A 114,282-nucleotide genomic window follows, 5' to 3' on the forward strand; every position below is an offset into this window, starting at 1 on the left:
AAAGCCGGGCCAACTCCCTTCGCTGCGCTCCGGGAGTTGAGGGGGCCGGCCCGCGGTGGGGGGCGGGGGGGGCCGCGGGGGCGGGGGCCGCGCCCCGCCACCGAAAGGGGTGAACCGTCGTAACTTTCCCGCTCCAGCGGCGTTCAGTCGCGCTATGGGAGCGATCGGTTACGGGGAGTCAGGCTGCGGCCAGCTCCTTGCGGGCTGCGCGGCGGACCGCCGCGAGCGCCGGGTCCAGCGCGGGAACGGCGGCCAGGAGCTGCTTGGTGTACGGGTCCCGGGGATCCTGGTACACCCGGTCCACCTCGCCCTCCTCGACGATCCGGCCCCGTCGCATGACGGCGACCCGGTCGCTGACCTGGCGCACGACGGCGAGGTCGTGTGCGATGAAGACCAGCGCCAGACCGAGCTCCCGCTGCAACTGCGCCAGCAGGGCGGTCACCTGGGCCTGGGTGGTGACGTCGAGCGCGGAGACGGCCTCGTCACAGACGATCAGCTCCGGCTCGGCGGCCAGCGCCCGCGCGATCCCGACGCGCTGTCGCTGTCCGCCGCTGAACTCGTGCGGATAGCGGTCGTACTGCGCGGGGTCGAGCCCGACCCGCTCCAGCAGGTCCCGCACCCGTGCCCGGATCACGGCCTCGTCGCGCTCCCCGGCCGCCCGCAGCGGATCGGCGACCGACTCACCGATCGAGCGGCGCGGGTTGAGCGAGGAGACGGGGTCCTGGAAGACCATCTGCACCCGGGCCCGGCGGGTGAGGAGCCCCGAGGTGGGCTCCAGCAGTCCGACGAGCATCCGCCCGAGGGTGGTCTTCCCGCTGCCGCTCTCGCCGACGACGCCGAGGGTCTCACCTCGGCGGACGGTGAGCGAGACACCGTCGACGGCGGCGAGGGCGGACGCGCCCCTGCCGAACACCTGCCGCACGTCGACGGCTTCGACGAGCACCTCGCCGTCCACGGGTGCCGGGCTCACCTCGGCGGCCTCCGGGCAGTGCCGGACCCTCGGCTCAGCCACTCTCGGCACCGCCGCCAGCAGCGCCCGTGTGTACGGTTCGCGCGGTGTCACGAGCACCTCGCCCACCGGACCCCGTTCCACCGCCCGTCCCGCCTGCATGACCAGCACCTCGTCGACCGATTCGGCCGCCACGCCCACGTCGTGCGTGACCAGCAGCAGCCCCATGCCCGTCTCGTGCCGCAGCTGGTGCAGCAGGTCCAGGATCTGTGCCTGGACGGTGACGTCCAGGGCGGTCGTCGGCTCGTCGGCGATCAGCAGCTGGGGCTCGCAGGCCAGGGCCATGGCGATCAGCGCCCGCTGCCGCATCCCACCGGAGAACTCGTGCGGCCGGGAACGGGAACGCCGTGCCGCGCCGGGAATCCCGACCCGGTCCAGCACCTCGACGGCCCGAGCCCGCGCCGCCCGCCGGGAGACCCGGTTGTGCACCCGGTACACCTGGGCGATCTGGTCGCCCACCGCGTAGTACGGGTCCAGCGAGGACAACGGATCCTGGAAGACCATGGCGGCCCTCGCACCCCGCAGGGCCCGCAGTTCCGTGTCGTCCGCCGCGGTCACGTCCACCCCGGCGACCCGGATCGAGCCGCCGACCCTGGCGCCGGTCCCCCGGTGCAGTCCGAGCAGGGCGTACGCCGAGGCGCTCTTGCCGGAGCCGGACTCGCCGACGACGCCGAGCGCGCCACCGGCCTCCAGCGAGAACGACAGTTTCTCCACCGCCCGCACATCACCGAACGAGATCGAGAGATCGGAGACCTCGACCAGGCTCATGCCAGCACCACCCTTCGGTCGGCCGTCGCCTGCAGAATGTCCGCGACGGCATTGGCGAGGACGACGAAGAAGCCGGTGACGAGCACCAGACCGACGACCACCGGAAGGTCCACGTGCTTCACGGCGTCCACGAGTTCACGGCCGACCCCCGGAATCCCGAAGAGCGATTCGGTGAGTACGGCGCCGCCGAACATCGAGCCGATGTCCAGAGCGCCGAGCGCGATCACCGGCGCCAGCGCACCGCGCAGCGCGTGCCGCCCCACGAGCGCCCGCTCACTGACCCCGTACGCCCTGAAGGTGCGCACGTGGTCCTCGGCCAGGGTCTCCAGCATCGAGGCACGGGTCATCCGGGCGTACGGGGCCGCGGAGACCAGCGCCAGCGAGATCCAGGGCAGCAGCAGGTTCCAGGCCCACTGCTCCGGGTTCTCGGTGAGCGGCACGTAGTCGGGGAACGGCAGGATCCGGAGCGCCGTGACCAGGATGATGATCAGCAGCAGCCCGATGACGAAGACCGGCGTCGCCATGCCGGCCAGGGTGATCCCGGTGAGGATGCGCTCGGTCGGCCGGCCGCGCCGCCACACCGAGAGCAGCCCGGTCCCGACGCCGAGCAGCATCCACAGCACGAACGCGCCGAGGGCGAGCGAGGCGGTGGCCGGGAGCTTGGCCAGGATCAGCTCGGTGACCTGCTGGTCGCTCTGGTACGAGAGCCCCAGGCAGGGGGCCTGGCAGTGCAGCACCCCGGTCCCGGTCGAGTAGTGGCGTCCGACGAAGAGCCCCTGGAGGAAGTGCGCGTACTGCACGTACAACGGGTCGCCCAGGTTCAGCTGTTCGCTGACCTGCGCCACCTGCGCGGGCGAGCAGCGCGGACCGCAGGCGATCTGCGCGACGTCGCCCGGGGCGACGTAGAAGGCCGCGTGGACGACGACGCTGAGCGCGAGCAGCACGAAGAGCGCACCGCCAAGGCGCCTGAGCAGGAACCACCTCATGCGTCGGCCTCCTTCTTCCGTCCGGTGCCGACCCGCAGCCGGGACTCGGCGCGCGGGTCGAGTGCGGTGCGTACGCCCTCGCCGAGGACGGTCAGCGCCAGCACGGTGACGAACAGCAGCAGGGCGGGGATCAGCAGATAGCTGGGGGCGGCCTGGTACCAGGTGTCCGCGTCGCTGAGCATCTGTCCCCAGGACGGTGTGGGCGGTTTGATACCGACACCGAGGAAGGACAGCGCCGCTTCGACGACGATGTCGGCCGGGAAGAGCAGTACGGCGTACGTGATGACGGGCGCGGCGAGTGCGGGCAGCAGTTCGCGTCTGGCGATCTGCCAGGAGTTCCACCCGCTGAGCCGGGCGGCGGCGACATGGTCGAGCGATTTCAGCGCGAGCGTCCGGGCGCGCACGATCTTCGAGATGCCGGACCAGCCGACCAGGCCGATGATCACGGCGATCAGGACCGGGCGCGGGAAGCTCCTGGGGACGACGGCGAGCGCGCCGAGCGCGATCACCATCACGGGCAGCGCGACCACGACGTCGGTGACCCGGCTGAGCACCTGGTCGACGAAACGGTTCCCGAGCCCGGCCGCGAAGCCGATGCCGACCCCGATGACCACTTGCAGCAGGGTCGCGGCCAGCGCGACGCCGAGCGAGACCCGTGCCCCGTGGACGACGCGAGCGAACAGGTCGCGCCCGGTGAGCGGTTCGACGCCGAGCCAGTGCTCGGCGCTGATCCCGCCGAAGGAGCCGAGCGGCACCCCGCCGGTGGCGGAGTCGACGAGATCCGGGTGGTAGGTGGTGGGGTCCTGGCCCTCGATGGCCGCCAGCAGCGGTGCGGCCAGTGCGACCAGGACCAGCAGAGCGACGACGACGGCCGCCACGAGGGCCGAGCGCCGGGCGCGCAGCCGTCGCCAGAACGGATGGGCCCCGGAGGCGGGAGCCTCGACGGCCCCCGCCTCCTCGGCCGGCAGTGCTTCGGCCGTGGTCACTTGACCGCGACCTGCGAGATGTCGAGCACACCGGTCCAGTCACTGATGACGACGTTCTTGACGGACTCGCCGTACAGGCGCTTGTAGACCGGGTGGAACAGCGGCACGGTGAGCGCCTGCTCGCCGACCTTCTCGTCCAGCGCGCCCCAGCGCTTCGCGGCTGCGCTCAGGTCGGTCAGCTTGTTGATCTCGTCGATCTCCTTGTTGACCGTGGGGTCGTTCAGCTGGGCGGAGTTGAAGTTGTAGCCGGACCTGACGATCTGGCGCCCGTCGAAGACCGGCGCGAAGAACGGACCGCCGGACGGCCAGTCGGCGCCCCAGCCGCCGAGGAAGAAGCCGGGCTCGCTCTTCACGTTGTAGACCGTGTCGGAGTAGTCGTTGCTCTCCAGGCCCTGGAGCCTGACCGTGATGCCCGCCTTCTTCAGCGCCTCCTGGAGCGCGGTGGCGATCTCCGGGCCGGTGGCGAAGTCCTTGTCGTTGGAGTGCGTGAGGGTGACGGTCAGCCCGTCGGGGTGGCCGGCCTCCTTGAGCAGCTCCACGGCCTTGGCCGCGTTGCCGGACTTCCCTGCCGGGAAGTGGTCGTACGGGGTGTGGCCGAAGGCCTTCTGGTCGGGCAGGAAGGTGGTGGCGGGCTCGGCGAGCGAGGAGCCGCCGGCCGCGTTGACCACGGAGGAGCGGTCGACGGCGTACGAGATCGCCTGACGCACCTTCGGATCGTCGAAGGGCTTCACCTTCGGGTTGAAGGCGATGTAGTTGGTGTAGCCGAAGTGGCCGGTGCCGACACGGGCGGCGAGCTTCTTGTCGCCGGTGACCTTGGCGAGCTCGGACGGGCCGAGGTTGGTGTCGGTGGTGACGGCGGCGGCGTCGGCGCCCCGCGACGCGGACAGGCGCTGGTTGATGACGGCGGAGTCCAGTCCGGAGCGTACGTCGATCCGGTCGGGGTAGGCCTTGCGCTCCTCGTCGGTCGCCGCCGACCAGTGCGGGTTGCGCTCCAGGACGAGGCGCTCTCCGTCCCCCTCGTTCCTGACGACCTTGTACGGCCCCGAGGAGATCGGGTGCTCCTCGTACTTGGTCCCCGTGTCCTTGGCCTTCGGCACCGGGGTCGTCTGGGTCTGCGTGGCCAGGAAGGGGAATTCGCCCTCCGGCTTGTTGAGGTGGAAGACGATCGTCTTCGCGTCGGGCGTCTCGATCGAGTCGAGGCCCTTCTTGTCCTTGTACGGGCCCTGGTAGTCGGCCCCGCCGATCAGCCAGTCCCGCAGGTAGGGCGCGCCGCCGGAGAGTTCGGCGGCGAAGGAGCGCTCGATGCCGTACTTGATGTCGGCACTCGTGATCGCGGTGCCGTCCTCGTACTTCAGACCGTCCTTGAGGGTGTACGTCCACACGGTGGCGTTCTTGCTGGGCCTGCCCAGGTCGGTCGCCAGGTCGGGGACGACCTTCGCGCCGGCCGCGCCGTCCTCCCGGTTACGGGTGGTGAGCGTACGGAAGACGAGGGACGGGACGTTGCCGCCGCCGGAGGTGTAGAGCCGAGCGGGGTCGAAGTCGGACTGCGGTTTGCTGTTGAGGACGGTGAGTGTGCCGCCCTTGTGGGGCGTGCCCGCCGCGCCGGTGTTGCCGTCGCTGTCCTTGCTGTCCTGGGGTCCGCAGGCCGCGGCACCCGCAGCCACGACGATTACTGCGGCGGCCGCTGCCACGCGGCGCGATATGACGGACGGTTGACGCATCGGAAGATGACCTCTCGGAGTACTGCCTGAAGAAATGAACGAGGAATTTCCGCGCAGGCAGCGACGAGAGCGAGTGCACACAACCGGTCGGCACATGGGAAGAGATGGCCGGAACTCACTGACACTGTCGCGCCTGCGGACGGAGTACGCCCGGAGTGCGGCAGTCAGGAATGGCCACCCGAGGCCGGTTCAGGTCTCGGACGGGGGGCCGACGCGCACTCGGGCAGGCGTCAGCAACAGTCGATGTCGGCGACGCTGTGCCCGGTCACGCCGATGAGCGCCAGCTCTATGGCGGCGCGCTCAGGGGTGACGGGGCTGCGTGACATGCCGAGAAATATGGATCACCGTCCAGGGGATGTCAACGCGAAATGAGACGCCCATCTCAATATACGGACGGACTTCGGGTGCGGTGAACCGGGTCCCGCGGAAGGCATGGCGGCCGGCCCGGTCGAGGGCGACGGCCCAAAACGCCCCCGAGCCCTGCCCCTTCCGATTCAACTGGCGGGGTACACCCAGGGGTTGGGCCGGCACTTGATCCCGTCGATGTCCAGGGACTTGGTCTGCTGCTGCATCACCGGAGCGAGCGCTCCCTGCGTGCCGCAACTCACATGGTTGTGGCCCAGCCGATGACCGACCTCATGGTTGATCAGCATCCGGCGGTAGGCGAAGAGTTTGTCCGGACCGAACGTCGACGACCCCTGCGCCCAGCGGTAGGCGTTGATCATCACGCGTTCGGTCGCGGCGGAGTCGCACGAGACGTTGTCCTCCGTCGTGTCCAGGCCCGACTTCCGGCACCAGTCCCCGGTGGTCCCGGGACTGGCCAGGGTGATCACGAAATCGGGGTCGCCGGAGGAGATCCGCTCGAACGTCATGGCGCCGTCGTGCGCCCAGCTGCGGTCGTCGTTGAGCGTCTCCTGGACGGCTCGGGCGAAGAGTCCCGCGTCGAGCCCGAGGCCCTTCTCGACATCGATGCGGTAGCGGTACTTGCGCCCCCGGCCCGGCGCCTTCGCCGAGCCCGGAACCGCCTCGAACTTCCCGGACCCGTGGAGCTTCGGCGCGAGCGGATAGGCCTTGGCCATCTTCTCCGCGTACGAAAGGGGCTTGACCTGCGCCGGCTTCGGGGTCGACCGGTCGTCCGAGCGGGATGCGCCCTCGGTGCCGTCCCGGTCGACGCCCGCGGACCGCGCGGTGTCGGCGCCACCGTCGTCATGGGCGACCTGTCCGGCCACGACCACCGCGAGCACGGTGGTCACCGCGGCGGCCGCGATGCCGGTGAACGTACGGCCCCTGGCGCTCTTGGCGGACGCCGGTGCGCCGGTGTCACCGCTCGACGGCTGTTCGTCGCGCTCGCCGACCGAGCCGTTCGGATCGGCCGGCGGGGCGGGCGGGGCGGAAGGCCCCCGGGGCGCGGGCGGAGCGGGTGGCGCGTCGAAGGCCTCGACGAACTCGCGCCGCGGCCCGGGTACCAGCGGCCGGGCGCCCGTCTGCTGAGCGCGCCGGGGCACCGTCTGCTGCGGGCCGGTCCCCCAGCCGCCGCCGGGTTCACGCTGTTCGGGGTGGCCGCCGCGGACATGGCCGGTGTGCTGGAACGGGGCGTGCCCGTCCGTACCGGTCGGCGCATCGGCCGACTTCCGACGCCGCCCGCTGCCGGGCCCCGGGCGGACGCCTTCCCGGCCGACGCCCGCGTCCGCGAGGGCCTCGGTATCGCCCCCCGTGGTTGCGGGGCCCTTTCGGCTGTGTCGTCCCACGCCCCGGATCAGCTCCCGCCGAGTTCGTCGAGCAGATCCCGGAACGCCTGGGCGACCGCCTCCGGGTACTCCATCATCGCCACGTGCCCCGCGTCGGGCAGTGTCAGCAGTCGTGAATCGCGGAAGGCCGCGGACGCCCTGCGTGCCATCCGGTACGAGACGAGCTGGTCCCGTCCGCCGTACACGAGCTGGGTCGGTGCGAGCACCCGCTCGGCCTGGCGCCACAGTCCGTGCTGCCCGCCCAGCGTGTACGCGTCGACGATGCCACGTGCCGAGCGCGCCATCGCGTCCCAGAAGTACGGCAGTTCCAGCCGACGTTCCATTTCGGCCACCGCTTCGCGGAAGCCCGACTCGGAGACGCGCGCCGGATCGCCGTAACAGAGTGCCATGACACCGCGCGTGCGTTCTTCGGCGGTCCAGTCCCTGGTCATACGGGCGAACAGCTTGGCGACACCCGGAACGGCGAGCAGTCCGGTCGGCGCGGCGGAGCGCTGCACCCGGATCTCGGGCAGTGCGGGCGAGACGAGGGTGAGGGTGCGCACCAGGTCGGGACGGACCGCGGCGACCCGGGTGGCCACGGCACCGCCGAGCGAATTGCCGAAGAGATGAACCGGTCCGCGCTCCGCCGCGTCGAGGAGGCGGATCACGGCGCGGGCATGCCCGGTGACCGAGTAGTTGCCGTCGTCCGGCGGCGGCGAGTCCCCGAAACCGGGCAGGTCGACCGCCTCCCCGTCCACCAGGTCCTGGAGCAGCGGCATCAGCGCCGACCAGTTCTGGGAGGAGCCGCCGAGCCCGTGCACATAGAGCGCGGGCGGCAGCCCGGTCCGCTCCGGCGGCCGGGTCCGGACGGTCAGCGCCAGACCGGGCAGCGCGACGGCGCGCAGCTCCTCGCCCTCCGCGACCCTGACGGTGCTCACCGTGGGGGCCACCGCGGCGGCGGCGGCGCGGACGCCCGGCAGCTCGGTCGAAGACATGCGGCAATGTTACGAGACGATCACACCACGATTCATGTGTTCGCGGTCACAGATCGCGTAGCGGCTCGCAGGGGCAGCTCCTAGGCTCGTAGCAAGGAAGGGAGTCACCATGACGGTCGACCCCAGCGACCCGGAGACCTTCGAGGACATCCAGCCGGACGAACCGGACCAGGAGACGCCCCGGGCGGACGCCGCCGAGCAGCGGACCGATCTCCAGCAGCGGCGCGACGCACCGCTCACGGACATCGACCGGGACAGCGCCAATGAGGCGGATGCGGCGGAACAGGCTCGTGTGGTCGCACAGGATGAAGACGATTACCGCTGATTCGCCCCGTTTTGCCCTGCCGGTCGGCGAATCTGCGGCTACCGCAGCCGTCCGGTCCGTGAAATTCTGCGTCCGCGCCGCGCGCACCCGGGTTACCCAAAAGTACGATGGCGGTACGGCGCAGCGTGCACGGAAAGGCTGTGTCCGATCACATATTTGGGAGGCGGCGTGACAGCCATCGAGCAGACCGAGGCGGCGCGTCCGCGAGGCACTCGACTGCCTCGCCGCGCCCGACGCAACCAGCTGCTGGGCGCCGCGCAGGAAGTATTCGTGGCGCAGGGTTACCACTCCGCGGCCATGGACGACATCGCGGAACGGGCCGGGGTCAGCAAGCCGGTGCTCTATCAGCACTTCCCGGGAAAGCTGGAGCTCTATCTGGCCCTGCTGGACCAGCACTGCGAGTCATTGCTCCAGGCGGTCCGTACGGCGCTGGCGTCGACGACCGACAACAAGCTCCGCGTCGCCGCGACGATGGACGCGTACTTCGCGTACGTGGAGGACGAGGGCGGCGCCTTCCGGCTGGTCTTCGAGTCGGACCTGACCAACGAGCCCGCCGTCCGCGAGCGCGTCGACCGGGTCTCGTTGCAGTGCGCGGAGGCGATCTCCGACGTCATCGCCGGGGACACGGGACTGTCCAAGGACGAGTCCATGCTGCTCGCGGTCGGTCTGGGCGGCGTCTCCCAGGTGGTCGCCCGCTACTGGCTCTCCAGCCAGTCCGCCATCCCGCGCGACACCGCGGTTCAGCTGCTCACCTCGCTGGCCTGGCGGGGCATCGCGGGCTTCCCGCTGCACGGCATCGAGCAGCACTGACGGCGGCGGCCGGGTCCGGCCGGCGCCCGTGTTCGCTGCGGGCGTTGCCCACCGGCCCCTGACGGCTCCCCTCAGCGGGCTAATGTGTGCTGCGTACGGCGCGGTTCACCGCGCAGGGACTGACCGTCGGAGGGACATAGCCGTGGAGGTCAAGATCGGGGTGCAGCACACGCCCCGGGAGATCGTTCTGGAGAGCGGGCTTTCCGCCGAAGAGGTCGAGAGCACGGTCGCCGAGGCTCTCACCGGCAAGGCGCAGCTGCTCAGCCTCACGGACGAGAAGGGCCGCAAGGTCCTGGTGCCGGCCGACCGGATCGCGTACGTGGAGATCGGCGAGCCCAGCACGCGCCGCGTGGGATTCGGCGCGCTGTAGGGCGGCGCGCTCAGTGGTCGTGACAGCGGCCCGGTGGGGATCCCCCCGCCGGGCCGCTGTCCGTTCCGGCCCGCGGTCCGATCCGCGGCTCCGTCCGTGCTCACCGTCCGCGTTTCCGCCCGTCGGGGCGATTCCTGTGTGCGAACCCCGTACGAGGAGGGTTGCGTTCCGCCACCCTCGGGTAGTACCGCTAACGACCGATTTACCCGCCCCGCAACACGCGAGGTGATCATCTGTGATTCTGGAACCTCTCGGCTCCGTCGTGCTCGGACTCGCCCTGGCCTGGCTGGGGCTCCACTCGCTGTCCGACCGGCTCCCGTCCCGCCGTGCCGTCTTCACCACCGGCGCTCTGGGAGCCCTGTTCGGCGCGTTTCTCATGCACTCGGTGCTGGGACCGGGCCACTCGGTGGCCACGCTGGTCGGCGCGGCGCTGGTCGGGGCCGTGACGCTCTCGCTGCTGATCCGCCCCCGAACCCACCGTCTGAGCCGCTCAGCGGCGGCCTGAGGGCGTCCGGCACCCGTGCGGACGGACGCCGGACTGCCCGGGGTGAAGGTGCTACGCGGCCAGGCCCAGCGCGGCCATCCGCTTGGTGTGCGCCTCGGTGATCCGCGAGAACATCCGCCCGACCTCCGCCAGATCGAACCCGTCCGCCACGCCGCCCACGAGCATCGTCGACAGCGCGTCACGGTCGGCCACCACCCGCTGCGCCTGCGAGAGCGCCTCGCCCATCAGCCGCCGCGCCCAGAGCGCGAGGCGGCCGCCCACACGCGGGTCGGCCTCGATCGCGGCACGTACCTTCTCCACGGCGAAGTTGCCGTGTCCCGTGTCGTCGAGCACGGCGAGGACGAGGGAGCGGGTGTCCGAGTCGAGCCGGGCGGCGACCTCGCGGTAGAAGTCACTGGCGATCGAGTCGCCGACGTAGGCCTTGACCAGGCCCTCCAGCCAGTCGGACGGAGCGGTCTGGCGGTGGAAGTCGTCGAGCGCCTTGGCGAACGGCTCCATCGCGCCGGTCGGCTCCACCTCGATCGCGGTCAGCCGGTCCGTCAGCCGCTCGAAGTGATGGAATTCGGCGGAGGCCATCTTTGCCAGCTCCGCCTTGTCGGCCAGCGTCGGCGCGAGCTTGGCGTCCTCGGCGAGCCGCTCGAAGGCCGCCAGCTCCCCGTAAGCGAGTGCCCCCAGCAGGTCCACGACCGCTGCGCGGTACTGCGGCTCCACGGATGCGGTGGCCCAGTCCTGGGCGGCGATTCCGGTGAGCACGGGGGCTTCGTTGGCGTTGTCAGGCGTCTCCATGAAGCGCAGAATAGCCCGCCCGACGGGGGACGGAAGGGCCTGGCCGGCCAGTGACATCACACCGTTCCGATGAATTCGCCCAACACACATGCGCAAATCCGGGGTACAGTGGTATTGCGTCTACTCAGTATTTTGGGTTGGTGACGCGAAATTGAATGAGGATGCCCGGTCGGTGGCCCGATCGGCTCCGACCCGACAGCCCTCCGCGCGGGGCGTACGACTCGTACGACCGCAGATGAGGGGCCCCCTCAGCGGCACGAGCGCTCGAGCGACGGCAGTGGTCCCGCGCCACCCGGCCCATCCACGGCCGGATGACCAACCCCGGCACGGTACGACCCCCAGCGTTCGCCTCGGACCGCGTCTCACAGAAGAGGCAGCACCCTGACTACGTTCCGAGAACTCGGGATTCTCCCCGAGACGGCCGAGGCCCTTGAGGCCGTCGGCATCGTGTCCCCGTTCCCCATCCAGGAGATGACGCTCCCCGTCGCGCTCTCCGGTTCCGACGTCATCGGCCAGGCCAAGACCGGCACCGGCAAGACCCTCGGTTTCGGTCTTCCGCTGCTGGAGCGCGTCACCGTCCTCGCGGACGTCGAGGCCGGCCGGGCCCGGCCTGAGGAGCTGACCGAGGCGCCGCAGGCACTGGTCGTCGTCCCCACCCGCGAGCTCTGCCAGCAGGTCACCAACGACCTGCTGACCGCCGGCAAGGTGCGTAACGTCCGCGTTCTCGCGATCTACGGCGGCCGCGCGTACGAGCCGCAGGTAGAAGCCCTGAAGAAGGGCGTCGACGTGATCGTCGGCACCCCGGGCCGACTGCTCGACCTGGCCGGACAGCGCAAGCTCGACCTCTCGCACGTGCGTGCGCTCGTGCTCGACGAGGCCGACGAGATGCTCGACCTCGGCTTCCTGCCCGACGTCGAGAAGATCATCACCATGCTTCCGGCGAAGCGCCAGACGATGCTCTTCTCGGCGACCATGCCCGGCGCCGTCATCGGTCTCGCACGCCGCTACATGTCGCAGCCGACGCACATCCGCGCCACCTCGCCCGACGGCGAGGGCGCGACCGTCGCGAACATCTCGCAGCATGTCTTCCGCGCCCACTCGATGGACAAGCCGGAGATGGTCTCCCGCATCCTGCAGGCCAACGGCCGCGGACTCGCGATGATCTTCTGCCGCACGAAGCGCACGGCTGCCGACATCGCCGAGCAGCTGGAGAAGCGCGGTTTCGCTTCCGGCGCCGTCCACGGCGACCTCGGGCAGGGCGCGCGCGAGCAGGCGCTGCGCGCGTTCCGCAACGGCAAGGTGGACGTGCTCGTCTGCACCGACGTGGCGGCCCGCGGCATCGACGTCGAGGGTGTGACCCACGTCATCAACTACCAGTCGCCGGAGGACGAGAAGACGTACCTCCACCGCATCGGCCGGACCGGTCGGGCCGGTGCCAAGGGCATCGCGATCACGCTGGTCGACTGGGACGACATCCCGCGCTGGCAGCTGATCAACAAGGCGCTGGACCTGGACTTCAACGATCCGGTCGAGACGTACTCCACCTCGCCGCACCTCTTCGAGGAGCTCGACATCCCGGCCGGCACCAAGGGTGTCCTGCCGCGCGCCGAGCGGACCCGTGCGGGCCTGCGTGCCGAGGAGATCGAGGACCTCGGCGAGACGGGCGGCCGCGGCCGCAAGTCCTCCGGCGCCTCCGCGGCGCCCGCCGCCCGCGAGGAGCGTGCGCCGCGCACGCCGCGCCAGCGTCGTCGTACGCGGGGCGGTTCGGCCGTCCCCGCCGTCGGGGAGACCGCCGACACCGCGGCCGTGGTACCGGCCCCGTCCGCCGAGGTGACCGACACCCCGTCCGAGCCGCGTACGCCGCGCCGCCGGCGCCGTACCCGCGTCGGAGCCGCGGACGTCGCGGCCGAGGCCGCGGTGACCACGGTCGAGGCTCCGGCCGCCGAGGCCGGGGACGAGCCGGAGGCCAAGCCGCGCCGTCGCCGCACCCGGGCCGCCGTCGTGAAGCCGGTGGTGGAGGAGGTCGACTTCCAGATCGCCCCCATCGCCGAGCCGGCGCCCGCGAAGACGGTGACCAAGCCGCGCCGCCGCACCCGTGTGGTCAAGCCGGCCGAGGACGAGGTCGATTTCCAGATCGCGCCCATCTCCGAGCCGGCGCCCGCGAAGACGCCGCGCCGTCGCACGCGTGCGGCCGCCAAGCCGAAGACGGAGGTCGTGGCGGAGGCCCCGGCCGCCGAGGGCGAGACGAAGCCGCGCAGGCGCCGGGCGCCGCGTGCGACTGCCGCCAAGGCCGAGGGCTGAGCGCGGCACCGCCTCATCCGGGCTCGCCCCGGACCCCGCTCCTCCGTCGACCGGAGGGGCCTGATTTCGCCGGACGGGCTTGAGGGTTCCCTCAAGCCCGTCCGGCGTTCGAGGACCTGCTCTTCTGCCCGTCCGGCGTCTCAGGACATAACCTCGTCCCATGAGCCGGCCGCACACCTTCACCCCGCCCCCCTGCGCCCACGCCCACCAGCTCCGCACCGCGCGCGGGGACTTCGCCGTGCTGGACGCCCCGCCGCGCACCGCGCCCCGCGGCACGGCCCTGCTGCTGCCCGGGTACACGGGCAGCAAGGAGGACTTCGTCGCACTGCTGGAACCACTCTCCGCCGCCGGGTACCGGATCGTCTCCGTGGACGGTCGCGGGCAGTACGAAAGCGAGGGGACGGACCGTCAGGACCAGTACGCACAGACCGAGTTGGCCCGCGATGTGCTGGCGCAGGCGGCAGCGCTCGATGTCGCCGACGAGGGCTCCGTCCATCTGGTCGGGCATTCGCTCGGCGGGCAGATCGCCCGCGCCGCCGTGCTGCTCGACGCCTCGCCGTTCCGTTCGCTGACGCTCATGTCCTCCGGCCCCGCCCAGGTCGCCGAGGCCCAGCAGCTCAAGGTGAAGATGCTGAGCGACGCGCTCGCGACGCTGAGCATGGCCGAGGTCTGGGAGGCGATGCGCGCCCTCGACCCGCCCGAGGACGCGACGACCGACGGCGAGGCGCTGCGCCGGCGCTGGCTGCGCCACCGGCCCGCCCAGCTGATCGCCACCGGCCGTCAGCTGGCGACCGAACCGGACCGGGTGGCCGAACTCGCCTCCGTGGCGCTGCCGGTCCATGTGCTCTCCGGTGAGCGCGACGACACCTGGCCGGTGCCGCTCCTCGACGAGATGGCCCGGCGACTGGGGGCGCACCGCACCCGGATCGCGGGCGCCGAGCACTCCCCCAACACGGACCGCCCCGAGCAGACGGCGGCCGCGCTCGTCTCCTTCTGGGAAAGCCTGTAGGCGCCACCGTCGGAACTCGACGAGGCCGGGGGGCGGCGCCGTCACCGGAACTCAGTACTGGGCCTGCAGGTGCTGCCAGAAGCCGTCTCGCAGCGCCCGGCGCAGATGCGCGTGGCCGCGCAGCGAGTGCTGCAGCAGCCGTTCGGCCTCGACCAGCAGGTCCTGGTCGACCGAGCCCGGCAGATACGGGTGGCCGGGCAGCAGATCGGCGAGGGACTCCCGGCCCCGGGCTGCCAGCCAGGCCGCGGCGATCTGCGCACCGACGAAGCGGACGTCTTCGCGCGAGGGCGCGGGGGTGTCCTCCTCGTAGGTGGTGACGGGGCGTCTGGTGACGTACGGGCGGCAGAAGTCCAGGTCGAAGGTGCGCTGGCTGTCGACCTCCCAGAGCAGCGGTTCGGCCTGGTTGCGCCCCTCCCCAGCCTCGATGCCCCACAGGTGCACGCGGGCCCCGTACCCCTGCGCCGCCTCGACCGCGGACACCAGGTCCTCGTCGCCGCCGACGAGCGCCGCGTCGCTGATGGCGCGGTGCCGGGCGAGCGATTCGAGGTCGGTGCGGATGAGTGAGTCGACGCCCTTCTGCTGGTTGTTGGCATTGAGGTTGCCGAGTCTGACCTTGACGTCGGGGAGTTCGGCGATGGACTGCTGCTCGACGGTGTGAATGCGCCTCCTGGCTCCGTCGTACCAGTACACGCGCAGCAGTCTGCTGTCCGCGAAGATCGTGCGGGCCTTGTCGATGAAGGCCTCGATCAGCCCTTCCGCGTCGAGGTCGAAGGAGCGACGGTCCTCGGTGCCGGTGACGAGCAGTCCGGCCGCGGCGTACACATAACCCGCGTCCACGAAGATCGCGTGGGTCGAGGGGGTCTTCGACACCTCGGCGAGCACGCGCTGGAGCAGCTCGTTGGTGCGGTCCAGGCGCTCGCCGATCTCTGCCTCGCTCATACGGGCCTCGTCGTGGACCTCGTCACCGGCGCGTGCTGGGTGACCTGCTGATACTTAGACATCCAAAAAATTTCCTTAGCGTAGGGAATGTTTGCCGGAGGCAAGCCGTTGTACACCTCGTGGAGCGCGGGACATCGCTGTCGAGCGCTCTCATCCTTGCGGACGGGTCATCCGTCCTCCCAGTAGTTCTCCAGCAGGAGGATCAGACGAAGGGAAGCCGTATGCGCTTCGAGATCATGCGACTCGACGATGTCGACGGTACCGCCGTGGACAGCACCGTCGTGGACGCCGCCTCCGTCAACCGGATCGTGCAGCAGGCCGCAGCCATGGGCCAGCGCATCTACATCCGCCCGGCCGAATCCTCGGCTTCGTAACGCACAACGACGCACAAAGACGAAGCGCCCCCGTACGGACGGTCCGTACGGGGGCGCTGTGGCGTCCGCGGGCACCGTCAGGAGTTCTGGATGACCTGGGTGACCCCGTTGATGATCTGCTGTACGGCGATCGCGGAGAGCATCATTCCGGCGAGCCTGGTCACCAGCACGACGCCGCCGTCCTTGATGACCCGGATGATCAGCAGCGAGTAACGCATGGTCAGCCAGAGCACGATGTGCATGGCGATGATCGCCGACCAGACCGAGATCTGGCTCCCCACACTGTCGGCGTGCTGCACCGCCAGGATCACCGAGACGATCGCACCGGGCCCGGCGAGCAGCGGCATGCCCAGCGGCACGAGCGCCACGTTGACGTCCTTCGTCTGCGTCGGCTCGTCGGTCTTGCCGGTGAGCAGATCGAGCGCGATCAACAGCAGGAGAAGCCCGCCCGCGATCATCAGGGCGGGTACGGAGACATGCAGATAGTCGAGGATCTGCTGGCCGAGCACCCCGAAGACCGCGATCACGCCGAAGGCGACGGCCACGGCCTGCAGCGCCATCCTGCGCTGCATCTTGGCGGGGCGGCCCGCGGTGAGGGCGAGGAAGATCGGGGTGATTCCAGGGGGATCCATAATCACAAAAAGCGTGAGAAAAAGGGATCCGAAGACAGCGACGTCGAACACAGTGAGCCTTGCGCGAGAAGAACGAGAAACGGTCTGGAGGAGCGCACCCCGAAACCGGGGCGGCGGCACGGAGGCCGCGGGTGCGCGGTGGAATGCGGAGGAGGGACGAGCGGCGGTACGCGTCGGGCCGCGGGGCTCTTCGGTCCCGGCCGGGACGCGTGCGGCGTTACACGGGGCGGGGTCCGCCCGCGCCCGGCACCGGGAAGGCTCCCGTGGCACGCCGGGTGATCTCGCCGTAGATCTCGGGGTCGGTGGTGCACTCGCCGAGTGCGACGGTCTTGCGGGTGCCGTGGTAGTCGCTGGAGCCGGTCGTCAGCAGCCCCAGCTCCCGGGCGAGGCCGCGCAGCCTGGCCCTGGTCGCCTCGTCGTGGTCCATGTGATCGACCTCGATGCCGTCGAGGCCCGCGGCGGCGAGCTTCGCGATCGACGACTCGGGAACCACCTCACCGCGCTTGACGGCGAGCGGGTGGGCGAAGACGGTGACGCCGCCGGCGGCCTTGACCAGTCGGATCGCGTCGAAGGGGTCGAGTTCGTGCTTCTGCGCGTACGCGCGTCCGCCGTTGGCGAGCCACTCGGGCGTGAAGGCGTCGGAGACGGTCTCGACGACGCCGAGTTCGACGAGCGCGGTGGCGATGTGCGGTCGGCCGACCGATCCGTCCCCGGCGATCCTGGCGACCCGCTCCCACTCGATCGGCACGCCGAGCGCCTGGAGCCTGCCCACCATGGTCCGCGCACGCGGCACCCGGTCGTCCCGCACCAGCTCGCGTTCGCGCGCCAGCTCGGGCTCGTCGGGGTCGAAGAGGTACGCCAGCAGGTGCAGGCTCACACCGTCGATCCGGCAGGAGAGCTCGGCACCGGTGACGAGCGTGAGCCCGTCCGGAAGAGCGGCGATCGCCTCGGCGTGACCGCGCACGGTGTCGTGGTCGGTGAGGGCGACGACGTCGAGGCCCGCGGCGGCGGCATTGCGCACCAGCTCGGCGGGGGTGTCCGTGCCGTCCGAAGCGGTGGAGTGGGTGTGCAGGTCGATGCGCACGACGCGTACTCCAGTGCTCGGGGCCGGACAGGGGGACGTTCAAGGATAACCGGCATCCGGACACCCCCCGGCCGGACTCCGTTCGCCCCGGCCGGTGCTGCGACCGGAGACCTCCACCGGCTCCCGAAGCCCGCCCGGGACCACGGGAGAGCCCTCAGAGCCTGTCGGGTGACCTCCGACCGGGCGGCCACGCCCCGGCACGCACGCTTCCCGCGTTGTCGTCGGTCGCCGACGCGCCGCGTCGACTCCCTCCTCCGCCTCGGAATCCCACGCACCGGACCGCGTCCGCCATCCGATCCGAGGTCACCCGACAGGCTCTCAGTTCAGCAGGCGCGGGGTGAGCGCCCCGCACGGCACGAGGTCCATCTCTCCCCCGGCCTCGCGCAGATCGGCGAGCACCAGCTCGTCGTACATCAGCAGCCCCGACTGCTCGGGCCAGACGATCGCCCAGAGCCAGAGCCCGCGCGCCTCGCCCGCGAAGACCGCGCGGTCCTCGGGAGCGCCCTTGACGTGCCAGAGCGGAGTGGGACGTCCGGCAGCGAGCATCTTGACGTCCGGCGGGCCGTCGACATCCAGATGCGGTCCGGGGTCGGGGCCGTCGATCCCGGCGTAGCGCGCCCCGAGCCCGACACCGAGCTCCTCGGTGACGAGCAGCAGCTCGCCCATGCCGCCGACGGGGCCGGGACCGGAGCAGGCGACGACGGTGGCACGGCCGCCGCTGCGCTCGTCACCGGCGCTCGCCACGCCCGTGAACAGCCAGCCCACCGGCAGCGGCCAGGGCATCCACACCGGCACCCGGGCACGGCCCACGACCACGCCCAGCGCCTCGACGCTGGGCGGGACGACCGGTTGCAGCGGTTGCACACTGCCGTGCAGAGAGCACTGCCAGGTGTCGGCAAAGAGACCGGGCGCCCTGACCCGGCCTCCACACTTCGGGCAACTGGGTTCGCCCCTCATAGCGACCAACGGTCCTCCAGGTCAGCCGTCGCGTCAAGGATGATCACCCGTCCGTAGTGTGGCCCTCACCTGCGAAATTAGATGTAACTTGCACTCATTAGTTCTCCTAACTTATTCTGTGTATAACGCAACGACCTAGTGGAGAGCGAGAAGACCCATGCAAGGAGAGGATCCGTTCGATCAGGGGGCGGGCAGCATCCTGCGCCAGCCGAAGGCCGTCTGGGCCACGGCGGGCGCCTCTGTCGTCGCATTCATGGGAATCGGCCTGGTGGACCCGATTCTGCCGTCCATCGCCAAGGGCCTGGAGGCGACACCGAGCCAGGTGTCCCTGCTCTTCACCTCGTACTTCCTGATCACCGCCATGGCGATGCTCGTCACCGGCTTCGTCTCCAGCCGGATCGGCGGCCGCAAGACGCTGCTGGCCGGCCTCGCGCTCGTCGTCGTCTTCGCCGCGCTCTCCGGCACCTCGTCGTCCGTCGCCGAACTCGTCGGCTTCCGGGCCGGCTGGGGCCTGGGCAACGCGCTCTTCGTCTCGACCGCGCTCGCCGTGATCGTCGGTGCGGCGGCCGGTGGCAGCGCGGCGGCGATCCTGCTCTACGAGTCGGCGCTCGGCCTCGGCATGGCCTGCGGTCCCCTGCTCGGCGCCCTGCTCGGCGATGCCAGCTGGCGCTATCCGTTCTTCGGCACGGCCGCGCTGATGGCGATCGGCTTCATCTGCATCACGCTGTTCCTGAAGGAACAGCCCAGGCCCGCCGGCCGGACGTCACTGCTCGACCCGATCAAGGCGCTCGGCCACGGCGGCCTGGCCTCCGTCGCGACCTCGGCGTTCTTCTACAACTACGCGTTCTTCACGATCCTGGCGTTCACTCCGTTCGTGCTCGACATGACGCCGTACAAGTCGGGTGCGGTCTTCTTCGCCTGGGGTCTGCTGCTCGCGGTCTTCTCGGTGCTCGTCGCCCCGCGACTGCAGAAGCGCTTCGGGTCCTTGAAGGTGCTCGGTGCCTCGCTGGTGCTGCTCGCCGCCGACCTCCTGGTCCTGGGGTACGGCAACCACACCGCCGCCATCGTCTGCACGGTCGTCTCCGGCGCCTTCATCGGCATGAACAACACCGTCTACACGGAGCTGGCGCTCGGTGTGTCGGACGCGCCGCGCCCGGTGGCGAGCGCGGGCTACAACTTCGTCCGCTGGTTCGCCGCGGCCGCCGCCCCGTACCTCGCCCCGAAGATCGAGGAGTGGAGCGACATCCACATCCCCTTCGTGGTCGCCGCGATCACGGCTGTGGTCGGTGCGATCGTCGTCCGGATCCGGCGTACGGCGTTGACCCACGACGCGGAGGAACTGGAGCCGAGGCACGCCACCGAGGACGGCGTCACCGTCTTCGCCGACTGACCACGGCGCCGGCCCGCTCCCCCCTGTTCCGCCCCGCCCGCGGCTCCCCCTCCTGGCCGCGCGGCGGGGCTTCCCCGTGCCCGGCATGACGTACGTCTCAGTCCAGGTCGACGGAGGCACGGAGCGGATCACGCAGATCCGTACCGTGCGAGAGCCACCGTTCCTGGAGTTCCTGCGCACCCCGGACCCGCTTCCACGCGGCCTCGTTGTGCGTCATCGGCAGCAACGGCAGGAACCGCACCGGATCCATGGGGCCGACCGCCTCCGGACCGCCGTCCCGCCCCGGGCCGCCGGGCGCGGGCTCATTCGGATCCAGGTCCTCGACCAGCCCGCCGGGCTCGGCGACCAGTACGGAGCTGAACGGCGCCCCGGGCCACAGCGGCTCACCGACGTCCAGCGAGGCGCCGGGTGCCACGATCACCCCCTCGACCTGCGGGGAGGCCGCCAGCACGGCCAGCGGGCGCAGCACCTTGTCGGTGTCGGCGAGCCCCGCGCGCACGGAGAGGATCAGCTCGGCGCGCGGCCCCCTGACCGGGTCCGCGAGGGTCGCGGTCGGATCGGTCATCGGCTGCGCGGACATGCCGAGCGTGGCGTAGCGCACCACGTCGCCGTCGACGAAACGGAGCACCTCGATGCGGTCCGTGCCGAGAAACGTCACTGCGGCGCGCGCGTCCGGTTCGCCGAGGGCCGTCAGCAGCCGGGCCTCGACCAGAGCAAGAATTTCTCCCATCCCGCGAGCATAGGACGCGTATGGAACGGGCAAAGTAAGGGATTGGCCCTCGGACGGCTGATAGTCTTGGCCGCTGGTCGGGGCAGCACGCAGAAGCGTCGCTCTCAGCCCCGACGACACGTCATCCCCCACGGGGGACCGGCCGGAGGAGGTGGGGCTGCCATGGATCGAAGTCGACCGTGCAGTACCAACCGCTCTTCCGCACCTCACCTCTCTTCGGTGATCTGAAGCCTTCTCGGTCAAGGCCCATGGCATTGCGCACGACGGAAGAGCACTTCCCTTTTGCCTGTCTGTAGCGAACGCCGTCATCGCGCCGCCGCGGTGCCGCCCGCTTTGCGGACGTGAGCACACGTCCCCATTCCGGGCTGTTCCACGTGCCCGACGACGGCCCTCCGTGAAGGAGCCAGCCATGTCGATGATCCGCGACCTGCGCGCCGCCGTGCGCCCGTCCCTGCGCAAGAGCAACGCCCTGCACAACAGTTACGACACCACCCGGGACCCGTCCGTCTCCAGCGCGGTGGTCGACTGCGCGGTCTACCGCGACGGACGGCGCCTGGAGAGCGGCACCTGCCGCACGCCGCACGAGGCGATGCTCCAGGTGCGCGAGGAGGGCGGCTTCGCCTGGATCGGACTGCACGAGCCGACCGAGGAGGAATTCGCCGGGATCGCCCGGGAGTTCGGGCTCCACCCGCTCGCCGTCGAGGACGCGGTCCACGCCCACCAGCGACCGAAGCTGGAGCGGTACGACGACACGCTCTTCACCGTCTTCAAGACCATCCACTACGTCGAGCACACCGAGCTCACCGCGAGCAGCGAGGTCGTCGAGACCGGCGAGGTGATGTGCTTCACCGGACGGGACTTCGTCATCACCGTGCGGCACGGCGGCCACGGCTCGCTGCGGGCGCTGCGGCACCGGCTGCAGGACGACCCCGAGCTGCTCGCCAAGGGTCCCTCCGCGGTCCTGCACTCCATCGCCGACCATGTCGTCGACGGCTACATCGCGGTGGCCGGCGCGGTCCAGGACGACATCGACGAGGTGGAGATCGAGGTCTTCTCCACCCCCGCGAAGGGCAGCCCGCGCGGCTCCGACGCCGGCCGGATCTACCAGCTCAAGCGTGAGGTCCTGGAGTTCAAGCGGGCCGTTTCGCCGCTGCTGCGGCCGATGCAGCTGCTGAGCGAGCGGCCGATGCGGCTGATCGACCCCGACATCCAGAAGTACTTCCGTGACGTCGCCGACCACCTGGCGCGGGTGCACGAGGAAGTCATCGGCTTCGACGAACTGCTGAACTCGATCCTCCAGGCCAACCTGGCGCAGGCGACCGTCGCGCAGAACGAGGACATGCGCAAGATCACGTCCTGGGCGGCGATCGTCGCCGTACCGACGATGATCTGCGGTGTCTACGGCATGAACTTCAAGCACATGCCCGAGCTGGGCTGGAGGTACGGCTACCCGATGGTGCTGGGCGTCATCGGGGTGGTGTGCTTCTCCATCCACCGCACGCTCAAGCGCAACGGCTGGCTCTAATAGAGTTCGGACATGACTGCTGCTGCCGCTGACGCGCCGCTGGGCCGGGCTCTCGTCGAGGAGGCCACCAAGAAGTCCGGCCTCATCTGGGTGCGGGGCACCGGGCCCGCGCGGGCGCTGTGGCACGTGTGGCACGAGGGCGCGGCGCATCTGGTCGGCGACGGCCCCGGCGAGCAGCCGCTGCCGGCCGGCCTCGTCGACGGTCGTGCCGCCGAGGTGACCGTGCGCAGCAAGGACAAGGGCGGGCGGCTCGTGGCCTGGACGGCCGCCGTGGCGGAGCTCGCACCGCACTCCGAGGAGTGGGAGGCCGCGGTCGCCGAACTCAAGGGCAAGCGGCTGAACGCACCGGACGCCGAGCGGATGACGGAGCGGTGGGCGCGCGAGTGCCGGGTGCTGCGGCTGACGCCCGGCGCATTCCGTACGGAGCTTCCGGACGGCTCACTGGCCGCGCCGCCCCTGCCGACGTCCGCGACCACGCGACGACCGGTACCGGCCGGGCTGCCGCGGCTGCTGAAGCGGGGACGCAAGGGCTGACCCGGGTCCGGCGGGACCGGCACGGCGATCCGGATCCGGCGCGGCCGGACGGGCCGGGCGGGGTGACCGGCACCGGGCACGACCGGCCGGAGCCGGGCCCCCTGATCCGTGCGGCCGGTTCGGGTGTCGCTCGGCCGGCCTCAGGACGACGTCTTGGGCAGCTGCTGCCCGTAGTCGACCGTGTCCTCCTTCGCCGGGGCCTGGAGCGGGAAGTCCTTGCCCCAGTCCGACAGCGTCACGATCCCCCCGCCGGCGGCGCGCGCGAACCGCAGCGGATACGGCGTGCCCTCCAGCGAGACGTCGAGCATGCCGCCCTCGCCCTTGCCGCCCGTGATCCGAATGGTCCGGGTCGGTCCGACCGTCCCGCGGTCGCCCTTGTCGAGGGTGCCGTGCAGCGTGAGCAACCCGTCGAGCAGCGTCTTCTTCTCGGTGAAGCCGCGCAGCTGCTTGTACGTGGGGTCGCCCTCGGGCACCTTCACGTATTTGTCCTGGAGCTTGTCCGCGGCGGCCCCGCCCGCATGGGTGTCGGCGCCGGGCTTCTCGTCGTGGCTCCAGAAGCCCGAGTCCGCCTTGAGGTAGAGATCGTCACCGATCCGCAGCAGCTCGAAGGTGCTGTCCTTCGAGACGACGGAGCCGGTGCCGCCCTTCTCCCTGAGCCGCATGTCGAGCTGGTAGGTGCCGCCCTTGCTGACCAGCTTCCCGGCGAGGCGCACCGCGTCGGCCGAGGCCGCAGCGGTCTGCGCCTTCTTCTCGATCTGGGCGGCGGTGAGTCTGCCGACCCCGTTGGTCCCCTTGTCCGGGTCCTCGCCCCCGCACGCCGTGAGGACGGCGGTCAGTCCCGCGCAGAGCACAACGGCGAGGGCGGTCCGGCGTCGGGCCCGGACGGGCGGAACGGAAGCGGTCACGGGCGCACTGCCTCTCATCTGCATGGCGGGGGTGGCAGACGGCAGCGTACCCGTGCCGTTCATGCCTTCCGGCAGGGAGCCGTACGGACGGGTCCACCGGGGCAGCCCGGAGCGGTACGGGCTAGCCTGATCCCGTCATAACGGTTAATTAGCTGTCAAACAGACCGGACAGGGAAGTCGTACACGGAAGAAGGAGGCGCACCATGGCGGCAGGCGCCCCCCGGGTCTTCGTCTCGCATCTCGCCGGCGTGCCGGTCTTCGACCCCAACGGCGATCAGGTGGGCCGCGTCCGCGATCTGGTCGCGATGCTGCGGGTCGGCGGCCGGCCGCCCCGGCTGCTCGGCCTGGTCGTCGAGGTGCTCAGCCGCCGCCGGATCTTCCTCCCGATGATCCGGGTGACCGGGATCGAGTCCGGCCAGGTCATCACCACTGGCGTGGTCAACATGCGGCGCTTCGAACAGCGGCCCACCGAACGCCTGGTGCTCGGTGAGTTCCTCGACCGGCGCGTCCGTCTCGTGGAGACCGGTGAGGAGGTCACCGTCCTCGATGTCGCCATCCAGCAGCTTCCGGCCCGCCGCGACTGGGAGATCGACAAGTACTTCGTGCGCAAGGGCAAGGGCGGGGCGCTGCGCCGCAAGGGCGAGACCCTGACGGTCGAGTGGTCGGCGGTCAGCGGTTTCTCGCTGGAGGAGCACGGGCAGGGCACCGAGTCCCTGGTCGCCACGTTCGAGCAGCTGCGCCCCACGGACGTCGCCAACGCGTTGCACCATCTGTCGCCGAAGCGACGGGCCGAGGTCGCCGCCGCGCTCGACGACGACCGGCTCGCCGACGTCCTGGAGGAACTGCCCGGGGACGACCAGGTGGAGATCATCGGCAAGCTCCAGGAGGAGCGCGCCGCCGATGTCCTGGAGGCCATGGACCCGGACGACGCGGCCGACCTGCTGTCCGAGCTGCCCGAGGAGGACAAGGAGCGGCTGCTGGCCCTGATGCGGCCGGACGACGCGGCCGATGTGCGGCGCCTCATGTCGTACGAGGAACGGACCGCGGGCGGCCTGATGACCACCGAGCCGATCATTCTGCGCCCGGACGCGACCGTCGCCGACGCGCTCGCGCGGGTCCGGCAGGCGGACCTGTCCCCGGCGCTCGCCGCCCAGGTGTACGTGTGCCGCTCGCCGGACGAGACACCGACCGGCAAGTACCTGGGCACCGTGCACTTCCAGCGGCTGCTGCGCGATCCGCCGTACGCGCTGGTCAGCTCGATCGTCGACAGTGATCTCGTCCCCCTGGCGCCGGACACCCCGCTGCCGGCCGTGACCAGCTATCTGGCCGCGTACAACCTGGTCTCGGTGCCGGTCGTGGACGAGAGCGGATCGCTGCTCGGCGCGGTGACCGTCGACGACGTCCTCGACCACCTGCTGCCGGAGGACTGGCGGGAGACGGACTTCCACGGTGAGGAGGAGATCGCCAGTGGCCGGTGAGGACCGTGCGAAGGGAGTGCCGACGGGGGCCTCGGGCATCACGCGCCCGACCCGTTCCCGGCTGGACCAGCCGAAGGCCCCGCGGCGTCGGCTGCTGCCCGAGTACGACCCCGAGTCGTTCGGCCGGCTCTCCGAACGGATCGCCCGGTTCCTTGGCACGTGGAGCTTCATCGCCTGGATGACGCTGGTCATCATCGTCTGGGTGGTGTGGAACGCCTTCGCGCCCGCGGGGTGGCGGTTCGACGCGTACCCGTTCATCTTCCTGACGCTGATCCTGTCGCTCCAGGCCTCGTACGCGGCCCCGCTGATCCTGCTCGCGCAGAACCGGCAGGCCGACCGCGACCGGGTCACCTACGAGCAGGACCGCAAGCAGAACGAGCGCTCCATCGCGGACACCGAGTACCTCACCCGCGAGATCGCGGCACTGCGGATGGGCCTCGGCGAGGTCGCCACGCGCGACTGGATCCGCTCCGAGCTGGAGGACCTCATGAGGGACCTGGGGGACCGGCACACGCCGCTCCCGGCCGAGAGCGACGAGGACCACTGACGGGGTTACTCACGCGTAGCAGCGGGCGCCGCACGCCCTCCCGCCGCCCGCACCGCCCTTTCAACGAGCGGCGCCCGCACCCGTACTATCAAGGTATGGCTACGGAAGACGCGGTGCTTGAGGCACTGGCGACGGTGAACGACCCGGAGATCCACCGCCCGATCACCGAACTCGGCATGGTGAAGTCGGTCGAGATCGGTGCTGACGGTGTGGTCGCTGTCACGGTCTATCTCACGGTCTCAGGCTGTCCGATGCGCGAGACGATCACCAAGAACGTGACCGACGCGGTGGCGAAGGTCGAAGGCGTCACCCGCGTCGACGTCACGCTCGACGTGATGAGCGACGAACAGCGCAAGGAGCTCGCGTCCTCGCTCCGCGGCGGTACGGCGGAGCGCGAGGTGCCGTTCGCCAAGCCCGGCTCGCTGACCCGGGTCTACGCGGTCGCGTCCGGCAAGGGCGGCGTCGGCAAGTCGTCGGTCACGGTGAACCTGGCGGCCGCGATGGCGGCCGACGGCCTCAAGGTCGGTGTCGTGGACGCGGACATCTACGGGCACAGCGTGCCCCGGATGCTCGGTGCGGACGGCAAGCCGACCCAGGTCGAGAACATGATCATGCCGCCGTCGGCGCACGGCGTGAAGGTCATCTCCATCGGCATGTTCACCCCGGGCAACGCCCCGGTGGTGTGGCGCGGACCGATGCTGCACCGGGCACTCCAGCAGTTCCTCGCCGATGTGTACTGGGGCGACCTGGACGTCCTGCTGCTCGACCTGCCGCCGGGCACCGGTGACATCGCGATCTCGGTGGCACAGCTCGTGCCGAACGCCGAGATCCTGGTCGTCACGACCCCGCAGCAGGCGGCGGCCGAGGTGGCCGAGCGGGCCGGTTCGATCGCCGTGCAGACGCACCAGAAGATCGTCGGCGTCGTCGAGAACATGTCGGGCCTGCCCTGCCCGCACTGCGACGAGATGGTCGACGTGTTCGGCACCGGCGGTGGCCGGAAGGTCGCCGAGGGACTGACGAGGACGACCGGCGCGGAGGTGCCGGTGCTCGGCTCCATCCCGATCGACGTACGGCTGCGCGAGGGCGGCGACGAGGGCAAGCCGGTCGTCCTGTCCGACCCCGACTCCCCGGCCGGCAAGGCGCTCCGCACCATCGCGGACAAGCTGGGAGGCCGTCAGCGCGGCCTGTCCGGCATGTCGCTGGGGATCACCCCGCGCAACAAGTTCTGAGCCGTGCAGAGGGCTGGGAGGGGCGGCTGACCCGGACCGGTCGCCGCCCCACCGCCCGGCCCTACGCGTACGCCGCGATGTCGCCGACCACCGAGAAACCCAGCCCGTACGCGCTCATCCCCCGACCGTACGCCCCGATGTGCACCCCGCCGCGCGCCGACCCCGCCAGCACCCAGCCGAACTCGGACTCTCGGTAGTGGAACGGCACGGGGACGCCGTCCACCGGCAGCGACAGCACCGACCACGCGGGGCCGTCCAGATCGTCGGCGAGCTCGAACGCCGTCTCCGTCTGCTGGTCCAGCCAGTCGTCACGCAGCGAGTGATCCATCTGCGGGGGCCATGTGCAGGCCAGCAGACCGGACCCGGCCAGCCAGGCCGCGGAGGAGACCGTGGTCGCGTCCAGCACCCCCGTACCGTCCCCGCTGTGCCGCACCGGGCTGCTGGCCACCGTCACGACGACGGCGAATCGTTGCTTCTCGGCACCCCCGTCGGCCCGTACCGACGGCTCGTCACCGTGCCCGATGGAGCCGTGCTGCACCGTGCCGTCCGCGGCGGTGCCCACCTGCATCGGCCGACGCGGGCCGGTGAATGCCTCGTCCAGTGCGTACCAGGGAAACGGAGCAGTCAGAAATCCGTCGACAGTACGCCGGGCCGCCGGCTTCCCCTCCGCGGTGGCTGTGTCCGGCGCGCCTTCCGCGCCCACCCGACTGGTCGTCTCCATCTGCCCGGCCGCCTCCTCGATCACTGAGGTCCGGAGCGGCCCGCCCCCCACGGGCGTCCTCACAACCGGACAGATGGAGAATAGCCATACCGTCCGGACGAGTCGGGATTGACTGCGGTCAGGTGGCGTCGGCGTCGAACGGCGGGCGGTCGTCCTTCGCGGGCTGTTCACGCTTCTTGAGCAGGTCCGGAGTCCCGGCGGAACCGTTGGCGGCGGTGCTCGCCGAGCCGCTCGACACGCCGCCGCGGGAGTCCGCGGACTCCACGGCAGCGCTTTCCCTGCCGTTCACCGCGTCGGTGACCTCTGCCAGGTCCTTGCGCAGGTCGAAGGTCTCGCGGATCTCCTTCAGCCCCAGGTCGTCGCCGCCGTCCATGAGCTGCTTGCGGACGAACGTCTTGGGGTTGAGGTCCTCGAACTCGAAGTCCTTGAACTCCGGGCCGAGCTCCGTACGGATGTCCTCCTTGGCGCTCTCGGAGAACTCGCGGATCTTACGGATGAAGCGCGAGGCGTCCTGGATGACCTTGGGCAGCTTGTCCGGGCCGAAGATCAGCACGCCCAGGACCGCGAGCGTCACCAGCTCCAGTGGGCCTATGTCATTGAACACCCTGTTGCTCCTCGTGTTCTCCGCGACCAGGTCGGTTGTGGTCCGGACCCGGCCCACGGTACCGGTCGAAACTACCCGCGCGGTAGCGTCCCGTGGCCGTCACGTGCCGGTTGCGGAGCCGAGCGTCAAAGAGATGGACAGGTCTTTACCACCACGGGTCAAGGTGAGGTCCAGACGGTCGCCGGGCCGGTGGGCGCGGATCTTCACGATCAGCTCCTCGCCACTGTGCACCCGCCGGCCGTCGACCGCGGTGATGACGTCCCCCGGCTTGATCCCGGCCCTGGCCCCGGGCCCGTCGGCCGCCACCGCGGACTTGCCGGCAGCGCCCTTCACGCCGACCTTGGCACCGTCGCCGGTGTACTTCATGTCCAATGTGACGCCGATCACCGGGTGGGTGGCCTTTCCGGTGTTGATCAGCTCCTCGGCGACGCGCTTGCCCTGGTTGATCGGAATGGCGAAGCCGAGACCGATGGACCCGGCCTGCCCGCCCTCGGTGCTCGATCCGTTGTCGGCGGCGCGGATGGCGCTGTTGATCCCTATGACCTGGGCGTCGGTGTCGACGAGCGGGCCGCCGGAGTTGCCCGGGTTGATCGGGGCATCGGTCTGCAGCGCGTCGACATAGCTGATGTCGCTGCCGTCGCCCTTCTCGCCGCCCGCGGTGATCGGCCGGTCCTTGGCGCTGATGATGCCGGAGGTCACCGTGTTGGACAGGTCGAAGGGCGCGCCGATCGCCACCACCGGGTCACCGACCTGCACATTGTCGGAGTTGCCCAGCGGCAGCGGCTTGAGGCCGGAGACTCCGGTGACCTTGACCACGGCGAGGTCGTAGCCGCTGTCCTTGCCGACGACCTCGGCGCGTGCGGTCTCACCGCCGCTGAACGTCACGGTGATCTCGCCGGAGGACCCGGCCGGGGCGACGACATGGTTGTTGGTGAGGATGTGGCCGCGGTTGTCGAGAACGAATCCGGTGCCGGTGCCGGACTCGGCCGTGCCGCTGACATGGAGGGTCACCACGCTGGGCAGGGCGCTGGCGGCGATGCCCGCGACGCTGTCGGGGGCGCGGCCGCCGCTGTTCCGGCCGGCCTGCGGAAGCTCGACCCGGGTGAGACCGCCGTTGCGCTCGATGTAGGAGCCGATGCCTCCGCCGATGCCGCCGGCCACCAGCGCGAGCAGCACCGCACCGATGAGGACGGAACCGCGGCGGCCCTTCTTCCGGCCGTTGTCGGCCCCGAGCGGCGGACCCGGATCGGTCAGCGGCCGCCGGGGCGCACCCCAGGGGTCGTACTGGACCCACTGCGTCGACTGGGGCTGCTGGGGCTGAAGCACGGGCTGCGCACCCTGCGGGTGCTGGGACCGGGGGGACTGCGGCGGTGAGTGCTGGGGCGGGGGTGTGAACCCCGGGGCCGTGGTGCCGGCGTCGGGGACGCCCGCCCCGTTCGTCGCCGCGTACTGCGAGGGTACGGGGGTGCCGTGCGCCGGGGTCGGGACCGGTCGCTGCACGGGCGGTGCGGGCGCCCAGGGGCCGGGTCCGCCGTACGGCGGGGTGCTGTACTCATCGGGCTCGTGCAGGGGCGCGGGCCGCGCGGCCGGTACGGATGCCACGGGCTCCACCGCCGGAGGCTGCACCACCGGCTCGGGGGCCGGGGGCCGCGACGCCGGTTCGGCCGCCGGCGGCTGGAGCGGCACGTCGGGCGCGGGCTCCCGTGTCCCGCCCGCCGGGTCCGTCACATCGGCCGTCGTATCGGCCGTGGGCAACGCGTCCTCGACGGGGGACGGCTCGTCCGGCGCTGTGCGGGCGGTGCGTCCCGGCGCGGGCCGGCTCCACCACTTCGCCTTCGGCCCGGTGGACTTCCCGTCTTCCATGCTCTCCCCGCAACTGCCGCGACTGGCCTCTGCACACCCCGGAAGGGGCGTGCCTCCCGGAATTCCTCCCGGAATTCAACCAGGTTTGCGAAGGTCTGCGCAGACCCTGGTCAGCGCCGGGAGGAAAGCGGTAGTCCGCGATCGGCGGGGGTGGGGAGGGCGGAGGCCGACGGAGGCGTCCAGGACGGCTGCGCGGAGGGCGACGGGGGCGACGGGGTCGGCGGCGCGAGTCTTCCGAGCACTCGGGCGAAGAGCGGGGAGGTGCCGGTCGGACGTATCAGCGGTGGCGCGGACATATTGGTCAGGACGGGAACCGCGAAGGTGCTCTCCGTGAGGTTTCCGGAGGTGAGCAGCACGGGGCCGGCGGAGGGCGCGGCCGGTGTGGCCTCCGGCACGGGCGGCGGTCCGGCGGCGATCGAGCGGTCGCCCGCCTCCGTCGCGGCGAGCGCGCCCTGGCCGCCACCGCCGCGACGGCTCGCGGAGCCGGTGTTCTCACCGCGGGAAGCCGTGTCGAGCGGGGTCACCGTGTTTCCGGTGCCCGCGGCCCGCACCGAGGGGCTGGAACCGGCGCCCGTCTGCAGGGCTCCGCCCAGCGCGATGGCCGCCAGCGACACGGCGCCGGCGGCTGCGAAGGCGAATCTCCGGCCGCGCCACGGCGAACGGTCCCCCTCGCGGCCCACCTCATGGATACGGAAGCCCGGACGGGAGGAACCGCCCGGCAGTACGGCGGTCGATCCGTGCGGGTCCGGGAGGAAGCCGAAACCGCCCAGAGGCGAATCGCCCGGCGACTCCGTGCGGCTGCCGGACGGCTGGATCACGGGGAAGAGCCCGTCGGCGAAGCGCCCGGAGCCGAATGGTCTTCCCTGGCGGTCGTCGTCACCCCCCGGTCCCCCGGGAAGGCCCTGCAGCCGGGCGAGGAACCCCTCGGACGGCGAAGGAGGGGCGGACTGAGCGAAGACGCTCTTCAGGCGCCGCTGGGCGGCAGCCTCGGCCTTGCACTTGGCGCAGGTCGCGAGATGCGCGAGCACGCGCTCGCGGGCGTCATGTTTCAGTTCGCCGTCGACAAGCGCGGCGAGTCGGTCCCCCAGGTGCTGCTCCGCAGGGGTCGGACTTGTGCCACTCACGCCGTTCCGCCCTCCCCTGCCAGGATCGCGCCCGCCAGCGAGCGCTGCTCGGCACGGGCCTCGGGCGAACGGTGCCGCAGCGCCTTGCGCAGGTGCGAGCGACCGCGGTGGATGCGGCTGCGCACCGTACCGAGCTTCACGCCCAGCGTCGCGGCGATCTCCTCGTACGAGAGGCCCTCGATGTCACAGAGCACGACGGCGGCACGGAATTCGGGCGCGAGGGTGTCCAGCGCCTGCTGGACGTCCGCGTCGAAGTGGGTGTCGTTGAAGACCTGCTGCGGGGACGGCTCACGGCTCGGCAGCCGCTCGGCGGCGTCGTCGCCGAGGGAGTCGAAGCGGATCCGCTGCTTACGGCGGACCATGTCCAGGAACAGATTGGTCGTGATGCGGTGCAGCCAGCCCTCGAAGGTGCCCGGCGTATAGGTCGACAGCGACCTGAACACGCGGACGAAGACCTCCTGGGTGAGATCCTCCGCGTCGTGCTGGTTGCCCGTCAGCCTGTAGGCAAGACGGTAGACACGGCCGCTGTGCGTGCTGACGATCTCTTCCCATGAGGGTGGCGTCCACGCCTGGGAATCCGCATCCGAGGCGAACGTCGCGGTCGTTGCGGAGTCGTTGGAAGAACGGTCAGCAATGTTGGTCACGGATTTCGGCTCACCCGCCGACCTGAGGAAGCGCCGCAGCACTCCTCCCCGATCCACAGGCGCAGCCGCACCTCCCCTATCGGCTCTGGTGGTGTCCAGTGGAGCCCCTACCATAGCCACCTCGCCCGTTAGCTCCGGATAAGCCTTTTTCCTGCTGGGGCCGGGGGTCGCCCCGGGTACCGCCGGCCCATGGCTCCCGGACCCGATCCGCGGGCGGATTCCATGCGCTTTCCCCTGCTCTTGGACAACGCCTGGTCCCATCAGCGGGTTCCCGGGTGCAGCGGATACAGTCACCGTTGCGCCAACTACGGGGACAGGAGAGGGTCATTACCGCCAACCGGCAGACGAGCTGGGCGTTCGCCGACGCCTTTGTCGCCGAGGACGAAGCATTGCGCTGGGCCAGGGACCGGGCCCGGGAGGCAGGGCTTCGCTCGGTGTCGCCAGGTACCGGCGCCGCGCTGCGCTTGCTCGCTGCCACGACGGACGCCAAAGCGGTGGCCGAAATCGGCACCGGGACGGGCGTGTCCGGACTCTATCTGCTGCACGGCATGCGGCCCGACGGGGTGCTGACCACGGTCGACCCGGAGCCCGAGCGCCAGCAGTTCGCCCGTGAGGCGTTCCGGGCCGCGGGGTTCGCCACCAACCGGGCCCGCTTCATTCCCGGCCGCGCCCTGGACGTACTGCCACGGCTCGCGGACGGCGGGTACGACCTGGTGTTCTGCGACGGCGACCGGCTGGAGAGCCTCGACTGTCTCGCTGAATCGTTGCGCCTGCTTCGTCCGGGCGGCCTGGTCTGTTTCGAGGGCATGTTCGCCGACGGCCGTACGGTCGATTCCGCGGCACAGCCGGCGGAGGTGCTGCGGCTGCGGGAGCTGCTGCGCGCAGTGCGGGAGAGCCAGGAGCTGATGGCGACACTGCTGCCGGTGGGGGACGGGCTGCTGTGCGCGGTGCGGCGGGGCTGAGGGTGGCGGAGCCGAGCGGGGCATGGCCCCCGTCCCGCGCCCGGGGCGTCCGGGCGCGTCCTCCGTCGCCGGACCGGCCGGCTTGCGCCGCGATGTTCCGACCGCCGGACGGGCCCTGCCAGGTCGGGCGTGAACGCATCACTGCCCCGGCACGGACACCGTGCCAGGGCAGTGATGAAGTGTGGGCTCCTCTGCTCAGCCGACGACCTTCTTGAGGGCGTCGCCGAGTGCATCGGCCTCGTCCGGGGTCAGCTCCACGACAAGCCGACCGCCGCCTTCGAGCGGAACGCGCATGACAATGCCCCGCCCCTCCTTTGTCACCTCGAGCGGGCCGTCGCCCGTCCGCGGCTTCATGGCCGCCATGCTCGTTCCCCTTCCTGAAACCAGCTCATCGCAACCGGCGGCCCCATGACAGGCGCTGTGTCACCGGCATCGAACACATTGCTTCCAGGCCATTATCCCGCATCACAGACCCCGATGACCAACATCAGTCTGCATCGCTTACGCAACGCGCTTTCTCAAAACCACCCAATTCGGCGATCCAGCTGCGATACTCCGTCCCCTTCACCCCGCCATCGGGGCGCAATTGTTAGACGCAGGTCACATGTTCGCTCGCGCCCGAGTCGGCCATGCTTGCGTGGACAGGCATTGCCCGAGGCGCAGAGGGGACAGCGAAATGGCCGACCGGATGGCGGACAGCGTGCTCTACGAGGTGAGCGAGGGGCTCGCGACGATCACGATCAACCGTCCCGACGCGATGAACGCCATGAACACCGCGGCCAAGGTGGCGCTCCGTGACGCACTGCGGTCCGCGTCCGCCGACCCCGACGTACGGGCCGTTCTGCTCACCGCGACGGGGCGAGCCTTCTGTGTCGGGCAGGACCTGAAGGAGCACATCGGCAAGCTCGACGAAGTCCGCGAGTCCGGCGGCGGCAATGCGCTGAGCACCGTGCAGGAGCACTACAACCCGATCGTGCGGGCCATCACCGGGATGCCCAAGCCGGTGGTCGCCGGGGTGAACGGTGTCGCGGCCGGGGCCGGTTTCGGGTTCGCGCTCGCCTGCGACTACCGGGTGGTCGCCGACACCGCCTCGTTCAACACGTCCTTCGCCGGGGTGGCCCTCACCGCCGACTCGGGCGTCTCCTGGACGCTGCCCCGGCTGATCGGACAGAGCCGCGCCGCGGACCTGTTGTTCTTCCCGCGCTCGATCTCCGCGCAGGAAGCCCACGAGCTGGGCATCGTGAACAAGCTGGTGCCCGCCGCCGAGCTGGCCGCCGAGGCGACGGCCGTGGCCCGCGCCCTGGCGTCCGGTCCCACGGTCGCGTACGCCTCGCTCAAGGAGTCCCTGGCCCACGGCACCACTCACACGCTGAGCGAGGTGCTGGAGAAGGAGGACGAGCTCCAGACGAGGGCGGGCGCTTCCGAGGACCACGCGATCGCGGTACGGGCGTTCCTGAGCAAGGAGAAGCCGAAGTACCTCGGCCGGTAGCCACGGGGGCCGGTCCGGCCCCGGACGAGTCCTACGCCCCGGCTCCGCGCACCACGCAGTCGGCCAGGTGGTCGTCGACCAGGCCGCAGGCCTGCATCAGGGCGTAGGCCGTCGTGGGTCCGACGAAGCGCAGGCCGCGCTTCTTGAGGTCCTTGGCCAGCGCCGTGGACTCCGGGGTGACCGCGGGCACGTCTTCGACGGTGCGCGGGGCCGGGCGGGCGGCCGGGTCGGGGGCGTGGGACCAGATCAGCTCGTCCAGCTCACCGGCGTGCCAGTCGGCCAGCACCTTGGCGTTGGCGAGGGTCGCCTCGATCTTCGCCCGGTTGCGGATGATCCCGGCGTCGGCGAGGAGCCTCTCCTTGTCGGCGTCGGTGAACTCCGCCACCGCGGCGATCTTGAACCCGGCGAAGGCGGAGCGGAAGCCCTCTCGGCGACGCAGGATCGTCAGCCAGGAGAGACCGGACTGGAACGCCTCCAGACAGAGCCGTTCGAACAGGGCGTCGTCACCGTGGACGGGGCGGCCCCATTCGGTGTCGTGATACGTGAGGTAGTCCTCGGTGGAGAGCCCCCACGGGCAGCGCAGGCCGCCGTCCGGGGCCGCTTCCGGGCCGCCGCTCATCGCTGGGGCTCCTCTCCGTGCTCGTCGGGCCGTCCGACGTCCTGCCCCGGGTCCTGCCGAGGGTGCCGGCCGGGGGCTTCCCACGGTGCTCGCTCACGGTCCTCCGGTGGCTCCCACGCCGGCTGCGGCCGACCCTCCGGCCGTTTGAGCAGATCCGGGCCGGCTACCGCGGTCGCCTGCGCCCCGGCCAGCGCCGACTCCAGCTCCGCGATGCGCGCGTCCCGCTCGGCGAGCTCCGCCCCGAGCCGGTCGAGTGCCTCGTCGACATCCGTCATACGGTAGCCGCGCACGGCCACCGGCAACCGCAGCGCCTCGACGTCCGCGCGGCCCACCGGACGCGTCGCGGGCAATGGGTCGGTCAGTTGTTCGGGCGCCACGTCCTGCAGGACGGCGCTCTTCCCCCCGCCGACCACCGCGAGGGTGACCGCGGCCACGACCACCACCATCGCCAGCAGCAAGAACCAGAACACGCGCATCTCCCCGGGAGCGGAAACCTGTCCGGGTCCGATCGTGCCATGCGGTACTGACAGCCACGGCCTCCCCCGGGACAGGAAGTGGATCGCGAGCGATGTCGCGCGCCTTGGACAGCGAGGCGGAGGAAGGAATCGACGCGGGGCGCCGTCGGCCGACGAGAACGCCGCGAGCGGGGTCGCGGGCGCCGGGAGCCCGCCCTTGTCGTGGGCGGGACCGTTACGGACTCTCCCACGATCGGCAGTGGGAGAAGGAGCGGCGTCCGAGGCCTGCCGTTAGGGTCGCAGGCGACCCATGGGGCGATCTACCAGAGGAGAAACACGGGATGCGAAGCGGTGCGCTCAGGCTGGGCCGACGTGAATTCGGTGCGCACGAGCCGGTGATCATGGCGATCGTGAACCGTACCCCGGACTCCTTCTACGACCAGGGCGCGACGTTCCGGGACGAGCCGGCGCTCGCCCGGGTCGAGCAGGCCGTCGCCGACGGTGCGGCGATCGTCGACATCGGGGGCGTGAAGGCGGGCCCCGGCGAAGAGGTGACCGCCGAGGAGGAGGCCCGTCGCACGGTGGGGTTCGTCGCCGAGGTGCGGCGCCGCCACCCGGACGTGGTGATCAGTGTCGACACCTGGCGCCACGACGTCGGCGAGGCGGTCTGCGAGGCCGGGGCGGATGTGCTGAACGACGCGTGGGGAGGCGTCGACCCGAAGCTCGCGGAGGTCGCCGCGCGGTACGGCGCCGGCCTGGTGTGCACGCACGCGGGCGGCGCCGAGCCGCGGACCCGGCCGCACCGGATCGCCTACGACGACGTGATGGCGGACATCCTGCGGGTGACGGTGGGACTGGCCGAGCGGGCGGTCGAGCTGGGCGTGCGGCCGGACGGCATCATGATCGACCCCGGTCATGACTTCGGGAAGAACACCCGGCACTCGCTGGAGGCGACGCGCCGGCTCGGCGAGATGACCGAGACCGGGTGGCCGGTCCTCGTCTCGCTGTCCAACAAGGACTTCGTCGGCGAGACGCTCGACCGGCCGGTGAAGGAACGGGTGATCGGCACACTGGCGACGACGGCCGTCTCCGCATGGCTGGGGGCACAGGTGTACCGGGTGCACGAGGTGGCGGAGACGCGGCAGGTGCTGGACATGGTGGCCTCCATCGCCGGGCACCGGGAACCGGCGGTCGCCCGGCGAGGGCTCGCGTAAGGGCTGTCCCGTAGCCGGGACACGGGGCGGCGGAACAGGGGCGGGCGGCCGCCCGGAGAGGGGCGCCCGCCCCCTGCCCGTGACCGGGCGGCCGCCCGGCCCCCGCTCCTCGATCGCCGCGGAGGCCCGGACTATCGGCCGACCTCCTTCGTCACGAGGTCGACCGCCTCGTCCACGTCGTCCGTGACGTGGAACAGCAGCAGATCGTGCTCGGACGCCTTGCCCTGCGCCACCACCGTGTCCCGCAGCCAGTCCACCAGCCCGCTCCAGTACGCCGTGCCGAACAGCACGATCGGGAAGCGGGTGACCTTGCCCGTCTGGACGAGGGTGAGGGCCTCGAAGAGTTCGTCCAGCGTGCCGAGGCCGCCGGGCAGGACGACGAAGCCCTGGGCGTACTTCACGAACATCGTCTTGCGGACGAAGAAGTACCGGAAGTTGACCCCGATGTCGACGTGCGGATTGAGACCCGACTCGAAGGGCAGCTCGATGCCGAGGCCGACCGAGACGCCCTTCGCCTCCCGCGCCCCCTTGTTCGCCGCCTCCATCGCCCCGGGTCCGCCCCCGGTGATCACCGCGAAGCCGGCTTCCACCAGGGCCTTGCCGATGCGTACACCCGCCTCGTAGTCCGGCCCGCCGGCCTTGCTGCGGGCCGAGCCGAAGACGCTGATGGCGCTCGGCAGCTCGGCGAGGGCGCCGAATCCCTCGACGAACTCCGACTGGATGCGCATCACCCGCCATGGGTCGGTGTGCACCCACTCGGAGTCGCCCTCGGTGTCCAGCAGCCGCTGATCGGTGGTGCCGGGCTGTACCTGTTCCCTGCGGCGCAGTACCGGTCCGAGCCGCTGCTCCTCGGGGACGTGCGCTCCCTCGGGGTTGCCCATGATCCGCTCCCTCCGACGACGATCGATGGCCACCGGCGATGACCATCCGTGTCAGGTCAGGGTAGATCCACGGAGGTTACGGACAGGAGAATGCCGTGGGTCAGCCGGTGAGCCAGGAGCGGAGCCGCTCCTCGCAGTGGGTGATCCGCTCGACCACCACGTGCTCGTCGCGCTTGTGCGCGAAGAGCGGGTCGCCGGGGCCGTAGTTCACCGCCGGGACGCCGAGAGAGCCGAAACGGGAGACGTCGGTCCAGCCGAACTTGGGCCGGGCGGTACCGCCGACCGCCGCCATGAACGCCTTGGCCGCCGGGTGGGAGAGGCCGGGCATGGCCGCTCCCGAGTGGTCGTCGACGGTGAATTCGACGACGCCGCAGTCCGCGAAGACCTCGTGGACGTGGGCCAGCGCCTCCTCGGCGGTGCGGTCGGGGGCGTACCGGTAGTTCACGACGACGGTGCAGGCATCGGGGATGACGTTGTTGGCGACGCCGCCCTCGATCCGGACCGCGTTCAGGCCCTCGTGGTACTCCAGCCCGTCGATGACTGGGCGGCGCGGTTCGTACGCGGCGAGCCGGGCCAGGACCGGAGCGGCGGCGTGGATGGCGTTGGAGCCCATCCAGCCGCGCGCGGAGTGGGCCCGCTCCCCCTCCGTGCGCAGGAAGACCCGCAGGGTGCCCTGGCAGCCGCCCTCGACCTCGGCGTCGGAGCCCTCCAGAAGGACCGCGAAGTCGCCCGCCAGCCAGTCGGGGTGGGCGTCGGCGATGTGGCCGAGCCCGTTGAGGTGCGCGGCGACCTCTTCGTTGTCGTAGAAGACGAAGGTGAGGTCGCGGTTGGGCTCGGGCACGGTCGCGGCGATCCGCAGCTGGACGGCGACGCCCGACTTCATGTCGGAGGTGCCGCAGCCCCACAGCACGCCGTCGTCGTCGAGCCGCGACGGGACGTTGTCGGCGATCGGCACGGTGTCGATGTGCCCGGCGAGCACGACCCGCTCGGCCCGGCCCAGGTTCGTCCGGGCCACGACGTTGTTGCCGTGCCGGTCGACGGTCAGATGCGGCAGGGTGCTCAGCGCCGATTCGATCGCGTCGGCGAGCTCCTTCTCCTGACCGCTGACCGAGGGGAAGTCGACGAGCCGGGCGGTCAGCGCCGGGCCGTCCAGGGTGAGGTCGAGCGTGCTTTCGGGCATGAACCGACCCTAATGGAAGGGGAACGGACCGGCGGGAACGGGCCGGAGGGACGGGGCGCTCGGCCCCTGCGGAGCACTCCAGTACGGTGGCCCCGTGCCCCGGACCGTCTCCCCCACCCGCCGACACACCAGCCGCAGCCGCCTCTCCCGTATCGCGGCCGCTTTTGTCGTGCTCGCCGCCCTCGGCGGCTATCTGACCGTGCAGTACATATCCGGCACCATGGTCCTCGAAGGGTGCACCGTGGAATCCGCCGACGGTTCGGCCGGCAAGGGCCGCACCTACCGGATGAGCCCGGAGCAGGCCTCGAACGCCGCGACGATCTCCGCGGTCGGCACCTCGCGCGGGATGCCGGAGCGCGCGGTGACGATCGCGCTGGCGACCGCGTTGCAGGAGTCCGGGCTGCGCAACATCGAGCACGGCGACCGGGATTCGCTGGGGCTGTTCCAGCAGCGCCCCTCGCAGGGCTGGGGCACCGGGAAGCAGATCCTCGACCCGGTCTACTCCTCGGGGGAGTTCTACCGGCATCTGGCCGAGGTCCCCGGCTATTCGCGGCTGCCGCTGACCGTCGCCGCGCAGCGGGTCCAGCGCAGCGGCTACCCGCAGGCGTACGCGAAGCACGAACCGGACGCGGCCTTGCTGGCGGCGGCGCTGACCGGCCGCACCCCCGCCGCGCTGAACTGCGCGCCGCCGCGGGCCACGGCCGCGACGGCCGATGCGGCAAAGGTGCGGGCGGAGCTGGTACGCGCCTTCGGCAAGGACGTGCTGCCCGCGAAGGCGCCGTCGACGAAGGACGGCAAGGGCGCGGCCGGTACGGCGGCGACGAGCACGGTCTCGGTGCCGGTGCGGGCGTCCCGCGCCTCGGGGACCGAGGCCCCGGAGCGGCGCGGCTGGGAGCTCGCGCACTGGGCGGTCGCACAGTCCGAGGCGCTCCGCCTGGACGAGGTCGCGTACGCGGGCCGGGTGTGGGAGGCCGGGTCGGGCTGGCGGACGGACCGTACGGAATCGGGCACCACCGAGGTCCGCATACGACTCGCACACCAGTAGGGACGATCCCCCTCAGGCGTCTTCCGGCCACTCCGGGACAGCCCGTCGCCCGGCACCCTCACCACCTCTCCCCCACCCCCGAATTCTCTTGAGGACAAAGGGAAGCAACGGTTCATCGGGCCGTTCGGGAATGCGGCGTCTGCCCGGATTCATCCGTTGCGGATTATGTGACGCATTGCCGACTCTTTGCCTCGTCCCACCGCAACCTCCCCCACCCTTTCGACGGTTGTCATTGCGTCCGGTCAACGGACTGACCGATTCCTCATCCCGTCGAAGGAGCATCATGTCCCTCCCCCTGACCCGCCGGATCGCCCGTGCCGCGCTGCTGATCGCCGCGGGTGCGGCCCCCGTGGTCGGTGCGGCCGGATCCGCAGGTGCCGCGGCGCTCCCGCAGACCCCGGAGCTCGGCGGTCCGACCACCGTCGACGGCACCGGCCTCGGCAAGACGGTCGACGGCGCGTCCAAGCAGGGCACCAAGGCGGCGGGCGAGACCGGCGGCAAGATCGTCGGTACGACCCTCCCGGCCGCGGGCAAGACCGTCGGCAAGGCCGGCTCCCAGGCGGCCCCCGCCGTCCAGAACGCCGCCGGGGGTGCGGCGGGCAGCGCGGGCGAGGTCCTCGGCGGCGCCACCGGTGCCGCGACCCGGGGCGGTCTGCCCACGAACGGCCTGCCGGTCGGCTGACCCGATCCGTCGGCACGGCATACGCGCGGGGCCCGGGGAGTGCGCACTCCCCGGGCCCCGCGCGGGTGATCGCCGGAGTGTCAGGCCAGTCGCTTGACCACGGCGGCCACCCGCTCGTCCGTCGCGGTGAACGCCACGCGCACGAAGCGGTCACCGGCCGGCCCGTAGAAGTCGCCGGGCGCCACCAGAATGCCGAGTTCCGCGAGGTACGCCACGGTCTCCCAGCACGGCTCGTCCCGGGTCGCCCACAGGTAGAGGCTCGCCTCGCTGTGCTCGACGCGGAAGCCGTGGGCCTCCAGCGCCGTGCGCAGGGCCGCTCGCCGCTCCGCGTACCGGGTCCGCTGCTCGGCGACGTGCTCGTCGTCGCCGAGCGCCACGACCGTCGCCGCCTGGACCGGGGCCGGCGTCATCATTCCGCCGTGCTTGCGGATCAGCAGCAGCTCGCCGAGCACGGCCGCGTCGCCCGCGACGAAGGCCGCACGGTACCCGGCCAGGTTGGACCGCTTGGAGAGCGAGTGGACGGCGACGATGCCCTCGTACGTGCCGCCGCAGACGTCGGGGTGCAGTACGGAGACGGGTTCGGCCTCCCAGCCCAGTTCCAGGTAGCACTCGTCGCTGAAGACCAGCACGTCGTGCTCGCGCGCCCAGGCGACGATCCGGGTCAGCTCGTCCTTGGCCAGGACGCGGCCGGTCGGGTTGGACGGCGAGTTGAGCCAGAGCAGCTTCAGGCCGGCCGGGTCGAGCTCGGTCGGGTCGTCGTAGACCACGGGCTCGGCGCCGCAGAGCCGGGCACCCACCTCGTACGTCGGGTAGGCCAGCCGCGGATACGCCACCTTGTCGCCCGCGCCGAGACCGAGCTGGGTCGGCAGCCAGGCCACCAGCTCCTTGGAGCCGACGACCGGCAGGACGTTCTCGTGCGCCACGGAGACCGCGCCGAGCCGCCGCTCCACCCAGCCCGTGATCGCGTCACGCAGTTCGGCGGTCCCCCACACCGTCGGATAGCCGGGGCTGTCCGCCGCGGCGACGAGCGCCCGCCGGATCAGCTCGGGCACCGGGTCGACGGGCGTGCCGACGGAGAGGTCCACGATGCCGTCCGGGTGGGCGGCGGCCGTCGACTTGTAGGGCGCGAGCTTGTCCCAGGGGAAGACCGGGAGACGGGAGGAGACTGCGGACACGGATCTCTGCTTTCTCGTACGGGGGGTTGCTCGGGCCGCTCGGCCGTGGAAACGCCTCGGCCCCGCACGGTGACGAGCCGTACGGGACCGGGGCGACGCACGTGCCTGCCGCTGACTACTGGTTCTGCGGCGGCAGCGCGGCGATGAACGCGTGGTCGCGTTCGATCAGGCCCAGCTTGGAGGCACCACCGGGCGACCCGAGGTCGTCGAAGAACTCGACGTTCGCCTTGTAGTAGTCCTTCCACTCCTCCGGGGTGTCGTCCTCGTAGAAGATCGCCTCGACCGGGCACACCGGCTCACAGGCTCCACAGTCGACGCATTCGTCCGGGTGGATGTACAAGGACCGCTGGCCCTCGTAGATGCAGTCGACGGGGCACTCTTCGATGCAGGCCTTGTCCTTCACGTCGACACAAGGCTGCGCGATGACGTAGGTCACGCTGTCGTTCCTCCTCGGTAGGGCGTTGGCTCTCGCGCGGGAGCGCGGCGTCGTCGATGCCCGCCCCTAGTATCTCCGTTCCCGGGCACGAACCGAACAGGAGGGGCTGAGAGAGCTGTGGAATTCACCGTCGGCGGACAACTCGAAGTCCGAATTACAGCGGCTGACGTGGGCAAACGTGTATCAGTCCGGCGCGTGACCGAGCGCGGCCCGCAGGGCATGAAGTTCACCGACACGGTCGGTGTTCTCACATCATGGGACAGTGGTGTGCTGTCGATCACAACGAAGAGCGGTGACTCCGTCCGTATCACGGAATCGACGCTGGTGGCGGGCAAGGTCGTACCCGCGGCGCCGGCCCGGCGGCGCGGCCCCGCGGCCTCCTTCGACGAACTCGCGCGGGTCTGTGCCCGCGCCTGGCCGCCGGTGGAGAGCGAGCCGCTGGGCGACTGGCGGCTGCGCGCCGCGAAGGGGTTCACCCGGCGCGCCAACTCCGTCCTGCCGCTCGGCGATCCGGGCATACCGCTCGACGAGGCACTCGGGCGCGTGCGACGGTGGTACGAGGAGCGCGGTCTGCCCGCGTACATCCAGACCGCGACCGGCGCCGAGGGCACCCAGGAGCGGCTCTGCGCGGAGCTGGAGGAGCGCGGGTGGCGGCGCGAGGTGACGGCGGAGGTACGGATCGCCGCGCCGGCACCGATCGGTGATCTGGACGCCGATGTGTCGGGGGTACGCCTGAGCCGGGATCTCGACGAGGCGTGGCTCTCCCGCTATCAGCGCTTCGAGACACCGGGACCGCACGTCCTGGAGGTGCTGCGCGGCGGCCCTTCGGTGTGGTTCGCCTCCGTGCCCGGTGACACCCGGGACGCGGCGCCCGCAGCGATCGGACGGTGCGTGGTGGACGGGCGATGGGCGGGATTCATGGCCGTCGAGGTCGATCCCGCGCAGCGGCGCCGAGGGCTCGCCACCGCCGTGATGACGGCGCTCGCCCGCAAGGCCCTGGACGAGGGCGCGTCGGCGGCGTGGCTGCAGGTGGAGACGGACAACGAGGGGGCGCGGGCGCTCTACGAGGGCATGGGGTTCGCGGTCCATCATCGGTATCACCACTTCCGGCCGGCGTGACGGAGGCAGGCATCCCATGAACCCCGAGAGGGAGGATCCGCGCAGCCGGTTCGCCGAGGAGGCGCGCGCCGAACGGCCGGACCTCGCGTTGCTCTGCCTGCTGCTGGCCGCGGTGGCCGATCCCGCGCTGGACGCGCGGGGGATCGACGCGGCGCAGATCGAGCTGGACGAACTGGCGGGCCGGCTCCCGTACGGGATGCGGGGCGGCCGCGAGTGGGCCTCGGCCCTGGCGGAACTGCTCGGCGAGCGGTGCGGCTTCGCGGGCTCGTCGGCGGACTACCACCGGCTCGGTTCGTCACTGCTCCACGAGGTGCTGCGGCAGCGGCGCGGGCTGCCGATCCTGCTGTCCGTGGTGTGGATCGAGGTGGCGCGGCGGGCGGGCGCGCCGGTGTACGGCGTGGCGCTGCCCGGTCATTTCGTCGTCGGGTTCGGCGATCCGGCCGAGCGGGTGCTGGCCGACCCCTTCGACGGCGGACGGCCGATGACCGGGCAGGACGCGGAGTTGCTGGTGGCGGGGGCGACCGGGGAACCGCTCGACGAGTCGATGATGGTGCCCGCGCGGCCGCTGGAGATCGTGCTGCGGATCCTGAACAACATCAGGGCCTGGGCGGCGGCCCGTCCGGAGCGGACGGATGTCGCGCTGTGGGCGGTGGACCTCTCCCTGCTGCTTCCCTCGCATCCGGCCCGGCTGCGCTACGAGCGGGCCCAGCTGCTCGTTCAGAGCGGGCAGTTCGCGCGCGGGGCCGCGGAGATGGAGGAGTACGCGGATGTGGTCGAGGGGGTCGAACCCGAGACGGCGGAAGCGATCCGGCAGCGAGCACGGGCGGCACGGGCGTTGCTGAACTGACGGATGCGGGCGGCAGGGTGGCCGCCGGGCCGGGGGCGGGGGGGGGCGGGAGCACACCGGCCGGTGCCGGACCGGCTGCACCGGCCCGCCGTTCCTCGTCCCCCGCACCCCCGTCCCCCGCCTCAGCACAGTTCCGTCACCGCCTCCGCCAGCACCTCGGGGGCCGGTCCCTCGTGGATGATGCCCAGTCGTCGTGTCGCCCGTGTGAGTGCCACGTACAGGTCGTTCAGGCCCCGTACCGAACGATCGAGCACGGCCGCGGGGTCGGCCAGCAGCACCACGTCGAACTCCAGTCCCTTCGCCTGCCGCACGCCGAGGACCACGACCCGGTTCTCCAGGTCGGGCTCCTCCCCGTACGCCGCTCCCGGAACCGACTGCGCCACCGCGGACCCCAGTTCGTCGCGCCGCGCGTCGGGGACGATCACGGCCAGTCTGCCCTCGTCCAGCGCCGCCGCCTCCTTCGCGGCCAGGTCGGCGAGGGTGCGGACGGTGTCGTCGGTGCGCAGCCGCCAGGGGGCGACGCCCGTCTCCCGCACCGAGCGCGGCGGTTCGAGACCGGGGCCGAGCGCGGCGAGCACATCGGTGGTGGACGCCATGATCTCGGCGGGGGTGCGGTAGTTGACGGTGAGCGATGCCTGCCGCCACCGGTCGCCGACGTGCGGGGCGAGCACGGACGCCCACGAGGACGCCCCGGCCTCGTCACCGGTCTGGGCGACGTCGCCGACCAGGGTCATGGAGCGGGTCGGGCAGCGCCGCATCAGCAGCCGCCAGGCCATCTGGGAGAGTTCCTGCGCCTCGTCGACGATGATGTGCCCGAAGACCCAGCTCCGGTCGGCGAGGGCCCGCTCGGCGACGGTACGGGTGGTGCGTTCCTCGTGGCGCTCGGCGAGGGTCTGCGCGTCGACCAGCCCGGCCGGGCCACCGTCCTCCTCGTCCTCCCCGTCGGCCGCGGCGAGGTCCAGGACGCCCTGTGCGTACGCGAGGCCCTCGGCGCGCTCCTGCGCGGCGGCCGCTTCGGCCGCCCGGTTGTCCCGGCCGAGCAGTTCGGCGGCCTCGTCGAGGAGGGGTACGTCGGCGGCGCTCCAGCCGCCGTCGTCCGGCGCGCGGAAGAGCAGCCCCCGCTCCTCGTCGGTGAGTCCGGTCGTGGCCGAAGCGAGGCGCGCCGGCTGTCCGTACAGCTCGGTGAGGAGCTGCTGCGGGGTGAGCGGCGGCCACAGGGCGTCGAGCGCGGCCCGCACGTCGGCGTCGGTGGCGAGCAGGCGCCTCGCGTCCGCGATGTCCTGGGCCTCGGTGCGTTCCCGGGCGGCGGCCGAGTCGTCGTCGAGGAGCCCCGGCAGGGCGTCCAGGTCGGCGCGCACGGCACGGTCGAGACCGGCTTCCGCGAGCACCTCGGCGACGTCCGCCTCCAGCCGGTCGGCGAGCGCACGGGTGGCCGCCACGGAGCGCCGGGCGAGCTCGGTCACCACCTCGCGCCGGAAGACGGGCGCGGCGAGGTTGTGCGGCAACCGGGTCGCGCGGGCGGTGTCGGCGGCGCGCAGGCACTCCTCGTGACCGAGCCGGACGACATCGCCGTCGAACTCGACTTCGAGCGTCGTGCCCGCCGGCACCTGCCGGTCCCGTACCGCCGCCGCGATCACGGCCGCCATCTCCGCGCGGCCCTTGAGCTCGGCGGTCTCCGGCTCCTCGGAGCGGTCGGCCCGGACCCCCGGGTACAGCTCTCCGACGGTGGACAGCAGCACGCTGTTCTCACCGAGGCCGGGCAGGACCTGTCCGATGTAGCCGATGAAGGTGGGGTTGGGACCGACGACCAGCACACCGCGGGAGGCGAGCTGCTGGTGGGTGTAGAGCAGGTACGCGGCCCGGTGCAGGGCGACCGCGGTCTTGCCGGTGCCGGGCCCGCCCTGGACGACGAGGACCCCGCGGTGGTCGGAACGGATGATCGCGTCCTGCTCGGCCTGGAGGGTGGCGACGATGTCGTGCATGCGGCCGGTGCGCCCGGCGTCGAGGGAGGCCAGCAGAGCCGCCTCGCCGGTCAGTTCGCTGTCCGGCACTCCGTCCAGGTCGAGCACCTCGTCGTCGAGCCGGACGACCCGTCGGCCACGAGTGGTGAGGTGGCGGCGCCTGCGCACCCCGTGCGGGGCCGCGGGCGTGGCGACGTAGAAGGCGCGGGCCGCCGGGGCCCGCCAGTCGAGCAGCAGCGGATCCTCGTCGGCGGACTCCGCGGGCAGCCCGATCCGGCCGATGTAGTGACGTTCCCCGTCGCGCAGGTCGAGCCGCCCGAAGCAGAGCCCGTTCTCGGCCGCGTCGTACCGCGCGACCTGCCCGGCGTACCGGGCGGCGGCGGCCTCCCGCTCCAGCCGCCCCTGCCGGGTCCCGCCGGTCTCCCGCAGCACACCGGTCAGCTGCTGCCCGGCGAACGCGCGCAGCGCCTCCACACGGGCGTGAAGCATGTCGAGATGGTTCTGTTCATGTGCGATCTCAACTCTGGACAACGGTGTACTGACCCCCTGCGGGTGGTGGTGGGCGGCAGCCCAGGGTGCCCTACAACGGGGCGGAACGGGAGCCGCGCAGGTCCGGGCAGGTGCGGGTACGGGTGAGGGACGTGCTGGCCGGCGCTGACGGTGCTGCCGTGGCCGGGCCGGGCCGCCCCTCCGCCGCCAAGGCAGACATCGTCCAGGCCATGGCTGAACTGATCGCGGACATCGAGGAAAACTACGGTTCACGCCGCAGCCGGCCCGTCGACGTACGCCACTCGTGCGGTGACAGCAGTTCGCCGAGAACGACTGAATCGGCCAACCACGCGCCCAGAGGCGGTCGCTGACCGATTCGGTCGATGCACACAGCTGAACTGCCTGTCTAGATGGTGGGGCGCGGACGCCGCCTCTTCATGACGACCACCGCCGAGCCCCCCAGGGTGAGCAGAAGCGCTGAACCGGCCATGACGGCGAGTTCCGACTCCGCTCCCGTGTCGGCCAGATGTTCGCGACCCTTGCCACCGTGGTGTTCGGCGCCCGGCTGGGCACCTCCGTGCTCACCACCACCGTGCTCACCACCACCATGGTCACCACCACCGTGCTCACCACCACCGTGCTCACCACCGCCGTGCTCACCACCGCCGTGCTCACCACCACCATGGTCACCACCACCGTGGTGGCCACCGCCGTGGTGACCACCCGATCCCGTCGGGCCCGCGGGTCCCGTCGGGCCCGCGGGTCCCGTCGGCCCAGCAGGACCGGTGGCGCCCGTGGCACCGTTCGGGCCCGTCGCACCCGTGGCACCGTTCGGACCCGTCGCACCCGTCGCACCGTTCGGACCCGTCGCACCCGTGGCACCGTTCGGTCCGGTGGCACCCGTCGCACCGTTCGGACCCGTCGCACCCGTGGCACCGTTCGGTCCGGTGGCACCCGTCGGACCACTCGGACCCGTCGCACCCGTGGCACCGTTCGGTCCGGTGGCACCCGTCGGACCGCTCGGGCCGGTCGGGCCTGTGGGCCCGGGGGGTCCGACGGTGCAGGCCGCCCTGGTGATGGTGTTGGTGTCCAGGGTGACCGCACCGTTGCGCGCCAGAGCCCGGCCCTCGATCGCCGTGCCGGTCTGCGCCGAGATGGACGTCAGGGCCAGGATGTTGCCCTTGAAGAAGGAGTTGGTTCCGATGGTGGCGGAACTGCCAACCTGCCAGAACACATTGCACGCCTGAGCCCCGTTGATGAGGTTGACGTTGCTTGCCGACCCGGTGATCAGCGTGGAGGCGATCTGGAAGATGAAGACGGCGCTGGGGTCTCCCTGCGCATCGAGGGTGACGGTCCCGGTGTTCCCCAGCGACCCGGTGGAGTTGTAGACACCGGGTGTCAGCGTCAGCCCCACGAGATCGCCCGCCACACTGGCGGTCGGCGCCCGACCGGCCGCGTCGTTGTAGGCAGTGACCAGATCGGACTGCGCCTGCAGGGCTGCTGCGTTGCCCACGTTCTGAACGCCGTTGACGATGCCGGGCGGGAATCCCGTCACCGAAGAACCCGGACTGAGCCCCAGATCGCCATTGATGACGCTGGGGCCGGTGTTGGTCACGGTCGAACCTGCCAGCACCGCGTAGCTGGTGTCGGTCCCCAGTGCCACCGGGGCTTCCACCCCATAGGCGGCGGAAGCCCACAGCGTATTGGCGCTCAGCACGGTCGCGCCGGACAACACGGCGAAGGTTGCCCTGAGCCAGATGCGTCTGCGCCGATTGGGCGTACGGCCGTCTGGACGAGGAACGGACGGGATGGCAGCCACAGCCATGGAAGGTGACCTCTCTCTGTCGTGAGGGATTGCGGCTGCCGCCCCGTAGTCAGTGTGTCCAGGCCACGAAGATGTACCTGAGCCACCGAGGCGGCTGGAGCGGAAGACCGCAGAGCATGCACCACACACGGAAAGTGATGATCGGTCACTTTTCGTTCATCGAGTGCGCGGATTTATGGGACCATAAGATGAAATTAAAGCCAGGAGGCGCGAAGGAAATCCGTCCGTCACGCGTCGCGCCCTCACACCATCAGCGGGTACAGGTGACCCGTCCGGCTCACCGTTCCGCAACCGCTTCCGGGCCGGGCCGGGGATGCCCCCAGGGGCGGGCCTGTTACCGGGAGTTCCCTTGCCCGGCGATCCTGCGCACCGTCTGCAGCAGGTACTCCTTGCGGTTGAGCGGATTGCGGTCGGTGCGCGGCCGGTCCGGGACCGTACCGACGACGGCCCGGTAGCAGTCGAAGTCGGACTCCAGGACCCCTTCGCCACGCGTCAGGGCCGGAAGCTGCTGTTGCAGCTCATGGATCCGGGCCGCCGGGATCTCTCCCTCCAGCACACACGCGGCACCCCGCACGGCCGGTGTTCCGGGGACGGCCCGCAGGTGTGCGAGCACGGGCAGGAGCGGGCCGAGCAGGTCCGCGGGGAATTCCAGGCGGAAGCGGTGCATCGGCTCGTACACCGTGGTGCCGGCCTGCTCCAGCGCGCTCATGAGGACCAGCGGGGTCAGATTGCGGAAGTCCCCGGCGGTGCTCGACATGCTCTTGTCGAAGACGGCGTGGGAATGGCTCTGCCGGGGCCAGTAGCCGGAATGCGTCATGGTGACGACGCAATCGGTGACCTGCCAGCCGTGGATTCCCTGGCGCAGGGTCTCGCCGACGGTCTCCTCCACCGCCCGCATCAGGGAGAACGGCATCGATCCCAGTTCCACCTCCAGCCGATATTCGATACCGCTTCCGATCGGGGCGGGATCGACGCGAAGGCCGATGGTCGCCAGAAAGGGATTGGGATCCTGGTCGCCGACCTCGTACGCCGAACCGCTGCCGTTCGGCCGCTCCAGGCAGATGGTCGTGGTCTCGCGGAAGGTGACGTCGATTCCGAATTCATCGGCCAGCGTCGCCTGGATGACTTCCTTCTGCACCTCGCCGTAGAGCGAGACGGACACCTCTTTCCGGATGTCGTCCTGACGCAGATTGATCAATGGGTCCTGCTCGGCGAGTTGCGCCAGCGCGAAATGCAGCTCGCCCCTGCTCGCCGGAGGACGGGGGACCACGACCGATTCCAGTGTCGGCGGGGCGAACCAGCGGTCCGGCGCGCTCGTCCCCGGCTCGCCGACCGTATCGCCGATCCGGATGTCACCGAGGCCCCGGAGCTTCGCGATCCGGCCCGCGCCGACCGAGAGCTCCGACACGGCCGCACCGCGGTCGAACACACTGATCCCGGTCACTTTCCCCTCGCCGCGCCCGTCGTCCCGCTTCCCTTCGCCCCGCTTTCCCCTGCCCTTCCCGTTTCCTTCGCCCTTCCCGTCGCCGTGCTGTGCTTCGCGTCGGCCGAAGGGCAGCCGGTCGCGGATGCGTACCGTGCCCGAGAACATCCGGACGTACGCGATCTTCTCTCCGCCCGGCCCCCGCTCCACCTTGAAGACGGTGCCCGAGACCGGCCCGTCCGCATCGCCCTCGCTCACCGGCAGCAGTTCCTTGATCCCGCTGATCAGGGCGTCCACTCCGGCCCCGGTGATCGCCGAGCCGAAGAACACCGGATGCACCAGCGCCCGCCCGGTCTGCGCCGACAGCGCCTCGCGCAGCCTGCCGTACGGAAGGGCCGCCGCGCTCTCGACATACGCGGCCAGCAACGCGTCGTCGTGATCGGCGAGCAGCTCGGTCAGCCGGTCCGTGAAGTCCGCGTCGGCGGCGGTGTACGGCGTGCAGCGGGCGGCCCTGCCACCCGCCCCGTCGACCGATCCCATGGCGACGACGGCCGGGGTCAGCTTCTCGGAGATGCCACGCAGGACGGATTCCTCCCGCGCGCCCCCGCGATCGACCTTGTTGACGAAAATGAGCGTCGGAATGCGCAGGCGGCGCAGCGTCCGCATCAGAACACGAGTCTGCGCCTGGACGCCCTCCACCGCGGAGACGACCAGTACGGCGCCGTCGAGCACATTCAGCACCCGTTCCACCTCGGCGATGAAATCCGGGTGCCCGGGTGTGTCGATCAGATTGATGGTGATGTCGTCGATGGCGAACGAGACGACCGCAGATTTGATCGTGATGCCGCGTTGGCGCTCCAGGGCCAGGGAATCGGTCTGGGTGTTCCCGTCGTCGACGCTGCCGATCTCGTCGATGACACCGGCGGTGTGGAGCAGCCGCTCGGTCAGGCTCGTCTTACCGGCGTCGACATGCGCCAGAATTCCCAGATTCAGCGTGTGCACGAAACTCCATGTATGCGAAGGCGGTGGCGATTTCCGTCTGAATGAACATGAGAGTTCCGCGCATGATCTTCTCCTCGGCCGGTCGACTGCTGCGGGGAGTCCAGCAGGTGTCTCCCCGCGCGACAACCGATTTACCGGCGTCTTCACCGTCGGTGGTCGCTCACTCCGTTTCCGGGGCGGCGGCGGTGCTGGAACGGACGACGAGACGGGTGGGCAGTTCCAGGGCCCCCGCAACGGGCGTGGCGGAACGCCGTCCGGTGCGTTCGAGCAGCAGCCGGGCCGCGGTCTCGCCCTTGCCGTCGGTGGGCTGGTGCACGGTGGTGAGAGGCACGGACGCGGTGGCCGCGGCAGGACTGTCGTCGTAGCCGAGGACGGACAGGTCGTGGGGGACGGAGAGACCGTGCTCGTGGGCCGCGTGACAGGCACCGAGCGCGAGGCTGTCCGACACGGCGAGGACGGCGGTCGGCCGCGGGCCGCGGCGGGAGAGCAGTCCGCGGACCGCCCGGCGGGCGGCGGCGGGGTCGTTGGTGCCGCATTCGACGACACCGAGGTCCTCCGACGACAGCCCGCCCTCCGTCCAGGCGTCCCGGTATCCGGTCAGCCTCTGGCGTACCACCGCGCTGGTCACATCGGCCATGGCCCTGGTCCAGGAGAGCGGGCCGATACGGGGCTGGGCGGCAAGGCGGTCGACGAGAATCACGGCGCGGCGGTGTCCGAGGCCGGTCAGGTGACGGGCGGCGGCGTACGCGCCGACGCGGTCGTCGACCGTGACGAAGCCCGCCCACGCCGCGCCGAAGCGGGCCGCGCCGCTCTCGTACCCCGGCGAGTCGACGGCCAGCACCGGAAGTCCGCGTTTGGCGAGGACGGCCAGCCCGGGGTGGTCCTCCTCCACGCTGTAGAGCAGGGCCGCGTCGATGACGGCCTTCTCCAACCCGGCGAGCGGAGCCCGCGCGACCTGTTCGAGCGGCGTCTCGGCATCCCGGCCGAGCGGTCCGACGGCGGGCGGCAGGGCGAGCAGCGTCATGCCCGTCCCATGCCGGTGGAAGGCGCGGGCGACGCCCTGGAGGAAGGCGGTCGTGGCAGGGTCGGCGAAGGCCGTCTCCAGGGGCAGCGGCAGGACGACGCCGATCGTGCCGGTTCGCCCCCGTCGCAGCGAGGCGGCGGCCGGATCGGGCCCCGCGTATCCGACCTGCTCGGCGGCCTCCCGGACGCGGTCGCGCACCTGGGCGGAGAACCTGCCGGTGCCGTTGAAGACGTTGGAGACCGTCATCACCGAGACCCCGGCCGCGCGGGCCACATCCTTCAGCGTCGCCATCGGCGTCCTCTCCGTCCGTCGCGCGCCGCGCGTGTCACGTCCTTGTTGCTTGCTGGTCCACGGGAGCGTATGACACTGTGCTTTATCGATACACCATCGGGTCGGACACGCCACTGAGCAGGAGGAACAAGAACGTGACCAGCCAGAAGGAGCGCATGCTCGCCGGGGAGCCCTACATCGCCGACGACCCCGAGCTGGCCGCCGACGCACTGCGCGCGGCCGTGCTGAGCGAGCGGTTCAACGCCACTTCGGCCGCCGATCCGGACGGTCGGCGCGCCGCGCTCACCGCGCTGCTGGGAAAGCTGGGCGAGGGCGTGGAGGTCCGGCCTCCGCTGCGGGTGGACTACGGCTCGCAGATCACGATCGGCGCGGGCACCTTCATCAACTTCGGCGCCGTCCTCCTCGACGTCGCACCGATCGCCATCGGCGCCGACGTGCAGATCGGCCCGAACGTCCAGCTCCTCACCCCGACCCACCCGGTGGAGCCCGAGCCCCGCCGGGCGAAGTGGGAGGCGGCACGGCCCATCACCATCGGTGACAACGTCTGGCTCGGCGGCGGGGTCATCGTCTGCCCCGGTGTGACGATCGGTGAGAACACCGTGGTCGGCGCGGGTGCGGTCGTCACCAAGGATCTGCCGGCCGATGTCGTCGCGGTCGGCAATCCGGCCCGCGTCGTGCGGGAGATCCGGGCCGGTCAGGAGTCCGCCCGGGACAGCCCGGCCACCTGACGAACAGCCGGCGGGCGGGCCGGTTTCACGGCGACCGCCCCACCCCCGCGCGCCACCTCCTCGATCACACCGAGGCGGTCGAGGACAAGCAGCCCGGCTCTCGGCGTGTCGCCGGCCCACAAGCACCGCCACGCGGATTCGAGGGGTGATTGCCGACGGCACCCCATCGGACGTCACACCTTGGCGCCTCACCGTACACACCGGGAGCACCATCCGAACTCCCCCTGCTCCAGGCGGCGTTCACGCCGATCCGAGCGATCACTCCCGGCCGGGGGTGCGGCCGTCCGGCGGTGCCGCCGTGCGAGCAAACGGGTGGCGGGGCACCGCCCAAACCTCGCGCGGCACCGTGTGCAGTCCAACGGGTGATTATCGGCATTCCGCCACCCGAAGGGCCGAGGACGTAGCTCCAATGCGGCGCTCCCCGATGGCGCGGACCCGCATTTTGGCTGACGGTGGATCACGTCGCCACTGCTTCACACTGAGTCGACACCCCGTCACTCTTCGCAGTCGCGGCGGAAGGAATGTGTTCAGATGCGCTCTGCCCGCACACTGTTCGCTTCGGCCGCTGTCACAGCGGTCCTCGCCATCACCGGCCCCTCCGCCTACGCCATGGTCACGGCGGCGGACTCGGGGCCCCACAACGGCGCAACGTCCTCGCGCGACGACCACGGACGGGACGAAGGCGGCGACCGCGGCGGAGACCGCGGCGGCCGTGACGACGAAGGCGGTCGCGGCGGAGACCGCGGCGGCCGTGACGACGAAGGCGGTCGCGGCGGAGACCGCGGCGGCCGTGACGACGAAGGCGGTCGCGGCGGAGACCGCGGCGGCCGCGAGGAAGGCGGGCCCCGCGGTGGCGTCCACGCCGGTGGCGGCTTCATGGCCGGCGTCATCGCCGGCGACGAGGGCGGCCGCGGCGGAGACCGCGGCGGCCGTGACGAAGGCGGCCGCGGCGACGACGAAGGCGGCCGCGGCGACGACGAAGGCGGTCGCGGCGGCGACCGCGGCGGCCGTGACGAAGGCGGTCGCGGCGACGACCGCGGCCGCGACGAGGGCAAGCCCCGTGGCGGCGTGCACGCCGGTGGCGGCTTCATGGCCCGGGTCACCACCAGCGACGAAGGCGGTCGCGGCGGCGACGAAGGCGGTCGCGGCGGCGACGAGGGCGGTCGCGGCGGCGACTACGGCGGCGGCCGTGGCGGCGACGAGGGCGGCCGTGGCGGAGACCGTGGCCGCGACGAGGGCAGGCCGCGTGGCGGCGTGCACGCCGGTGGCGGCTTCATGGCCCGGGTCACCACCAGCGACGAAGGCGGCCGTGGCGGCGACGAAGGCGGTCGCGGCGGAGACGAGGGCGGCCGTGGCGGCGACTACGGCGGCGGCCGTGGCGACGACGAGGGCGGCCGTGGCGGCGACTACGGCGGCGGCCGTGGCGACGACGAGGGCGGGCGCGGCGGAGACCGTGGCCGCGACGAGGGCAAGCCCCGTGGCGGCGTCCACGCCGGTGGCGGCGGGATGGCGATGACCGGTGGCGGCCTGGCCGCCGGCTCGGCACTGCTGCTCGGTGGCGTCGGCGTCGGCGCGTACAAGCTGCGCCGCCGTCAGTCGTCGGGTGGCGCGATCGCCTGACCGGGCCCAGACCTCAGCCGGTCATCACACTGTCGCGGCCGTCGTCCCCCGGGGCGGCGGCCGCGGCTCCTTCGTTTCCCCGCCGGTCGACACCGGCCGAGCTCCGGCTCCCCCTCCTCCGACACCGCGCAAGTGAAAGGCACGTTCCCATGGCCGCGCCGCAGTCGCCCGGTTCCACCCCCACTCGGACCGCCCCCGGAACCACACTAGGCCGCGCCTTGATGTGGCCTGCCGTGACAGCCGGGCTCGGCATGCTCCTCATCTACAACTCCTTCGGCATCTCGGCCGACGACAAAGCGCCGACCCCGCCCGCCGCCGTCGCACCCGCCATGCCCGCGCCCGAGATCCTCGGCTCCCATGCCGCGCCGCCTCCCGTCACCCCGTCAAAGTCGCCCGTCGGCCCGGCGATGGCGCGTTCGGCCCCCACACGGCTGCAGATCCCGTCCATCGCCGTCAACGCGCCCTTCACCGACCTGGGCATCGGCGCCGACGGCCGGCTGAACCCGCCGCCCGCCGCCGACCCCAACCTCGTGGGCTGGTTCAAGGACGGCGTCACCCCTGGCGAGCGCGGCGCCTCGATCGTGGCGGGCCACGTCGACACGAAGACGGGTCCGGCCGTGTTCCTGCAGCTTCAGTTCCTCAAGCCGGGCGCCTCGGTCAACATCACCCGTGCCGACGGCTCGATCGCCACGTTCAAGGTCGACACCGTCGAGACGTTCAGCAAGGCGAACTTCCCCGACAAGCGCGTCTACGCCGACACCCCGTCCGCCCAGCTGCGTCTGATCACCTGCGGTGGCCCGTACAACAAGACGGTCAAGGACTACGAGGACAACGTGGTGGCCTTCGCCCACCTCGAATCCCCCAGGAGCGACTGACGGCCGGTCGGCGGCCGGACGCCGGGATACAACCATCCGCCGGGCCGTGAGGTCGTACGGGGCGACAGGAACCTGGCTTCCTGCCGCCCCGACCGGCCTCATGAGCAACGGAGTTGAGCGACGTGCCCGTACTCTCCCACCGGCGCCGCCTGGCGATCGCGACCGGCATCGCCCTGGTCGCCGGGGCCGTCGCGGCGCCTGTCGGCCACGCCACGACAGAGCCGACCACCCCCGCGGCAAGCACGCCGAGCACCAAGCGTCTGCGCGACGACTTCAATGGTGACGGCTATCCGGACGTCGCCGTGGGCGCTCCCATGGCCACCGTCGGCAGGGCGGAGGGTGCCGGCGCCGTGAGCGTTCTCTTCGGCGGCCCCGGCGGCCTGTCCTCCGCCCACAAGCAGATTCTGACCTGGCCGGACCGCTCCGGTATCAACGACCCGGCGGACGCGCGGTACGGCACGAGTCTGCGCAGCGCCGATCTGAACGGTGACGGCTACGCGGATCTGGTCGGCCGGCTCTGGGCGACCACGCCCGACGGCGACAAGGGCACGGTTCTGGCCGTCAACTGGGGCGGCGCATCGGGTCTTTCGAAGAACGCCACGGTAATCGAGCCCGTTCCGGGCGACCAGGGTGACGCGACCGGCGATCTGGCCGTGGGCGACGTCGACGGCGACGGCATCGCCGACATCGCCGTGGGCGACGTGCGGCGCGGCGGCCATGTGCTGCACGGTCCGGTCAGCCGCACCGGTCGGTGGAGCCGGGTCAGCTCGTTCACGGTCGACGGCACGGACGTGCTCGACACCTCGGCCATCGCCATCGGTGACGTGACCGGCGACGGCGTGGGCGATCTGGTGATTCTCGGCTTCGGCCCGTCCGACCCGTGGCAGCAGCACACGTACCTGCTGACCGGCAGCCGACGCGGATTCTCCGCGCCGGTGGAGATCAAGGACGCGGACGGGGCGGGCGTGGGCGGCACCTCCGTGGGCATGGCCGACCTGGACAAGGACGGCCACGGGGACATCGTCATCGGGCGCGGCGACGAGTGGTCTCAGGCGGACACCCCGGTGAAGAAGGGCGGTGCGCTCTTCGTCTCGTACGGCGGGCCCAAGGGACGGAGCACAGTCCGCAAGCCGGTCTGGATCAACCAGGACACCGAGGGTGTGTCGGGCAGGGCCGAGTACCACGACCGGATGGGCGACAACATCGCCCTCGGCGACACGAACGGCGACGGCTACCCCGACATCGCCACGGGGCTGCCGGGCGAGAAGATCAACGGCATCGCGGACGCCGGCCGGGTCCTGGTCCTCAAGGGCGGCCCGAAGGGTGTGAGCGGTGCGGGCTCCAAGGAGTTCGGCCAGTACACGGCCGGGGTCCCGGGTGTCGCCGAGGCGGGCGACCGGTTCGGCGAGGCCACCGCGCTGGGCGACTACGACGGCAACGGACGTGCGGAGCCGGTGGTCGGCGACCCCACGGAGAACAGCAGCAGGGGCGCTCTGTGGATCTTCCGTACGGACGCCACCGGCGTCATCGCCGAGGGCTCCGTCTCGTTCGGCGCGGCCACGCTCGGCGCCCCCGTCGGCCCGTCCCGTTTCAGCGAGACGCTGACGGACTGACGGACTCACCGTGCGGGGGTGCGCGCCCCCGCACGTGTCGCCCACGCGAGCGCGGCATCGCAGCGGGAATCGGCGGCGGCAGCCACGGGGCGCTGTGCGGCCGCCGTGCGTGCGAGCATGTCAGCGGCGGTCAGTAGGCTCGGCGCATGCTGACGGTGACGGAGAACGATCTCGTACTGCGCGACGGCCGCACACTGCATGTCTACGACGCCCGCGCCGAGGGGGCCGACAGCGGCCTCGCGGTCTTCTGGCATCACGGCACACCGAACATCGGCGCACCGCCCGAGCCCCTGTTCCGGGCCGCCGCCGAGCGGGGTGTGCGCTGGGTGTCCTACGACCGGCCGGGCTACGGCGGTTCGACCCCTCATCCGGGCCGGGCCATCGCGTCCGCCGCCGCGGATGTGGCGGCGATCGCCGACGCCCTGGGCATCGACCGGTTCGCGGTCATGGGAGCTTCCGGAGGCGGCCCGCACGCGCTCGCCTGTGCCGCGCTGCTGCCCGAGCGGGTCGTGGGCGTGGTCGGCGTGGCGGGGCCGGCGCCGTTCGACGCCGAGGGGCTCGACTGGTTCGCGGGCATGGCGCCCTCCGGAGCGGGCGAGCTGCATGCCGCGGCCCGAGGGCGTGCGGCGCTGGAGGAACTCCTGTCGTCCGCCGAGTTCGACCCCGAGGTGTTCACCCCGGCGGATCACGCGGCGCTCGACGGCCCGTGGTCCTGGCTGGGCGCAGTGGCCGCGAAGGGTCTGGAGAACGGCATCGGCGGGATGGTCGACGACGACCTGGCGTATGTCCGTCCGTGGGGTTTCGCCCCGGCGCAGGTGACCGCGCCCACCCTCGTCCTGCACGGTGGGCTCGACCGGATCGTGCCCGTCTCGCACGGCGAGTGGCTCGCACGACACTGCGGCGCGGCCGAACTGTGGCGGCGCCCCGACGACGGACATGTCTCGGTGCTCAACTCCGGCACGCAGGCGCTGGACTGGCTGCTGGAACACCAGTTTCCGAAGCCATGAGTCAGGTGAACTGAGCACAGAACGGGTCAACTCTCTTTCTCCTGGCGTCAATTGTTGTGCTCAACCCGATCCTTCAAGCCCTTCTCCGCACACCTCTTGACGTGTCCTGCACAACAGCGGAACCATCGAGAACCGTTGAGAGAGCGCTCTCAGAGCGCGCTCTCAACCGACTGTCGTGCACCTCCACCACGACTCAGGAGAAGTGTTCTCATGCATGCTCCCCCCACAACACCTACGCGCCGCCGTGCCCGGACACTCGGGTTCGCCGCGCTCGCCGTCGCACTCCTCATGACCGTCCCCACCGCCCGGACCGCGTTCGGTCAGGATGCGGCGCCCCTCGCGGGCGGCGGCGATCTCGGGCCCAACGTCATCGTCTTCGACCCCACCACACCCGGCATCCAGGCCAAGGTCGACGACGTGTTCAAGAAGCAGGAGTCGGCCCAGTTCGGTGACGGCCGCTACGCGCTGCTGTTCAAGCCCGGCACGTACGACAACATCAATGCGCAGATCGGCTTCTACACCTCGATCGCCGGTCTGGGACTGAACCCGGACGACACCACGTTCAACGGTGATGTGACGGTGGACGCCGGCTGGTTCAACGGGAACGCCACACAGAACTTCTGGCGTTCGGCGGAGAACCTGGCGCTCAACCCGGTGAACGGCACCGACCGTTGGGCCGTGTCCCAGGCCGCTCCGTTCCGTCGCATGCACGTCAGGGGCGGGCTGAATCTGGCGCCCGCCGGGTACGGCTGGGCCAGTGGCGGCTACATCGCCGACAGCAGGATCGACGGCCAGGTCGGCCCCTACTCGCAGCAGCAGTGGTACACCCGGGACAGTTCGGTCGGCGGCTGGCTCAACGGCGTCTGGAACATGACGTTCTCGGGCGTCGAGGGCGCGCCCGCGCAGAGCTTCCCGGAGCCTCCGTACACCACGCTCGACACCACGCCCGTCTCGCGCGAGAAGCCGTTCCTGTACCTCGACGGCGACGCGTACAAGGTGTTCGTACCGGCCAAACGCACCAACGCGCGCGGCACTTCATGGGGCAACGGCACACCGCAGGGCGAGTCGATCCCGCTGGACCGGTTCTACGTGGTGAAGCCGGGAGCGAGCGCCGCCACCGTCAACGCGGCCGTGCAGCAGGGGCTGCATCTGCTCTTCACGCCCGGCGTCCACCACGTCGACCGCCCCATCGAGATCGACCGTGCCGACACGGTCGTCCTCGGTCTGGGGCTCGCGACCATCGTCCCGGACAACGGCGTCACGGCCATCAAGGTCGGCGACGTGGACGGCGTGAAGCTGGCCGGCCTGCTCGTCGACGCGGGCCCGGTCAACTCGGACAGGCTGATCGAGGTCGGCCCCGACGGCGCGTCCGCCGGTCATGCCGCCAACCCCACATCGCTTCAGGACGTGTTCGTACGCATCGGCGGCGCCGGGCCCGGCAGGGCGACCACCGGCATCGTCGTGAACAGCAACGACACGCTCATCGACCACACCTGGCTGTGGCGCGCCGACCACGGCGACGGCGTCGGCTGGGAGACCAACCGGGCGGACCACGGGCTCCGGGTCAACGGTGACAATGTGCTGGCCACCGGGCTGTTCGTGGAGCACTTCAACAAGTACGACGTGGAGTGGGCCGGCGAGAACGGCCGGACGATCTTCTTCCAGAACGAGAAGGCGTACGACGCCCCGAACCAGGCCGCCGTCCAGAACGGCAGCGTCAAAGGGTTCGCCGCCTACAAGGTCGACGACTCCGTCACCACCCACGAGGGCTGGGGTCTGGGCAGCTACTGCTACTACAACGTCGACCCGACGATCCGTCAGGACCACGGCTTCGAGGTGCCGGTGAAGCCGGGCGTGAGGTTCCACGATCTGCTGGTGGTCTCGCTCGGCGGTCAGGGACAGTACGAGCACGTCATCAACGACACCGGATCTCCCACCTCCGGGACGAGCACCGTCCCCTCGAAGGTGGTGTCCTTCCCCTAGTGCCGTGACCAGGGACGGAGCGGGCCCCCGTCGCGGTGACAGCGGCCGGGGGCCCGCGTACGCCGTCGCACCGGGCTGTCGCCCTCGGCCGCCGCGACGAACGGCGTCCGGGCCGAGGCCACGAAGACGGCGGCCGGGCCCCGGCACGTCGCTACAGCCAGCCCTTCTCGCGGGCGATGCGGACCGCCTCGGCCCTGTTGCGGGCCGCCATCTTCTGGATCGCCATGGAGAGGTAGTTGCGGACCGTCCCCTGCGAGAGGTGGAGCACGGCCGCGATCTCCGCGTTGGTGGAGCCGTCCGCCGCCGTGCGCAGCACGTCGCGTTCGCGGTCGGTGAGCGGGCTCGCGCCGTCGGCGAGCGCCGCCGCCGCGAGGGTGGGATCGATGACCCGCTCCCCGGCGAGCACCTTCCTCACCGCCGCTGCCAGTTGGGACGCGGGGGCGTCCTTCACCAAAAAGGCGTCGGCGCCCGACTCCATGGCCCGGCGCAGATAGCCGGGGCGGCCGAAGGTGGTGACGACGACGACCTTCACGGCCGGGAGTTCGCGCCGCAGGGCCGCCGCCGCGTCGATGCCGGTCATGCCCGGCATCTCGATGTCCAGGAGCGCCACGTCGATGCGGTGCTCGTGCGCCGCGGCCAGCACCTCGTCCCCGCGGGCGACCTGGGCCACCACCTCGATGTCGGGTTCCAGGCCGAGGAGTGCCGCGAGGGCCTCGCGCACCATGGACTGGTCCTCGGCGAGGAGGAGTCTGATCATGCTCATTCCGTGGATCCTAGGCCGGATTCGAGCGGCACACTCAAGGTCAGGGTGAAGCCTTTACGGGATCCGGAACCGGCACCGGGGCCGCCGGTCCGGGTGGTCAGCGTGCCGTCGACCGTGGCGAGGCGTTCGGTGATGCCGGTGAGGCCGTTGCCCGGCTTCGTCCCCGCGGCCCCGACGCCGTCGTCCGCGACGGTGAGTTCGAGGACCCTGCCGTCGAGGGTCTGACGCGGGGCAAGAGTGACCGTGCAGTGCCGGGCCTCGCTGTGACGTACGACATTGGTGACGGCTTCCCGCAGCGCCCAGGCGAGCACCTCCTCCGGCTTCTCGGAGAGGTCGTCGGGGGCCTCGGCCGGTACGTCCGCGGCGATGCCCGCGGCGGCGAGGGCGGTACGGGCTCCGGCCAGCTCGCCGGGAAGGGTCGGCCGGCGGTAGCCGGTGACGGCGCTGCGTACGTCGACCAGGGCCTGGCGGCTGACCTGTTCGATGTCCGCGACCTGGGCCGCCGCCTGCTCCGGGTGGTCGGGGAGCATCCGCCCGGCCAGCTCGCTCTTGAGCGTGATGAGCGAGAGCGAGTGGCCGAGCAGATCATGCAGATCGCGGGCGAGCCTGAGCCGCTCCTCGTTGGCGGCGAGCTGGGCGACGGTCGCGCGGGCCTCCCGCAGCTGGACCGTCGTACGGATCAGCTGCCGTACGCCGGTCATCGCGAACCCGCCCAGCAGCGCGGGGAAGACCAGGGCGGTGATGAGCTCCCGGGAGTGGTTGCCGGTCAAGCCGATCCCGACCAGGACGGCGGTGACGGCGGGGATCAGCCAACGGGCGGTCCGCAACGGCATGGTGGCGCCGACGGAGACCGCGACGTACACGAAGAGGACCAGCCACGCGCTGCCGAGCGTCAGGGAGAGGACGGCGGCGAGGGTACCCAGGAAGGCGATCGCGGAATGGACGAGGCGCCGGTCCAGGGCCTTCGCCGTCTGGCGGAAGACCAGCACGAGATACGCCGCGACGAACACCACCAGACCGAAGGTGCCGAGCGCCGTCGCCCACGCGGGGTGTTCGCCGTCGATGAGGTCCTTGACGGGGGCGCTCATGAACGCGAGCCAGACACCGATCCAGAGCAGCTTGATCCAGACCTGTCGGCGCCGCGTCGGCGGGCTCCCGATGCCCACGGACGTCTCGTCGTCGTTCACGCCTTCAGGGTGTCCTTCCGGTAGAGCCAGGCCGCCCCGCCCGCGAAGATCAGGAAGTAGACGCAGAGGATGGCGACGTCCTTGGCGTGCGGCGATCCGCCCATCTCGATCGCCTGGCCGAGAGAAGCGTACGCGTGCGTGGGCAGCCATTCGGAGATGCGCCGGAGCCACCCCGGGAAGGTGGCGCTCGGCATCCACAGGCCGCCGAGGATGGAGAGACCGAAGTAGATGATCATCGTGATCGGGCGGACCGCATCACCGCTGGCGATGTAGCCGATGGCGACCCCGAGCGCGGCGAACACCAGTGAACCGGCCCAGATGACCCCGGCCAGCGCGAACCACTGCCAGGTCTCCACCCGTACGTGCTTGACGGCGGCGGCGACCAGGAAGACGACCACGATGCAGGGCAGGGTGACCACCGCCGCGCTGGCGATCTTCGCCAGGACGTAGCCCCGGCTGGGCAGTGCGGTGAGCCGGAGCTGGCGGACCCAGCCCTTCTCGCGCTCCTTCGCGATGCGTTCGCTGTTGCCCATGAGGACGGCGGTCAGCGCGCCGAAGGAGGCCATCGAGACCATGAAGAACGCCTGGAAGGTGAGATCGGTGTGCGGTACCAGGTCGCTGGTGTCACGGGTCCCGGAGATCAGCAGATAGATCACCGAGGGGTAGATGACCGAGAAGAACATGAACTTCTTGTTCCGCAGGGTGCGGGTCACTTCGAGCCTGATGAGTGCCCACGAAAAGAGACTCAGCATGCGGTCCTGGCCTCCTCGGCCTCGGTGATGGCTACGAAGGCCTGCTCCAGGCCGAGTCCCGCGACTTCGAGTTCGCGCGGGTAGAGGCCGAGCCCGTAGACCGCGTGGACGGTCGCGTCGGCATTGTGCGACTGGATACGGACCCGGTTGCCGGTGATGTCGAGCGTGGCGAGGAACGGCAGCCCGCGCAGGGCCGCTTCGTCGACCGGACCGTCCAGCTCGAAGGAGATCCGGCGGGCCCCGGCCTTCGCCTTGATCTCGGCGGCGGTCCCGTCGGCCAGCAGCCGGCCCTTGTGGAGGACGAGGACACGGTCGGCGATCGCGTCGGCCTCTTCGAGGTAGTGGGTGGCGAACAGGACGGTGCGGCCCTGCTCGGCCTGCTCGCGCATCGTGGCCCAGAAGGCCTGGCGCGCGGTGACGTCCATCCCGGTGGTCGGCTCGTCGAGGACGATCAGGTCGTTGGCCCCGGCGGTGGCGAGCGCGAACCGTACGCGCTGCTCCTGGCCGCCGGAGAGCTTGTTGACCATGCGGTCGGCGATCTGCGCGATGCCGGCGCGGGACAGCACCTCGTCCACCGGGTAGGGCCTGGGATGCAGATCGCAGGCGAGGCGGACCAGTTCCTCGACCTTGACGTCCTCCATCAGGCCGCCGGTCTGCAGCATCGCGCCGACACGGCCTGCGGCGATGGCGTTCTGCGGGGTGGTGCCGAAGACCCGGACCGAGCCGGAGTCGGCGGTGCGCAGTCCGAGCAGCAGATCCAGGGTGGAGGACTTCCCGGCGCCGTTGGGGCCGAGGAGCGCCACGGTCTCGCCGGGATGCAGGTCGAGGGTGAGCCCGTCGACGGCACGCACCGCTCCGTACGCCTTGCTGACCCGTTCGAAGCGGACCGCGGCGGTCTTCGCCCCGGTGGCCTCGGTCGCTGTCGTTGTCATGCGTCCAGCGTGGCGGAGGCAGGGGTCCGCCCGGCAGGGTCGCCGATCGTGGATTCGGGATGACAGATGTCATGCCGAGCGCGTGACTCCGTGGCCGGGCCCGCGCGTGAACACGGCCCGTCATCGGAACGTGGCCGCCGCGCACGCACAGGTATCCGCACACACACGGCCCCGCCCCCGGCCGGAGATCCGGGCGGGGGCGGGGCGGGTGGGGTGCTGTTCACCGCTGTGGGGCGGTCATCCGTTGCCGTTCAGGTCGATCGTGGCCGTCCGCTCGGCGGTGGTCTTGCCGAGCAGCGCGGTCCTCATGGCCGCCGCCACGTCGTCGGCGTTGAGCTGGTGCTGCTTGCCGTCGCCCTTGGTGATCATGATGCCGTTGAAGACCCCGTCGCACAGGGTGTCGATGGCCTTCTTGTCGTAGTGCTCGACCAATCGGCCGTTGACCGGCACCATCGTGAGGATCTGCGGCAGCGACTTGGCCGGGCCGAACTGGATCTGCTTGGGACCGGCCTTGATCGTGACCAGACCGGACATCGCGGGCTTCGCGAACTCCCTCATCGCCCGGTCCAGTTCCGCCTGGTTGATCGTCGGCTCACGGGTGGTGACGGGCAGTTGGACGGTGGCCGCCTTGCCGGTCTGCACCTGGGCCCGGTACGCGTCACGCACCGAGATCATCGAGCGGTTGACGTCCAGTGTCTTGCCCGACTTGCCGGGTACGGCGACGGCCTTGCCCGGCTCGAACTTGATCGTGCCGTCGTTGGCCGAGCCGGAGACTCCCGCCAGATCCGCCAGCGCGACACCGAGCTTCTCCTCGTCGACCGGGATCACCGGGTCGACCACGCGCTTGCCGCCGAAGAGGGACCCGATGACGGAGACCGGGTTGTAGTCGCTGCCCGCGGCGGACCGCACGGTCGCCTGGCTGTCCAGGCCGAGCCCGGCCTTGTCCGGTGCGAGCTCGGTGTTCTTGCCGTCCACCGACAGCTGGAGGGGTGCCACCGCGCGCTTGCCGAGAGCGGCGTCCAGCTTCGCGACGCCGTCGTCCTTCGTGCCGCCGCCGATGTCGACGCCGAGGACGGTGGTGCCCTTGGGGACGTCGGAGTGGTTCATCAGCAGCCCGGCGCCGTACGCCACACCGAGCAGACCGACGACGCCCGCACACAGGAGGACCAGCTTGGAGCGGCCCTTCTTCGCGGGCGCGGGCGCCGGGGCGAGGCGCGCCGCGGCGGGGGCCGGCGACGGAGCGGCCGGACCGCCGGGCCCCGCCGGGCCGGTGCCCATCGCGTCGTCCGCGATACGGGGCGTCAGATCGGGGCGTCCGCCGCCGGGGCCGCCCGCGCTCGCGAACGGGGACGGGGAACGGTGCTCCGGCGGAACGACGGGGATGCCGCTGGTGAGCGTGTCACCGGAGACGTTGCCGCCCGGCCCGGCGGCGGCCGGGGCCGCGAACTGGGGCGTCAGCACCGCCGTGTCGTCGGACATCCGCGGGGGCGTGCCACCGGGGGCGCCGGAACCCTGCGGGCCCGCGGGACCGCCGGAGCCCGGTGCGCCCGGTCCGTCGAGATTCGGGGTGAGGGACGAGGTGCCGGTGACCGGGCCCGTGGTGGGACCCGAGGGGCCCGGCGTACGCACTCCGAGGTTCGGCGTGGGGCGCGAGCCGCCCGCGCCGAACTCGTCCAGGGCGCTGCCGCCGGTACCGGGCGCGTCCTGGCCGTCCGTGCGCTGCGGGCCGTCCGAGAAGTACGGCAGGTCGGGGCGGGGCGGGGCGGGCGGGGCGCCCTTGGCGCCGTCCGCGCCACCCGGCGCGCCGCCGGTGCCGATGACCGACGTGTTCGTGGGGGCCTTGCGCGGGGCGAACCAGTCGCTGCCGCTCTTCTCCCTGGCCGGCTTCTCGGCACCCGGTTCCGTGGTCGCCGACTCGGTGCCCGGTGCGGCGTCGGAGGCGTCCGACGTACCGTTCGGCGCGGGCGGGCCGGGGCGCGGGATGGTGCCCGTGCGCTCGGCGTCGGCGGTGTCGGCGTCGCTCATGGGCGTACGCATGACCACGGGCGGGATGGGACGCGAGCCCGGGATGTTGATCCGGATGCGCGTCGTCAGCGTCGTCTCGGTCCTCGGTTCTTCGGACTGAGGCGGGTCCGCAGGCTCCGGGGCCCCCTCCGGGGCGTCCTGCGAAGGGTGCAGCGACGGATACTGGCGGGATCCGTACGGCGGCGTCCCCGAGGGGTACGCGGCTCCTCCGCGCCCCTGGGGCCCGGAGGACGAACTGTCAGTTTCACGACTCAAAGCAGGTTCTCCCGATTGGCTCCACCGCCCGTACTTCCCCCATGCCGCAGGCCAGGGGACGGCTCGGCGCGCGAACCACCATACTGGCCGCGGCCGACAGACACCCCGCGACCGGGGGAAACGACCGCATGACCGACGAACGGACAAGGGGCATTACGGGATCGGACGTGGCACATTACTTGCCAGGTCGGCCGCTGTCGGCGCCCGGTCGGGGCGACCGCGACATGGTGGCACAGATCACAGCGACGGCCATCCCGCCGAGCATGAAGAGGGTGAGGCCCAGCTCGTCGCCGAAGACATAGTCGCCCTCCGGCCGTCCACCGAGCAGCAGAACGACCGAAATCAGCCAGCCCGCCGCGGGTGTCAGAGCACCGAGCTGGGTGTCGAAGACGCGGCGCCCGCCGTAGAACAGCCCGGCGCAGGCGAGCAGCGCGAGCAGCAGTCCGGCGGGGAACCACGCGGCCTGGACGAGCGCCCCGGCGATCCCGACGAGCGCGCCGAGGACGGCCAGGCCCACGTAGGCGGCGATCCGCCCGGGATTGAGGGGCGCGGCCAGGCCGGTCGCCGGGACACCCCCGGAAGGCGCCCCGGAGCGCGGTGCGCGCTGCTTGCCGTCGCTCATCGCTCCGCTCCCGGTACGCCGGCGAACAGGTCGTCCTCGCGTGCCCCCCGCGGGGCTCCGGAGGTGCCGCGCACCAACTCGTAGTACTCGGTGGTGAGGACGGGCTGGCCGAGATCGTTGGAGAGGGCGAAGAAGGGGCCGTCCACGGCGATCTGCGTGACATGGGCCCGCATCGCCGCGCTCTTGGCCGCGGCATGGGCCGAGCCGTCGATCCGCGCGGTGATCCTCGCGTCGTCGACCACACCCGGCACGTCGTCGATGGCGGCGATCCCCGGGAAGGCGTCCGGCGCCGTGTCCCGCAGGCGCGCGAAGCCCTCCTCGACGACCGAGCGCGGCACCCGGTTCCAGTAGATCTTGGCGACGGTGTGCGGGGCGTCCGGTCCGGGGCGGTACGCGGGGTCGGCGGCGAGCTCGGCGGCGCGCATCGCGACACGGTGGGCCTGGATGTGGTCGGGGTGTCCGTACCCGCCGTCGGGGTCGTAGGTGACGAGGACCTGCGGGCGCACCGAGCGGATCACCTCGACGAGGTACCCGGCGGCGTCGTCCACGTCCGCGTTCCAGAAGGCGCCGGGGCGGTGGTTCTGCTCGGCGCCCATCATTCCGGAGTCGCGGAAGCGGCCGGGGCCGCCGAGGAGTCGGTGGTCGGTGACCCCGAGCTCCTTCATCGCCGCGGCGAGTTCACCCCGGCGGTGGGGCCCCAGGGTGTCGTCCCGGTCCGCCGCGAGATGGGCGAGTCGGGGCGGGATGACCTCGCCCTCCTCGCCGAGCGTGCAGGTGACCAGGGTGACCTGGGCACCCTCGGCCGCATACCTGGCCATGGTGGCGCCGTTGTTGATCGACTCGTCGTCGGGGTGCGCGTGCACCAGGAGCAGACGCCGGGCTGGATGGTCCGTCATGGGGACCACCCTACGAGCCGAACGCCCCGGGGCCGTGCCGGGCGTCGCGCCCCCGGCCCCGATCCGCCGACCGGGCCCCGGCCGACCATGCCCGCGCACCGGTCGTCGACGAGTCGGCGCTCAGAACTTGAGGCTTCCGATCATGCCGGCCACATTCGTGGTCAGGTTCGAGATGCTGGGCGCAATGGACGAGCTGGCGAGATAGAAACCGAGCAGTGCGCAGACCACCGCATGTCCGCCCTTCAGTCCGGATTTCCGGATCAGCAGGAAGACGACGATCGCCAGCAGCACCACCGCCGAAATCGAGAGTGCCACGGCGGTTCACCTCCATCAGTACGGTCGGGACGGGCAGCACACATGGAGCCAGCAGGTTCATACCCACCGAGCGCTACGGATCATAACTATCCGTCGTACCGCATTGATCGGGGCACAGCAGCACGAGGGGCGCACGACCGGGCGGTCGGGCACTAGGTTCGGGCCCATGACTTCGCAGAAGATCTCATTTCCGCGTCAGCAAGCCAGGACGATGCGATTCACCCTCGGCGCCCCCCGTGCGTTCACCGTGTCACCCGACGGAGAGCGGGTGATCTTCCTGCGGTCGGGGTCCGGAACGGACCGGACAGGACGGCTGTGGGTGCTGGACCTGCCCGAGGGCGGTACGGCCGAGGAGCGCGTCGTCGCCGACCCCGAGAGGCTGCTGGGCGGTTCGGCGGAGCGGTTGTCGCCCCAGGAGCGGGCCCGGCGCGAGCGCAGCCGTGAGGGCTCCTCGGGGATCGTCGGCTACGCGGTCGACGCGGCGGCCGAGTTGGCCGCGTTCGCGCTCTCCGGGAAGGTGTACGTCGCGGAGTTGCGGGCGGGTACGGCGCGGGCGCTGCCGGTGCCCGGCCCGGTGATCGACCCGCGGCCGTCTCCGGACGGGCGACTCGTCGCGTACGTCGCGAAGGGCGCGCTGCGCGTCGTGGGCGCCGGGGGCGACGGCGATCTGGCGCTCGCCGAGCCGGAGGGGCCGAACGTCTCGTACGGCCTCGCGGAGTTCGTCGCGGCCGAGGAGATGCAGCGCTCGCGGGGCTTCTGGTGGTCGCCGGAGTCGGACCGGCTGCTGGTCGCCCGGGTCGACGACAGCCCCGTGCGGCGGTGGTGGATCGCGGATCCCGCACACCCGGACCGCAAGCCGGCCGAGGTCGCCTATCCGGCGGCGGGGACTCCCAACGCCGAGGTGCGGCTCTTCGTGATGGGCCTGGACGGCACCCGCACCGAAGTGGTCTGGGACCGGACGCGTTACCCGTATCTGGCGCAGGTGCACTGGTCGTCGGCCGGGGCCCCGCTGATCCTGGTGCAGGCCCGTGACCAGCAGAGTCAGCTGTTCCTCGCGGTGGACCCGGAGACGGGTACGACCCGGACGGTGCACGTCGACGAGGACCCGGTCTGGCTGGAAATCTTCCCCGGTGTGCCCGCCTGGGCGCCGGACGGGCGGCTCGTGCGGATCGCGGACGAGGGCGGGGCGCGGGTGCTCGCGGTCGGCGACCGGCTGCTGACCGGGGCGCAGTTGCAGCTCCAGGCGGTCCTGGACATCGGTGATTCGGATGTCCTGGTGTCGGCGTCGGCGGGCGAGGAGGCCGCGGAGCCGGAGATCGGCGAGAGCCATGTGTACCGGGTCAACGAGCTGGGCATCGAACGGGTCTCCGAAGGGGCCGGGGTGCATTCGGCCGTCCGCGCGGGCGCGGTGACGGTGCTGGTCTCCCACTCCCTGGAGCGGCCGGGGGCCCGTGCCGAGGTCCTGCGGGACGGCAAGCGGATCGCCACCGTGGCGAGCTTCGCCGAGGAGCCGGTTCTGTCGGCACGGGTACGTCTCACCGAGGGGGGCGCACGGCGAATTCCGTGCGCCGTGCTGCTCCCCGATGGGTACAAAGAGTCGGACGGTCCCCTTCCTGTACTGATGGACCCGTACGGCGGGCCGCACGGCCGACGGGTGCTCGCCGCCCACAATCCGCATCTGACGTCACAGTGGTTCGCCGACCAGGGTTTCGCGGTGGTCGTCGCGGACGGCCGGGGCGCACCGGGGCGTTCGCCGGCCTGGGAGAAGGCCGTCAAGAACAATCTCGTCCTCACCGTGGACGACCAGATCGAGGCGCTGCACGCACTCGCCGGGCGGTTCCCGCTGGACCTGGGCAAGGTGGCGATCCGCGGCTGGTCGTTCGGCGGATATCTGGCGGCGCTGGCCGTGCTGCGCCGGCCGGACGTCTTCCACGCCGCGGTGGTGGGCGCGCCGGTGACCGACCAGCGGCTGTACGACACCCACTACACCGAGCGCTATCTCGGCGATCCGGCGAAGCAGCCGGAGGTGTACGCGCACAACTCGGTGCTGACGGACCAGGGGCTCTCCGAGGCCGCGGACGAGGCCCGGCCGATGATGATCATCCATGGTCTGGCCGACGACAACGTGGTGGTCGCGCACGCGCTCAGGCTGTCGTCGGCGCTGCTCTCGGCGGGGCGGCCGCACGAGGTGCTGCCGCTCAGCGGGGTGACGCACATGACGCCGCAGGAGCAGGTGGCGGAGAATCTGCTGCTGCTCCAGGTGGACTTCCTGAAGCGGTCGCTGGGGCTGCGGGGGTGAGCTGAGCGGGGCGGTGCCGGCCGCGCCCGTCACCAGCCCGGCGGGGGCTGGGACGGGGGCGGCGGACCGAAGACGCCGGGCCGCGGATAGCCGTACCCCTGCCCGTAGCCCTGGTGGGGCGGGGCAGGATCGTCCGTGCTGCCCCGCCGGGCCAGCACGATCAGTACCACCGCCGCGGCGATCGTCTCGAAGAACCAGCTCAGCAGCGTGAGTTGGTCCTCGGTCCGCAGATCGGCGAAGTGGTCCAGCATCCTGTAGTGCACGGCGCGGACCACTCCCAGCACCCCGACGGACAGCAGGAAACCGGCCGCGATCAGGCCGAACGGCCGTGCGTGCACGGCGTGGAAGAGCGCGCTCGTCCCCGCGAACACACAGAGCAGCGCGAGGACCGCGTTGTGCCAGCCGGGCGGTGCGTCGACCAGTCCCAGGAGGAGCCGGTCCCCGCCCACGAACCAGTCGGGGTAGATGAAGGGGAACCGCACCGCCTGGCGGATCTCCCAGGCGATCACCACCGCTCCCGAGGCGCCCAGCAGCAGAAAGGCGGTCACACGCGCACCCCGACCCGGCCGGGTCGGGGTGCGCTCGGAGAAGTCGTGCGGCGGTCTGCGGCCGGCGCCCGCGGTGATGATCAGCGCGATGCCCACCGCGAGGGCCGCGAAGGCGCAGATCAGGGCGCGGGTGCGGAGATCGTCGGAGAACCGGGCGTTCATCCGGGACGCGCCGATGTTCCAGAGCGCCGGCAGCCGTACGGCGAGAGTGACCACTCCGGTGGCGACCAGCGCGGTACCGGCCACGGCGGACCGCAGGGCCGCGAACGCGGCGACGACATACACCAGGAGCAGCACCACGTCGTCGGCCGAGGTGGTGGGCACGGCGGACAGTTGCGCTTCGCGGTAGCCGGCCCAGTACCGCCACAACCGGCCCGGATCGTCGACCGCCCCGACATCCCGCACGAGCCAGCCCGCGACCATCACCGCGAGCAGGACGCAGAGAACGGCGCCGGTGACCCTTGCCCCCGTGTGAGTATCACCCGAGCGATACTCCACCGCCCCCGGCCGCCGGACAAGAGCCGGGCCGCGGCGATGCGCGAACGGGCAACCGGCCGGGGGACCTGACGGCCCCCCGGCCGGCTCACGGCACCCGCACGGCCGTACGAGGACCATGGTGGCGCGTTCGTATATCGGACGTGCGACGGCCGGGTTGCCCCGGCGTTAACGTGCGGGCCGTCAGATGACCCGGCTGCTGCCGGAGGGCGGCGGCCCGCCCTCCTCGCCCTCGTCGTCCGGCGTGCCCGCCCCTCCCGTCCCGTCCTCGCGCTTCTCCGGTGGCGCCCCGGCCTCCTCCACCGTCGTCCCCCCCGGCGTCTCCAGCAGCCCCTCCGGCGGCACCACCTGCTTCTCCTCCGCGAAGTGGCAGGCCGAATCGTGTCCGGCGGGCGTGTCCGTCAGCCGGAAGACCGCCGGAACCGCCAGCAGCGGCACCTCCAGTTCGCACCGCTCCCGCGCCTTCCAGCAGCGCGTGCGGAAGCGGCAGCCGGAAGGCGGGTTGGCGGGTGAGGGGACGTCGCCGTGCAGGATGATCCGCTCCCGGTGCTCGCGGGCCGTCGGGTCCGGCACCGGGACCGCGGACAGCAGCGCCTGGGTGTACGGGTGCGTGGGGTGGTCGTAGATCTGCTCGTCGGTGCCGATCTCGACGATCCGGCCGAGGTACATCACGCCGACCCGGTCGGAGATGTGCCGGACGATCGACAGGTCGTGCGCGATGAAGACGTAGCTCAGCCCGAACTCCGTCTGGAGGCGGTCCAGCAGATTGACGACCTGCGCCTGCACGGAGACATCGAGGGCCGAGACGGGTTCGTCGGCGACGATGATCTCGGGGTTCAGGGCGAGGCCTCGGGCGATGCCGATGCGCTGGCGCTGACCGCCGGAGAACTGGTGCGGATAGCGGTTGATGTACTCCGGGTTGAGACCCACGACGTCCAGCAGGTCCTGGACCTTGCGCCGCCGGTCCCTCTTCGGCGCCACCTCGGGGTGGATCTCGTACGGCTCGCCGATGATGTCGCCGACCGTCATCCGGGGGTTGAGGGAGGTGTACGGGTCCTGGAACACCATCTGGATGTTGCGGCGCACGGCCTTCAGCGCGCGTCCCGACAGCTTGGTGATGTCGTCGCCCTTGTACTTGATCGCGCCGGCCGTCGGCCGTTCCAGATGCACCAGCATCCTGGCCACGGTCGACTTGCCGCAGCCCGACTCCCCCACGATCCCGAGCGTCTCGCCCGCCGCCAGGTCGAAGGAGACCCCGTCGACGGCCTTGACCGCGCCGATCTGCTTCTTGATCAGGATGCCCTGGGTCAGCGGGTAGTGCTTGACCAGATCGCGGACCTCCAGGATCGGCTCGCGTCCGGCGGCCGGGAACCCGGCCCGCTCCTCGGCGAGCAGGGCGTGGGCCGTCCCACCCCCTTCGCGTGCTTCCTCGCGCCCCGAGTGGTCAGCGTGCATCGAGCGTCTCCTTCCAGAAGTAGCAGGCGCTCTCACGGTGCTCGGCCACCTCGAACAGCGGCGGGACCTCGCCTCGGCAGACCTCCTGGGCCATCGGGCAGCGCGGGTTGAAGGCACAGCCCGGCGGGATGTGCAGCAGGTTGGGCGGCAGGCCCTTGATCGCGTACAGTTCCTGGCCCTTCTGGTCCAGGCGCGGGATCGACCGGAGCAGGCCCTTGGTGTACGGGTGGGCGGGGGCCCGGTAGATGTCGTGGACGGGGGCGGCCTCGACGATCCGGCCCGCGTACATCACGGCGATCTTGTCGGCGACGTCCGCGACCACGCCCAGGTCGTGGGTGATGAGGATCAGGCCCATGTTCAGCTCGCGCTGGAGCTCGGCCAGCAGGTCCATCACCTGGGCCTGGACGGTCACGTCGAGGGCGGTGGTGGGCTCGTCCGCGATGATCAGCGACGGTTCCAGCGCCAGGGCCATGGCGATCATGATGCGCTGGCGCATTCCGCCGGAGAACTGGTGCGGATAGTTGCCCACGCGCTCCTTCGCGGCCGGGATGCGGACCCGGTCCATCAGTTCGACGGCCTTCAGCCTGGCGTCCTTGCGGGACATCCCGCGATGGACGACGAACATCTCGCCGAGCTGCTCCCCCACGCTGAGCACGGGGTTGAGGGAGGAGAGCGCGTCCTGGAAGATCATGGCCATCTCCTGGCCGCGGATCCTCCGTCGCTCGTCCTTGCGCATCTTCAGCAGATCGCGGTCCTTGAAGAGGATCTCGCCGCCGCCGATCCTCCCGGGCGGCATGTCGAGAATGCCCATGATCGCCTGTGCGGTGACCGACTTGCCGGAGCCCGACTCGCCGAGGACGGCCAGCGTCTCGCCCTCGGCCACCGAGTAGTTGACCCCGTTGACGGCCTTGGCCACCCCGTCACGGGTGTGGAACTCCACGTGCAGATCGCGCACTTCGAGCAACATGGCAGCGGGCTCCTCAGCGCAGCTTGGGGTCGAGGGCGTCGCGCACCGCGTCGCCGAGCATGATGAACGCGAGCACGGTGACCGCCAGCGCACCGGCGGGCCAGAGCAGCATGTGCGGGGCGTTGCGGATGTACTGGGACGCGGCGGAGATGTCGATGCCCCAGGAGACGGCCGGCGGTTTCAGGCCGACGCCGAGGAACGAGAGGGTCGCCTCCAGCGAGATGTACGTACCGAGCGCGATGGTCGCGACGACGATCACCGGCGCGACGGCGTTCGGGGTGATGTGGCGCAGCAGCATCCGCGTGTTGGAGGCGCCGAGCGCCCGCGCCGCCTGCACGTAGTCGTTCTGTTTGGCGGTGATCACGGAGCCCCGGGCGATGCGGGCGATCTGCGGCCAGCCCAGGAGCACGATGAAGCCGATGACCGGCCAGACGGTGGCGCTGGTGACCACGGAGAGGAAGACCAGGCCGCCGAGGACCACCGGGATGCCGAAGAAGATGTCCGTGAGGCGGGAGAGGACCGAGTCCCACCAGCCGCCGAAGAATCCGGCCAGGCCACCGAGGAGGCCGCCGAGCAGAGTGACGCCCAGGGTGGCGCAGACGCCGACGGTCACCGAGTTCCTGGCCCCGTAGACGGTCCGGGTGTAGACGTCGCAGCCCTGCCCGTCGAAGCCGAAGGGGTGACCGGGCTGGGAGCCCTGCTGGGCCTTGCCGAGATTGCAGTCGAGGGGGTCCTGGTCGGCGATCAGCGACGGCCAGATCGAGATGATCACCAGGAAGAGGATGATCAGGGCGGAGATGATGAAGACCGGATTGCGGCGCAGGTCCCGCCAGGCGTCGGACCACAGGCTGCGCGGTTTCTCGGCGGGGCCGGTGCCTTCCGGCCCGCCCGGTGTCCTTTCGAGGGTCGTGCCCTCCTCCAGGGCGAGGTCCATCACGCCTCCTGCTCCGGCCGGTGAGATCGCCTCGTCCGGTGTCTGATCAGGCATAGCGGATCCTCGGGTCGAGTACGGCGTACAGCAGGTCGACGATGAGGTTCGCCGCCAGGAAGACGAGGACGAGAATGGTGACGAAGCCGACGACGGTCTGCGAGTTCTGGCGCAAGATGCCCTGGTAGAGCTGGTAGCCGACGCCGTGGATGTTGAAGATCCGCTCCGTGACGATCGCCCCGCCCATCAGGGCGCCCACGTCCGTACCGATGAAGGTGACGACCGGGATCAGCGAGTTGCGCAGCAGATGCCGGATCACGACGCGACGCCTGGGCAGTCCCTTGGCGACGGCGGTGCGGACGTAGTCGGCGCGGGCGTTCTCGGCGATCGAGGTCCGGGTGAGGCGGGTGACGTACGCCAGGGAGACCGAGGCGAGGACGAGTCCCGGGATGAGGAGCTCGTTGAAGGGCGCCTCGGGGGAGACGGACGGTTTGATGACGCCCCACTGCACTCCGAGGAGGAGCTGGAGCAGCAGACCGGTGACGAAGGTCGGGATGGAGATGACGACCAGGGTCAGGATGAGCGCGCCGGTGTCGACGGGGCGGCCACGGCGCAGGCCGGTGACGACGCCGAGGCTGATGCCGATGACGATCTCGAAGACGATCGCGACGACGGTGAGCCGGATGGTGACGGGGAAGGCGGTGCCCATCAGCTCGGTGACCTTCTGCCCGTTGAACGCGGTGCCGAAGTCGCCGGTGAAGACATTGCCCATGTAGGTCGCGTATTGCTGCCAGACAGGCTTGTCGAGGCCGAATTCCGAGCGGAGTCGGGCGGTGGTCGCCGGGTCGCACCGGCGTTCGCCGCAGAGGCCCGCGATGGGATCGCCCATCACGTTCACCATGAGGAAGATCAGCAGTGTGGCGCCGAAGAAGACCGGGATCATCTGCAGCAGCCGCCGGATCACATAACGTCCCATGAAGGGCTCCGGGGGTCGCGGGGGTCGGAGGCTCGGGGCTGGGAAGTGACGCGTCGAGGGGATGGCGAGGCCGGGCGGGCGGCGCGTTCCCCGCGCCGGCCGCCCGGCCCCGACGGGTCACTTGACCTTGATCTGCTCGTACACCGGGACGCTGAACTGGTTCAGCGACACATTGGTGACCCGGTCCGAGTAACCGGCGCTGCCGTTCTGGTACCAGAGCGGGATGACGGGCATCTGCGCCACCAGGACCCTCTCCGCGTCCTGGAAGGTCGAGACGGCCCTGGCCTTGTCGGACTCGGCGTTGGCCTTGTTGATGAGGCCGTCGAACTGCTTGTTGCTCCACTTGCCGTCGTTGGACGAGGCGTCGGTGTAGTACACCGGCTGCAGGAAGTTCTGGATGAGCGGGTAGTCCATCTGCCAGCCGGCCCGCCAGGCGCCGGTCAGCTTCTGCTGGGAGACCTGGCTGCGGAAGTCGGCGAAGGTGCCGACGGGCCCGCCGACGCACGCATTGTTGTTGCCCATCGCCTTGTTGATGCTGTTGCAGACGGCGTCGACCCACTCCTTGTGCGAGCCGGTGTCCGCGTTGTACGAGATCTTGAGCTGGCCGCCGGGGATGCCGCCGCCCTCCTGGATCAGCTTCTTGGCGTTCGCCGCGTTGTACTCGCAGGGGGCGCCGCACAGCCCCTTCTTGAAGCCGCCTGCCGCGCCGAGGACCGGGGAGGTCCAGTCGGAGGCGGGGGTGCGGGTCTTCTGGAAGATCTGGCCGGTGATCTGCTCCCGGTTGATGGCCATCGACAGTCCCTGGCGGACCTTGATGCCGCCGGGGGTGTCCCACTTCTTGTCGTAGAAGGGGAAGGCGAGGGTCTGGATGATGCCTGCCGGGGTGTTGATGTACCGGTCGCCGAGGTCCGCCTTGACGTTCTTCAGCTGCGAGGCGGGCACATCGTCGACGAGGTCGAGGTTGCCGGCGGTCAGGTCGGTGTAGGCGGTGTTGTTGTCGGTGTAGACCTTGAGATCGATGCCACCGTTCTGCGCCTTGTCGGCCCCGGGGTACTTGTCCCACTTGCGCAGGCTCATCGACGAGCCCTTGGTGTACGTGTCGATGGTGTACGGGCCGTTGCCGATCGGCTTGGACAGCCAGGCGGCGTGGTCGGTGAAGAAGGCCTTGGGCAGCGGGGCGAAGGCCGGGTAGCCGAGGGTGTCGGGCCAGAGGGAGAACTTCTGCGACAGCTTGACCGTGAAGGTCCTGTCGTCGACGAGCTTGAGGCCGGAGAGCGTGTTCGCCCTGGAACTGCCGCTGTCGGGATGGACCTTGTCGTATCCGTCGATGTATCCGAAGAAGTAGGCGTTCTTCTGATTGTTCTTCAGCAGCGCCCCGTAGTTCCAGGCGTCCACGAAGGACTTCGCGGTGACCTTCTCGCCGTTGCTGAAGGTCCAGCCGTCCTTCACGGTGATCGTGAAGTTCTGGTTGTCCTTGGACTCGATCCTCTCGGCGAGCATGTTGATGGCCGCGCCGGTCTTCGGGTCGTACCTCTTGAGTCCCCGGAAGACCATGTCGAGGACCTTGCCGCCCTGCACCTCGTTGGTGTTCGCGGGTTCCAGCGGGTTCTGCGGGTCACCCCAGGAGGAACTCACGATTCCGTTGACCCCACCGCCGCCACCGCCGCCCCCTCCGCCACAGGCCGTCGCCGTCAGGGCGACGGCGACCGCGCATGCGGCCCACTTGGCCTGTGTGGCTCCGCGCATGGAGTGCCTCCTCTTGGTGCTCCGTCTCACTTGGAGTCAAATATCACCGCATAAAGCGCATTGCGCATATTTTCTCCACCCATTCGGGCGCGAGGGAAGCGGTCCGAGTGGCGCGCGGGGCCCGGATCCCGCACGGATCGACTCCACCACCGCACGGCGACACCCGACCGAACACCGCCCCGACGGACATCGGAGCGATAACAGCCCCGCATCGAATGCGCATCGACGACGCACCCACCTGACCGGATGTACGAATTCCGAGACACTGCCGCCCGGATATCGAACTCATTGCCGGACTTGACCCATTTGGCGGCGAACACACCTTCGAAAATGACTAAACGGAGGCAAGGATACGCCCATGTCAAAGTAATGGATTAGTCAAATCTCCAAAGAGCGGCTCAAGGGCGACAGACATTCATTGACCCTGCATGAATTGCGTTGAAAAAGTCCGGGTAGCCCGTAGGTGTGCCCTGCGGAGTCCTTCGACCCTCCGGGCCAGGAGCACCATGACGATTCCAACACCGCACGCAGCCACTCCCCTTGAGGTGGAGGACGCGAAGCCGCAGCAGGTACCGGACCCTTCGGCGCTCAAGGGCGGTGACGGCCGTTCACCGGGCAAGCTGGCCTGGCGACGCTTCAAACGCGACCGTGCCGGCGTGATCTCGGCCTATGTGGTCATTTTCTTCTTCCTGGTGGCCATCTGCGCGCCGCTGATAGCCAAGGTGTACGGCAAGGATCCGTACACGACGTACGGCCAGGACCAGGAGGGACTGCTCAACGACTTCGGTTTTCCGATGAAGGCCAACGGCGGCATCAGCGGCGACTTCTGGTTCGGCATCGAACCGCAGCTCGGCCGCGACCTCTTCACCCTGCTCGTCTACGGCATCCGCAACTCGCTGTTCATCGCCGGTGTGACGACGCTTCTGGTGACCGTCCTGGGCATCGTCATCGGCGTCACCGCCGGATACCTGGGCGGGAAGACCGACTACTTCATCGGCCGGGTCATCGACATCCTGCTGGCGTTCCCCTCCACGCTCTTCTTCATCGCGTTCTGGCCGGTCCTCATCAACATCCTGGTCTCGCCCGAGGAAGCCACTCCGATCTGGCTGACCGTCACCAGCCTCATCCTGGTGATGACCGCCTTCGGCTGGGCGTCCATCGCGCGCCTGCTGCGCGGCGAGGTACTCGCCCTGCGCGAGCGGGAGTTCGTCGAGGCGGCGAAGGTGACCGGCGCTTCCCCGGCGCGGATCATCTTCAAGGAACTGCTGCCCAATCTGTGGACGCCGATCCTCATCCAGGCGACTCTCGCCCTCCCCATGTTCGTGACCGCGGAGGCCGGTCTCGCCTTCCTCGGTGTCGGACTGACGGCGAAGACGCCCGACTGGGGCGTACTGCTCCAACGCGGCGCCGACGTCTACCAGGACGACATCACCTTCATGCTCTTCCCGGGGGTGACGATGGTGGTCTTCGTCCTCGCCTTCAACCTCCTCGGGGACTCGGTCCGCGACGCTCTCGACCCGAAGACCAAGCGCTGACAGTTCCGCCCCGGCCCGGAGCGACGGGGCTCCGCCGGATCATTCGTCCCTCTTCATCGACCAGGGCAGGTTGCCATGTCTCTCTCCCGCAGAAACTTCGTCATAGCCACATCCGTCGCGGCGGGCGGCTCCTTCGTTCTCTCCGCGTGCAGCAGTGGCAACGCGGGCGGAGGCGGCGGCAAGGACACGCCGCACGCGGGCGCCACCGAGTACACCGGTGCCACCGTCAAGATCGGCACCAAGGAGGACTCGACCGGGCCCGCGCCGGAGGTCCCCGGCGCCAAGAAGGGCGGGACGATCTACGGCGTCTCCGAGGACGACTTCTCCCACCTCGACCCGCAGCGCATCTACTTCGCGTTCAACTCCAGCGGGGCGCTCATGTTCGCCCGTGGCCTCACCGGCTACAAGATCGACATGAAGGGTGCGATGACCCTGGTCGGCGACCTCGCCACCGACGTCGGCACCGCGTCCGCCGACAACAAGACCTGGACCTTCACGCTGAAGGACGGGCTCAAGTGGGAGGACGGCAGCGAGCTGACCGTCGACGACGTCCGTCACGGCATCGAGCGCTCCTGGGCGCCGTTCATCACCGAGGGCGCCGCATACGTCCAGCAGGCGCTCACCGGCAAGGGTGACTGGCGCAAGGGCTACGAGGGCCCGTACGGCGGCAAGCACCTGGACTCGATCGTCACCGACAAGGCGAAGAAGACGATCACCTTCAAGCTGGCGGAGGCCCGCCCGGACTTCAACTTCACGCTGGCCATGAGCTCCTACGCGGCCACGCCGGTGAAGCTGGACACCAAGGAGAAGTACGACAAGCAGCCCGTCTCCTGCGGCCCGTACATCGTCAAGCACCGCTCCATCGACAAGTCGATGACGCTGACGCGCAACAAGCACTGGGACCCGGCCACCGACCCGATCCGCAACGCCTACCCGGACAGCTTCGAGTTCGAGTTCGGCCCCACCTCGCTGGAGTCCGCGGACCGCTTCATCGCGGACCAGGGCAAGGACCAGCAGATGGTCTCCATCTACAAGTCCGTGCCGGCCGAGCGCATGCAGAAGGTGCTCACCGACCCGGAGCTGAAGAAGCGCACCTTCAACGGCCTGCTCACCGGCACGTACTACTACGCCATCAACTGCAGGCGCGTCACGGACCTCGAGGTGCGCAAGGCGCTCAACACCGCCTGGCCGCTCGAGCAGATCCGCAAGATCTACGGCGGCCCCTCCGCGGGCGACTACGCGACCACCATCCTCAGCCCCGACATCCTCGGCCGCGAGGAGTTCGACCTCTACGGCAAGCTGAAGACGCCCCAGGGCGACGCGGAGGCGGCCAAGGCGATCCTCAAGAAGGCCGGGAAGCTCGGTCAGAAGGTCGTCTACAGCTACCCGCAGAGCCCGACCTACGACAAGACGGCCGTCGTCATCGAGAACGCGCTGAAGAAGGCCGGCTTCACGCCGGTCATCAAGCCCGTCGACTCGACGTCGTACTACGACCAGATCCAGCAGGTCGACAACAGCTTCGACGTCATGTGGTTCGGCTGGTCCCCGGACTGGCCCACCGCCTACACGATGATCCAGCCGCTCTTCGACAGCGCCTCGGTCGGCAACGGCCAGAACAACGTCTCCCAGGTGAAGGTCGACTGGATCGACGCCGCCATCAAGGAGAACGTCGTCATCGGCGACCAGAAGAAGGCCGGCGCGGCCTGGGCGGCGCTGGACAAGCGGATCATGGACGAGGTCGCCCCGATCATCCCGGAGACCTTCCAGCGGCGCTTCTACCTGTTCGGCTCCAAGGTCGGCGGCGCCATGATGGACCCGCAGTTCTCCGCGACGCTGCTCTACAAGACGTACGTCAAGGCCTGACGAACGGCCCCCGCGGGGAGCGGGCGGCTCTCCACCAAAGGGCCGCCCGCTCCCCTCCTCCCTCTCGGCATCCGTCAGGAAAACCCACTGCCATGCTGCGCTTTCTTCTCCGCCGTATCGTCGGCGCCGCGGTCATCCTGCTGATCATCAGCGCCCTGGTCTTCGTCCTCTTCTACACCGCCCCGCGCGACCCCGCCCGGGTAGCCTGCGGCAAGGTCTGCACCCCCGAGACACTCGCGCTGGTACGGCACAACCTGGGGATAGCCGACCCGATTCCGGTGCAGTACTGGCATTGGCTGCAGGGCATCTTCGTCGGCCGCGAGTACCAGTCGTACGGGCACTGCCCCGCTCCCTGCCTGGGGTACTCGTTCATCAACCGCGAGCCGGTCTTCGGCACCATCGTCGACCGCTTCCCGACCACCCTCTCGCTCTCCGTCGGCAGCGCCGTCGTCTTCGTCATCTTCGGCGTCGGCACCGGCATGCTCGCCGCGGTCAAGCAGGGCAAGACGCTCGACAAGGTCGCGTCCTCCGCGTCGCTCGTCGCCTCCTCGCTGCAGATCTACATCGTCGGCGTGGTCGCCATGTACTTCCTCACCGACCAGCTGCACCTGCTGGACCGGCCGAGCTACACCCCGCTCAGCGAGAATCCGGGCGCCTGGTTCTCCGGACTCCTGCTGCCCTGGCTGGTCCTCTCGGTCATCTTCACGGCCAACTACACGCGTATGGCCCGGTCCCAGCTGGTGGAGTCGCTGAGCGAGGACTACGTGCGGACGGCGCGGGCCAAGGGCCTGTCCCGACGGACCGTCTTCTTCAGATTCGCCTGGCGCGGGGCCATGGGCCCGATCGTCACCATCTTCGGCCTCGACCTCGGCGTCCTCCTCGGCGGCGCCATCATCACCGAGAAGACCTTCAGCCTCCAGGGCATCGGGGCGCTCTCGGTCAAGGCCGTCTCCACCAACGACCTGCCGACGCTCCTCGGCGTGATGATGGTGGCCGCCGTCGCGATCGTGCTCCTCAACATCGTCGTCGATGCCGTCTACGCCCTCATCGACCCACGCGTCCGCCTCGCCTAGGGAGAGATCCAGTGAGCACCCCCTTCCTCTCCGTACGCGATCTGCGCGTGCACTTCTCCACCGAAGACGGCATGGTCAAGGCCGTCGACGGACTGTCCTTCGACGTCGAGAGGGGCAAGACGCTCGGCATCGTCGGCGAGTCCGGCTCCGGCAAGTCCGTCACCAATCTGACGATCCTCGGCCTGCACCACCCCGACCACACCGAGATCGAGGGCGAGATCCTGCTCGACGGCCAGGACCTGCTGGCCGCCTCGGAGCGGGAGCTGGAGCGGCTGCGCGGCAACAAGATGGCGATGATCTTCCAGGACGCGCTGGCCTCGCTCTCGCCGTACCACACCGTCGGCAAGCAGATCGGTGAGACGTTCCGCAAGCACACCGGCGCCTCCAAGCGGGACGCCAGGGCACGGGCCGTCGAGATGCTCACCAAGGTGGGCATCCCGCAGCCCGATCTGCGGGTGGACGACTATCCGCACCAGTTCTCCGGGGGCATGCGCCAGCGCGCGATGATCGCCATGGCACTGGTCTGCAACCCGGCGCTGCTGATCGCGGACGAGCCGACGACCGCGCTGGACGTCACCGTGCAGGCCCAGATCATGGACCTGCTCAAGGACCTCCAGCAGGAGACCGGCACCTCGATCATCTTCATCACCCACGACCTCGGGGTCATCGCCGACATCGCGGACGACGTGCTGGTGATGTACGGCGGGCGCTGTGTCGAGCGCGGCACCAAGAGGGAGGTGCTGCGGGCGCCCCAGCACCCGTACACCTGGGGCCTGCTGGGATCCATGCCGAGCCTCGAAGGCCCGGTCGACGTACCGCTGTCGCCGATCCCCGGCTCGCCTCCGAGCCTCCTCAACCCGCCGTCCGGCTGCCGCTTCCACCCGCGGTGCTCCTTCACGGAGCAGGTCGGCGGCAGGCGCTGTGCCACCGACCAGCCGCCGCTGGAGCTGGTGGCCGGGCGCGGGGCCGCCTGCCACCTCACCGCGCAGCAGCGCACCGAGTTCTTCGCCGACTTCGCCGGTACCCGGACCAACTGACGTACAAGAGACGGGACTTCCCTACGATGAGCAGCACAGATCCCCTCCTGGACGTCTCCGGACTCACCAAGCACTTCCCGATCAAGGGCGGCTTCCCGATCCGGCGGACGGTCGGCGCGGTGCAGGCCGTCGACGGGCTGGACTTCACCGTGCACGAGGGCGAGAGCCTGGGCCTGGTCGGCGAATCCGGCTGCGGCAAGTCGACGACCGGCCGGCTGATCACCCGGCTCCTGGAGCCGACGGCCGGCCGGATCTCCTACCGCGGGCGGGACATCACCCACGCCTCGCGCAAGCAGCTGGCCCCGGTCCGCTCGGAGATCCAGATGATCTTCCAGGACCCGTACGCCTCGCTGAACCCGCGGCAGACCGTCGGCAAGATCATCACCGCGCCGATGGAGATCAACGGCATCGACCCGGCGGGCGGCCGGGAGGCGCGGGTGCGGGAGCTGCTGGAGACCGTCGGCCTCAACCCGGAGCACTACAACCGCTTCCCGCACGAGTTCTCCGGCGGTCAGCGCCAGCGCATCGGCGTGGCCCGCGCCCTCGCCCTGGAGCCCAAGCTGATCGTGGCCGACGAACCGGTCTCGGCGCTGGACGTCTCGATCCAGGCCCAGGTGGTGAACCTGCTCCAGCAGCTGCAGAAGGAACTGGGCATCGCGTTCCTGTTCATCGCCCACGACCTGGCCGTCGTGCGCCACTTCTCGCAGCGCGTGGCGGTCATGTACCTCGGCAGGATCGTGGAGATCGCCGATCGCGAGGACCTGTACGGCAACCCGCGTCACCCGTACACCAGGGCGCTGCTCTCCGCCGTGCCCGAGGCGGCCGCCGACGAGGCACCGGCCCGTGAGCGCATCCGCCTGGTCGGCGACGTGCCCTCCCCGGTCAACCCGCCGTCCGGCTGCCGCTTCCGTACCCGTTGCTGGAAGGCGACGGACAAGTGCGCGAGCGAGACGCCGCCGCTGGTACGGGTGGAGGGCAGCCGGGAAGGCCATCTGACGGCCTGCCACTACCCCGAGGACTCCCAGGCCGTGCCGAGTGTCCCGAAGGCCCGTGAGGCCTCGCAGGGGCCGGATGCCGACAAGACCGCCGACGACCCCGGAGCCGGGGCCTGACAGCCCCCTGGCTCCGGCCCCGGGGCGCCGTCGCCGACACGGACCCGACCGGTCCGCGGACCGCGGGGCTCCCCCGGCCCGAGGAACCGAGCACGTGAGCCCCTCGACCCGAGCCACCCGCGAGCCCGGTTCCCGGACATACGGGAAGGGCGCCCGGAACCGACCGGTTCCGGGCGCCCCCGCGTCCGGGTACGAACGGCCCGCCGGGCACGACGGTACGCACGGCCGCCGGGCACGACTCAGGGCCCGGCACCTTGGCAGGTTCCGGGCCCTGAGTGTCACACGCTCCGTACCACGGAGCCGCGCGTACTACGAAGCCGCGCCGACGACGTCCTTCTCCTCGGCGAAGTGGCATGCCGACTCGTGCGCGGCCGGCGTGTCCGAGCCCTTGAAGCGCTCGGGGATCGCCAGCAGCGGCACCTCCGTGGCGCACTTGTCCTGGGCCTTCCAGCAGCGCGTACGGAAACGGCAGCCCGACGGCGGGTTCGCCGGCGACGGGACGTCACCGGTGAGGATGATCCGCTCGCCGCGCTCACGCGCCTCCGGGTCGGGGACCGGGACCGCCGACAGCAGCGCCTGGGTGTAGGGGTGCGTCGGGTGGTCGTAGATCTCCTCGTCCGTGCCGATCTCGGCCATCTTGCCGAGGTACATCACGCCGACCCGGTCGGAGATGTGCCGGACGATCGACAGGTCGTGCGCGATGAAGACGTAGGAGAGGTTGAACTCGTCCTGGAGCTTCTCCATCAGGTTGATGACCTGCGCCTGCACCGACACGTCGAGCGCGGAGACCGGCTCGTCGCAGATGATGATCTCCGGGTTGAGCGCGAGGCCTCGGGCGATGCCGATGCGCTGGCGCTGACCGCCGGAGAACTGGTGCGGATAGCGGTTGATGTACTCCGGGTTGAGACCCACGACGTCCAGCAGGTCCTGGACCTTGCGCCGCCGGTCCCCCTTCGGGGCCACCTCCGGATGGATCTCGTACGGCTCGCCGATGATGTCGCCGACCGTCATACGCGGGTTCAGCGACGTGTACGGGTCCTGGAACACCATCTGGATGTTGCGGCGCACGGCCTTCAGCGCGCGTCCCGACAGCCGGGTGATGTCCTGGCCCTTGTAGAAGACCTCGCCGGCCGTGGCCGTCTCCAGCGTCATCAGCAGCCGCGCGACCGTGGACTTGCCACAGCCCGACTCGCCGACGATGCCGAGCGTCTCGCCCTGGTAGAGGTCGAAGGAGACCCCGTCCACGGCCTTGACGGCGCCGATCTGGCGCTTGAAGAGGATGCCCTGGCTCAGCGGGAAGTGCTTGACCAGATTGCGCACCTGGAGGATCGGCTCACCGCGTTCCACCGGGGCCTCGATCGCCGCGACCGCCGCCGTCTCGTCGGCGGCCTCGACCTCCACGACGTCGGTGACGTTCGGGGTGCTGTCCAACGATCCGTCCGTCTTGTCCAGCTCAGCCATGGATCGTCTCCTTCCAGAAGTGGCAGGCGCTGCCGCGGCCGGGCAGTTCGCTGCCGTCCTGCTCGGAGACCGGCACCAGGGCCGGAATCTCCGTGCGGCAGATGTCCTCCGCCTTCGGGCACCTGGGGTTGAAGGCGCAGCCGGACGGAATCTTGAGCAGGTTGGGCGGCAGCCCCTTGATCGCGTAGAGCTCGTGGCCCTTCTGATCGAGGCGCGGGATCGAGTCGAGCAGACCCCGGGTGTACGGGTGCGCGGGCCGCTTGTAGAGCTCGTGCACCGGTGCCGTCTCGACGATCCGGCCCGCGTACATGACCGCGATCTTGTCCGCTACGTCGGCGACGACGCCGAGGTCGTGGGTGATCAGGATCAGACCCATGTTGAACTCGGTCTGCAGCTCCTTGAGCAGGTCCATGACCTGGGCCTGGACCGTCACGTCGAGCGCGGTGGTCGGCTCGTCCGCGATGATCAGGTCCGGCTCCAGCGCCAGCGCCATGGCGATCATGATGCGCTGGCGCATACCGCCGGAGAACTGGTGCGGATAGTCGTCGACCCGCTCCTTGGCGGCGGGGATCTTGACCCGCTCCATCAGCTCGATGGCCTTGAGCTTCGCCTGCTTCTTGGAGAGTCCCTGGTGGACACGGAACATCTCGCCGAGCTGGTAGCCGACCGAGAGCACGGGGTTGAGCGAGGAGAGCGCGTCCTGGAAGATCATCGCGATCTTCTGGCCACGGATCTTCCGCCGCTCCTCGTAGCCCATCGTGAGCATGTCCTGGCCGCGGTACAGGATCTGGCCCTGCGGGATCTTGCCGGGCGGCATGTCGAGAATGCCCATGATCGCCTGAGCGGTCACGGACTTGCCGGAGCCGGACTCGCCGAGCACGGCGAGGGTCTCGCCCGAGTCGACGCTGTAGTTCACACCGTTGACGGCCTTGGCCACTCCGTCACGGGTGTGGAACTCCACGTGCAGGTCGCGCACTTCGAGGAGCGGGCTGTCGTCCGGTCCTCCGGCACGGGGCGCCGGGATGTCTGCTGTCTTGTCCATGATGGTCACGTCGTACGCCCTCCTCAGCGCAGCTTCGGGTCGAGGGCGTCGCGCACCGCGTCGCCGAGCATGATGAACGCGAAGACCGTGAGGCTGAGCATTCCTGCCGGGAACAGCAGCACATGCACGTTGTTACGGATCTCTTCGCTGCCCGACGCGATGTCGATGCCCCACGAGATGGTCGGGTCGGCGAGACCCAGGCCCAGGTAGGAGAGCGTCGCCTCGGCCGAGATGAAGCCACCGAGAGCGATGGTGGCGACCACGATGGTCGGTGCGAGGGCGTTGGGCAGAACATGGCGGAACAGCATCCGGCCGGTCCCCGCGCCGAGAGCGCGTGCCGCCGTCACGTAGTCCGCCTGCTTCGCGGTGATCACCGATGCACGCATCACACGGCAGATCGAGGTCCAGCCCAGGAAGGCGAGGGCCGCGATCACGACGTACACCTTGCGCTCGGAGAAGGCGTTCAGGACGACCATCGTGCCGAGCAGGAAGGGCAGACCGAAGAAGATGTCCGTGATGCGGGAGATGATCGCGTCGAGCCAGCCGCCGAAGTAGCCGGCGAGCAGACCCAGCAGACCGCCGATGATGGTGATCGCCACGGTGACGCCGACGCCGACGAGGATCGAGGCGCGGGTTCCGTAGATCACCCGGGCGTAGATCGAGCGGCCCTGAACGTCGTAACCGAACCAGTCCGCCTGGAAGAGGTGCCCGAGCTCGGGCTTCGTCAGGTAGTGGTGCGTCAGATCGCCGGCCCGCGGGTCGGCGCCGGTGAACAGCCCGGGGAAGATCGCGATCACCAGCAGCAGGGTCAGCAGGCTCGCCGATACCCAGAACATGGGGCGGTGGCGCAGGTCGAACCAGGCGTCACCCCACAGGCCGCGAGGCTTGCCGGTGGATTCCCTGACGGGACTCTCCGCGTCCGCCGCCGCAGGCGCGACCGCGTCCACTCCGGCGTCGTTGATGCTCTGGTCCTTGGTCACGTCAGGCATACCGGATCCTCGGGTCCAGGACCGCGTACAGCAGGTCGACAATCAGGTTGATCACGAGAATGATCAGAACGAATACGGTGACGACACCGACGATGGTGGAACCTTCACGCTGCTGGAGCGCCCGGTAGAGAAGGTTGCCGACACCCTGGACATTGAAGATGCCCTCGGTGACGACCGCGCCGCCGATGAACCCGCCGACGTCCGTACCGAGGAACGTGACCACCGGGATGAGCGAGTTGCGCAGCAGGTGCACCCCGACGATGCGACGCCGCGGCAGCCCCTTCGCGAGCGCCGTGCGCATGTAGTCCGCGCGCAGGTTCTCGGCGAAGGTCGTACGCGTCAGTCGGGCGACGTATGCCATGGAGAGCATGGCCAGGACGAAGCCCGGCAGGAACAACTGCGTGATGTCCATCGAGTCTTCGACGTTTGGCGCGACCCAGTGCAGTGTGTCCGCGAAGACGAACCGGGCCACATAGCCGAGGATGAACACGGGGATCGAGATGACGACCAGGGTGAAGATCAGCACACCGGTGTCCGGTGCCTTGCCCGCCTTCAGTCCGGCCCACGCGCCGAGGGTGAGACCCACGATCATCTCGATGACCATCGCGACGATCGTGAGACGGATCGTGACGGGGAAGGCCCTCGTCATCTCGTCCCAGACCGGACGGCCGCCGAAGGTCTCGCCGAAGTCCAGCTGGAACAGGTCCTTCATGTAGTTGATGTACTGCATGGGAATGGACTGGTCCAGTCCGAACTTGTGACGCAGCTCCGCGACCTGTGCGGGGTCCGCGGCCTTGTCACCCCACATCGCCCGGATGGGATCACCGGGAAGGATGTGGACCATAAGGAAAATCAACAGAGTAGTCCCGATGAAAACCGGGATCATCTGGAGCAGTCGCCTAGCGACGTAACGCCCCATCATGCCTCCATGCCGTGAGGGGTCGGCGATGGCCTACACATGGTCTCCACCGCGGGGTTGTGGGGGGAGGTTGCCGGGCCAACGCCCGCGAGCCGGTGCCGCCATCCGTTCCGGAGGGCGGCACCGGCCGGCAGGTCCCGAAACTTACTTCTTCGACTTCACCTGAACGTCGGTGAAGATGGGGTCGCCGTCCTGACCGTAAACGATCTTGCCGAACACGTTCTTCGACTGGCCGGAGTTGACCTTGTAGAACCACAGCGGGATCGCCGGCATGTCCTTCGCCAGGAGCTGCTCGGCCTCCTGGTACATCTTCACGGTCTCGTCAAGGGTCTTCGCCTTGTCGGCCTTGGAGGTGAGCTCGTCGAAGGCCTTGTTCGAGTAGCCACTGGTGTTACCGGCGGCCGTCGTGCCGTACAGGTCACGCATGAAGTTCGAGTTGACCGGGTAGTCGAGCACCCAGCCACCGCGGTACATGGACTTGACCTTCTTGCCGTCACGGGCGTTCAGGTCGGTCGCGAAGTCCGGCTTGGAGTCGCCGACGCACTCGACACCGGTGGCCTGGCGGATGCTGTTGCAGACCGCGTCGACCCACGCCTTGTGCGGCTGGTCCGCGTTGTACTGGATCGAGATCTTGTTGCCCGGGACGCCGCCACCCTCGGTGATGAGGGCCTTGGCCTTGGCCGGGTCGTACTTCACGATGTCGCCGAGGGCGCCGGGCTTGTAGCCGAGCACACCGCGGGCGACGTACGAGTCGGCCGGGGAACGGGTGCCGTTGAGGACGGTCTTCGTGATCGTGTCACGGTCGATCGCCATCGACAGGCCCTGGATGACCTTGGGGTTGATGTTCTTGAACTGCTTGGTGTAGAACGCCGGGACGATCGACTGGACCGCGGAGTACTCCTGGTCGATCGCACGGTCGCCGAGGTCCTGCTTGTAGTTCTTCAGCGCGGTCACGGGGACCTGCTCGATCCAGTCGAGCTGGTCCGAGCGCAGGGCCGAATAGGCGGCCTCGGCGGTGGTGTAGTTCTTGAAGTCGATGCCACCGTTCTTGGCCTTGTTCGGGCCCTGGTAACCGTCGAACTTCCGAACCTTGATCATCTTGTTGTGGTCCCACGAGACGAACTTGTAGGGACCGTTGCCGATCGGGTGCTGACCGGCGGCCTTCGGGTCCTTGAAGAAGGACTCGGGCAGCGGCGCCCAGACGTCGTAGCCCAGCTTGTACGCGAAGTACGAGACCGGACCGCTCAGGGAAATCGTGAAGGTGTTGTCGTCAACGACCTTCAGGCCTTCCATCTGGGTCTTCTTCGGGTCACCCTTGTCCGGGTGGACATCCGCGTAGCCCTTGATGTCCTGGAACCAGCTGGAGTTGGTCTGGTTGTTCTTGACGTTGGCGGACCAGTTCCAGGAGTCCACGTAGGACTTGGCGGTGACCGTGGTGCCGTCGTGGAACTTCCAGCCCGGCTTGAGCTTGACGGTCCACACGGACGAGTCGGCGTTGGGCGTCACGGACTCGGCGTTGATGTACGTGAGCTTGCCGGTGCCGGGCTCGTAGCTGACGAGGCCGGCGAAGATGGCGCCGAGGACACGGCTGCCCTGGCTCTCCTTGGCGTTCGCCGGCTGCAGCGGGTTCTGCGGCTCGCTGAGCTGGGCGGTCAGGATCCCGTTCGGGTCCGCCTTGCCCGAGTTCATGCTGCTGTCGCTGCCCTTGTCGCTACCACCACAGGCGGTCGCGGCCAGGGCGATGACGGCCGCTCCCGCGACCCACTTGGCGCTCTTGGCACCACGCATGGGTTTCCTCCTCATGAGTCCACTTTTGACTACAAGAAGGGCACTGGTAGTGATACACCGACACCCCTGACGGTGATCGTTTCAGTGCCCTGAGTGTGCTCGTGAGTCGGCACTCCCCACAGTGCGTGACCCATTGACCCGAGCTCAATGGAGCCAACTATTGAGTACGAGCGGGCCATAAACCACACTTAAAGGGTCTCGGTTTGACAACATCAGCAGGGCGCCGCTGCCCGAAATCCGGACAAAGCGATCCCAGACAGACACGCCCGAAACGGACCGTTAACACATGTTCCGGAGAGCGACGCTCGATAACCGGACACCTCGGGCAGGAAAACGAGTTGACGAAAAGACCGGGCCCCCACAGTGTCTGCGGGGGCCCGGCTCTCATGTCAATGGCTCGAACGGCTCTTGCCGAGGAGCCGTCGACCTGTGCGGCGTCAGCGCTTGGCGCGGGACGCGGCGCGACCGCGCTCCTTCTGGTCCAGGACGACCTTGCGGATGCGGACCGTCTCCGGAGTCACCTCGATGCACTCGTCCTCGCGGCAGAACTCCAGGGACTGCTCCAGGGAGAGCTTGCGGGCCGGGACCACGTTCTCCGTGGTGTCCGCGGAAGCCGCACGCATGTTAGTGAGCTTCTTCTCCTTGGTGATGTTCACGTCCATGTCGTCGGCGCGGGAGTTCTCGCCGATGATCATGCCCTCGTAGACCTCGGTGCCGGCCTCGGTGAAGATGACGCCGCGCTCCTGGAGGTTGACCATCGCGAACGGCGTCACGGAGCCCGCGCGGTCGGCGACCAGGGAGCCGTTGTGACGGGTGCGCAGCTCGCCGAACCACGGCTCGTGGCCCTCGAAGATGGAGTGCGCGATGCCCGTGCCGCGGGTCTGCGTCAGGAACTCCGTACGGAAGCCGATGAGGCCGCGGGACGGAACGATCCACTCCATGCGGACCCAGCCCGAACCGTGGTTCGTCATCGTCTCCATACGGCCCTTGCGGGTCGCCATCAGCTGGGTGATCGCACCGAGGTGCTCCTCGGGGGAGTCGATCGTCATGCGCTCGATCGGCTCGTGCGTCTTGCCGTCGACCTGCTTGGTGACGACCTCCGGCTTGCCGACCGTGAGCTCGAAGCCCTCGCGGCGCATCTGCTCGACGAGGATGGCCAGCGCGAGCTCACCGCGGCCCTGGACCTCCCAGGCGTCCGGACGCTCGGTGTCCAGGACGCGGAGCGAGACGTTACCGATCAGCTCGCGGTCGAGGCGGTCCTTCACCTGGCGGGCGGTGACCTTGTGGCCCTTGCCGCCCTTGCCGACGAGCGGCGAGGTGTTCGTGCCGATGGTCATCGAGATGGCCGGCTCGTCGACCGTGATCAGCGGCAGCGCGACCGGGTTCTCGGGGTCGGCCAGGGTCTCGCCGATCATGATGTCCGGGATGCCCGCGATGGCGCAGATGTCGCCGGGGCCCGCCACCTCGGCCGGCTTGCGGGTGAGCGCCTCGGTCATCAGCAGCTCGGTGATGCGGACGTTGGACATCGTGCCGTCGCGCTTGATCCAGGTGACGGTCTGGCCCTTGCGCAGCTCGCCCTGCTCGACGCGGCAGAGCGCGATACGGCCGAGGAAGTTGTCGGCGTCCAGGTTGGTGACGTGCGCCTGCAGCGGGGCCTCGTCGTCGTACTCCGGGGCCGGGACGTGCGACAGGATCGTGGAGAAGAACGGCTCCAGGTTGTCGCTGTCCTGCGGGACGGTGCCGTCCTCGGGCTTGGTCAGCGAGGCCACGCCGTCACGGGCGCAGGCGTAGACGATCGGGAACTCGATCTGGTCCTCGTCCGCGTCCAGGTCCAGGAACAGGTCGTACGTCTCGTCGACGACCTCGGCGATCCGGGAGTCGGGGCGGTCCGTCTTGTTGATGCAGAGGATGACCGGCATCTTCGCGGCGAGCGCCTTGCGCAGCACGAAACGGGTCTGCGGAAGCGGGCCCTCGGAGGCGTCGACGAGCAGCACGACCGCGTCCACCATCGACAGACCGCGCTCGACCTCGCCGCCGAAGTCGGCGTGGCCGGGGGTGTCGATGATGTTGATCGTGATCGGGTCCCCGCCGTCCTTGGGGTGATACTTCACCGCCGTGTTCTTGGCGAGGATCGTGATGCCCTTCTCACGCTCCAGGTCGTTCGAGTCCATCATGCGTTCGTCGAGGTTCTCGGCGGCGTGCGCGGCGAAGGCGCCGGCCTGCCTGAGCATGGCGTCGACCAGGGTGGTCTTGCCGTGGTCGACGTGGGCGACGATGGCTACGTTACGGATGTCGTGGCGCGTGGGCATGGGTGGCTAGCGCTTCTCTCGGGTCGTGGGATCAGGCGTCTCAGTCGGTCTCGGGTCCTCGTACGCCCGCCGGGCGGACGCGCCACGGCTACCCACCATGGTACGGGGCTGGCGCCGTGGCGGCTTCCCGGGCGATTCCTACCGGCCGCAGGACAGGCGCACGGCCTCGCGGGCTGCGGCGGACGCGTGCTTGCGGAGCGGCTCCTCACAGCGGAGGACCCCGCCGACCGGGGCGGTGGCGGTCACCACATGCCCGAAGGTCGGCTCGTGCTGCTCGCCGTGCCCGCAGGAGTAACGGAAATCGGTCTCGATCAGCTGGAATGCGCTGTACGAGACGTAGTGGCCGGCGGGACCGCTGAACTCACCGGCACCGGTGTCGAGGGGCGGGTACTCCCCCGGCTCGTCCAGCCCCGCCGCATCCGGGTTCCGCTCGTCCGCCAGGCCGATGTGAACGGCGAGCGCACCCAGTACGGCGTCCGAGCCCAGCGCGGGTCCCTCGGTATCCAGGGACGCCATGTCCGTCCGCAGGCGGAGCATGGGCCGGTCGGCCCTGACGGTCTGTGCGGCGGCGACGCGCTGGGCCTCCGTGACCCCGTTGAGCACCGAGAGGCGCTGAGTGTTGAACCAGGTGTAGGTGCCGCCCCGGCAAGCCCGTGCATCCGATACGGGGACGCTGTCCACGCCGGTCCGCCCGGCTGTCGTCGAACCGGCCGACCGAGGCTTCTCCCGGTCGGTCGCGTCGCTCGATGCCGATGTGCAGCCGCTCACACCGGCGAGGAGTCCCGCGACGAGCAACGCGGTCATGGTGGCGACAGTCCGTGTCCGCTTCATGTTTCCGTCCCCGTGGTCATGGCTTGCGGTGAATTTCACCGGTGGTCATGGACACGGTCCCCCGGGCGGTCGGCCCGGACGCCGGATTTGAGCAACTTCAGAGGTGGGGCTCCGAAGCGGCGACTCCGATCCCCCGCCCCGGAGCCGGGGCTCCGGGGCGGGGGATCGGAGGTGGGGGGAGTGAGCGGCCACCCGGGTCAGCGGGTCGGCACGACCTTGCCCGCCGGGGAGCCCGGCGGGCAAGGGACTTGAGCCAGTTCTGAGCTTCCGATTCGTTTCTGACCTGCTACTTCTTCTTGCCCGCCGGGGCTCCGGCGGCCTGCGGCTTCTTGAACCCGATGTCCTGGTAGTGGGGTGCCCCGAATCCGAAGGCGCCGACGTTCGCCAGCTTTCTGTTCGTCGCGACGAGCTGCGGACGCTGATAGAGAGGAATCGATCCTGCCGCGGCCCAGATCCGGGCGTCCGCCTGCTTCATCAGGTCCTGGGCGGCCCCCTCGTCGAGCTCCGACGCCGCCTGGTCGAAGAGCTGGTCGATGTGGTCCGTACCGACGCGGGTGTAGTTCTGCTCGACCAGCAGCGAGCCGTCGGTGGCGGGCACCGGCTTGGCGAAGATCGGGCGGTCGTCGGTGGCCGGGTAGGCGGTGGCCGGCCAGGAGTACAGCGCCAGGTCGTAGTCGCCGGAGGCGATGTGGTCCTTGAAGTAGCTGTCGTCGGAGACCTTGGTGATCGACGTGCCGATGCCGATCGAGTCGAGCATCGCGGAGATCCTCTGCCCGACCGCGCGCAGCGGCTCCGATCCCGGACCCGACGGCAGGACGAAGCGCAGGGTCAGCGGCTTGCCGTCCTTGCCGAGCGGGCCGCGGCGCGCCTCGGCGGCGTGGGCGGGGGCCGCGGTGCCCGCGGGGGCGTACGCACCGGTGGCGCCGCCCGGCCGCTGGTCCTGGGCGGTGACCTCGGAGGCGGCGTCCTCGGAGGTGCCGGACCCGGCCAGATGTCCGGCCTGGCGCAGCAGAGCGGCGCTGTGGATCGCGGCGGCGGGCGCGGGGGCGAGGACCTGGCGGGCGTTCCGCGCTCCGTCACCGGGCGTGTTGTCGTCGCCCACGATGTACAGGCCGTCGTCGGCGGCGGGCCCACGCCTGTGGGCGGCGTTGCCGGCCTTGCCGTCGTCGCCCCCGGTGCCGGGCTTGCCGCCGGGCGGGCCGGCCTTCTCGGGGGCGGTCGGCTTGTCGTCCTTCCCGGCGGTGGCCCCCTTGTCCTTCGTGCCCTTCTTCCCGGCCTCGCTGCCCGCCTTGGTGCCGTCCGGCTTCTTGACCGCACCCTCCCGCGTCCAGCCCGCATCGGCCAGCAGTGCCCGCGCCTCCTCGGTGTCCTGGCCGCCGAGCGCGCCGCTGCCGTCCTTGTACCCGGGCTGTCCGGCCAGCGCCAGGTGGCTGCCGAGCGGTGCGGCGGGCAGGCCGAGCGGTTTGAGCACGGTGTCGACGAGCTCCTGGCGGTTCAGGGCGCGGGCGACCGCCCGGCGCACCCGGTCGTCGGCCAGCGGCCCGGACTCGCCGTTCAGCGCGAGCTGGGTGTACGCGGGCTCCAGCGACTTGCGGACCACGTACGAGCGCAGCTTGCCCTGCTCGGCGGTGTACGCCTCGGCCGCCGCCCTGGCCTTCTCCCTGGCCGCCTGCGCCGCAGCCGCCTCCTCCGCGTTCGAGCCGTGTGCCACGGCCCAGGAGCGCAGTGCGGCGGCCGGGCCGTCCGCGGAGCCGGGGCCCTGGGCGAGCGGCTGCCCGTTCGCGCCGCCGTCGCGGCCCGCCTGCACGATCCGGTGCGCCGCGGCGGCGTCGACATCGGCGACGTCGATCTTCCCCTCGGTCAGTGCCTGGGCGCGGTCCTGCGGCTTGACGGCCCGGAAGACCAGCTTGTCGAGCTTGGCGGTCCCGCCCCACCAGCGCGGATTGCGGACCAGGGTGACCTCGCCGGTCTTCGTGTCCACGCCGCCCAGCCGGAACGGCCCGGCGGTGGCCTTGAGGGTGGTCCGTGCGCCGTCGTTGAAGGAGTTCGGGGAGCCGGTCACCTCCTTCGGGTACAGCGGGGAGAAGAGCGAGCGCCAGTCCGCGTACGGCTTGGCGAAGGTGACCCGGACCTCCAGGTCGTCGGCGCCCCGCTCGATCTTCTCGATCCGCTCGTAGCCGGCGTTGCGGGCGGTCCAGTACGCCGAGTCCTTGCCGCTCAGCGCCCGCCACTGGGCGACGAAGTCGGGCGCCCCGATGTCCCGTCCGTCGCTCCACACCGCCTGCTGGTTGAGCCGGTAGAGCACCACCTGTCTGGGCTCGCGCTCGACCACCTTCGCGGACTCCAGATAGTCCGGATTCAGCTGCGGCCTGGCCTTGGCGTCCAGGGGGAACAGCGTCGGCAGCAGGGCGCCGGTGATCCGGGTGGTGGCGCTGTCGGCGTCGGCCTGGAAGGCGTTGAGGGTGGTGGGCATGGTGTCGATCGCCCAGTTGGCCGTGCCCCCCTGGGCGACCAGGTCCCGGCCCGCGACCGCGATGTCCTGGGGGACGACGGCGCCCGTCGTGCCGCCGTCGTCGGAGCTGCAGCCCGCCAGCACGGGGAGCGTCAGCACGCCCGTCGTGAGGAGCGCGAGCGAGCGGCGCTTTCGGGCCGTCCCCCGCGGGACGCCGACGTGGGACATGGCTGATACCTCCGGGGCCGGACCGGCCCACCCGCACCGGAATGGGTCGGATTGTGCATTCTTGGTGTCATATGTAGCTGATCACACTGGTTTCGTCTGTCCACTGAAGGCGCCCCCGCGCAAGCGGCGGCGCAGACACGGCGCAGCGGCCCGTAACCTCACCCGGGCGGCGCAACGCCGCGCGAGACCCCGAAGGCCCGCACTCTTCACCACACGGGTGTGACGCCCGGCATCCTCGGGCGCATGAGCATGACCGCCCACGACCGCGGAAGTGGCAGCAAGTCGTGTCGCGGCAAGCAGAATTGACGGCCGTTCAGCAGCGTCCCGACGACCCGGTCCGCACCGTCGACCGGCTGGAGCGGAGCACCGCGCGGCCTCGCGGGACAAAGGCCGGACCGGCGCCGCTCTCGGCCGCCGAGTCCGGCGAACCCGTCGAAGTCCCCCGCCCGACCGAGAACTGGGGCAGCGCGGAGGTCTCCTACAGTAAGTGTTTGTGCTTTACGGAAGATCCGCGGAAATCAGCGCACTGGACGAGGTGATCGCGCGGGCTCGCGACGGCTTCGGCGGCGCGGTGGTGTTGCGGGGTGAGGCAGGCGCGGGCAAGACGGCCCTTCTCGACGCGGCGGCCGTGCGGGGCGGCGCGATGCGTGTGCTGCGGACCACCGGCGTCGAGGCCGAGTCCGATCTGGCGTTCGCGGCGCTGCACCAGGTGCTGTGGCCGGTGACCGGCTCGCTGGATGCGCTTCCCGTACCGCAGCGCGACGCTGTGCGCGCCGCGTTGGGGCTTGCCGTCGAGGGTGACGGCGATCGGTACTTGCTGGGCGCAGGCGTGCTGTCGTTGCTGGCCGAGGCCGCCGCTCCGGACGGTTTGCTCTGCGTGGTCGACGACTTCCAGTGGACCGACCGGGCCTCGGCCGATGCGCTGCTGTTCGCCGCCAGGCGGCTGGGGACAGAGAAGATCGCGATGCTGTTCGCCGTGCGCGGGGACGCTCCGGTCAAGGGTGTGCCCCTGACGGTGGAGGTGCGTGGCCTGTCCGGAGGCGCAGCGGCCGAGATGCTGGAGTCACGCTGGGGTGTGCCGCCCGGTGTGGTGCGGGAACTCGTCGCACTGACCGGCGCGAACCCGCTCGCCCTGGGCGAGATCGCCGCCCGCCTGACACCGGCGCAGCTCGCGGGGCGCGAACCGCTGCCCGACCCGCTTCCCGGTGGTGTCCGGCTGTTCGGCGATCGGGTGGCCGCGTTGTCCGCCTCTGCCCGGCTGCTCGCTCTGGTGGCCGCGGTGGAGGCCGACCTCGCCCTGGTTCTGCGCGCCACCGACCGGTTGTCCGCCGAGGGAACGGCACGGCCCGGGGAGAACGCGGGGGCCGGGACCGGGCGGATGGCGCCGGCCGAGCTGGAGGAGTCCGGGCTTGCGGAGTTCTCGGGCGCGCGTGTGCGCTTCCGCCATCCGCTCATCCGGTCGGCGGTGTACGAGGCGGCCACCGGCGCCGAGATCCGCCGGGCGCATGCCGTGCTGGCGGAGCTGGCCGGGGGTGACCGCCGCGCCTGGCACCTGGCCGGAGCCGCGATGGGCCGGGACGAGCAGGTCGCCGCCGAGCTGGTGGCCGCCGCGGAGCGGGCGCGTGACCGCGGCGGGTACGGCACCGCCGCTACCGCCCTGGCCAGGGCCGCCGAGCTGACGCCCGAGCCACGTGTTCGTGCCGTCCGTCTCAAGGACGCCGCCGTCGTGGCCTGGCTCGGTGGCCGCCCGGGGCAGGCGGAGTCGCTGCTGGCCGAGGCACGCGACCTGGCCGGCGCCGATGCCCGCCTCACCATGGAGATCGCCCAGCTGCGGGGCCGGTTCGAGCTGAACTCGGGCAACGCCGCCGAGGCCGTACGGATCCTTGCGGCGGGCGACAGCCTGGACATGCTGGCCGATGCTGTGGAAGCCGCCTCGTACGTCGGTGACACGGCGGCCGTCGTCGGCCTCGGGCGGAAAGCGGCAGCGCACCCCGAGGGGTTCTTGCGGGACACGGTGGCCGGGATCGGCCTGACACTGGACGGCGACGCCGCCGGGCCGGGCCTGTTGCGGCGGGCACTGGCGCGGGTCGGCGAGCTGGGGGAGGCTGCGGAGTATCTGTGGGCGGCGGCTGCGGCCGGCCAGCTGGGCGAGTCGGATCTGGCGGCCGAGATGGCCGAGCGGGCCGGACGGGTGGCCAGGGTGTCGGGGATGACCGGGCAGTTGCCGGTCGTGCTGGAGTTCGTCGCGACGGCCGAGCGCATGGCGGGTCGGCTGGACCTCAGCCAGGCCGTCTCCGAGGAGGGCCTGGAACTGGCTCGCGAGGCCGGCTACGAGAACACGGTGGCCGCGCACCTGGCCAACCTGGCGGTGCTGGCGGCGCTGCGCGGCGAGGAGGAGACGTGCGAACGGCGGGCCCGCGAGGCGCTGGCGATCGCCGTGCCGCATCGGGTGGGGTTGCGGGTGGGGGTCGCCGCATACGCGCTGGCCCTGCTCGACCTGTGCCTGGGACGCTATGTGACGGCGCATGACCGCTTCATGGCCCTCGCCGCGGCGGGACCGGGCGTCGGGCATCCCGTCGTGGTGTGGCGGACGGCGCCGGACCGCGTGGAGGCCGCCGTGGGCGCGGGCGACGAGGTGGGCGCGCGGGCGGTGCTGGAGGCGTACGAGCGGTGGTCCGCGCACGCCGCGACGCCCGAGTCGCATGCTCTGCTGGCCCGTTGCCGGGGCCTGGCCGAGTCGTCCGAGGACGCCTTCGGCGAGGCCTTGCGGCTGCACACCAACCCGTTCGAGGCGGCCAGGACGGCTCTGCTGCTGGGTGAGCGCCTGCGCCGCGCGCAGCGGCCGGGCGAGGCGCGGGCGCATCTGCGGATGGCGTGGGAGACGTTCGAGCGGGCGGGCGCAGGACCGTGGGCGAGGCGTGCGCAGGGTGAGCTGCGGGCGGCGGGCGAGAGCGGGCAGGCCCCACCCCCGGCCGTGCTCGACGCGCTGACCCCGCAGGAACTGCGTATCGCGGGCCTGGTCGCCGACGGATTGTCGAGCAAGCAGATCGCTGCCCAGCTGTTCCTGAGCCCGCGCACGGTCGAGTACCACCTGTACAAGATCTATCCGAAGCTCGGCATCGGCTCCCGTACGCAACTGGCGCGACTAGTAGTTCTACAGAAGGCACCCGTAACGGAAGCGGACATGCTCTGAGACATGAATGAAGTGAACATCTGGAGTGAAGAGTTCGGCGCCATGACGGACGCGCCGATCCTGTTGATCATGGGTTCGATGTCGCAGGGCGTCCTGTGGCCGGACGAGTTCGTCGGCCGCCTTGTCGCCGGGGGCCGCCGGGTGATCCGGTACGACCACCGTGACACCGGTATGTCGGGCACCGTCGACTTCGCGGCGCAGCCGTACACGTGGGACGACATCAAGAACGATGTGTACCGCGTGATGGACGCCCACGGCCTGGGGAGCGCGCACCTGGTCGGCCACTCGGCGGGCGGGCTGCTGGGGCAGTTCGTCGCGGTGGAGCGTCCGGAGCGGGTGCGCTCACTGACCGTCATCGGCTCCTCGCCGCTGGGCGGCTGCGAAGGTCAGGTGATCATGCGGGCTCTGATGGGGCAGCCGCAGCCCGAGGCGAGTCTGCCCGAGCCGGAGCCGGAGTTCACGGGCTTCTACCGTGCGCTCATGGCCGCCCCGGCGCCGGAGGACCGGCGCGCCCGGATCGACGGCATGATCGCCGAACAGCGCGTGCTGCACGGCACCGGGCTGCCGTTCGACGAGGATGCGGCGCGTCGGCTGCAGGAACGGATCCACGACCGGGCACGCGACCTGTCGGCGGTGGCCAACCACCGGCTGGCCGCGGTGGCCGAGCCGAACTTCGAGCCGGTGGGCGTGCTGCACCGGGTGAAGGCGCCCACGCTGGTCATCGAGGGCAGCCACGAGCCGGCCAAGCCGGGCCACGGCGCGATCATCGCCGAGCAGATCCCCGGGGCGCGGCTGATGATCGTGGCGGGCATGGGGCACACGCTGCCGCCGGAGGTGCACGAGGAACTGGCCGCCGCCGTCCTCGCGCACACGGCCGGGTGATGTCTGCCCCGGGCCGCGCCATCCGCATCGAACCGGCCCACGCGCCCTGTCGGTGCTCAAGCCCGAGAAGGACCGGCTGCGCAAGCGCGTCGCCGACCGGACATGTGCCCCCTGGACGCCGCCGCCGAGGCCGGACTCGACCGGACGGCGACGGCCCCGGAGGAACACGGGCTGAGGTACTGCGACATCACGGAGTGCTGCACGCAGGTGTGCCCCGAACACATCACGAGCACCGACGACGCGCTGATCCCGCTGAGGGAACGGGCCGTGGACCGGAGGTACGACCCGCTGGTGCGGCCGGGGAACAGGATCCGGCGACGGGAGACTCCCTGATCCCCCTCAGCCGAGCAGCTTGACGATCGCCTCGGTGCTGTCCGTCTCACCGAGGCGCGGGAAGATCTTCTCGACGGCGTTGCGGTGGGCGTCGCCGTCCATGTCGGTCACCGCGTCCGTGGCGACGGTGACGTGGTAGCCGTGCTCGTACGCGCAGCGGGCGGTGGACTCGACGCCGATGCTGGTCGCCACGCCGGTCACCACGACCTGGGTGACACCCCGGCGGCGCAGCTGGAGGTCGAGGTCGGTGCCGTAGAAGGCTCCCCACTGCTGCTTGGTGACGACGATGTCGCCCTCGCGCGGGCCGAGCTCGGGGATGATCTCGGCCCAGTCGGCGGGGAGCGTGCCGGAGTGACCGGGCGTCTCGGTGCGGCCGGGGGCGCCGCCGGTGACGCGGACCAGGACGACCGGGAGGCCCTTGGCGCGGAAGGCGTCGGCGAGGGTCGCGGAGTTCGCGACGATGTCGGCGGCGGGGTGGACGGTGGGCAGCGCGACGATGCCCTTCTGCAGGTCGACGACGACCAGGGCGGTCTTCGGGTCCAGGGTGGTGGCGGTCACGGTGGTGCTCCTGTGGTTCGGGAGTGGAAACGGTTCGGGAGTGGAAACGGTTCGGGGGAAACGGTTCGGGGGAATCGGTTCAGGCACGGGTGCGCAGGGCGCGGTCGGTGACGGTCAGGACGATCAGCAGCAGGCCGAGGACGACGGAGACCGCTGCCATGAGGTGGAGCCCGGCGTCGCTCGCCGACCGCCCGTAGGCGAGGGCGATCAGGCTGGACGCGGTGATGGCCCCGATGTACTGGGCGGTGCGCTGGAGTCCGGCGGCGGAGCCGATGCTCTCGGGCGGGGCGTACGACTGGACGGCGGCCTGGTTGCTCGTACCGATCAGCCCCTGCGGTATGCCGAAGCAGGCCCCGGCGAGCAGCAGTACGGCGAGCGGGGTCGAGCCGGAGAAGAACGCCAGCGCGCCGGCGCCGACGGTGAGCAGCACACAGGCCAGGGCGAGCGGACCGCGGATCCCCTTCGTACGGGCGCCGAGCAGCGAGCAGACCAGCGCGGCGAGCGACATCGGCAGCATCAGCAGTCCGGTGTGCCCGGAGGAGTAGCCCCGTACCTCCTCCAGCCACTGCGTGTATCCGTACATCACGCAGTAGATGAGCAGGTAGCTCACCCCGTGGCGCAGATACGTACGGGCGAGCGCTCCGTTGTCCGCGAGCATCCGCAGATCGATGAAGGGCCGGGGACTGCGCAGCTGCCACCACACCAGGCCGCCGGTCAGCGCGGCGAACGGCGCGAGCAGCCACCACAGGGGATGGGAGAGATCGAGCAGGAAGACGACCAGCACGGTGAGCGCGGTCGAGAAGAGGCCGATGCCGAGCGGGTCCAGGTCGAGCTTCGGCACGCTGCCGTCCGCGGCGCGCCCGCGCGGCGGGTCCGCCGGGATCCAGAGCAGCGCGGCCCCGAACGCGAGGAGCGCGACGGGCACGTTGACGGCGAAGATGCCGCGCCAGCCGACGACCATGACGAGCAGCCCGCCGAGAGTGGGCCCGACGGCGGCGCTGCCGAGCGCGGCGAAGGAGAGCCGCGCCAGGACCGGACGCGGGGTCGCGCGGCCGATCCGCCGGGACTCGTCGCGCAGTACGGCCATGGCGGCCGGATACGCCGCCGACGTACCGATGCCGAGCAGCAGCCGGGAGACCAGGAGCCACCCGAAGTCAGGTGCGAACGTGCCGACCAGGCCGGATGCCATCACGACGATCAGCCCGGCGAGGAAGACGCGGCGGGGGCCGAGGACATCGGCGAGCCTGCCGAGTACGGGCTGGGCGACGGCGCTGGCGAGATAGAGGACCGAGATCAGCCAGGCGGTGTCGGCGGCGCCGATGCCGAAGTGGTGCCCGATCGCCACCAGAGCCGTGGAGATCATCGTGGTGTTGAGCGGGTTGAGCAGGGAGCCGATGAGGAGCGGGGCGGTGAGGCGGGCGCTGAATCCCGGGGCGGGTGTCGGTGTGGACGTCCGCGCCGGCGCGGAGGTCGCCGTCCCTGCCGGCGCCGGCACCGTCCCGCGTATCACCGGCGCGGGCGCCTCGCGGCCGGCCGGCTCCCGGCCGGAGGGTCGGCCGGTCACTTCCCGACCAGTCGGTCGATCAGCTCGGCCGCCTCGGCGACCGTGCGGCGTTCGGCCCCGTCCAGCTCGGCGGCGATGGCCTCGGCGAGCCAGTTGTGCTTGGCGGCCCGGACCGCGGCGAGCGTGGTGCGTCCGGTCCCGGTGATCGATATCACCGACTTCCGGCCGTCGGCCGGATCGGCCGCCCGCTCGACGAGTCCCTGGCTCTCCAGCGCTCCGAGAGTCAGCCGCATGGACTGCGGACGCACGTACTCGGCGCGGGCCAGCGCGGCCGTGGTGGCCGGGCCCTCATCGTCCAGCCTGGCGAGCACCGAGCGCTGGGTCGGTGTGAGCAGGCTGTCCGACGACGTGGTGCGCAGCCGTCGCAGCAATCGGCTGACCGCAGCGGTGAGCTGCGTCGCCAATTGCTCGGCGGTCGGCTCGGCGCGAGGGTCCGCGGATCGGGCTTCGGTCGGTTCCGGCATGCCTTCACCGTAGAAGATGCACAGACAACCTTGCAAGGTTACCTGTCTGTTTTTGCATGGTCTTGCCCGTCGAGCAGCCAGCGATCTAGGGTGAATGCGCTTTCAAAAGAGGGTCGGTACATGCAGCAGCAGGTACTTCGGTACGGAAGAAGAAGCGGACGGTCGGTCGAGTGAGCGCCCCAACGGTGTACGACGTCGCCGAGCGGTCGGGCGTCTCCATTGCCACGGTCTCGCGGGTCTACCGCACCCCCGATTCGGTGCGGGCCCAGACCCGTGAGCGGGTCCTCGAAGCCGCCCGGCAGCTCGGCTACGTACCCAGCGGGAACGCCCGGGGCCTGGCCAGCCGGACCACCGGCGTGCTCGGCCTCTGCTTCCCCGACATGGCCGATCCCGACGCCGAGGCCGACGCGGAGGCCGACAGCGACGCCGACGACGCGGTGATGCTCTACTCCGACCAGATCATCCGCGGCATGGAGCGGGCGGCACGCCGGCACGGCTACGCGCTGCTGATCGCCGCCTCCCTGGAGGGCGGACCGGAGAGCGTGGCGAAGGTCGCGGGACGGGTCGACGGCTTCGCCGTGCTGGCGCGGACCGTGCCGACCGAGGACCTCGAAGTGATCTCGCGCCGGCTTCCGGTGGTGATGCTCGCCGGACCGCGCGAGATCGACCACCTCGACCACATCGTCGTCGCGAACGCCGACGGGGAGCGCGAACTGGCCCGCCATCTGATCGAGGACCACGGGCTGCGCAGTCTCGCGTTCGTCGGGGGCGAAGCCGACTCGCCGGACGCCGAGGCGCGGTTCCGGGGCTTCCAGGAGGCATGCCGCGACGCCGGACTGCCGGTGCCGGACGAGCCCGACCTGCGGGCCGAGCTGATGACGCAGGCCGAGGGCGCGCGGGCCGCGGAGGCGCTGCTCGACCGGCCCGGCGAACGGCCCCAGGGGGTGCTCTTCGCCAACGACCAGATGGCGGTGGGCGCGCTGCGCGCACTGGAGCGGCGCGGGGTGCGCGTGCCGGAGGACATCGCGGTGACCGGTTTCGACGGGATTCCGCTCAGCCGGATCGTACGGCCGCCGCTGACGACCGTGCGCCAGCCGATCCGCCAACTGGGCGAGCAGGCCGTCGAGTTGCTGGTACAGCGCCTGGGCAACAGCGGGCGCGAACCGGTGTCGCTCATGCTTCCGGTCTCGGTGATCCGCCGGGCCAGCTGCGGCTGCGGCTGACGGAGCGGCTCGCCCGGCGGCCCTCAGGCCCGCCCCAGCCGCTCCCCGAAGAACCGCCGCCGGGCCGCCCGGAGCTCCGCCACCTCCGCCGCCGTGCCCTCGTGCTCGAAGTGCCCCGCGCTCAGCACCAGCAGCTCGCGCTCACCGGCCAGCGCGTTGTGCACGGCGAACTGTCCCGGCGGCGGCACCGAGGGGTCGAAGAGCGCCGCGGCCACCAGCGTGGGTATCTCCAGCCGCGTCGCGGCCGTGGCGGCGTCGAAGTACGGCAGCACCTCGGTGACCTCGGGGTGATCCCGGCGGTACCCCCGCACCGACTCCCCGCTGCCGATGCACGGCAGGGTGAGCCGCAGCGGATGGTTGCCGAAGGTCGGCACCGTCAGCTGCGCGGCCCCGAACCGGTCGTCCCAGGGCATCGCCAGCGCGCCGAGTCCGCCGCCGAAGCTCTCCCCGAGGTATCCGAGCCCGGGGCCGCCCGCCTCCGGCGCCAGTTCCGGCACCAGTGCGCTCAGCGCCGACGCCGCGCACCACAGGTCCGCCACGCAGTCGCCGATGACATACGTGTCGCGCGACTCGATCCCGTGCAGCACATGCGCGGCGGACACGTCCGGGATGCCCGGGTGCAGACCGCGCGTCCCCATGCCCCGTACACACGGCAGGATCGCCGCGGCCCGGGGCAGCGGCAGCGGCACATCGGGGCCCGGCTCCTGCCGCCCGCCGTAGCCGTGTCCGATGACGAATCCGTACTCCGCCGGGCCCTCGACGGGCAGTGCCACCCAGCCGCCGAGCCGCACCCCGCCCACCGAGGTGAAGGTCACACCATGGATCCGCACCCCGTCGCGCTCCTCCTCCGGCGGCCCGAGTTCCGGCTCCGTGGCGACCTTGCGGGCCTCCTCGCAGCGGGCCTGCCAGAAGGAGTCGAAATCGTCCGGAGCGGCCGGAGCGGGGACGCCCAGCAGGTCCTGGAGCGTGCGCCCGTAAGCCGGGTCGAAGGGGAAGTCGTGTTCGAACGAAGCCATGGACCCGACCGTATCGGCCGCGCCCGGGGCGGTACAGGCCGTTGATCATCATGTGGACGACAGCGAAATCGGTCACATCATCCACAATTTCGCAAACAGCGCACTTACCGTGCCAAGTTGAACATTCAGATGTCCGGCACGTTGCACGAGTGTGACCTAGCACCCTCTTGCGGATTCCTGAATCTCTGTCGCAGAGTGATGTATGCGCTTACAGGCAGCGCATACATCCGGATTGCTCAAGGAGGAGCCCTCCATGTCCCGCACCGCCAGAAACGCCTCGATCGGTATCGCGGTCACGGCTGCGCTCACTCTCGGTCTCACCGCGTGCGGCAGCTCCGGTGGCGACGACGTCGCCGCGGACAAGAAGCAGACGATCACCGTCTGGGCCATGGGGGCCGAGGGCGAGAAGCTCGCGGATGTGGCCAAGGAGTACACCAGGGCCAACCCGAACGTGACCGTGAAGGTGACCCCGGTCGGCTGGGACGTCGCCCACCAGAAGCTGGTCTCCGCGGCCGCCGCCGGCACCCTGCCGGACGTGGCGCAGATGGGCGGCAGCTACATGGGCGAGTTCGCCGAGCTCGGCGTGCTGGAGCCGGTCGACACCAAGACGTTCGACGAGAAGGACTTCTTCCGGTCCGGCTGGCAGCAGGGCGAGGTGGACGGCAAGGCGTACGGCGTGCCGTGGTACGTCGACACCCGCGTCCTCTACTACCGCACCGACCTGGCCGAGAAGGCCGGCGTCAGCAAGGCTCCGACCAACTGGAAGGAGATGCAGGACCTCGCCTCGGCCTACCAGAAGAAGGCCGGAACCAAGTGGGGCCTGTCCATCCAGCCGAGCGGCCTGGACACGGTGCAGAACTTCTACTCCTTCCTCTACTCGGCCGGCGGCGAGATCGTCAACGACAAGGGCGAGGTCGTCATCGACAGCCCCGAGGCCGTCAAGGCGCTCAAGGAGTACGGCTCGTACTTCGACAAGGGGCTCTCCAACAAGTCCGTGCAGCCCGGCTACGACGTGGTGAAGGACTTCGGCAACGGCCGTGTCCCGATGTTCTTCGGCGGTCCCTGGCACGTCACCCTGCTGAACGAGGGCCAGCCGCAGATCAAGGGCAAGTGGGCGGTGGCCAACGTGCCCGCCGACAAGTCCTCCGTCTCCATGGCCGGCGGCTCCTCCCTGGTCGTCTCCAAGGACAGCAAGCACAAGGCCGCCGCCACCGAGTTCATCAAGTACCTGACGGACACCAAGGGCCAGGCCGACTGGTACGAGCGCACCAAGGACCTGCCCGCCAACACCGCCGCCTGGACCTCCGGCGACCTCGCCGACGACGCCGGCCTCCAGGTCTTCAAGAAGCAGATGGACACCGCCAAGTCCTCGCCCTCGCTGTCCAACTGGACCGAGATCACCGACAAGGTCGACCAGGCCATCGCCAAGGTGACCCAGGGCAAGGCGTCCGCCGAGGACGCGCTCAAGACGGCCCAGTCCCAAATCGAAGGCCTCGTGAAGTAGGAGTCATGCGCACCATGACCTCAAAGGCCGCGGAGTCGGCCAAGGTGCAGGCCGGGCCGGGGGGCTCCACGCCCCCGGCCACCGGGCCCGCGGGTCGCCGGGGTGGCAGGAAGCCCTCGATGGGCGTGCAGAACGTGGCCGGCTGGCTGTTCTCCACTCCTTTCCTCGTCCTCTTCCTCGTCTTCATGGCGTTCCCGATCGTCGCCACGCTGGTGATGAGCTTCACCGACTTCGGGCTGCGCAATGTCACGCACCCGCTGGACGCGAACTTCATCGGCTTCGAGAACTACGTCAATCTCTTCAGCGACGACAAGTTCCTCAAGTCGCTGTTCAACACGGCGTACTTCGTGGTGATCGGTGTCCCCCTGACCATCTTCCTCGGGCTCGTCGTCGCCGTGCTGCTGAACAACGGCATCGACCGGGCACGGACCTTCTTCCGCGTCGGCTTCTACGCACCGGTGGTCACGACCATCGTCGCGGTCGCCGTGGTCTGGCGGTTCGTGCTCGACCCGAGCGACGGGCTGATCGCGGGGCTCTTCTCCGAAGTGGGCCTCACCTCACCCGACTTCCTGGGCTCCGAGACGCTCGCCATGCCGTCGATGATCGCGATGGCCGTCTGGCGCAACCTCGGCACGGTCATGGTGCTCTTCATCGCCGGTCTGCAGGCCATCCCCACCGAGGTGCGGGAGGCCGCGCGGCTGGACGGTGCCGGTGTCTGGCAGGAGTTCAAGGGCATCACCGTGCCCCTGCTGCGGCCCACGCTGCTGTACGCCACGGTGATCACCACCATCGGTTACCTCAATGTCTTCGAGGAGCCGTTCGTGATGACCCAGGGCGGTCCCTCGGACTCCACGCTCACCGTCTCGCTGAACATGTACCGCGAGGGCTTCAACTTCTTCCACATGGGCTATGCGAGCGCCATGGCGTATGTCCTCTTCGTAGTGATCATGGGCATCACGGTGCTGCAGCTCCGACTGCTGAAGGACAACACGAAATGAGCGCCACCAGTGCACCGGGCGCCGTCTCGACGGCGCCGTCGAAGGAGCCCGGGGACACGCGGCCGGCCGGGGCGCAGTCCCGGCCGAAGAAGGCCCGCAACCCCAGGCGCCCGCTCGTCTACGTCCTGCTCTCGGTCGGTCTGCTGATCATGTCGGCGCCGTTCCTGTGGATGGCCCTCTCCGCCTTCAAGACGCAAGCGGAGCTGACGGCCAGCCCGCCCGTGTGGATCCCGACCGACTGGACCCTGGAGAACTTCCGGGACCTGCTCGACAAGCTCGACCTGCCGCTGTACTTCATGAACTCGGTGATCGTGGCGGTGCTGGTCACCGTCTCGAACCTGGTGTTCTGCTCGATGCTCGGGTACGCCCTGGCCAAGCTGAACTTCGCCGGCCGCAACAAGATCTTCGGCCTGGTCCTCGGCGCCCTGATGGTGCCCGGCAACCTGATGCTGCTGCCGCTCTTCGTGCTGATGAGCAAGCTGCATCTGATCGACTCGTACGCCGGTCTGGTGCTGCCGTTCGCCGCCGGAGCCTTCGGTGTCTTCCTGATGCGGCAGTTCATGCAGTCGATCCCGGACGAGCTGCTGGAAGCGGCCCGGATGGACGGCGCCGGTGAGTGGTACATCTTCTGGCGGATCGTGATGCCGCTGGTGAAGCCCGCGCTGGCGACGCTTTCGATCTTCACGTTCCTGGGGTCCTGGAACAACTTCGTCTGGCCGCTCATCGCGACGAACGACCCCGACAAGTACACCCTTCCGGTCGCCCTGGCCACCTTCGCCACCGACCCCAACAAGGCGGGCGGATCCAACGGCATGCTGATGGCCGGGTCCCTGCTGGTCGTCCTGCCCGTCGTGGTCCTGTTCATCGCGCTCCAGCGGCACTTCACCCAGGGCATCGCCACGGCGGGCATGAAGTAGCCCGCCCCGGGCGGCAGACCCGGGCAGCCACCCGGCCCGGCCGCCCCACCGAAACGTACGAGGCCGCGCCCCGCACTCCGCCGGCCACACCCCTTCACGCACCAGAAAGACAGTTTGCGATGACTCACACCCAGGTCCCGTTCCCCGAAGGCTTCCTGTGGGGCGCCTCCACCGCCGCCCACCAGATCGAGGGCAACAACATCAACTGCGACTGGTGGGTCAAGGAGCACGCCGAGGGCACCCACATCCAGGAGCCCAGCCTGGACGCCTCCGACAGCTACCACCGCTGGCACGAGGACATGGACGCGCTGGCCGGTCTGGGCTTCACCGACTACCGGTTCTCCATCGAGTGGGCGCGCATCGAGCCCGTCGAGGGCCGGTTCTCCCGGGCCGAGCTCGCCCACTACCGCCGGATGGTCGACGGCGCGATCGAGCGCGGCCTGCGCCCCATGATCACCCTGCACCACTTCACCGTGCCGCAGTGGTTCGAGGCGCGCGGCGGCTGGACCGCCGAGGGCGCGGTCGAGCTCTTCGCCCGCTACGTCGCGGCCTGCGCGCCGGTGATCGCCGAGGGCGTCAGCCACGTCTGCACGATCAACGAGCCGAACATGATCGCCGTGATGGCCGGCCAGGCCAAGCGGGGCGACAACAGCTTCCCGCCCGCCGGGCTCCCGACCCCCGACGACGAGACCACCGAGGCCGTCATCGCCGCGCACCACGCGGCCGTCAAGGAGGTCCGGGCGATCGACGCCGGCATCCAGGTCGGCTGGACCATCGCCAACCAGGTCTACCAGGCCCTGCCCGGTGCCGAGGAGGTCACCGCGGCCTACCGTCACCCCCGCGAGGACGTCTTCATCGAGGCCGCCCGCGGCGACGACTGGATCGGGGTGCAGTCCTACACCCGGACGAAGATCGGCCCCGAAGGCCCCATCCCGACGCCGGACGACGCCGAGCGCACCCTCACGCAGTGGGAGTACTACCCCTCCGCGGTCGGCCACGCGCTGCGCCACACCGCCGAGGTGCTCGGCAACGACGTGCCGCTGATCGTGACCGAGAACGGCATCGCCACCGACGACGACAGCCGCCGCGTCGACTACTACACCGGCGCGCTGAACGAGGTCGCGTCCGCGCTGGAGGACGGCCTCAACATCCAGGGCTACCTGGCCTGGAGCGCGCTCGACAACTACGAGTGGGGCTCCTACAAGCCGACCTTCGGCCTGATCGGCTGGGACCCGGAGACCTTCGAGCGCCTGCCCAAGCCGTCCGCCGTCTGGCTGGGCGGGATGGGCCGCACGCGCGCGCTGCCGCGCATCGCCGACTGACGTCGGCCCCCCGACCGGGAGCGACCTGACCGCTCCCGCCCGTACGGGAACCGGCGTACCTGACGGACGCCGGTTCCCGCGCAGCCGGGCCCTGTCCGGCCCGATCCGCCGGGCAGGCCCTTCGCCCGCGTGGGCGCCACACGTATCCAGCCCCGCCCACGTGCGGCACCCACGCGGGTGCCGTACGCAGCACGGCGCCCCGCGCCCTCAGTCACGACCGACGAACGAAATCCGCCCACCGCCCACAGTCGGTGGCTCTTCTTCGAGGGGTTCTGATGGACCGTCGCACGTTTCTCACCGCCGCGGGAACAGGGGCTGCCGCCCTGTCCCTCGGAGCCGTATCCGTGTCTTCCGCGGGAGCCGCGCAGTCCGGACAGTCCGCGCAGGGCCCGGACACGGCACTGCTCCGGCGCTGGTTCCGCGACACATACCGTTCGATCGAGGCGATGACGACCGACTTCGGTCTCGCCGTCGACAAGATCGACGTCAGCGGCCCCGGCGCCCCCGTGCAGTCGCGCCAGACGTCGCCCACCAACATCGGCTGCGGCCTCTGGTCGACCGTCGCCGCGGCCGGGCTCGGCGTGATCGACGACGCCACGATGCGGCGCCGGCTGGAGCACACCGTCCGGGCCGTCGAGAAGCTGGAGCGCCACCACGGCTTCTGGCTCAACTGGTACGACGCGCACGACGGTTCGGTCCTGACCGAGTGGCCCGGCACCGGCGACCCGGTGCGTCCGTTCCTCTCCTCCGTCGACAACGCCTGGCTGGTCACCGGTCTGCTCATCGCCGCCGACGCCTCCCCCGCCCTGCGTCCCCGTGTCGCCCGCATCCTGGCCACCGCCGACTGGTCCTACTACTACACGCCGTACGACCCGGCCGACCCGGTCGCCGGCCCCGGCCAGCTGCGCGGCGGGTTCTGGACCGACACCGAGGAGCCCACCGGCCACCACTACGGCGCACTCAACACCGAGCCGCGCATGGCCAGTTACCTGGGCATCGCGGACGGCTCCCTGCCCTCCGACCACTACTGGCACCTGCTGCGCACGATGCTCCCCGAGCACGAGCAGGAGCAGCACCCGCAGGGCAGTCACGTCGCCATGGACGGCGTACGCGTCTGGCAGGGGCACTACACCCACCGCGGCCGGAAGATCGTGCCCAGCTGGGGCGGGTCGATGTTCGAGGCCCTGATGGTGCCGCTGTTCGTGCCGGAGCCGGAGTGGTCGCCGCGTTCCTGGGGCCTGACGCACCAGCGCTATGTCCGCAGCCAGATCGAGCACGGCATGGAGGAGGCACGGTACGGGTACTGGGGCTTCTCCCCCGCGAACATCCCCGAGGGCGGGTACCAGGAGTACGGGGTCGACGCGATCGGCATGCAGGTCGACGGCTACGCCTCCAACACCGACCGCACGTACACCACGGACGGCGCGCCGCTGCCGCCCCCCTCGGCGTTCACCAACGGTGTGGTCACCCCGCACGCCTCCTTCCTCGCCCTGCCCTACGCCCCGGACGAGGCGATCGCCAACCTGCGGGCACTCGACCGCGACTTCGGCGCCTACCACGACGGCTACGGATTCCGGGACTCCGTCAACGTCGGCACCGGCCGGGTCAGTGACTACATGCTCGCTCTCGACCAGGGCATGATCGCGGCGGCGCTGGCCCAGGCGATCCGCCCCGGCCTGCTGCAGAAGCCGTTCCGGACCGGCGGATTCCAGTCGAGGGTGCGCCCGCTGCTCGCCAAGGAGCGGTTCTCCATCTGATCCGCGTCGCGGCGAGGGCCGCGGCGGCGTGCGCGGAGGGGATCGGTCCCAGCCCGTCCGGTACGCCCCCCGGTCGCCCCTCCGCGCCGCGGAGCCGGCGCGGAAGGGCGACCCCGCGCGGTTCCCGGTCGCGGTCCGGCCGCGCGGCCGGACCGCGACCGCGACCGTCCGTGCCGTCGCCGGTTCCGGGTCGGGGCCCGGTCGCCGGGTCGCGGGTGACCGGGAGTGGACATAGCCTCGCAAAGGTGACGCCGCTCGTGACCCGCACCTGGCTGTCCCCACCGGGCCGGGCCCTTCTCGCCGTGCTGTTGACGGTGTGCTGGCCGTTCCTCGGCGCCGCGTCGACCGCCCGCGCCGACGATCCCGTCACCCTGTCCCTGCGGGGGCGGAGCACCGACCGGGTGGGGGCGCTCGGGGACCGCGAGGACCAGGTCACGGCAGCACTCGACCGGCTGTACGACGGCCACCGCATCCCGCTCTTCGTGGTGCACGCACGCGACTTCTCCGGCCGCTCCGCGCAGAGCCGGGCCGACCGGACGACCGACAGGAGCGGCCTCGGCCGCGACGACGTCCTGCTCGCCGTCGCCACCCACGACCGGCAGTACGCCCACACCGTCGACCAGGGCTCACGCCTCACCGGCACCCGGCTCCAGGACGTGGCGAGCACGGCCGTCGAGCCCGCGCTCAGGATGCACGACCGGGCCGGTGCGGCGATCGGCGCCGCGAACGGGTGCTTTGCCGTATTGGCCGACAGGGCCGTGCCCGCCCCGACGTTCACGCCCGGTGCCCCCGACCCGGGAACCGGGAATCCGAGCGGGACGAGTGCCGTGGACCTGATCCTGCCGGTGGCCGTCGTCGTCGGCGCGGCGGTGGTCGCCGGTTACGCGTACACCCGGCGCAGGAGGCGCGCCACGACCCGCACCACGCCGGGTGCGACCGGCCGGGGCCCGGGGCCCGCCGGACCGGACGGCCCGGCGGGCCGGCCGACCCCGTTGCCGGAGCTGGACGGCCGGGCGCAGCGGACCCTGGTGGACACCGACGACGCGGTCCGCACCAGCGAGGAGGAACTCGGCCACGCCACCGCGCAGTTCGGCGAGGAGGCCACGGCCCCCTTCACCGCGGCCGTCGACTGCGCCAAGGGCGAGCTGGCGACCGCGTTCCGGTTGCGCCAGCAGCTGGACGACGCCTTTCCCGAGGACGACGCGACGCGGCGCCGGATGCTGGACGAGATCATCGGCCGCTGCACGGACGCCAACTCCCGCCTCGACGCCGTGTCCGAGGACTTCGACCGTCTGCGCGCGTGGGAACGCAACGCCCCGCAGGCCCTGGTCACGGCCGAGACCGCATTCCGCGCGCTCGCCGCTCGCGTCCCCACCGCCGAGGCCGCTCTGACCGCGATGCGCGGCCGGTACGCGGACTCGGCCTCCGCGCCGGTCGGCGGCGCCGTCGAACAGGCCAAGGACCGGCTCGTCTTCGCCACGTCCCACCTCAATCGCGCCCGGCAGTCCGTGCACACGGGGAACAACGCCGCGGCGGCGGTGCACGTACGGGCCGCCGAGGGCGCCGTCGACCAGGCGACCGTCCTCGTCGACTCCGTGGACCGGCGCAGCCGGGTACTCGCCGAGGCGGCGGACCGGCTGTCCACCGCGCTCTCCGCGACACAGACCGACCTGGCCGATGCGGGCGGGCTCCTCGAAGGCACCGCCGAGGGCGTCTCGACGGCGGACCTACGGGGCCGGATCGCGCGTGCGACATCGGTGCTCGACGACGTACAAGAGGCGATGGCGGCCGGTCCGTACGACCCCGTCGACGCGCTGCGCAGGGTGGAGGAGGCGGACACGGCGCTCGACAAGGCGCTGGCCGGTCACCACGAACGGGAGCGGGGCGACCGGCGGGCGCGCTCCCTTCTCGACCAGGCCACGCTCACCGCGCGTTCGACGACCGCCGCCGCCGCCGACTACGTCACCACCCACCGCGGAGCCGTGGGCAGCCGGGCCCGGACCCGGCTCGCGGAGGCCCAGCGGCGGCTCGACCGGTCCCGTGAACTGGCCGGAACCGACGATCCCCGGGGCGCACTGGCCCAGGCGCAGCAGGCCGACTCCCTGGCCGGGCAGGCCCGGAGCCTGGCCGAACAGGATGTGCGCGGGTACGGGGGCCGGGGCGGTGCGGGCGGTGTGCCGGGCGCGGGCGGCGCGATCGATGGCGCGGTGCTCGGAGGCATCGTCCTCGGCGGGCTCCCGGGCGGCGGGGGCGGCGGTCCGGGCAGTTTCGGCGGCGAGGGCACTCGCGGCCGACGCCGTGGCGGTGGCCTTTGAGGTGGCTGTCCGGGCATTTGATCCTTGGTGTGGCCTGGCCGGCTTGCCCCGGGCCAGGCCGGGTGGTCACTCGGTTGCCCGTTCGCGCGCGTCAGCGGAACAACGGCATGCGGGCGCGGTGAGGTGGTGCGGGCGGCGGGGGCAGTGGCCGCCGGTGTGACGTCTTCCGGTCCAGGTCGAGATGGGGAGCATTTATGCACGGCGTGCTCAAATCTGTTGCAGTGGCAGCCAGTGCGGTCTACGCGCTACAGGGTCCGGCGGTGGCTCCGGCCGGCTCCGCCGCTGTGTCTCGTCCCGCGCGGGCTGCCACGGACGCGCGCGGCGGGGGAGACGGCACCCCGATCACACGCCTGCACACGCCCCCCACCGGCACGTCGCTCGCATCCCCCGCCCGCAACACCCTCTACGCCTGCCAAGGCGGAACCCTCACCCGGCCCGATCGCCCGTGGATCGACGCGCACGGCGTGATCGACGTGCTCAAGCGCCCTTTCGTGTCGGGGACCATGCACTGGCGCCGCACACTGCGGGTGACGACGACCGCGACCAAGAGGCGCTTCAAGGGCAACGGGCTCCCGGATCATTCCACCGGGCGCTTCCCCGTCCGGAAGGGCACCCCCGCCCACAAGTACTACGCGGAGATTCCCGCGCACGGGTACCCCAATGCCGCCGCGATCCCCGTCAAGCCGTGGAACCTCGACGTCACCGTGCCGCGCAATCCGACCGCCGCGGCGAAGCCCACGTGCATCGGCCAGCTGACGACCGGGATGGCTCTGGCCGGCGGCACCTTCCACCTGGAGGTGGCCACCGACGCCGAGGACCGCCCGGTCGACCCCAACGCAGCCCTGCCTCTCGACCGCTGCCGGGGCCATCCGTACCAGACGCAGTACCACTACCACTGCCCCTCGCAGACCTG

Annotated in this window: 98 protein-coding genes and 1 pseudogene (1 of these 99 only partly in view); 42 read left to right on the plus strand and 57 right to left on the minus strand. The window is 70.7% G+C overall.

Annotation, left to right across the window (positions count from 1 at the left end; translation table 11 throughout):
• Nucleotides 1-178: 178 nt before the first annotated feature.
• The 7 genes from ACIOHC_RS24810 to ACIOHC_RS24840 form a co-directional block, all read right to left on the minus strand.
• On the minus strand, nucleotides 179-1,777 hold the full coding sequence (locus tag ACIOHC_RS24810; protein ID WP_351075495.1) for an ABC transporter ATP-binding protein: 1,599 nt from the start codon (nucleotides 1,775-1,777) through the stop codon (nucleotides 179-181).
• Nucleotides 1,774-2,763, minus strand: coding sequence for an ABC transporter permease (locus ACIOHC_RS24815; protein WP_351075497.1), 990 nt, complete (start codon nucleotides 2,761-2,763; stop codon nucleotides 1,774-1,776). The genes ACIOHC_RS24810 and ACIOHC_RS24815 overlap by 4 nt, the downstream gene beginning before the upstream one ends.
• Nucleotides 2,760-3,749 carry an ABC transporter permease gene (locus ACIOHC_RS24820; RefSeq protein WP_351075499.1) on the minus strand — a complete coding sequence of 330 codons (990 nt, stop codon included), beginning with the start codon at nucleotides 3,747-3,749 and terminating at the stop codon, nucleotides 2,760-2,762. The genes ACIOHC_RS24815 and ACIOHC_RS24820 overlap by 4 nt, the downstream gene beginning before the upstream one ends.
• Nucleotides 3,746-5,470: an ABC transporter substrate-binding protein gene (locus tag ACIOHC_RS24825; protein WP_351075502.1), complete on the minus strand. Its 1,725-nt coding sequence runs from the start codon at nucleotides 5,468-5,470 to the stop codon at nucleotides 3,746-3,748. Before ACIOHC_RS24825 ends, ACIOHC_RS24820 begins: the two co-directional genes overlap by 4 nt.
• 230 nt (nucleotides 5,471-5,700) lie before the next feature.
• Nucleotides 5,701-5,796 (minus strand): Ms4533A family Cys-rich leader peptide, encoded by a 96-nt coding sequence (locus ACIOHC_RS24830; RefSeq protein ID WP_351075504.1) that lies wholly within the window; start codon nucleotides 5,794-5,796, stop codon nucleotides 5,701-5,703.
• A gap of 168 nt (nucleotides 5,797-5,964) precedes the next feature.
• The gene (locus tag ACIOHC_RS24835; protein ID WP_351075506.1) at nucleotides 5,965-7,218 is read right to left on the minus strand and encodes a DUF3152 domain-containing protein; all 1,254 of its coding nucleotides are present in this window, start codon (nucleotides 7,216-7,218) and stop codon (nucleotides 5,965-5,967) included.
• An 8-nt stretch (nucleotides 7,219-7,226) separates the two neighbouring features.
• Nucleotides 7,227-8,192, minus strand: a complete 966-nt coding sequence (locus ACIOHC_RS24840) for an alpha/beta hydrolase (protein WP_351075508.1) — start codon at nucleotides 8,190-8,192, stop codon at nucleotides 7,227-7,229.
• A 109-nt stretch (nucleotides 8,193-8,301) separates the two neighbouring features.
• Here ACIOHC_RS24840 and ACIOHC_RS24845 point away from each other — a divergent pair, with 109 nt between their 5' ends.
• From ACIOHC_RS24845 to ACIOHC_RS24860, 4 genes are all read left to right on the plus strand, one after another.
• Complete coding sequence (locus tag ACIOHC_RS24845) at nucleotides 8,302-8,517, plus strand: hypothetical protein (protein ID WP_351075510.1); 216 nt, start codon at nucleotides 8,302-8,304, stop codon at nucleotides 8,515-8,517.
• Nucleotides 8,518-8,685: 168 nt separating this feature from the next.
• Complete coding sequence (locus ACIOHC_RS24850) at nucleotides 8,686-9,327, plus strand: TetR/AcrR family transcriptional regulator (protein WP_351075513.1); 642 nt, start codon at nucleotides 8,686-8,688, stop codon at nucleotides 9,325-9,327.
• 142 nt (nucleotides 9,328-9,469) lie between these two features.
• Entirely contained in the window at nucleotides 9,470-9,697 is a 228-nt protein-coding gene (locus ACIOHC_RS24855; protein WP_218105578.1) for a DUF3107 domain-containing protein, read from the plus strand.
• A gap of 235 nt (nucleotides 9,698-9,932) precedes the next feature.
• A complete protein-coding gene (locus tag ACIOHC_RS24860) occupies nucleotides 9,933-10,202 on the plus strand; it encodes a hypothetical protein (RefSeq protein WP_351075517.1) in 270 nt (89 codons plus the stop codon).
• Between the two features lie 51 nt (nucleotides 10,203-10,253).
• On the opposite strand, the gene ACIOHC_RS24865 is transcribed toward ACIOHC_RS24860, so the two are convergent.
• Nucleotides 10,254-10,988, minus strand: a complete 735-nt coding sequence (locus ACIOHC_RS24865; protein ID WP_327273067.1) for a ferritin-like fold-containing protein — start codon at nucleotides 10,986-10,988, stop codon at nucleotides 10,254-10,256.
• A gap of 471 nt (nucleotides 10,989-11,459) precedes the next feature.
• Here ACIOHC_RS24865 and ACIOHC_RS24870 point away from each other — a divergent pair, with 471 nt between their 5' ends.
• Nucleotides 11,460-13,289 (plus strand): DEAD/DEAH box helicase, encoded by a 1,830-nt coding sequence (locus ACIOHC_RS24870; RefSeq protein ID WP_351075616.1) that lies wholly within the window; start codon nucleotides 11,460-11,462, stop codon nucleotides 13,287-13,289.
• Nucleotides 13,290-13,449: 160 nt separating this feature from the next.
• Entirely contained in the window at nucleotides 13,450-14,298 is an 849-nt protein-coding gene (locus ACIOHC_RS24875; RefSeq protein WP_401844057.1) for an alpha/beta fold hydrolase, read from the plus strand.
• A gap of 51 nt (nucleotides 14,299-14,349) precedes the next feature.
• On the opposite strand, the gene ACIOHC_RS24880 is transcribed toward ACIOHC_RS24875, so the two are convergent.
• A complete protein-coding gene (locus tag ACIOHC_RS24880; protein WP_351075524.1) occupies nucleotides 14,350-15,237 on the minus strand; it encodes an NYN domain-containing protein in 888 nt (295 codons plus the stop codon).
• Nucleotides 15,238-15,458: 221 nt separating this feature from the next.
• Between ACIOHC_RS24880 and ACIOHC_RS24885 the strand changes: the two genes are divergently transcribed.
• Nucleotides 15,459-15,611 carry a hypothetical protein gene (locus ACIOHC_RS24885; RefSeq protein ID WP_015611185.1) on the plus strand — a complete coding sequence of 51 codons (153 nt, stop codon included), beginning with the start codon at nucleotides 15,459-15,461 and terminating at the stop codon, nucleotides 15,609-15,611.
• Between the two features lie 77 nt (nucleotides 15,612-15,688).
• On the opposite strand, the gene ACIOHC_RS24890 is transcribed toward ACIOHC_RS24885, so the two are convergent.
• The 3 genes from ACIOHC_RS24890 to ACIOHC_RS24900 all read right to left on the minus strand — a co-directional run bounded on the left by ACIOHC_RS24890 (nucleotide 15,689) and on the right by ACIOHC_RS24900 (nucleotide 18,284).
• Nucleotides 15,689-16,294 (minus strand): MarC family protein, encoded by a 606-nt coding sequence (locus tag ACIOHC_RS24890; RefSeq protein ID WP_093897497.1) that lies wholly within the window; start codon nucleotides 16,292-16,294, stop codon nucleotides 15,689-15,691.
• Nucleotides 16,295-16,460: 166 nt separating this feature from the next.
• Complete coding sequence (locus ACIOHC_RS24895; RefSeq protein ID WP_351075529.1) at nucleotides 16,461-17,327, minus strand: PHP domain-containing protein; 867 nt, start codon at nucleotides 17,325-17,327, stop codon at nucleotides 16,461-16,463.
• A gap of 318 nt (nucleotides 17,328-17,645) precedes the next feature.
• Nucleotides 17,646-18,284, minus strand: a complete 639-nt coding sequence (locus ACIOHC_RS24900; protein WP_351075532.1) for a DUF6758 family protein — start codon at nucleotides 18,282-18,284, stop codon at nucleotides 17,646-17,648.
• 157 nt (nucleotides 18,285-18,441) lie between these two features.
• Between ACIOHC_RS24900 and ACIOHC_RS24905 the strand changes: the two genes are divergently transcribed.
• Nucleotides 18,442-19,674: an MFS transporter gene (locus ACIOHC_RS24905; RefSeq protein ID WP_351075534.1), complete on the plus strand. Its 1,233-nt coding sequence runs from the start codon at nucleotides 18,442-18,444 to the stop codon at nucleotides 19,672-19,674.
• Nucleotides 19,675-19,771: 97 nt separating this feature from the next.
• On the opposite strand, the gene ACIOHC_RS24910 is transcribed toward ACIOHC_RS24905, so the two are convergent.
• The gene (locus tag ACIOHC_RS24910) at nucleotides 19,772-20,404 is read right to left on the minus strand and encodes a suppressor of fused domain protein (RefSeq protein ID WP_401844059.1); all 633 of its coding nucleotides are present in this window, start codon (nucleotides 20,402-20,404) and stop codon (nucleotides 19,772-19,774) included.
• A gap of 409 nt (nucleotides 20,405-20,813) precedes the next feature.
• Here ACIOHC_RS24910 and ACIOHC_RS24915 point away from each other — a divergent pair, with 409 nt between their 5' ends.
• Nucleotides 20,814-21,929 (plus strand): magnesium and cobalt transport protein CorA, encoded by a 1,116-nt coding sequence (locus ACIOHC_RS24915; RefSeq protein ID WP_351075538.1) that lies wholly within the window; start codon nucleotides 20,814-20,816, stop codon nucleotides 21,927-21,929.
• A gap of 12 nt (nucleotides 21,930-21,941) precedes the next feature.
• A complete protein-coding gene (locus ACIOHC_RS24920; RefSeq protein ID WP_351075541.1) occupies nucleotides 21,942-22,463 on the plus strand; it encodes a hypothetical protein in 522 nt (173 codons plus the stop codon).
• 140 nt (nucleotides 22,464-22,603) lie between these two features.
• Here the strand turns inward: ACIOHC_RS24920 and ACIOHC_RS24925 are convergent, their stop codons facing one another.
• Nucleotides 22,604-23,368, minus strand: coding sequence for a hypothetical protein (locus tag ACIOHC_RS24925; protein ID WP_351075543.1), 765 nt, complete (start codon nucleotides 23,366-23,368; stop codon nucleotides 22,604-22,606).
• Between the two features lie 203 nt (nucleotides 23,369-23,571).
• Between ACIOHC_RS24925 and ACIOHC_RS24930 the strand changes: the two genes are divergently transcribed.
• From ACIOHC_RS24930 to ACIOHC_RS24940, 3 genes are all read left to right on the plus strand, one after another.
• Nucleotides 23,572-24,846 (plus strand): magnesium transporter MgtE N-terminal domain-containing protein, encoded by a 1,275-nt coding sequence (locus tag ACIOHC_RS24930; RefSeq protein WP_351075545.1) that lies wholly within the window; start codon nucleotides 23,572-23,574, stop codon nucleotides 24,844-24,846.
• A complete protein-coding gene (locus ACIOHC_RS24935; RefSeq protein ID WP_351075547.1) occupies nucleotides 24,836-25,393 on the plus strand; it encodes a DUF1003 domain-containing protein in 558 nt (185 codons plus the stop codon). Before ACIOHC_RS24930 ends, ACIOHC_RS24935 begins: the two co-directional genes overlap by 11 nt.
• A gap of 95 nt (nucleotides 25,394-25,488) precedes the next feature.
• Entirely contained in the window at nucleotides 25,489-26,622 is a 1,134-nt protein-coding gene (locus ACIOHC_RS24940; RefSeq protein WP_351075550.1) for an Mrp/NBP35 family ATP-binding protein, read from the plus strand.
• A 61-nt stretch (nucleotides 26,623-26,683) separates the two neighbouring features.
• Here ACIOHC_RS24940 and ACIOHC_RS24945 read toward each other — a convergent pair whose 3' ends face one another.
• The 5 genes from ACIOHC_RS24945 to sigE all read right to left on the minus strand — a co-directional run bounded on the left by ACIOHC_RS24945 (nucleotide 26,684) and on the right by sigE (nucleotide 31,692).
• Nucleotides 26,684-27,343, minus strand: coding sequence for a hypothetical protein (locus tag ACIOHC_RS24945; protein ID WP_401844063.1), 660 nt, complete (start codon nucleotides 27,341-27,343; stop codon nucleotides 26,684-26,686).
• 118 nt (nucleotides 27,344-27,461) lie between these two features.
• Nucleotides 27,462-27,947 carry a sec-independent translocase gene (locus ACIOHC_RS24950; RefSeq protein ID WP_351075555.1) on the minus strand — a complete coding sequence of 162 codons (486 nt, stop codon included), beginning with the start codon at nucleotides 27,945-27,947 and terminating at the stop codon, nucleotides 27,462-27,464.
• 99 nt (nucleotides 27,948-28,046) lie between these two features.
• Nucleotides 28,047-29,810 carry a trypsin-like peptidase domain-containing protein gene (locus ACIOHC_RS24955; protein ID WP_401844065.1) on the minus strand — a complete coding sequence of 588 codons (1,764 nt, stop codon included), beginning with the start codon at nucleotides 29,808-29,810 and terminating at the stop codon, nucleotides 28,047-28,049.
• Nucleotides 29,811-29,920: 110 nt separating this feature from the next.
• The gene (locus ACIOHC_RS24960; protein WP_401844066.1) at nucleotides 29,921-30,934 is read right to left on the minus strand and encodes a zf-HC2 domain-containing protein; all 1,014 of its coding nucleotides are present in this window, start codon (nucleotides 30,932-30,934) and stop codon (nucleotides 29,921-29,923) included.
• Complete coding sequence (gene sigE / locus ACIOHC_RS24965) at nucleotides 30,931-31,692, minus strand: RNA polymerase sigma factor SigE (protein ID WP_351075563.1); 762 nt, start codon at nucleotides 31,690-31,692, stop codon at nucleotides 30,931-30,933. Before sigE ends, ACIOHC_RS24960 begins: the two co-directional genes overlap by 4 nt.
• 182 nt (nucleotides 31,693-31,874) lie before the next feature.
• On the opposite strand from sigE, the gene ACIOHC_RS24970 reads away from it, so the two are divergent.
• Nucleotides 31,875-32,540 carry an O-methyltransferase gene (locus ACIOHC_RS24970; RefSeq protein ID WP_351075565.1) on the plus strand — a complete coding sequence of 222 codons (666 nt, stop codon included), beginning with the start codon at nucleotides 31,875-31,877 and terminating at the stop codon, nucleotides 32,538-32,540.
• A gap of 195 nt (nucleotides 32,541-32,735) precedes the next feature.
• Here the strand turns inward: ACIOHC_RS24970 and ACIOHC_RS24975 are convergent, their stop codons facing one another.
• Nucleotides 32,736-32,903, minus strand: coding sequence for a DUF3117 domain-containing protein (locus ACIOHC_RS24975; RefSeq protein WP_003966491.1), 168 nt, complete (start codon nucleotides 32,901-32,903; stop codon nucleotides 32,736-32,738).
• Between the two features lie 313 nt (nucleotides 32,904-33,216).
• Here ACIOHC_RS24975 and ACIOHC_RS24980 point away from each other — a divergent pair, with 313 nt between their 5' ends.
• Entirely contained in the window at nucleotides 33,217-34,029 is an 813-nt protein-coding gene (locus tag ACIOHC_RS24980; protein WP_351075567.1) for an enoyl-CoA hydratase-related protein, read from the plus strand.
• Between the two features lie 31 nt (nucleotides 34,030-34,060).
• Here ACIOHC_RS24980 and ACIOHC_RS24985 read toward each other — a convergent pair whose 3' ends face one another.
• A complete protein-coding gene (locus ACIOHC_RS24985; protein ID WP_351075570.1) occupies nucleotides 34,061-34,648 on the minus strand; it encodes a DNA-3-methyladenine glycosylase I in 588 nt (195 codons plus the stop codon).
• A complete protein-coding gene (locus ACIOHC_RS24990) occupies nucleotides 34,645-35,118 on the minus strand; it encodes a DivIVA domain-containing protein (RefSeq protein ID WP_351075572.1) in 474 nt (157 codons plus the stop codon). The genes ACIOHC_RS24985 and ACIOHC_RS24990 overlap by 4 nt, the downstream gene beginning before the upstream one ends.
• A 326-nt stretch (nucleotides 35,119-35,444) precedes the next feature.
• Between ACIOHC_RS24990 and folP the strand changes: the two genes are divergently transcribed.
• Nucleotides 35,445-36,317, plus strand: coding sequence for a dihydropteroate synthase (gene folP / locus ACIOHC_RS24995; protein WP_351075575.1), 873 nt, complete (start codon nucleotides 35,445-35,447; stop codon nucleotides 36,315-36,317).
• Between the two features lie 131 nt (nucleotides 36,318-36,448).
• On the opposite strand, the gene ACIOHC_RS25000 is transcribed toward folP, so the two are convergent.
• Both ACIOHC_RS25000 and dapE read right to left on the minus strand, forming a co-directional pair.
• Nucleotides 36,449-37,198, minus strand: a complete 750-nt coding sequence (locus ACIOHC_RS25000; protein WP_351075578.1) for a TIGR00730 family Rossman fold protein — start codon at nucleotides 37,196-37,198, stop codon at nucleotides 36,449-36,451.
• A gap of 100 nt (nucleotides 37,199-37,298) precedes the next feature.
• Nucleotides 37,299-38,378: a succinyl-diaminopimelate desuccinylase gene (gene dapE, locus ACIOHC_RS25005; RefSeq protein ID WP_351075580.1), complete on the minus strand. Its 1,080-nt coding sequence runs from the start codon at nucleotides 38,376-38,378 to the stop codon at nucleotides 37,299-37,301.
• A gap of 94 nt (nucleotides 38,379-38,472) precedes the next feature.
• On the opposite strand from dapE, the gene ACIOHC_RS25010 reads away from it, so the two are divergent.
• Both ACIOHC_RS25010 and ACIOHC_RS25015 read left to right on the plus strand, forming a co-directional pair.
• Entirely contained in the window at nucleotides 38,473-39,423 is a 951-nt protein-coding gene (locus ACIOHC_RS25010) for a hypothetical protein (RefSeq protein WP_365691372.1), read from the plus strand.
• A 283-nt stretch (nucleotides 39,424-39,706) separates the two neighbouring features.
• Nucleotides 39,707-40,105 carry an ATP-binding protein gene (locus ACIOHC_RS25015; protein WP_351075586.1) on the plus strand — a complete coding sequence of 133 codons (399 nt, stop codon included), beginning with the start codon at nucleotides 39,707-39,709 and terminating at the stop codon, nucleotides 40,103-40,105.
• An 80-nt stretch (nucleotides 40,106-40,185) separates the two neighbouring features.
• Here the strand turns inward: ACIOHC_RS25015 and dapC are convergent, their stop codons facing one another.
• Together dapC and fdxA are read right to left on the minus strand one after the other, a co-directional pair.
• On the minus strand, nucleotides 40,186-41,280 hold the full coding sequence (dapC, locus tag ACIOHC_RS25020) for a succinyldiaminopimelate transaminase (protein WP_401844072.1): 1,095 nt from the start codon (nucleotides 41,278-41,280) through the stop codon (nucleotides 40,186-40,188).
• Between the two features lie 115 nt (nucleotides 41,281-41,395).
• Entirely contained in the window at nucleotides 41,396-41,716 is a 321-nt protein-coding gene (fdxA, locus tag ACIOHC_RS25025) for a ferredoxin (protein ID WP_018956287.1), read from the minus strand.
• A 117-nt stretch (nucleotides 41,717-41,833) separates the two neighbouring features.
• Here fdxA and ACIOHC_RS25030 point away from each other — a divergent pair, with 117 nt between their 5' ends.
• The gene (locus ACIOHC_RS25030; RefSeq protein WP_401844075.1) at nucleotides 41,834-42,835 is read left to right on the plus strand and encodes a GNAT family N-acetyltransferase; all 1,002 of its coding nucleotides are present in this window, start codon (nucleotides 41,834-41,836) and stop codon (nucleotides 42,833-42,835) included.
• Between the two features lie 16 nt (nucleotides 42,836-42,851).
• A complete protein-coding gene (locus ACIOHC_RS25035) occupies nucleotides 42,852-43,682 on the plus strand; it encodes a transglutaminase-like domain-containing protein (protein ID WP_351075593.1) in 831 nt (276 codons plus the stop codon).
• A 122-nt stretch (nucleotides 43,683-43,804) separates the two neighbouring features.
• Here ACIOHC_RS25035 and ACIOHC_RS25040 read toward each other — a convergent pair whose 3' ends face one another.
• The 4 genes from ACIOHC_RS25040 to ACIOHC_RS25055 form a co-directional block, all read right to left on the minus strand.
• Nucleotides 43,805-46,132: a HelD family protein gene (locus ACIOHC_RS25040; RefSeq protein WP_401844077.1), complete on the minus strand. Its 2,328-nt coding sequence runs from the start codon at nucleotides 46,130-46,132 to the stop codon at nucleotides 43,805-43,807.
• A gap of 406 nt (nucleotides 46,133-46,538) precedes the next feature.
• The gene (locus ACIOHC_RS25045; protein ID WP_401844116.1) at nucleotides 46,539-47,867 is read right to left on the minus strand and encodes an ice-binding family protein; all 1,329 of its coding nucleotides are present in this window, start codon (nucleotides 47,865-47,867) and stop codon (nucleotides 46,539-46,541) included.
• A gap of 424 nt (nucleotides 47,868-48,291) precedes the next feature.
• Nucleotides 48,292-50,382, minus strand: a complete 2,091-nt coding sequence (locus tag ACIOHC_RS25050) for a translation factor GTPase family protein (protein ID WP_351075597.1) — start codon at nucleotides 50,380-50,382, stop codon at nucleotides 48,292-48,294.
• A 160-nt stretch (nucleotides 50,383-50,542) separates the two neighbouring features.
• Entirely contained in the window at nucleotides 50,543-51,697 is a 1,155-nt protein-coding gene (locus tag ACIOHC_RS25055; protein ID WP_389636426.1) for a LacI family DNA-binding transcriptional regulator, read from the minus strand.
• 155 nt (nucleotides 51,698-51,852) lie between these two features.
• Here ACIOHC_RS25055 and ACIOHC_RS25060 point away from each other — a divergent pair, with 155 nt between their 5' ends.
• Entirely contained in the window at nucleotides 51,853-52,425 is a 573-nt protein-coding gene (locus ACIOHC_RS25060) for a sugar O-acetyltransferase (protein ID WP_351075623.1), read from the plus strand.
• A 366-nt stretch (nucleotides 52,426-52,791) separates the two neighbouring features.
• Here ACIOHC_RS25060 and ACIOHC_RS25065 read toward each other — a convergent pair whose 3' ends face one another.
• Nucleotides 52,792-53,916 carry a hypothetical protein gene (locus ACIOHC_RS25065; protein WP_401844079.1) on the minus strand — a complete coding sequence of 375 codons (1,125 nt, stop codon included), beginning with the start codon at nucleotides 53,914-53,916 and terminating at the stop codon, nucleotides 52,792-52,794.
• 278 nt (nucleotides 53,917-54,194) lie between these two features.
• Here ACIOHC_RS25065 and ACIOHC_RS25070 point away from each other — a divergent pair, with 278 nt between their 5' ends.
• From ACIOHC_RS25070 to ACIOHC_RS25085, 4 genes are all read left to right on the plus strand, one after another.
• Nucleotides 54,195-54,920: a class F sortase gene (locus tag ACIOHC_RS25070; protein ID WP_365691367.1), complete on the plus strand. Its 726-nt coding sequence runs from the start codon at nucleotides 54,195-54,197 to the stop codon at nucleotides 54,918-54,920.
• Between the two features lie 122 nt (nucleotides 54,921-55,042).
• A complete protein-coding gene (locus ACIOHC_RS25075) occupies nucleotides 55,043-56,533 on the plus strand; it encodes an FG-GAP-like repeat-containing protein (protein WP_351085147.1) in 1,491 nt (496 codons plus the stop codon).
• A 146-nt stretch (nucleotides 56,534-56,679) separates the two neighbouring features.
• Nucleotides 56,680-57,540 carry an alpha/beta hydrolase gene (locus ACIOHC_RS25080; RefSeq protein ID WP_365691365.1) on the plus strand — a complete coding sequence of 287 codons (861 nt, stop codon included), beginning with the start codon at nucleotides 56,680-56,682 and terminating at the stop codon, nucleotides 57,538-57,540.
• 210 nt (nucleotides 57,541-57,750) lie between these two features.
• Nucleotides 57,751-59,523: a coagulation factor 5/8 type domain-containing protein gene (locus tag ACIOHC_RS25085; protein ID WP_351085151.1), complete on the plus strand. Its 1,773-nt coding sequence runs from the start codon at nucleotides 57,751-57,753 to the stop codon at nucleotides 59,521-59,523.
• Between the two features lie 151 nt (nucleotides 59,524-59,674).
• Here the strand turns inward: ACIOHC_RS25085 and ACIOHC_RS25090 are convergent, their stop codons facing one another.
• The 8 genes from ACIOHC_RS25090 to ACIOHC_RS25125 all read right to left on the minus strand — a co-directional run bounded on the left by ACIOHC_RS25090 (nucleotide 59,675) and on the right by ACIOHC_RS25125 (nucleotide 67,270).
• Nucleotides 59,675-60,286 (minus strand): response regulator transcription factor, encoded by a 612-nt coding sequence (locus tag ACIOHC_RS25090; RefSeq protein WP_365691363.1) that lies wholly within the window; start codon nucleotides 60,284-60,286, stop codon nucleotides 59,675-59,677.
• A complete protein-coding gene (locus ACIOHC_RS25095) occupies nucleotides 60,283-61,473 on the minus strand; it encodes a sensor histidine kinase (protein ID WP_351085155.1) in 1,191 nt (396 codons plus the stop codon). Before ACIOHC_RS25095 ends, ACIOHC_RS25090 begins: the two co-directional genes overlap by 4 nt.
• Nucleotides 61,470-62,225 (minus strand): ABC transporter permease, encoded by a 756-nt coding sequence (locus ACIOHC_RS25100; RefSeq protein WP_365691359.1) that lies wholly within the window; start codon nucleotides 62,223-62,225, stop codon nucleotides 61,470-61,472. The genes ACIOHC_RS25095 and ACIOHC_RS25100 overlap by 4 nt, the downstream gene beginning before the upstream one ends.
• Nucleotides 62,219-63,157: an ABC transporter ATP-binding protein gene (locus tag ACIOHC_RS25105; RefSeq protein WP_365691358.1), complete on the minus strand. Its 939-nt coding sequence runs from the start codon at nucleotides 63,155-63,157 to the stop codon at nucleotides 62,219-62,221. Before ACIOHC_RS25105 ends, ACIOHC_RS25100 begins: the two co-directional genes overlap by 7 nt.
• Before the next feature lie 237 nt (nucleotides 63,158-63,394).
• Nucleotides 63,395-65,182, minus strand: a complete 1,788-nt coding sequence (locus tag ACIOHC_RS25110; protein ID WP_401844082.1) for a hypothetical protein — start codon at nucleotides 65,180-65,182, stop codon at nucleotides 63,395-63,397.
• 430 nt (nucleotides 65,183-65,612) lie between these two features.
• Nucleotides 65,613-66,059, minus strand: a complete 447-nt coding sequence (locus tag ACIOHC_RS25115) for a DUF6113 family protein (RefSeq protein WP_351085163.1) — start codon at nucleotides 66,057-66,059, stop codon at nucleotides 65,613-65,615.
• Nucleotides 66,056-66,955 carry an N-acetyl-1-D-myo-inositol-2-amino-2-deoxy-alpha-D-glucopyranoside deacetylase gene (mshB, locus tag ACIOHC_RS25120; RefSeq protein ID WP_351085165.1) on the minus strand — a complete coding sequence of 300 codons (900 nt, stop codon included), beginning with the start codon at nucleotides 66,953-66,955 and terminating at the stop codon, nucleotides 66,056-66,058. The genes ACIOHC_RS25115 and mshB overlap by 4 nt, the downstream gene beginning before the upstream one ends.
• A gap of 120 nt (nucleotides 66,956-67,075) precedes the next feature.
• Nucleotides 67,076-67,270, minus strand: a complete 195-nt coding sequence (locus tag ACIOHC_RS25125; RefSeq protein ID WP_093896879.1) for a hypothetical protein — start codon at nucleotides 67,268-67,270, stop codon at nucleotides 67,076-67,078.
• 166 nt (nucleotides 67,271-67,436) lie between these two features.
• Between ACIOHC_RS25125 and ACIOHC_RS25130 the strand changes: the two genes are divergently transcribed.
• Nucleotides 67,437-69,569 (plus strand): prolyl oligopeptidase family serine peptidase, encoded by a 2,133-nt coding sequence (locus ACIOHC_RS25130; protein ID WP_365691354.1) that lies wholly within the window; start codon nucleotides 67,437-67,439, stop codon nucleotides 69,567-69,569.
• A gap of 29 nt (nucleotides 69,570-69,598) precedes the next feature.
• On the opposite strand, the gene ACIOHC_RS25135 is transcribed toward ACIOHC_RS25130, so the two are convergent.
• The 6 genes from ACIOHC_RS25135 to ACIOHC_RS25160 all read right to left on the minus strand — a co-directional run bounded on the left by ACIOHC_RS25135 (nucleotide 69,599) and on the right by ACIOHC_RS25160 (nucleotide 76,684).
• Nucleotides 69,599-70,615 (minus strand): hypothetical protein, encoded by a 1,017-nt coding sequence (locus ACIOHC_RS25135; protein WP_401844086.1) that lies wholly within the window; start codon nucleotides 70,613-70,615, stop codon nucleotides 69,599-69,601.
• A 180-nt stretch (nucleotides 70,616-70,795) separates the two neighbouring features.
• Nucleotides 70,796-72,067 carry a dipeptide ABC transporter ATP-binding protein gene (locus ACIOHC_RS25140; RefSeq protein ID WP_351085170.1) on the minus strand — a complete coding sequence of 424 codons (1,272 nt, stop codon included), beginning with the start codon at nucleotides 72,065-72,067 and terminating at the stop codon, nucleotides 70,796-70,798.
• The gene (locus ACIOHC_RS25145; protein WP_351085172.1) at nucleotides 72,057-73,034 is read right to left on the minus strand and encodes an ABC transporter ATP-binding protein; all 978 of its coding nucleotides are present in this window, start codon (nucleotides 73,032-73,034) and stop codon (nucleotides 72,057-72,059) included. The genes ACIOHC_RS25140 and ACIOHC_RS25145 overlap by 11 nt, the downstream gene beginning before the upstream one ends.
• A gap of 13 nt (nucleotides 73,035-73,047) precedes the next feature.
• Nucleotides 73,048-74,022, minus strand: coding sequence for an ABC transporter permease (locus ACIOHC_RS25150; RefSeq protein ID WP_351085174.1), 975 nt, complete (start codon nucleotides 74,020-74,022; stop codon nucleotides 73,048-73,050).
• Nucleotides 74,015-74,938, minus strand: a complete 924-nt coding sequence (locus tag ACIOHC_RS25155) for an ABC transporter permease (protein WP_351085176.1) — start codon at nucleotides 74,936-74,938, stop codon at nucleotides 74,015-74,017. The genes ACIOHC_RS25150 and ACIOHC_RS25155 overlap by 8 nt, the downstream gene beginning before the upstream one ends.
• A gap of 117 nt (nucleotides 74,939-75,055) precedes the next feature.
• The gene (locus ACIOHC_RS25160; protein WP_401844090.1) at nucleotides 75,056-76,684 is read right to left on the minus strand and encodes an ABC transporter substrate-binding protein; all 1,629 of its coding nucleotides are present in this window, start codon (nucleotides 76,682-76,684) and stop codon (nucleotides 75,056-75,058) included.
• 506 nt (nucleotides 76,685-77,190) lie between these two features.
• Here ACIOHC_RS25160 and ACIOHC_RS25165 point away from each other — a divergent pair.
• The 5 genes from ACIOHC_RS25165 to ACIOHC_RS25185 all read left to right on the plus strand — a co-directional run bounded on the left by ACIOHC_RS25165 (nucleotide 77,191) and on the right by ACIOHC_RS25185 (nucleotide 83,304).
• A complete protein-coding gene (locus ACIOHC_RS25165; RefSeq protein ID WP_351085180.1) occupies nucleotides 77,191-78,219 on the plus strand; it encodes an ABC transporter permease in 1,029 nt (342 codons plus the stop codon).
• A 75-nt stretch (nucleotides 78,220-78,294) separates the two neighbouring features.
• The gene (locus ACIOHC_RS25170; protein ID WP_351085182.1) at nucleotides 78,295-80,082 is read left to right on the plus strand and encodes an ABC transporter substrate-binding protein; all 1,788 of its coding nucleotides are present in this window, start codon (nucleotides 78,295-78,297) and stop codon (nucleotides 80,080-80,082) included.
• 92 nt (nucleotides 80,083-80,174) lie between these two features.
• Nucleotides 80,175-81,155, plus strand: coding sequence for an ABC transporter permease (locus ACIOHC_RS25175; RefSeq protein ID WP_351085184.1), 981 nt, complete (start codon nucleotides 80,175-80,177; stop codon nucleotides 81,153-81,155).
• Between the two features lie 71 nt (nucleotides 81,156-81,226).
• The gene (locus ACIOHC_RS25180; RefSeq protein WP_351085190.1) at nucleotides 81,227-82,192 is read left to right on the plus strand and encodes an ABC transporter ATP-binding protein; all 966 of its coding nucleotides are present in this window, start codon (nucleotides 81,227-81,229) and stop codon (nucleotides 82,190-82,192) included.
• A gap of 26 nt (nucleotides 82,193-82,218) precedes the next feature.
• A complete protein-coding gene (locus ACIOHC_RS25185) occupies nucleotides 82,219-83,304 on the plus strand; it encodes a dipeptide ABC transporter ATP-binding protein (protein WP_351085186.1) in 1,086 nt (361 codons plus the stop codon).
• Between the two features lie 309 nt (nucleotides 83,305-83,613).
• Here ACIOHC_RS25185 and ACIOHC_RS25190 read toward each other — a convergent pair whose 3' ends face one another.
• The 8 genes from ACIOHC_RS25190 to ACIOHC_RS25225 form a co-directional block, all read right to left on the minus strand.
• Nucleotides 83,614-84,765 (minus strand): dipeptide ABC transporter ATP-binding protein, encoded by a 1,152-nt coding sequence (locus ACIOHC_RS25190; protein WP_351087004.1) that lies wholly within the window; start codon nucleotides 84,763-84,765, stop codon nucleotides 83,614-83,616.
• Nucleotides 84,758-85,816, minus strand: a complete 1,059-nt coding sequence (locus ACIOHC_RS25195) for an ABC transporter ATP-binding protein (protein WP_365691349.1) — start codon at nucleotides 85,814-85,816, stop codon at nucleotides 84,758-84,760. The genes ACIOHC_RS25190 and ACIOHC_RS25195 overlap by 8 nt, the downstream gene beginning before the upstream one ends.
• 14 nt (nucleotides 85,817-85,830) lie before the next feature.
• Entirely contained in the window at nucleotides 85,831-86,796 is a 966-nt protein-coding gene (locus ACIOHC_RS25200) for an ABC transporter permease (RefSeq protein ID WP_351087008.1), read from the minus strand.
• Entirely contained in the window at nucleotides 86,789-87,715 is a 927-nt protein-coding gene (locus ACIOHC_RS25205; protein ID WP_351087010.1) for an ABC transporter permease, read from the minus strand. The genes ACIOHC_RS25200 and ACIOHC_RS25205 overlap by 8 nt, the downstream gene beginning before the upstream one ends.
• A 144-nt stretch (nucleotides 87,716-87,859) precedes the next feature.
• Nucleotides 87,860-89,503, minus strand: a complete 1,644-nt coding sequence (locus ACIOHC_RS25210) for an ABC transporter substrate-binding protein (protein WP_351087012.1) — start codon at nucleotides 89,501-89,503, stop codon at nucleotides 87,860-87,862.
• Between the two features lie 437 nt (nucleotides 89,504-89,940).
• The gene (typA, locus tag ACIOHC_RS25215; RefSeq protein ID WP_351087014.1) at nucleotides 89,941-91,812 is read right to left on the minus strand and encodes a translational GTPase TypA; all 1,872 of its coding nucleotides are present in this window, start codon (nucleotides 91,810-91,812) and stop codon (nucleotides 89,941-89,943) included.
• Between the two features lie 138 nt (nucleotides 91,813-91,950).
• Nucleotides 91,951-92,616 (minus strand): hypothetical protein, encoded by a 666-nt coding sequence (locus tag ACIOHC_RS25220; protein ID WP_389636421.1) that lies wholly within the window; start codon nucleotides 92,614-92,616, stop codon nucleotides 91,951-91,953.
• A 313-nt stretch (nucleotides 92,617-92,929) separates the two neighbouring features.
• Nucleotides 92,930-95,323, minus strand: coding sequence for an ABC transporter family substrate-binding protein (locus ACIOHC_RS25225; protein WP_401844093.1), 2,394 nt, complete (start codon nucleotides 95,321-95,323; stop codon nucleotides 92,930-92,932).
• A 493-nt stretch (nucleotides 95,324-95,816) separates the two neighbouring features.
• On the opposite strand from ACIOHC_RS25225, the gene ACIOHC_RS25230 reads away from it, so the two are divergent.
• The 3 genes and pseudogenes from ACIOHC_RS25230 to ACIOHC_RS25240 all read left to right on the plus strand — a co-directional run.
• Complete coding sequence (locus ACIOHC_RS25230) at nucleotides 95,817-98,516, plus strand: LuxR C-terminal-related transcriptional regulator (protein ID WP_401844094.1); 2,700 nt, start codon at nucleotides 95,817-95,819, stop codon at nucleotides 98,514-98,516.
• Between the two features lie 3 nt (nucleotides 98,517-98,519).
• On the plus strand, nucleotides 98,520-99,398 hold the full coding sequence (locus tag ACIOHC_RS25235; protein WP_401844096.1) for an alpha/beta hydrolase: 879 nt from the start codon (nucleotides 98,520-98,522) through the stop codon (nucleotides 99,396-99,398).
• Nucleotides 99,399-99,497: 99 nt separating this feature from the next.
• Nucleotides 99,498-99,731 (plus strand): annotated as a pseudogene (locus ACIOHC_RS25240) (succinate dehydrogenase/fumarate reductase iron-sulfur subunit); the annotation flags it as partial.
• Nucleotides 99,732-99,737: 6 nt separating this feature from the next.
• Here the strand turns inward: ACIOHC_RS25240 and ACIOHC_RS25245 are convergent.
• The 3 genes from ACIOHC_RS25245 to ACIOHC_RS25255 form a co-directional block, all read right to left on the minus strand.
• The gene (locus tag ACIOHC_RS25245; protein WP_351079365.1) at nucleotides 99,738-100,289 is read right to left on the minus strand and encodes an isochorismatase family protein; all 552 of its coding nucleotides are present in this window, start codon (nucleotides 100,287-100,289) and stop codon (nucleotides 99,738-99,740) included.
• A 79-nt stretch (nucleotides 100,290-100,368) separates the two neighbouring features.
• Nucleotides 100,369-101,784: an MFS transporter gene (locus ACIOHC_RS25250; protein WP_401844098.1), complete on the minus strand. Its 1,416-nt coding sequence runs from the start codon at nucleotides 101,782-101,784 to the stop codon at nucleotides 100,369-100,371.
• 65 nt (nucleotides 101,785-101,849) lie between these two features.
• A complete protein-coding gene (locus tag ACIOHC_RS25255) occupies nucleotides 101,850-102,317 on the minus strand; it encodes a MarR family transcriptional regulator (protein ID WP_351079370.1) in 468 nt (155 codons plus the stop codon).
• 170 nt (nucleotides 102,318-102,487) lie between these two features.
• On the opposite strand from ACIOHC_RS25255, the gene ACIOHC_RS25260 reads away from it, so the two are divergent.
• Nucleotides 102,488-103,540, plus strand: a complete 1,053-nt coding sequence (locus ACIOHC_RS25260; RefSeq protein WP_351079372.1) for a LacI family DNA-binding transcriptional regulator — start codon at nucleotides 102,488-102,490, stop codon at nucleotides 103,538-103,540.
• A gap of 23 nt (nucleotides 103,541-103,563) precedes the next feature.
• Here ACIOHC_RS25260 and ACIOHC_RS25265 read toward each other — a convergent pair whose 3' ends face one another.
• Nucleotides 103,564-104,556, minus strand: a complete 993-nt coding sequence (locus tag ACIOHC_RS25265; protein WP_401844101.1) for an acetylxylan esterase — start codon at nucleotides 104,554-104,556, stop codon at nucleotides 103,564-103,566.
• 253 nt (nucleotides 104,557-104,809) lie between these two features.
• Here ACIOHC_RS25265 and ACIOHC_RS25270 point away from each other — a divergent pair, with 253 nt between their 5' ends.
• From ACIOHC_RS25270 to ACIOHC_RS25300, 7 genes are all read left to right on the plus strand, one after another.
• Nucleotides 104,810-106,060: a sugar ABC transporter substrate-binding protein gene (locus tag ACIOHC_RS25270; RefSeq protein WP_351079378.1), complete on the plus strand. Its 1,251-nt coding sequence runs from the start codon at nucleotides 104,810-104,812 to the stop codon at nucleotides 106,058-106,060.
• Between the two features lie 5 nt (nucleotides 106,061-106,065).
• Nucleotides 106,066-107,058 (plus strand): sugar ABC transporter permease, encoded by a 993-nt coding sequence (locus ACIOHC_RS25275; RefSeq protein WP_351079381.1) that lies wholly within the window; start codon nucleotides 106,066-106,068, stop codon nucleotides 107,056-107,058.
• Nucleotides 107,055-107,975: a carbohydrate ABC transporter permease gene (locus tag ACIOHC_RS25280; RefSeq protein WP_351079383.1), complete on the plus strand. Its 921-nt coding sequence runs from the start codon at nucleotides 107,055-107,057 to the stop codon at nucleotides 107,973-107,975. Before ACIOHC_RS25275 ends, ACIOHC_RS25280 begins: the two co-directional genes overlap by 4 nt.
• A 119-nt stretch (nucleotides 107,976-108,094) precedes the next feature.
• Nucleotides 108,095-109,297, plus strand: a complete 1,203-nt coding sequence (locus ACIOHC_RS25285) for a family 1 glycosylhydrolase (protein ID WP_365691333.1) — start codon at nucleotides 108,095-108,097, stop codon at nucleotides 109,295-109,297.
• 275 nt (nucleotides 109,298-109,572) lie between these two features.
• On the plus strand, nucleotides 109,573-111,054 hold the full coding sequence (locus ACIOHC_RS25290; RefSeq protein WP_401844103.1) for a glucoamylase family protein: 1,482 nt from the start codon (nucleotides 109,573-109,575) through the stop codon (nucleotides 111,052-111,054).
• A gap of 257 nt (nucleotides 111,055-111,311) precedes the next feature.
• Complete coding sequence (locus ACIOHC_RS25295) at nucleotides 111,312-113,369, plus strand: TPM domain-containing protein (RefSeq protein ID WP_401844120.1); 2,058 nt, start codon at nucleotides 111,312-111,314, stop codon at nucleotides 113,367-113,369.
• 221 nt (nucleotides 113,370-113,590) lie between these two features.
• On the plus strand, nucleotides 113,591-114,282 hold the 5' portion of the coding sequence (locus ACIOHC_RS25300; RefSeq protein ID WP_389636417.1) for a YHYH protein. Its footprint extends 355 nt past the window's final position; the window shows 692 of its 1,047 coding nt (coding positions 1-692); the start codon lies at nucleotides 113,591-113,593; its stop codon lies off the right edge, out of view.

Origin of the sequence: Streptomyces sp. NPDC088252 (assembly GCF_044740965.1) — a bacterium.
Lineage (GTDB): Bacteria > Actinomycetota > Actinomycetes > Streptomycetales > Streptomycetaceae > Streptomyces.

Bases quoted from the DNA above. Each gene is read 5' to 3' on its own strand.
- ACIOHC_RS24865 (WP_327273067.1), bottom strand. From the start codon at position 10,988: ATGGAGACGCCTGACAACGCCAACGAAGCCCCCGTGCTCACCGGAATC.
- ACIOHC_RS25115 (WP_351085163.1), bottom strand. From the start codon at position 66,059: ATGAGCGACGGCAAGCAGCGCGCACCGCGCTCCGGGGCGCCTTCCGGG.
- ACIOHC_RS25190 (WP_351087004.1), bottom strand. From the start codon at position 84,765: ATGGCTGAGCTGGACAAGACGGACGGATCGTTGGACAGCACCCCGAAC.
- ACIOHC_RS25265 (WP_401844101.1), bottom strand. From the start codon at position 104,556: ATGGCTTCGTTCGAACACGACTTCCCCTTCGACCCGGCTTACGGGCGC.
- sigE (WP_351075563.1), bottom strand. From the start codon at position 31,692: ATGGTAGGGGCTCCACTGGACACCACCAGAGCCGATAGGGGAGGTGCG.
- ACIOHC_RS25235 (WP_401844096.1), top strand. From the start codon at position 98,520: ATGAATGAAGTGAACATCTGGAGTGAAGAGTTCGGCGCCATGACGGAC.
- ACIOHC_RS24985 (WP_351075570.1), bottom strand. From the start codon at position 34,648: ATGAGCGGCGGCCCGGAAGCGGCCCCGGACGGCGGCCTGCGCTGCCCG.
- ACIOHC_RS25105 (WP_365691358.1), bottom strand. From the start codon at position 63,157: ATGACAACGACAGCGACCGAGGCCACCGGGGCGAAGACCGCCGCGGTC.
- ACIOHC_RS24880 (WP_351075524.1), bottom strand. From the start codon at position 15,237: ATGAGCGAGGCAGAGATCGGCGAGCGCCTGGACCGCACCAACGAGCTG.
- ACIOHC_RS24845 (WP_351075510.1), top strand. From the start codon at position 8,302: ATGACGGTCGACCCCAGCGACCCGGAGACCTTCGAGGACATCCAGCCG.
- ACIOHC_RS25015 (WP_351075586.1), top strand. From the start codon at position 39,707: ATGTCCCTCCCCCTGACCCGCCGGATCGCCCGTGCCGCGCTGCTGATC.
- ACIOHC_RS25270 (WP_351079378.1), top strand. From the start codon at position 104,810: ATGTCCCGCACCGCCAGAAACGCCTCGATCGGTATCGCGGTCACGGCT.
- ACIOHC_RS24955 (WP_401844065.1), bottom strand. From the start codon at position 29,810: ATGGAAGACGGGAAGTCCACCGGGCCGAAGGCGAAGTGGTGGAGCCGG.
- ACIOHC_RS25225 (WP_401844093.1), bottom strand. From the start codon at position 95,323: ATGTCCCACGTCGGCGTCCCGCGGGGGACGGCCCGAAAGCGCCGCTCG.
- ACIOHC_RS25055 (WP_389636426.1), bottom strand. From the start codon at position 51,697: ATGGCGACGCTGAAGGATGTGGCCCGCGCGGCCGGGGTCTCGGTGATG.
- ACIOHC_RS25285 (WP_365691333.1), top strand. From the start codon at position 108,095: ATGACTCACACCCAGGTCCCGTTCCCCGAAGGCTTCCTGTGGGGCGCC.
- ACIOHC_RS24975 (WP_003966491.1), bottom strand. From the start codon at position 32,903: ATGGCGGCCATGAAGCCGCGGACGGGCGACGGCCCGCTCGAGGTGACA.
- ACIOHC_RS24825 (WP_351075502.1), bottom strand. From the start codon at position 5,470: ATGCGTCAACCGTCCGTCATATCGCGCCGCGTGGCAGCGGCCGCCGCA.
- ACIOHC_RS25185 (WP_351085186.1), top strand. From the start codon at position 82,219: ATGAGCAGCACAGATCCCCTCCTGGACGTCTCCGGACTCACCAAGCAC.
- ACIOHC_RS25080 (WP_365691365.1), top strand. From the start codon at position 56,680: ATGCTGACGGTGACGGAGAACGATCTCGTACTGCGCGACGGCCGCACA.
- ACIOHC_RS24840 (WP_351075508.1), bottom strand. From the start codon at position 8,192: ATGTCTTCGACCGAGCTGCCGGGCGTCCGCGCCGCCGCCGCCGCGGTG.
- ACIOHC_RS25160 (WP_401844090.1), bottom strand. From the start codon at position 76,684: ATGCGCGGAGCCACACAGGCCAAGTGGGCCGCATGCGCGGTCGCCGTC.
- ACIOHC_RS25040 (WP_401844077.1), bottom strand. From the start codon at position 46,132: ATGCTTCACGCCCGTGTGGAGGCGCTGCGCGCGTTCGCCGGGCAGCAG.
- ACIOHC_RS25170 (WP_351085182.1), top strand. From the start codon at position 78,295: ATGTCTCTCTCCCGCAGAAACTTCGTCATAGCCACATCCGTCGCGGCG.
- ACIOHC_RS25175 (WP_351085184.1), top strand. From the start codon at position 80,175: ATGCTGCGCTTTCTTCTCCGCCGTATCGTCGGCGCCGCGGTCATCCTG.
- ACIOHC_RS24930 (WP_351075545.1), top strand. From the start codon at position 23,572: ATGGCGGCAGGCGCCCCCCGGGTCTTCGTCTCGCATCTCGCCGGCGTG.
- ACIOHC_RS24810 (WP_351075495.1), bottom strand. From the start codon at position 1,777: ATGAGCCTGGTCGAGGTCTCCGATCTCTCGATCTCGTTCGGTGATGTG.
- ACIOHC_RS24875 (WP_401844057.1), top strand. From the start codon at position 13,450: ATGAGCCGGCCGCACACCTTCACCCCGCCCCCCTGCGCCCACGCCCAC.
- ACIOHC_RS25280 (WP_351079383.1), top strand. From the start codon at position 107,055: ATGAGCGCCACCAGTGCACCGGGCGCCGTCTCGACGGCGCCGTCGAAG.
- ACIOHC_RS25145 (WP_351085172.1), bottom strand. From the start codon at position 73,034: ATGTTGCTCGAAGTGCGCGATCTGCACGTGGAGTTCCACACCCGTGAC.
- ACIOHC_RS25130 (WP_365691354.1), top strand. From the start codon at position 67,437: ATGACTTCGCAGAAGATCTCATTTCCGCGTCAGCAAGCCAGGACGATG.
- ACIOHC_RS24905 (WP_351075534.1), top strand. From the start codon at position 18,442: ATGCAAGGAGAGGATCCGTTCGATCAGGGGGCGGGCAGCATCCTGCGC.
- ACIOHC_RS24920 (WP_351075541.1), top strand. From the start codon at position 21,942: ATGACTGCTGCTGCCGCTGACGCGCCGCTGGGCCGGGCTCTCGTCGAG.
- ACIOHC_RS24815 (WP_351075497.1), bottom strand. From the start codon at position 2,763: ATGAGGTGGTTCCTGCTCAGGCGCCTTGGCGGTGCGCTCTTCGTGCTG.
- ACIOHC_RS25060 (WP_351075623.1), top strand. From the start codon at position 51,853: ATGCTCGCCGGGGAGCCCTACATCGCCGACGACCCCGAGCTGGCCGCC.
- ACIOHC_RS24980 (WP_351075567.1), top strand. From the start codon at position 33,217: ATGGCCGACCGGATGGCGGACAGCGTGCTCTACGAGGTGAGCGAGGGG.
- ACIOHC_RS24915 (WP_351075538.1), top strand. From the start codon at position 20,814: ATGTCGATGATCCGCGACCTGCGCGCCGCCGTGCGCCCGTCCCTGCGC.
- ACIOHC_RS25100 (WP_365691359.1), bottom strand. From the start codon at position 62,225: ATGCTGAGTCTCTTTTCGTGGGCACTCATCAGGCTCGAAGTGACCCGC.
- folP (WP_351075575.1), top strand. From the start codon at position 35,445: ATGCGAAGCGGTGCGCTCAGGCTGGGCCGACGTGAATTCGGTGCGCAC.
- ACIOHC_RS25035 (WP_351075593.1), top strand. From the start codon at position 42,852: ATGAACCCCGAGAGGGAGGATCCGCGCAGCCGGTTCGCCGAGGAGGCG.
- ACIOHC_RS25290 (WP_401844103.1), top strand. From the start codon at position 109,573: ATGGACCGTCGCACGTTTCTCACCGCCGCGGGAACAGGGGCTGCCGCC.
- ACIOHC_RS25070 (WP_365691367.1), top strand. From the start codon at position 54,195: ATGGCCGCGCCGCAGTCGCCCGGTTCCACCCCCACTCGGACCGCCCCC.
- typA (WP_351087014.1), bottom strand. From the start codon at position 91,812: ATGCCCACGCGCCACGACATCCGTAACGTAGCCATCGTCGCCCACGTC.
- ACIOHC_RS25155 (WP_351085176.1), bottom strand. From the start codon at position 74,938: ATGGGACGTTATGTGATCCGGCGGCTGCTGCAGATGATCCCGGTCTTC.
- ACIOHC_RS24945 (WP_401844063.1), bottom strand. From the start codon at position 27,343: ATGGAGACGACCAGTCGGGTGGGCGCGGAAGGCGCGCCGGACACAGCC.
- ACIOHC_RS24870 (WP_351075616.1), top strand. From the start codon at position 11,460: ATGACGCTCCCCGTCGCGCTCTCCGGTTCCGACGTCATCGGCCAGGCC.
- mshB (WP_351085165.1), bottom strand. From the start codon at position 66,955: ATGACGGACCATCCAGCCCGGCGTCTGCTCCTGGTGCACGCGCACCCC.
- ACIOHC_RS25180 (WP_351085190.1), top strand. From the start codon at position 81,227: ATGGTCAAGGCCGTCGACGGACTGTCCTTCGACGTCGAGAGGGGCAAG.
- ACIOHC_RS25200 (WP_351087008.1), bottom strand. From the start codon at position 86,796: ATGCCTGACGTGACCAAGGACCAGAGCATCAACGACGCCGGAGTGGAC.
- ACIOHC_RS25150 (WP_351085174.1), bottom strand. From the start codon at position 74,022: ATGCCTGATCAGACACCGGACGAGGCGATCTCACCGGCCGGAGCAGGA.
- ACIOHC_RS25205 (WP_351087010.1), bottom strand. From the start codon at position 87,715: ATGGGGCGTTACGTCGCTAGGCGACTGCTCCAGATGATCCCGGTTTTC.
- ACIOHC_RS25255 (WP_351079370.1), bottom strand. From the start codon at position 102,317: ATGCCGGAACCGACCGAAGCCCGATCCGCGGACCCTCGCGCCGAGCCG.
- ACIOHC_RS24940 (WP_351075550.1), top strand. From the start codon at position 25,489: ATGGCTACGGAAGACGCGGTGCTTGAGGCACTGGCGACGGTGAACGAC.
- ACIOHC_RS24900 (WP_351075532.1), bottom strand. From the start codon at position 18,284: ATGAGGGGCGAACCCAGTTGCCCGAAGTGTGGAGGCCGGGTCAGGGCG.
- ACIOHC_RS25085 (WP_351085151.1), top strand. From the start codon at position 57,751: ATGCATGCTCCCCCCACAACACCTACGCGCCGCCGTGCCCGGACACTC.
- ACIOHC_RS25220 (WP_389636421.1), bottom strand. From the start codon at position 92,616: ATGACCGCGTTGCTCGTCGCGGGACTCCTCGCCGGTGTGAGCGGCTGC.
- ACIOHC_RS25165 (WP_351085180.1), top strand. From the start codon at position 77,191: ATGACGATTCCAACACCGCACGCAGCCACTCCCCTTGAGGTGGAGGAC.
- ACIOHC_RS24910 (WP_401844059.1), bottom strand. From the start codon at position 20,404: ATGGGAGAAATTCTTGCTCTGGTCGAGGCCCGGCTGCTGACGGCCCTC.
- ACIOHC_RS25090 (WP_365691363.1), bottom strand. From the start codon at position 60,286: ATGAGCATGATCAGACTCCTCCTCGCCGAGGACCAGTCCATGGTGCGC.
- ACIOHC_RS25000 (WP_351075578.1), bottom strand. From the start codon at position 37,198: ATGGGCAACCCCGAGGGAGCGCACGTCCCCGAGGAGCAGCGGCTCGGA.
- ACIOHC_RS25140 (WP_351085170.1), bottom strand. From the start codon at position 72,067: ATGCACGCTGACCACTCGGGGCGCGAGGAAGCACGCGAAGGGGGTGGG.
- ACIOHC_RS25275 (WP_351079381.1), top strand. From the start codon at position 106,066: ATGCGCACCATGACCTCAAAGGCCGCGGAGTCGGCCAAGGTGCAGGCC.
- dapE (WP_351075580.1), bottom strand. From the start codon at position 38,378: ATGCCCGAAAGCACGCTCGACCTCACCCTGGACGGCCCGGCGCTGACC.
- ACIOHC_RS25110 (WP_401844082.1), bottom strand. From the start codon at position 65,182: ATGAGCGACGCCGACACCGCCGACGCCGAGCGCACGGGCACCATCCCG.
- ACIOHC_RS24885 (WP_015611185.1), top strand. From the start codon at position 15,459: ATGCGCTTCGAGATCATGCGACTCGACGATGTCGACGGTACCGCCGTG.
- ACIOHC_RS25210 (WP_351087012.1), bottom strand. From the start codon at position 89,503: ATGCGTGGTGCCAAGAGCGCCAAGTGGGTCGCGGGAGCGGCCGTCATC.
- ACIOHC_RS24830 (WP_351075504.1), bottom strand. From the start codon at position 5,796: ATGTCACGCAGCCCCGTCACCCCTGAGCGCGCCGCCATAGAGCTGGCG.